The sequence below is a fragment of the Megasphaera sp. AM44-1BH genome, from assembly GCF_003467125.1.
Lineage (GTDB): Bacteria > Bacillota > Negativicutes > Veillonellales > Megasphaeraceae > Megasphaera.
In genome coordinates, this window is record NZ_QSFA01000013.1 from 1 (window position 1) to 92,244 (window position 92,244).

Consider the following 92,244-nt stretch of genomic DNA (forward strand, 5'->3'; position numbering starts at 1 on the left):
CTAGTTTTGTCAACTTCCGAGGCAGCGTAAAAGTTGTAAAGTGCTGTAATGAAACTGAACACATAAAAAGATCCATAGCGAATACCTTCATGTTATGATTTATAATGGGCCCCTTGTCTAGACCACAGTAAAAATTTTTAAGCTTATTACGCGACTTCTGTTAACGACTGAGAAAAATGTGAATAATATACGGCATCCGGTGTTACATAATCAAGTGCAGCATGTGGGCGAAGCGTATTGTATTCTGTAACATACTCGCTAATTCGTTTACGAAGATCTCTTGGAGATGAAAATTCGTTGGGATAGATCAGCTCTGTCTTGAGCGAGCGGAACCAACGCTCAATCATGATGTTGTCTGCCCAACGACTCTTTCCATCCATGCTTTGGCGAATCCCAAATGCCTTTAACACATTCTTGTATTCGAGACTTGTGAATTGAGATCCTTGATCTGAATTGATGATTGCCGGCACGCCATGTTGAGAAATGGCCTCTTTGACAGCCAAGATGACTGATGATGCGTCCAGCGTATCCGACAAATAGTGTCCAACAATTTTACGACTATGCCAATCAATAATGGCTGTTAAATACATATGGCTGCGATTCATCGGTAAGTAGATAATATCGATGGACCATACCTGATTAGGAAACCGAGCATCGTAATTGCGAAGCAAATACGGCACCACAGCCTCTTTGCTGTTTCGCTTGGACAAATTAGGCTTTGGATAAATTGCGTAGATTCCCATCTTTTGCATGAGACGCCGTACAGTCTTACGACAAATATTGTACCCATTTTCCTTGAGTTTGATAACGATCTTTCGTGATCCCATATAAGGAAACTGCGTATGGATTTTGTCTATTTGCTTCATCAGATCTTCTTGCAGGGCTTGGTATGTTGTATTTTGTGGCCTTTCTTGATAATACAGGCTCGATCGATTGATACCCAGTAGCTGACATTGCCGACGCACAGATAGGTCATGATTCTTTTTGATCATAGTCTGGGATGGGTGGAATGGGTGGAATGGGTGCTCCAGCTTGGCGAAAGCAGTCCTGAAGAAAATCACGTTCCAGGGTAAGCTGTCCAATGGTTTTCAGCATCTGATCGTTCTTTTTCTTCAGATCTTCCTCCTTCCTCTGAGCCGTTTTTCGCTCAGTGTTTGTCCCAAAGGCAAGATAGGCATTTGCCAAAAAGTCCTGTTTCCATTTTCTGACCATCATGGGATTTAGAACATGTTCTGCACTAATTTGGTTGATATCTTTTTCGCCTTGTAATACGGTCAAGACAATTTTGCTTTTGAATTCAGATGTGTATTTTCTTTTTGGCATGATGTGTTCCTCCATATTTAATTGGATTATATCATACACTTAAAAATAAATTTACTGGTCTGAATTCATGGGTCCATTATATTGTTTAGGAAGTAAAATGATGTTAAAATAAGAAAAAATGCACCGTATAAAGTTTAACTAATCTATTAAAGGTGCTGAGTGTTATTTTATGCTATTTTTAATATAAAGGAGGCGATTAGATTGAATAGAATTTACAAGGTTATATTCAATCACGCAAAAGGGCAGTACCAGGTTGTTTCAGAATTAGCAAAAAATGGCGGGAAAACATCGGGCAATTCTTTATTAAGAACAATTATTAAATCGGGGGGGGGGTACTGACTAGTACCGTATTAACAGCTGTGCTTGTATTTGGAAGTGCACTTTATGGTAGCGCTGAAGTTGTTCATGACGGTGATATTTTGAATGCCGGAACTAACATTTCTGTAACTAAAAATGACACAACAAAGACAATCACAATATCCACTGATGGGGTCGCAACCAGTGCAGAAGTGGATGCAGTAAAAACAGACGTACAAAATAACCAAACAGCTATTGCTGCCAATACGGACAAAATTGCGGATAACAGCACAGAGATCGCTAACAATAAGGTCGGAATCAGCCAAAATTCCAATGACATCCAGAAAAACAAGACGGATATTGCGGCGAATAAAAATGCGATTACAGCCAATACAGGAAAAATCGACAATAATACGGCCGATATTACAGAACTAAAAAATGTGAATTCTGCTTTAGGCTTGGATAAAACAAAACCGGGAATGAAGTATTTCCGTGCCAATTCCACAGGAGAGGACGCTGCAGCGGTGGGGAAAGATGCTGTTGCCATCGGTGTCAGTGCAAAAGCAAACGGCAAAGATTCTGTGGCGCTGGGCGATGCTGCTCGTTCTGCTTCATCTGCTGATAACAGTATTGCCATTGGCCGAAAAGCTGTCAGCGGATCTTTTAACGGTATGACGGCTGATGGCGACAGTTCTACTGTGGTTATAGGCGGAGGCAAAGCAAGCATATCCATCGGTGATGCAGCCAATGCTCGGGGAAACTCTTCGATTGCCCTGGGAGATGGAGCGACGGTCTATAATGATGGGACCAATGCTCAGCTCAACGATAACAGCATGGCAATTGGAACGAAGGCCCGTACGGTTGCTTCGAATCATGCGATTGCGATGGGCAACAATGCTGCTGTGACGCAAAACAGTCATAGTGCTGCAGCGATTGGAGACAGCGCAAAGGCTGAGGCGGAAGGCGCACTGGCTCTAGGCAAAAGTGCGGCTGCTTCTGGAGCTGACAGCATTGCGGTTGGAACAGAGGCAGTCGCCAGTGGAGTAGATGCCTTGGCTATGGGTAAGAGTGCGCAAGCCAGTGGAGCAGATGCTGTTGCTCTTGGGAACGGAGCTGTTGCTGGGAGCAGTGCTTCTGTGGTTTTGGGCAAAGATGCCAGTGCCAATGCCGTCCGGTCTGTCGTACTTGGCCCTAATGCAGGGGTAGGTATGGTAGGGGATGTATTAGGGGCGAAGGGATCCCATGTAGTCATCGGAGACGGTGCTGGCAACAATATTGACGGACAACAGAACATTGCAATTGGCTACAAAACGGGAAATGATGTCAAAAGCGATCATAATGTTGCCATTGGTTCTGAAGCTGGGACCAATATCGGAGCAGGCGGAAACACATCGGAAGGGAAAAATGTTTCCATTGGATATCATGCTAATAAAAACGATTCTGCTGTATCGCGGATCCAGTCTACGGCTTTAGGCAGTGAGACGAAAGCTGCTGATGATGCCGTTGCAGTCGGGTATCAGGCACAGGCGAATGGAAATGGATCTACGGCAGTCGGGTTTAACGCCCAGGCTGCAGATGCGGCCAGTGTAGCTTTAGGTCAGGGCGCACAGGCTTCAGGCGGCAATGTTGCTATTGGCAATGACTCCGTGGCTAACGCCGCTATGATCAGTGGGACTGGGTATCTGACAGGACAGGCGGCTCCCAAGACTGCCGTTTCCGTCGGCAATGCATCGGCGCTGCGCCGTATTACCAATGTAGCTGACGGGGCACTAGATCAGGATGCCGTGACAGTGGCACAGCTCAAAAAATCAATCGATGCTACGGTAGCCCAGGTCAATGCCAATGTTTCTTCGGCAACGGCAAGCGGAGTTTATTATGATACGGTCACTTCCGGAGATGGAGACAGTATTACTCTCCGTAATAATGACAATAAGGGAACGAAAATCCATAATGTCGCCGCAGGGACATTGGGGACCGATGCAGCCAATGTAGCCCAGGTCAAAGAACTTGTAGATACGGCAAAGACTCATTACTATTCTGTGAAATCCACGAATCAGAATAACTATGACAACGATCTGGCCACGGGTGAGGATTCCATGGCGGCCGGCGTGAGCGCCAAAGCTTTAGGGGACAGGAGTGTTGCGCTGGGGAATAATACAGAAGCGCAGAGCCTTGGCAGTATTACAGTGGGAGCCGGTTATGAAGATCCGGCTAACCCGGGCAGCCTGAAACAGACGTTAGCCATCAGCGGTTATCAATATAACACGGCAATCGGGGCTGGCGCTCAGGCAGCCGGAAATCATTCTCTGGCTATAGGGACTTTGGCAACATCCTCTATAAAAAATGGTGGAAGCAGCGTAGATAAAGCTGTTGCCATTGGCTATTCTGCTGGCGTTTCTGATGACAAAGCCATCGCCATCGGCAGTGATGCCAAAAGCAACAGCAAAAGTGCTTCCGCTATTGGTGATACGGCTCAGGCACTGGCAGAAAATGCTCTCGCAGTGGGGACGAATGCACAGGCAGAAGGTGTTTCTTCCGGGGCAATCGGTACCCAAAACCGGGTCACTGGGGCAAATACATATGTTTTGGGCAGCCAGAACAGTACGGCTGCAACAGGTACAGCTGCTGATGTAAGTGCTTCGAATTCGGGGATCTTTGGGAATGAAAACCGAATGGAAGGGGACAGCAATCGTATTGTAGGGAATCAAAACGTGCTGAAAATGGAATCCCTTTCCAATAATTCTGCCAACCTGAAAGCCTTTGGTAATATTTTTGTAACGGGCAATCAGAATATGGTTACCGGGGATCCGGATACAAGTACAGCAGGCGATGCGGGTATTGTATCTGATATCGCTATTACCGGTTCGAAAAACACCATCCGAGCCAAAAATCAGAAAAACAAGGATTTGACGGATATCCAAATCATTGGCAACCAGAATACCCTTGATGCCACGGCGCAGAATACGGATTTGTCCAATACCCAGATATTGGGCAGCCATGTAACAGCCACTTTGGGGAATTCCGTCTATCTGGGCAGTAACTCTGCTTATGTTGCATCAAGAGCCACTACGAAAGGGATGGATGCTTACAGCAGCAACGGAACCTATCAATACGCTGGGGGGACCCCTGCTGGTATTGTAACGGTGGGCTCCGTGGGGAAAGAACGGCGCATCCAGAACGTTGCGGCCGGTCTGGTCAGCGCAAAGAGTACGGATGCTGTGAATGGAAGCCAGCTTTACACCATGACGCGGCCTCTGCGGTTTGCTGGAGATAATTCGACCATTGGCAATACTTCAGAAGCAGATGTCAATGTGCTCCATCGCGGTTCCGACCAGGCTATGTCCCTTTTGGGCGGTGCTAACAGCAACAATTTAAGCGATAATAATATCGGGGTGGTTGCCAATTCAGCCAATAATACGATGACCGTAAAATTGGCAAAAGATGTGACTGGGCTGAACAGTATTACGTCAAAAACCATAAACGCTGAGACGGTAAAGGCCGGCGATACCACCGTCAATAATCAGGGAGTGACCATAGCTGGAGGACCTTCTGTGACCAAAGAAGAAATCAATGCGAACGGTACGAAAATTACCAACGTAGCTGCTGGTACAGCGGATACAGATGCTGTCAACGTCAGTCAGTTGACGAAACAGTCTGCTGATTTAACGGAAAAAGGGTTCGGATTAAAGGATCAGGATGGAAATATCGTCCACAAATCCCTGGGAGAGGATATTGAAGTTACCGGGGACGGCAAAAATATTTCTACGAAAGTGGAAAACGGAACGATGAAAGTGGTCCTGAACGATGATCTGAACGTGAACAGTGTGACGACCACCGACGATAAAGGAAATAAGACCGTGACCAAGGGAAGCGGCATGACCATCACGGATAAAGATGGGAATGAGACAACGATTGGTGCTGGGGGTATTACGATCACGCCGAAAAATCCGGCACCAGGGACTTCTCCCGTTTCTTTGACAGAAAAGGGGCTGGACAATGGCGGCAATCAGATCCACAATGTGGCTGTCGGCACTGCCGGAACGGATGCGGTGAATGTCAGCCAGCTGAAAGATGAAATTGCCAAGAATGCCACCAAATTGGTAGACGGAAAAAATACGACAGTTACAGGCACAGGCACAAAGGAAGATCCCTACAAGGTCAATGTCAATGACAATCTGCATCTGGGTGAAAAAGGCGAAAATGGTATAGACGGTTCCATCGGTGTGGCGGGCAAAGATGGCTCAGCTGTTACCATCAATGGGAAAGATGGCTCTATCGGAATGAATGGAAAAGACGGGAAAGATGGGCTTACCATGAAATCTGCGAAAGGTCAGGATGGCGTGGATGGTTCCAATGGTGCCAATGGTATGACCCGTATTGTTTACGAAGATGATGGGCATGCCACCCATGAAGTTGCCACATTAGATGATGGACTGAAGTTTGCTGGAAATACAGGATCTGTGGCCAAAAAACTGAACAGCACCATGACCATCAAAGGGAATGGTACGAAAGCGGACGCGGAATATGATGCTTCCAACATCAAGACTGTAGTGGATGCAAATGGAGATCTGGTCATCGGACTGGACAAGAATCTGAAGGCAGATACTGTTACCGTGGGCGGCCAGGGCAAAGACGGCGCTGATGGCATCAATGGGGCTATTGGTGTAAAAGGTGCCGATGGCAAAGATGGGGTTACCATTTCTTCTATAGGTAAAGACGGAACCAATGGTACCGATGGTCATATTGGCATCAATGGCAAGGATGGTGCCTCTGCTGACATCCATGTTGTAAAAGGTGTGAATGGAGTAGACGGCACGGATGGCTATAATGGCACGGATGGTATTGATCGGATCGTCTATGAAGATCACAATGGGAATACCCAGACGGTCGCTACTATGAACGACGGAATGAAATATGGCGGCGACGTCGGGAATGTAATCAGTAAAAAACTCAATGGGCAAGTGAATGTAGTTGGGGGCATTACGGATTCTTCTAAACTGTCTACGGAAGACAATATCGGAGTGGTATCTGATGGAAGTGATAACCTGAAAGTGCGGCTTTCAAAAGATTTGAAAGGACTGGATTCGGTTACTACGAAGACTGTTACAGCAGACACTGGGAATATCACGACGGTAAATGCCAGCACTGTCAACGTTGGAGACACCACCATAACGACGGGAGGGATGACAATCCAAAACGGTTCCGCAGGTCAGGATGTTACGCTCAATAAAGATGGGTTGAATAATGGTGGAAATAAGATCACCAACGTAGCTCCTGGAGATATTTCATCGACCAGTACGGATGCCGTAAATGGAAGCCAGCTGTACCGTGCGGAAAACAGGATCAGCCGATTGGGAGATCGAGTGAATCGTGTTGGAGCAGGTGCCGCGGCACTGGCAGGATTGCACCCCTTGGATTTCGATCCAGATGACAAATGGGATTTTGCTGCAGGGTATGGGAATTATAAAGATGCTCATGCAGTCGCTATCGGAGCGTATTATCGTCCTAACGAAGATACGATGTTCAGTGTGGGAGGTTCCTTTAGCGGAGGCGAAAATATGGTGAATGTTGGTGTCAGCTGGAAATTTGGGCAGAAGAGCCACATCTCCCGTTCACGTGTTTCCATGGCTAAAGATATGTTGGCTATGAAGAATCAGATTGAAACGCTGACAAAAAAATTGGCAGCCTATGAATCGGGTCAGCCTGCAAAATTGGTTCCTACAGCAACCGGAACTATGATCTTCCCAGATGTACCGGAAAATCATTGGGCTTATGAGTATGTTAAGAACTTAGCGGAACGAGGTTATCTGAAAGGATATCCGGATGGAGAATTTAAAGGCGATAGAGCGATGACACGTTATGAATACGCAGCCATTATTTACAGGGCTTTACAAAATGGAGCGCCTTCGGATGGTAACATGACCCGTTCTGTAGATGACTTTGGTCCTGAATTGGTTAAAGTGCAGAATATCGATCGTTTCCGCGTAGACCGAATTTCCGGTAAAGATAATGATCGGCATAAGGTGGAACGTGTACGGGTAAATGATAAAGATGATAAAACCCAAAATGTGTACCGTGATGTTTACGGAAACCATATTCAAAAGTAGGGCACGGTAGATAAGAAGTATAAAAGCGCCAGTTGCTCGAAAGGAGTGACTGACGCTTTTATATTAGTGTTGAATATAAAGTTGGGCTTGAAGATGGGTTACCAGTAGAAGTGTATAAGTATATAAAATATAGTTTTTTATGATAGTGTTGATAGATGATATCTGGGAAAATTTTAAATTCTGATTGCAGTTTGACTTTTTTATTCATCATCACTTGGTTAATTTAATAGTTGGTGCATATTACAATTATAAGCCACCAACACGGGTTAGAATATATTGGTCATTATTTTTGATTAAATTATAGAACTCAGATTTGCTATTTACCCATAGGCCTTCATTTTTTCCATTACCTGCAATCCAAGCCGGAGCTATGGTTTTTACTGAATATGATACATCATAATAGTGATTGTCTGTCTTACTGGTATCGTTTATTGGGCCATTAATTCGATTAATTTTATAATCGAAAATTTGATTTTTAGTGAATAATCTCTCGGATTTATAATAGTCAAATTCTTGGATTAGTATTTTGTTAACAATTTCTTTTTCTGATAATCCCTCTACGTCTGATATTGCTATGTGATTATATTGAACCTTTTCGGATGGTATGGATTCATACGAATAGAATAATAAATATACAACTCCTATTAGTATAATCACTATAGTTTTTGTTTCTATTTTCTTAGCCTTAATGCATTTATAGATGGTAATAATTATCACAAGAAAAGTGACGATATATAATAAAAACAAAGAATCACTTATAAACATAATCATTTTTAATATCACCTATTTTCGAAAAGCACAATAGAATTAAAGATTAAAATAAAAAACGCAAGTTTTTAGAAAACAGTGGAATAGATGAGCTATTTTTTACATCGATAAATATTAACTTAAGTGTAACGAAGATACGCCAATACAATCAAATTATATCATGAATTGTATATAGATGATAGATGTGAGTAAAATTGGGGCTTAAATATGTTTTATAGTGCCAAGGACAAATTTAGGGTTATGTTGTAGGCCTGTTCAGTTGGCAAACTTCCGTCCTTTTCAATTCAGAATTTTTATGAAATTAATAAAGTTAACTGCAATATTTTCAAAATTGAGATTTGTCGTAATTTGAAGAATTATAAATTAATTCTTCAAATCGACTTTTAACTATTGCGGATCTGGGCAACTTCATTGCAATTAATAAAGAAATTCCTAGTGAGAAAGGAGTTAGAAAAAATAAGAGGGTTAAAATTAGTATCCACCTATTTTTTTTAACATGCACACGGGGTGTTCAAAATTCTGACTATCGTTCGATTGTATCAAATACGGACACCTTTGAGATGACATTTACACAACCGGCGCGACCCTTGAAGCCTGCGCCCGGGCATTAAAGAGAAAAGGCGCCGCCAGGGTGACAGGTCTTGTCATCGCCAGCGGTACACCGTAATCATACTATAAGAATTAAAAACGGACAGGTAACGATGTGTGTATCGCTATCTGTCCGTTTTGGTTCAGCGTTATCATTTCAATATGTTTTTAGCCCAGCGTTTCAATAAAAGCTTTAACGATTTCCGGATCGAAAAGAAGGCCAGAAGCACTAAACAATTCCCGGACAGCCTGAGTTTTGGTTTTAGCCCAGAATTCTGTACTGGGATTGATAATCGTGTCATAGTAATCGGCTACAGCTATAATACGGGCTCCCAGAGGAATATTGGCACCACGCAGATGTTTGGGAAAACCGGAACCGTCCCACCGTTCGTGGTGATATACGATGTATGGGATGATGTCCTGGCAGCAGGGGATATTTTCTATCATGTTGCCACCTGCTGCTGCATGACGTTTATACATTGCTTTTTCACTGCGGTTCAGATACGGAATCTTAGCCAGAAGCGTGTTGGATACAAACAGCAACCCTACATCATGTAGCAAAGCAGCGTGTTTTATTTGTTCTATTTCGCTCTTTGGTAGTGCTAATTTGGCTGCTACACTGACACTGTAATTTGCGACCTGCAGAGAATGCATATACAGCCTGTGGCTCTTTAGTTGTATAAACTGCAACAAATCAGCGGTAATAGCGTCCAGAGATTCACGTTCTTCAGACCCGATACCGGCAGATTGGTTTAGTGACATCATAAACATAGAGACAAACCCTTCCGTAAAACTTATTTCTTTCGCTTCTGATAGCTGCGTATACGCCGGGACCGCTTAGGATGGCGGAGGATAGAAAACATCTTGGCACTGGTGCGCTTGATGCGTGCCCCTGTGTTTTTCATCCTTCGTACAGTGGTAATCTTATTTTTGCGCTTTGGACGCATGTCCCGGATAGAACCAAAATCACCACGGCGGATACTTGTCGCTTTGATGCGGTCTGACTTTAAGATGATCTTCAGGGCACTCATGATTTTACTTGCCTGAAGGTCTGTATTAAAACTATAGATATCGACAGCGGCATAAGAAAGATCAGGATAGGTATGTATGCAAAGATGAGCATTACCGGAAACAGCAATACAGGTCAGTTCATTGTCAAGATGATAGAAACTGGCTCCGTCTAAGGTTGCACCAACGAGTTCGAAAGCGCGTTCCACTAAAGGCTGTAAATCTTCAGGATCTGTAAACACAGCCTTGCAATTATAAAAATCAATCAGTAAATGTTTTCCTAATGTATTGTTCATAGAGTCCACCCATCGTTTAGTTACAGTTCATTATATAATTTTTTACCATCCTTGTAAATGTGCTTTCTGAATTCGTAAGCTATTTGTAAAACTATACTCATTTTATATGCTGAAATCAGAAAAAGGATTTGACAATATTTTTACAGACGTTCTAAATATAAAAGGGCTGCCGCACGTCATTGCGTGTGGCAGTCCTTGGCAGTTAATTACAGTCAGTTTCCTAATTTCCATGTATTTTCCAATACGCGGAAGTGCAGGTCGTGCCATTTTTTGTTCAGGTCTTCCATAGATTCATACGTAGAATAGAGAAGGTTATTATGTTTCTGACTCGCCTGCTCCAACTGGGTGAGCCGGGTCTGCTGTGTATGTAGTTCTTCTTTTAGAAGGACAATCTGATATTGTAAGGCTGCAATCCAGAAGAACTGGATGACAACGAGGATTACAGCTGCTGATACGGACAGGACCAGACATTTTTCCAGTCCGGACAAAGACTGGTACCGCTTTTTTACTATGCGCTTTTGCCGGTCGTATTCTTCTTCCGGGCGAACGCCGCTGGTATCGGTCTTTGACTGGGAAAGAGAAACGATGCGGCGTTTTAACGAACTGGGCAGACTCAAAATGGCACACCTTCCTGCTTAGTATGGTTACATGCATCAGATATTGGATATGGTACGTGTCTTATTACGGACAAAATCGAGCCAGAGCTGTGCTGCATGGGACAGATAGTGACCGCGTTTCCAGATGACATAGAGGACATGCATGATTTCCGGTTCCACGAGGGGACGGACGACGACTTGTTCCGCTACGCGGGGATTGGATTCCTTGTTCGGGCAGATGCGGCTGGGCAGTAATGCGACACCCAGGTTGGCAACGACTGTCTGGATCATCAGATCGCGCTGGCTCGTTTCAAAGACGATTTTAGGCTGGAAACCGATTTTTTTGCAATCCTGGATGATTTCGTCGTGGAGATTAAAATCATCACGATACAAAACGAGAGATTCATTGGCCAGTTTCTTTAAGGGGATGGTCTTTTCTTTGGAAAGGATATTGTCCCTGTGAATGATTACGTTCATGGGATCCTGAGTCAGGAAGAACGATTCGAAATCCTTTTCTTTCGGCTGGGTGCAGATAATACCCAGGTCAATCAAGCCTTCCTGGACACTGATTTCTACTTTTTTGGAGCCGTGTTCGTACAAATCCAGTTCAATCTGGGGATATTCTTGTTTGAACGCTCCCAGGAGATTTGCGAAAATAGGAGCTCCCGTAATAGGCGGCAGCCCGATGAGGACTGTACCTTGTTCCAGTTTGAACTCGTTTTCGAAATCGGTTTTCAGATGTTCAAACATGAAGACGACACGTTTGGCATGGGAAAGGAATATAGTACCAGCGTCGGTCAGTTCGACCGCTTTTGCGTTACGCATAAAGAGTACGACGCCTAATTCTTCTTCCAGTGCCTTGATTGTGCGGCTGATAGCCGACTGGGAGATGTGCAGTGTACGTGCTGCTTTGCTGAAAGATTTTTTGTCTGCTACTTCGACAAAATACTTAAGATGATGAAAGTCCATAGTGTTACCTCCTGTTAATGAACACTGAAAGAGTATATGTTTACATATAGGAACATGAGAATATTAAAAATAGCATACATTTTAGTATTGAATTGTAAAGGTCAAAAGCCTATAATTACCTTGTAAGGAAAAGTTACAAGTACGTTCGGCATACGATGACTAAAGAAGAGTTCATCATTCAGATTGCTTTGCAATTGTGTAATACTACATTTATAGTATTACATATTAAGAATAATGGCAATACTTTTTGAAGAATCTTTATAACTTTTTTATATGATTTGTTTATTTTTGTGCCATAAATGCGCCAATGTATACAAAATACATTGCAAAAGACGCATAGACAAATCAAAATGGTTCTTCCTCCCTCCTCTTTGTAGGGCGTATGTTATTTTCGGAACATACTAAACTTTGCTTGTCAATGTAAGATACGTATGCTGCTGCTATAATAATGTATCTTATATTGGTTTATACATCTATATTTTTATTAAGGAGCGTGTATTATCTATGAGTAAGTTCAAAACCATGGATGGCAACGAAGCTGCTGCATGGGTCTCCTATGCATTTACTGAAGTTGCCGCAATTTATCCTATCACGCCGTCTTCACCTATGGCTGAACACGTCGATGATTGGTCCGCTGCCGGTCAGAAGAACCTTTTCGGTAACACCGTAAAAGTTATTGAAATGGAATCTGAAGCTGGTGCGGCTGGTGCGTTCCACGGTTCTTTACAGGCTGGCGCTTTGACAACGACATATACGGCTTCCCAGGGCTTTTTGCTCATGATTCCGAATATGTACAAAGTTGCTGGTGAATTACTCCCTGGTGTATTCCACGTAGCTGCCCGTGCGCTGGCTAACCATGCACTGAGCATTTTCGGCGATCATCAGGACGTTATGTCTGCTCGTGCTACTGGCTGCTGTCTCTTAGCTGAATCCAATGTCCAGGAAGTTATGGACCTTGGTGGCGTTGCTCACCTGGCAGCTCTGAAAGGCTCGCTTCCGTTTATCAATTTCTTTGATGGTTTCCGTACATCTCATGAAATTCAGAAAGTCGAAGTTATGGATTATGATAATTTCCGCAAACTGATTGACTGGGATGCTGTCAAAGCTTTCCGTAAACGTGCTCTGAATCCGGACAAACCGGAAATCCGTGGCACTGCTGAAAACCCGGATGTATACTTCCAGCACACAGAAGCCAGCAACCGCTTCTATGACGCTATGCCGGATATCGTTGCTGACTACATGGCTAAGATTTCTGAAATCACAGGCCGTACATACAAACCGTTTAACTACTACGGCGCAGAAGATGCTGAATCGGTTATCGTTTCCATGGGTTCTCTCTCTGACGTGGTTAAACAGGCTGTTGATTATCTGAACGGCAAAGGTGAAAAAGTTGGTTCCATCAACGTTCATCTGTATCGTCCGTTCTCTGCTAAATATCTGTCTGCTGTACTGCCGAAGACGGTTAAGAAAATCGCTGTCATCGACCGTACAAAAGAACCGGGTTCTCTTGGCGAACCGCTGTATCTGGATATTGTTGACTTTGTTAAAGAACAGGGCCTCGATATCGACGTTATCGGCGGCCGTGCCGGCCTTGGCTCCAAAGACGTTGTTCCGGAAGATATCCTCCCGGTATTTGAAGAAGTCAAGAAAGAACATCCGCTCAATGGTTTCACCATCGGCATCGTTGATGATGTAACCAACCTCTCCCTGCCGCGTGCTCCGAAGATGCCGCTCAACACGGAAGGCCTTACATCCTGCAAATTCTGGGGTTTCGGTTCCGACGGTACTGTTGGCGCCAACAAATCCGCCATCAAGATCATCGGTGACCACACTGACATGTATGCTCAGGCATATTTTGCTTATGACTCCAAGAAATCCGGCGGCGTAACGATTTCTCACCTGCGTTTCGGTAAAAACCCGATCGATATGCCGTATCTGATCGATGCTGCTGATTACATTGCATGTCATCGCCAGTCCTATGTTAAACGGTTCGACATTCTCCGCGGTATTAAAGATGGCGGTACATTCATGCTGAACTGCACATGGACTGATGAAGAACTCGACAAAGAACTGCCGGCCAAGATTAAACGCGATATTGCTAAGAACCACGTTAAATTCTACACGCTGAACGGCGATGCTATCGGCCAGAAACTGGGCCTCGGCACACGTATCAACATGGTTATGCAGGCTGCATTCTTTGCTCTCGCCAAGATCATTCCTGTTGAAGACGCTGTTAAATATCTGAAAGACTCCATCATCAAAAACTATGGCAAGAAAGGCCAGAAAGTCATTGACATGAACAATGGCGCTGTTGATGCTGGTATTAAAGAATTCCACGAAGTAAATTATCCGGCTTCCTGGGCTGATGCAAAAGACGAAGTCACCGAAGGCCGTCCGGTTCCGGAATACTTCGCTAAAGTTGCTGCTCCGATGCTCGGCCAGGTTGGCGACGACCTGAAAGTATCCGATTTTGTTGGCCGCGAAGATGGCACGATGCCTTCCGGTACTGCAAAATTTGAAAAAGCCGGCCCGGCTCTGCACGTTCCTGCCTGGGATGCAGAAAAATGCGTTGGTTGCATGCAGTGCTCCTTCGTCTGCCCGCATGCTACGATCCGTCCGGTCCTGACAACTGCTGAAGAACTGGCAGCTGCTCCGGAAGGCTTCAAAGCTGCTCCTAAAGCCAAGAGCGGCAAAGAATACAATGTTACCATTGTCGTAGACCAGCTCGACTGCCTCGAATGCGGTTCGTGCGTCAACGTCTGCCCGGCCAAAGCTCTGACTATGGTTCCGAACGACGACAAAGAACGCGCTAAGATGGATTTCTGGTACTATGCACAGGATAAGGTAACTCCGAAAGTTAACCCGCAGAACAAGAAGACGGTTATCGGCAGCCAGTTCGAACAGCCGCTGCTCGAATTCTCCGGTGCCTGCGCAGGCTGCGGCGAAACACCGTATGTCAAACTGCTCACACAGCTCTTTGGCGATCGCATGATGATTGCTAATGCTACAGGCTGCTCCTCTATCTGGGGTGCTTCTGCTCCTGTATCCCCGTACACCACGAACGCTAAAGGTCATGGTCCTTCCTGGGCTAACAGCCTCTTCGAAGATGCTGCTGAATTTGGCCTCGGCATGTTCATGGGCGTAGATAAAGTACGTAAAGACCTGGCTGGTGAAGTAGAAGCAGCTAAAGCTGTTGCTTCTGACGAACTCCAGGCTGCTCTCAGTGACTGGGCTGCCAACATGTATGAAGGCGAAGGTTCCCGTGAACGCGCCGACAAAGTAGTTGCTCTCCTTGAAAAAGAAGCAGCTGGCAAACCGGTTCTGGAAGATATCCTCGAAAAGAAACAGTACCTCGTTAAACGGTCCCACTGGATCATCGGTGGTGATGGCTGGTCCTACGATATCGGTTACGGCGGTGTTGACCACGTACTCGCACAGGATCAGGATGTAAACGTTCTCGTACTCGATACAGAAGTTTACTCCAACACAGGCGGCCAGTCCTCTAAAGCTACTCCGTCTGCAGCTGTTGCCCAGTTTGCCGCTTCTGGTAAACGCACGAAGAAGAAAGACCTCGGCATGATGGCTATTTCCTATGGCTATGTATATGTAGCCCAGGTAGCTATGGGTGCTGATAAGAACCAGCTCCTCAAAGCTATGACAGAAGCTGAAGCTTATCATGGTCCGTCTCTCGTCATCTGCTACGCTCCCTGCATCAACCATGGTATCCGCAAAGGCATGGGCAAGAGCCAGACAGAAGAACAGCTCGCCGTACAGTGCGGTTATTGGGATCTGTTCCGTTACAATCCGGATCTCAAAGAAGCTGGCAAGAATCCGTTCAGCCTTGACTCCAAAGAACCGGACTACAGCAAATTCCAGGAATTCTTACAGGGCGAAGTTCGTTATGCTTCCCTTAAGAAAGGCTTCCCGGAACAGGCCGAAGCTCTCTATGCTAAGACAGAAGCTGATGCTAAAGCACGTCGTCAGTCCTATGTACGCTTCCAGAAAGGCTTCGAAGCCTAAGATGCAGCTTATATGTGCATAACATATTAACTATGAGCAAGCCCCGCTACAGCGGGGCTTGTTTTATTATTATCATTTTCAATAACGAAATCTGTCAGGGAATTTCCATAATTTTATTAAATACAACCTTTATTTTGAGAATGTAGTGTGATAAAATAGGTATATGGTTTTGAAAGTGATTATTTTTTGAGAATGCGTTGTGATAGTATGGAAAAGCGATGGCGTATACAGCATACAGAGGACACCTGTATGAAGAATCTGGCTGATGGAGTCGGTATTTCCTCCATATTGGCACAGGTTTTATGTAATCGTGGCATAACGACAACAGAAGAAGCTAAGCATTATCTTTTTGATGGAATGGATGATCTGTACGACCCGTTCCTGATGAAGGGCATGAAAAAGGCGGTAGAACGTATCAGCCGTGCTATTGATGAACAGGAAAAGATTGTCATTTACGGTGATTATGATGTCGATGGCATCACCTCGACGGCGTTAGTGTATTCTGTTCTGCGCGACCTGGGCAGTCATCCTTCTTTTTATATTCCTGAACGGCAGAGCGAAGGATACGGGCTCAATGCTGATGCTCTGCGTGTATTGCAGAAGGAAGGAACGTATGTCCTTATTACTGTAGACTGTGGCATTTCATCGCATGATCTGATTGAACAATTCAATCGATCCATGGATATTATCGTAACGGACCACCATACGCCGCCACCACTGATTCCTGATGCCTGTGCTGTCATTAATCCAAAGCAGGAAGGGTGTCCCTATCCTTTCAAGGACTTAGCTGGTGCCGGGGTTGCGTTTAAGTTGTGCCAGGCACTCTGGCAGGAACGAAATGGAGAATCCCTTCCCGGTTATGTGGAACTCTGTGCGCTGGGAACGATTGCTGATTTAGTACCCTTGCGGGGAGAAAACCGTATTCTTGTAAAAGAAGGCCTGAAGCGGATGAAAGAAGGCCTGAATACGGGGGTACAGGCGCTGCTTACCAGTTCCGGCCTGACGCCGGAAACGATTACGGCAGGCCGTATTGCCTTTACGGCGGCACCGCGGCTCAATGCAGCGGGACGTATCAGCCACGCGACAAGGGGTGTAGAAGTATTACTGGAGAGCGATGCGGAAAAGGCGGGTATCCTGGCAGATGAATTATCCGAATTGAATAAGGAACGACAGGATATTGAACACACCATCGCTGAGCAGGCTGTTGCCCAGATAGAGAGTAAAGGGCAAGGCCAGGATGGCGTGCTGGTTGCCTTTGGGAGAAACTGGCATGCCGGAGTCATAGGTATCGCTGCGTCGCGTCTGGTGGAAACGTTTTACCGGCCATCTCTTGTCATCAGTATCCATGATGATATTGGCAAAGGATCATGCCGCAGCATTCCTGGCTTCAACATGTATGAAGCCCTGCAGTCAGCCGATGATCTGCTGATACAGTATGGCGGTCATACGATGGCGGCCGGCTTTTCCATCGAAGCAGATAAGATAGAGGCATTCCGCCAGCGACTGTTATCCTATGCGGCTGCACATATGACGAAGGAATCGTATATTCCAGAAATCGTTATTGATAATGTGCTGCAGGCCGGTGATATCAGTCTGGAACTGGTCAACGAACTGGGCGCTTTGGAGCCGTATGGTATGGGAAATAGCCGCCCTGTGTTTGCCATAAAAGAAGCTGTCCTTTCTGAATGCCGGCCTATTGGCAAAAATAAACAGCATCTGCGCCTTTCCGTAGAAACAGGAAACAAGAAACGCCTGGGAGCTGTAGGGTGGTCTATGGCTTCCTATTGTGCAAACTTACTGGAAGGGGACAAGGCAGATCTGGCATTTACCCTGGAAGTCAATGAATATAACGGGAGAGTTTCTCCTCAGATGGTGCTGCAGGATATTCATTGCCTGCCGCAGGCTGTCCATCTTGACCGCAAGGTTATGGTAGATATATATATGGCACTTAAGCACTGCATCCCCGAACAGGGACTTCCTGTCTGGCAGGCACGGCAGCGTCTTATCAGTGCCGTTCATTCCGCTTACGGGGCGCATACTGCCTGTGCCGCTATGTTAGTCTTACGGGAAATAGGAGTTCTCGATGTCAGAGAATTACCGGACGGGCCCGCGTATTATTTCCCTGCTCTTACAGGAAAGATGCATCTGGAAGCATCTTCTACCTATGAAAAGTATTATCGGGCGGAAGGGGGAAGATAAATGGAATTTGCAAAACCGGAAAAAGAATTCCAACGGTTATTGGATACGATTCACAGTTATCAGCCGAAAAATACCTGTGAAGATGTAAAAAAAGCCTATGCCATTGCAAATGAGGCTCATAAAGATCAGCACCGGGTCAGTGGTGAACCGTATATTATCCACCCGCTGGCAGTGGCGCAGATACTGGCAGAAATGAAAATCGATACGACGACCATTACGGCTTCACTTCTTCATGATGTAGTGGAAGACACGGCTCTGACGCTGGATGATATCAAAGCTCAGTTCGGCAAGGAAGTCGCATTTCTGGTCGATGGCGTAACGAAACTGAGCCGGCTTGATTATCGTACAAAAGAAGACCAGCAGCTCAACAGCATGCGTAAAATGTTCCTGGCTATGGCAAAAGATGTCCGCGTCGTCGTCATAAAACTGGCAGACCGGCTTCATAATATGAGGACGCTCCGCTACATGAGAAGCGACAAACAGAAGCGGATTGCCCAGGAAACACTGGAAATATTTGCCCCTCTGGCGCATCGCCTGGGCATATTCAACATCAAGTGGGAACTGGAAGATTTGTCTTTCCGTTACCTTGAACCGGATAAGTATTATGATCTTGTCGATCAGATGAAACAGAAACGCCACGTGCGGGAAGAAATTGTCAATGAAGCCATTGAAGTGCTGCGCAAGGCGCTAGAAGAATCACACATAAAATTTGAAATCAATGGCCGGCCCAAACATTTTTACAGCATTTATAAAAAAATGAAAAAAGATAACCGGGACCTCAGTCAGGTATACGACCTATATGCCATCCGTGTCATTGTCGATACGGTCCAGGACTGCTATGGTGTCCTCGGCATCGTGCACAGTCTGTGGAAGCCGCTGCCATATCGTTTCAAAGATTACATTGCCATGCCGAAACCCAATAATTACCAGTCTTTGCATACGACGGTCATCGGGACCCGCGGGCAGCCTGTGGAAATACAGATACGTACATGGGAGATGCATCGCGTAGCCGAATACGGTGTCGCTGCACACTGGCGGTACAAGGAAGGCAATGCCAATGCCGGAAAGAATGAATTTGATGAAAAAATGGGGTGGTTGCGCAATCTTCTGGAATGGCAGGATACGAGTAATCCCAAAGAATTTGTCAATGCCCTGAAACTCGACGCATTTTCTGATGAAGTCTTTGTCTTCTCTCCGCGGGGTGATGTCATCGACCTTCCCCAGGGATCGATTCCCATTGATTTTGCTTACCGCATTCATACGGAAGTCGGCCATCATTGTGTGGGGGCCAAGATTAATGGCAAAATCGTACCGCTCGATTATGAACTCAAAAACGGTGATATTGTCGAAATCATCACGTCCAAAACAGGGAAACCCAGCCTGGACTGGCTGAAAATCGTTGGCAGTTCGGAAAGCCGCTCGAAAATACGCAGCTGGTTTAAAAAGGAAAACCGGGAAGAAAATATCCTGAAAGGCTCGGATGCACTGGAACGGGAATGCAAACGTCTGGGGCATGACTGGAAGGAACTGAATAAGACCAGCCGCCTGGCCCGCGTAGCCAAACAGATGAATGCCGGATCGGAAGACGACCTGCTGGCTGCTGTCGGCTATGGAGGATTTGCCGTCAATACAGTCCTTATTAAGCTTCTGGAACTGCATAAGAAAGACGTGCAGAAAGAAGAAAAGGATCACCTGGCTGTTCTCGATAAGCTGAAAACCCATAAGCCGTCCAAAAGTGGCGGATCGGGTATCCTGGTCAAGGGAGAGTCGGGACTTATGGTACGGCTGGCAAAATGCTGCAGTCCTGTACCGGGCGACCCGATTATCGGCTTTATCACGCGGGGACGCGGCGTATCGGTACATCGTGCGGACTGTCCGAATGTAACGCATAACCAGAATGATCTGGACCGTCTCATCGATGTCGAATGGGATTATGACGGACAGGAAAAATTTGATGTACATATTGAAGTCACGGCATATGACCGTACCGGGGGCATTGCGGAAATCATGGCAGCCCTGGCAGAAATGAAGGTATCTATTACGAGTATGAATGCCCGTGTGAACGATACGAAAACGGTTACGCTGCACATGGGGCTGAGCATCAAAGACCTGGCCCAGCTGGAATTTATTTCAACAAAAATACGCCGCTTGAAGGATGTATATTCTGTAGAGCGCTTTACAGGAGGAAGCAGTCAGTGAGAGCTGTCGTACAACGCACAAACTATGCCTATGTTACATCGGAAGGAAAGGAAAGCGGCCGCACCGGTCCGGGCCTCATGGTCCTTTTAGGGGTAAGCCGCGATGATACAGAGGCTGATGCACAATATATGGCAGATAAAATCTGTCATCTCCGGATTTTTGAGGATGAAGGAGGTAAACTGAACCGGTCATTGCTGGATATAAGCGGTGAAATGCTCGTCGTTTCCCAGTTTACGCTGTATGGCGATGTCCGCCATGGCCGCCGTCCGGGGTTTACGGAAGCGGCAGCGCCAGACCAGGCCAATGGCCTGTATGAACAATTTGTCGCTCTCGTACGACAAATGGGAATTCACACGGAAACGGGTGTTTTCCGTACGGAAATGGTCGTTACGCTGGCCAATGACGGGCCCGTCACGATTTTGGTAGATAGTAAAAAAACATTTTAGGAGGCTGTGCGTATGGCAATGAAATATATATCCCTTGTGTTAGGCCCTATAGAAACGAATTGCTACATCGTATACGATGATAAGACAAGAGATGCCATGGTAGTAGACCCTGCGTGGGATTATGAACAGATACATAAAAAACTGGAAACAAACAACCTTACGCTGAAACTGATATTTCTGACCCATGGTCATGCCGACCATATCGGGGCGTTGCAGGAACTGCGCCAGCGTGAAAATGTTCCTGTATATGTAGGAGCCGGTGATGCCAGTCTGATTTCGAATTCGAAAAATAATTTGTCCATGTTTATGGGCCGGCCTATTGAATGTACGTCACCGGACTGCATTGTTCATGACGGAGATGAAATTCATCTGGGGAGCCTGACTTTCCACGTACTGGAAACGCCGGGGCATACGCCCGGAGGACTGAGCCTGTACGGGGAAGGCGTCGTCTTTTCCGGAGATACGCTGTTTTTGTATTCTGTAGGACGGACTGATCTTTATGGCGGGTCTATGGCAGAATTACTTACGAGCCTGAAAACAAAACTTATGACACTGCCAGATGTTACGGTTGTGCTTCCCGGCCACGGCCCGGCTACCCAGATTGGCCGGGAGCGTCAGAATAATCCCTACCTTGATGGGGGCTGGTAATTATGTCCATGTATAAAGAGTCACAATTCTGGCTGCGGGTCGTACTGGCCGTGCTGGCCACTATCCTGTTTTTTTCTGTACACAACGTGTACTGGCCAGTGATTGTGTCTCTGATCATTACGTTCATCCTGATTCCGGTCCGGGATCTGGTTCAAAAAGGATTGTCGCGGCTGACAAAGCGGAATATACCAATTGACATATCCATCATCATCTCTTTTGCTATCCTGATTTTTGTACTGTCCGTACTGACCAACATCATCCTCCGCCCTCTGGTAGAGCAGGTGAATCTGCTGGCAGTCAATTTCAATACTTTGTGGGATAAGAGCGTGGCTATTATCATGCAGATTGAAAATGAACAGACCCAGTTTTATATTCCCGATCAGGTAAAAAGTGTCATCAACGATGCCTTTACAAAAGTGGGAAATTATGGGGTAGAAGGAATCAGCAATTTCGTCAAATCCCTGTTTGCCATTGCCGGTACGGTCGTGCAGTTCTTCGTGGTTCCGATTATTACTTTCTATTTTATGAAAGACGGCGGCCGGATGGTACGTTCGTTTATCTGCCTGTATCCGGTAGAGTACCGCCTGCAGCTCGACGTGCTGTTTAATGAAATACAGCATGTACTGAGTTCCTATATCCGTGGCCAGCTGACCATGAGCTGTATTATAGCGACGCTTACCTTTTGCGGCATGTGGATCATGGGGGTTCCCTATCCTATGGTCATCGGCTTGTTGGCAGCTGTGACGGAATGGATACCTATCGTGGGTCCTATCGTAGGGGCGATTCCGGCGATTCTCCTCGGTGCGACAGTCAGTCTGCCTCTGGCGGTAAAAGTGCTGATTTTTTATATCGTCATTCAACAGATTGATAGTCATATTATTATGCCTCAGGTCATGGGGGCAGTCATCAGTCTGCACCCCGTGGTGATTATTATTGCACTGCTCATAGGCGGTACGCTGTTTGGTATCGCCGGTATGGTCCTGACCGTTCCCGTTACGGCAGTGCTTCAGATTTTATGCAGACATTTGTGGTTTTACAATACTTATAAGACAAAGGCGATGAATACCTATGGAAAGAACTAAAGAACAATTGATGGATCTCATGATGAAACGGATGAAAGAACAAATCAAGAATAAGAAATACAAAATGACTTCACAGAGACAAGTCGTACTGCGGGCCTTCGTAGAAAGTGATTCCCGTCATCTCAGTGCCGATGATGTCTTTGAAATCGTAAAGAAACAGGCTCCGGAAATCGGACTGGCGACGGTATATCGTACGCTGGATCTGTTTACAGAAATGGATCTCCTGAAGAAGCTTGATTTTGATGATGGCTGCAGCCGGTATGAATTGAATGATCACGATGAAGAAGGCCATTATCATCATCATTTAATCTGCCTGGGATGTGGTAAAGTATGGGAATGCAAGGATGATTTGCTGGAAACACTGGAAACCATCCTGCAGAAACAGTTCCATTTCCAGACGGTAGATCATCAGCTCAAAGTATATGGGTATTGTGAAGACTGCCAGAAGAAACGGGCTGCTGCGGCGCAAAAAGAAGCGGAAGAAGCAGAAAAAGCAACAGAAACGACGGCACAATGATTCCCAATCTGCAGGCATATCAGTATGACGGGCCGGAAGAATTTCATGCTGTTGTCGGACAGATCATGGCCTATCTCGGCTATGCCGGAGGCCATGAACCGCTGCCCGTCGGGGCCCAAATCGTGTTGCGGAATGTGGCAGGCCGGTATATATTAGAAGGATGGTTTGGCTGTGACGAAAAGCGGTGGCATTCGGCAGCCTCTTTATGGAACGATGCTGAGCCCGGGCAGGTCATAAAAAATCTGATCCTGCACTGGCATCAGCGCTGTTACGGTACACCCGTCAGCCGTTGGGGCACATTGACCGGAGTCAGGCCTACCAAGCTGGTGCACCATCTGCGGGATCAGGAACGTGATGAGAACAAAATTATGGACATACTGGTATCCCGGTACCACGTCCAACCGGATACGGCACGATATCTCATAACCATGACCGGGCTGCAGCGTCCGTATATCGAGCGTCCGGATCATGAGGCTGCTCTCTACATAGGCATACCGTATTGTCCCAGCCACTGTCTGTACTGCTCCTTCCCATCCCGCCTGTCAGGGTCTGAGTCACCGTCTTTTATGGACCAGTTTATTGTGTCGGTAGTCCGGGATATCCAGGATATTGCTGCCTTATGCCGGCAATATGATATACAGATCCGTTCTGTATATATCGGTGGCGGTACGCCTACGTGTCTGCCCATAGCCGGACAGGAGACAATTTTGCAGGCTGTAGCCGGGAATTTCAGGGAGATTGAGGAATGGACAGTCGAGGCAGGACGGCCCGATACGGCAGGTGAAGAGGTCCTGGCGCTGCTGCGTCGATATGGCGTCAACCGTATCAGTGTCAATCCGCAGACTATGCAGCAGCGTCTCCTGGATCTCCTGGGGCGCCGGCATCGGGTCGAAGATGTGTTTGACATGTTTTCCCGCTGCCGGAAAATGGGCTTTTCTGTCATCAATATGGATTTCATAGCAGGACTTCCGGAACAGACTCAGGCGGATATGCAGGAAAATATGGAAATTGTTTGCCAACTGCACCCGGAAAATGTTACAATTCATACGTTAGCATTAAAGAAAAGGGCACCTCTATTTCATCATCCGCTGCGTCAGCAGATTCCTCCGGCCCGGGAAGTATCCAGCATGTTGCAATCCTGTGAGGATGTACTGAAGGATCATGGATATATACCCTACTACATGTATCGTCAGAAATATATGGCAGGCAGTTTCGCCAATGTAGGGTATGCACAGCGCGGTACTATCAGCCGGTACAATATCCAGATGATGGAAGAAAGACAGACTATCCTGTCAGCCGGACCGGGAAGTACGACGAAATTCCTGTCCCGCGACGGGCACAGTCTGAAAAAAATATATATGCCCAAAGATCCTGAGGCGTATGTGCAGGCACTGTCTGAAAGAATCCGGCAGCGCCGGCATTTATGTGCTATGATATATGGAGGAGACGATACGTAATGGCAATTACTGCACCAAGAGGTACGCAGGATTTCCTGCCGGAACAGACGGCAGACTGGCAGATACTGGAAGCAAAGATACGCCAGATCTGTTCGCTTTATGGGTTCGGTGAAATCCGCACGCCTATGTTTGAAAGCACAGAATTGTTTTTGCGCGGCATCGGTGAAACGACGGATGTCGTGACGAAAGAAATGTATACGTTTAATGACCGTGGCGGCCGCAGCATGACACTGAGACCGGAAAATACGGCTTCTGTTGTACGGGCTTTTCTGGAACATAAGCTGTATGGCGAACAGAAAGTCCACAAATTTTATTATATGGGTCCCATGTTCCGCCATGACCGCCCGCAGGCCGGACGGTACCGCCAGTTTACCCAGTTCGGGGTAGAAGAAATCGGATCGAAAGATCCCGCTGTTGATGCGGAAATCATTGCCATGGCGTTCCAGTTATTCCGTGAACTGGGCCTTACGGATCTTGTCCTGCACCTGAATTCCGTCGGGTGTCCCAAATGCCGGCCCGTATACCGTCAGAAACTGCTGGATTTCTTTGCTGATAAACGGGACCAGCTCTGTGAAGACTGCAATGAACGGTTGGAAAAAAATCCACTCCGCGTGCTGGACTGCAAGGAAGATGGCGAAAAAATGATGCAGATGGGCGTCCCTCTCATTACGGATAATCTCTGTGATGACTGCAAAGACCATTTCCAGAAAGTTCAGTCTTATCTGACCAGCATCGGGATCCCCTTTGAGTTGGATCCACGCCTGGTCCGGGGGCTTGATTATTATACGAATACAGCTTTTGAAATCATGTACGCTCCTCTGGGAGCCCAGAGTACCGTTTGCGGAGGCGGGCGGTATGATGGTCTCATAGAAGAAGTAGGCGGCCCTTCGACTCCGGGAATCGGATTTGCCATCGGGATGGAACGTCTGCTTTTGACGTTGAAAGAACAGGGACTGCTGCCACCAGTAGAAAAGAAACAACCGGTATTTATCGTAGCCCTGGGGGATGAAGCCAGAGCAAAGGCATTCTGCATCCAGCAGGAACTGCGTGCCAGGGGCCTGTATGCAGAAATCGACCTTATGGGACGCAGCATGAAAGGACAGATGAAATCCGCCAATAAGATGGATGCAGATTATACCGTCATTATCGGTGAAGACGAACTGGCCAGTCAGACGGCACAGGTCCGGAATATGGCCACTAAAGAACAGATCAGCGTTCCCTTAGATGGGATTGTTGCATATATGGAAACACATAAGAAGGGATGAGTTACTAATGGATACAATGGAAGGTTTACGACGTTCCCAGTATTGCGCTGAAGTTTCTGAAGCAGATACGGGAAAAGAAGTCATTTTATGCGGCTGGGTTGAACGGCGCCGTGATCATGGCGGATTGATTTTTATTGATTTGCGCGATCGCACTGGTATCGTTCAGGTCGTAGCATCACCGGATTACGAAAAGACATCGTTTGAAAAAGCGGAACAGGTCCGTACAGAATATGTTCTGGCTGTCCGCGGTATTGTACGTATGCGGGATGCCGATACAGTCAACCCTAAAATGAAGACCGGGACCGTAGAAATCCGCTGCGAAGAACTGCGTATCCTCAATTCGTCAAAGACGCCACCGTTCTATATTGAAGATAATATCGACGTTGATGAAAAAATCCGTCTGAAATACCGCTATCTTGATCTGCGTCGTCCGGAAATGCAGAATAACCTTATCATGCGGCATAAGGTAAAACATGCTATGCGTACATTCCTCAATGAACATGGATTCATTGATATTGAAACGCCGGAATTGTGCAAGAGCACACCGGAAGGGGCGCGTGACTATCTGGTACCGAGCCGGGTTAATGAAGGCAAGTTCTATGCTCTGCCCCAGTCCCCGCAGATTTTTAAACAGCTTTTGATGATTTCCGGTATGGACCGGTATTATCAGATTGCCCGCTGCTTCCGTGATGAAGATTTGCGTGCAGACCGTCAGCCGGAATTTACCCAGCTGGATATGGAAATGAGCTTCATGAGCCAGGAAGAAATCCTTACACTGGTAGAAAATATGGTTCATTATATTTTCAAGGAAACGCTGGGACATGATGTCAAATTGCCGATTCATCGCATGACCTGGGACTATGCCATGGAAAATTATGGTTCGGATAAACCGGATCTCCGCTTTGACATGAAGTTTACTGATGTGACGGAACTTGTAAAAGATACGGACTTTAAAGTATTCCGCACGGTCATTGACAACGGCGGACAGGTGAAGGCCATTAACGTCAAGGGTGATGCCGACATTCCCCGCCGGGAACTGGATGGTCTCGTTGAATACGTAAGCCATTATGGAGCCAAAGGTCTGGCATGGATCGGATTCTTGGAAGATGGTACATTAAAATCCCAGATTAAGAAATTCTTTGGCGAAGATAAGCTCCGTGAAATCGGTAAAGCCTGTGGCGCTGAAACAGGGGATTTAGTCCTCATGATTGCCGATAAGCCGAAAATCGTAGCGGCTGCTCTCGGTGAACTGCGTAAGGAAATGGCCCGCCGCATGAATCTTATCGACGAAAATGAATTTGCTTTTACCTGGGTTGTCGATTTCCCCATGTTTGAATACAGTGAAGAAGAACATCGCTATGTTGCCATGCATCATCCGTTCACGGCTATGCGGGATGAAGACCTGGATAAACTGGAAACTGACCCGGCTCATGTATATGCTAAGGCGTATGACCTGGTACTTAATGGTATTGAACTGGGTGGCGGTTCTCTTCGTATTTATCAGCCTGATATCCAGCAGCGCGTGTTCAAGGCGATTGGCCTGACACCGGAAGAAGTAGAACAGAAATTCGGCTTCCTCGTCCGTGCCTTTGAATACGGTGCTCCGCCCCACGGAGGACTGGCTTTCGGTCTGGACCGCATGATCATGCTCATGCTCAAACGCAAGTCGATCCGCGATGTCATAGCATTCCCGAAGACACAGAATGCGATTGATCCCATGAGCGAAGCTCCTTCGCCTGTTACGAAAAAGCAGCTCCACGAACTGCATATTCAGGTAGAAGAAGATCTGGTAAGCAAATAAGATTATATGACAAATAAAGAGAGGCTGCAGTAAAATGAACGTTTGTATTCATTTTGCTACAGCCTCTCTTTGTTTGGTGTCAGCAGATGTCTGCTCTGGGTTAAAACGCGGATCCTATACCTGGTTCCGTGTGCTGGTGATATCAAATGATCGTGTAGCGGCCATCCTTGCGGCGGGGCATAGACGGCGACTGTGCGGCATATCCCAGGGTAATCATCGCTACGAGCTCGCCTTTATCTGGTGCAAACATATCATGTACTTCCTGTCCGACACCTCCGGCAAGAGGAGCCGTAAGCCAGCAGCTGCCCAGCCCTTTGTCGGTGGCTGTCAGAAGCATGTTTTCAATGGCAGCGGCAACACTCTGGATGGCCGGAATGGGCATTTCATATTCTGTCCGGAGAAGAAAGGCCAGGATACAGACGGGAGCGTCGCCGAGAAAACGGACAAAGTCAGCCGTTTCTGTAATGACCTGGGGATATTTGGCAAACCGGCGGTGCCAGTATGGCATAAGATTTTTAGTGGCTTCGGCCATTAATTTTTTTAATGCTTCCATCTTTTCAGGACTTCTGATAACGATAAAATACCATGGCTGCAGATTACTGGCTGAAGGGGCCATGACGGCTGCTTCCAGTATGTCCTTTAAGTCTGTATCGGATACAGGCTGATTGGTATATTTCCGTATGCTGCGGCGCCTGGTAATGGCGGATACTGTTTCCATATGATGGACCTCCTTATGCATGATTGTGTGTTATTTTTATGGTAATGTAAAATCTGGGTGACGTCAATCTTTCTTAAGAAACAAGTATGTGTCGAAATTTATCCGACTTTCATATATACCCTGTTCAAATAGTCGCGATGTGTTATAATAAACTGTATGTAAATTATCCGGTCCGTCCGGGTAGAGAATGGACCATCATTGAGGTGTAAACATGACAGAGGAAATCCATTATGTGAAAGCCGACCCCAGTGGCAATACGACGATTCTCGTATTAGATGCCGTTCCTAAACAGGAACATGCTTCGCTGGCAGCCAGACTGCTGCAGCCTGAGTGTGTCGGCGCAGAGCAAGTAGGTTTTCTGACCTGGCCTGATAAAGAAGCAGATGTACGTCTGGATATGATGGGTGGTGAATTTTGTGGCAATGCTTCACGCTCTGCTGCAGCGTATTTACTGTCCCGGTCTGGACAGGATCATGGCGAGTACCGTATTTCCTGTTCTGGGTGTAATAAGATATTGAAAGCCGTTGTAGTCCGTGATGAAGGCGAATTGTACGATGCTTCCATCGAAGTACCGCTGCCCCGGAAAATGGATATTGTCAGTCTGGCAGACAATGATATAACGTATCGATTTTATCAGATTGAATTGCCCGGGATTATGCATTTCGTTCATTTTACTCCTTCTATAAAGACGATAGATAAGAATGCGTTATGGCGGGCTGTATATCAGTATGCCAGCACCCGACATTATGAAGCCTTTGGCATGAATCTGGTAGACCGGAAAACGCTTACGATGATACCTGCTGTGTATGTGGCGGGCACGGATACGTTGTATTGGGAAAAAAGCTGTGGTTCCGGATCGGCTGCCACGGCAGCAGCACTGGCTCATCTGTGCGGTCATAATATTGCCTGTGAAATACGCCAGCCTGGTGGCAGCATTACGATTGAAGCGTCTTATGCAGACCAGTCGGTTAAACACATCAGTATAGGAGGTCCCGTGCGGATAGAAACGGAACAAAGTGTTTGCATTGACAAGGAGATACCAGGCAAGGTATAATAGCTACGTAGTCATGTGACTGACGGAAGTGGACTAACCACATGGAGCATGATCTGAAGAAGCCGACCGTCTGGGCAAATAGTCCGGATGGCCGGCTATTTTTATCGGTGCACACAGAGAACAGGAGCTGATTTTTATTATGGCTAACGTATTAAGCGATATCGAAATTGCACAGCAGACTCACCTGGAACCCATCGTAAAGATTGCAGAAAAGGTTGGTCTTACCGAAGATGACCTGGAATTATATGGCAAATATAAAGCAAAAATTTCTTTTGATGCGATTAAACGGCTGTCCAAAAATGAAGACGGGAAGCTCGTGCTGGTAACGGCTATTACCCCGACACCTGCCGGAGAAGGCAAGACGCTTACGACAATCGGCCTGGCCCAGGCTCTGAACCAGCTGGGTCATAAGACGATGACGGCACTGCGCGAACCGTCTCTGGGACCTGTATTTGGTATCAAAGGGGGAGCTGCTGGCGGCGGCTATTCCCAGGTTCTCCCCATGGAAGATATTAATCTTCACTTTACGGGCGATATGCATGCTATTACGGCAGCCAACAACCTGCTGGCTGCTGCCATCGACAATCATGTACATCAGGGAAATGCCCTTCGCATCGACGTGCGCCGCATCGTATGGAAACGCGTCATGGATATGAATGACCGGGCATTGCGTGATATCGTCGTAGGTCTCGGAGGCAAGGTCAATGGATTCCCGCGGGAAGACCATTTCATGATTACCGTAGCTTCGGAAATCATGGCTATTCTCTGCCTGGCCAGTGATCTCATGGATTTGAAGAAACGGATGGGAGATATCATCGTTGCCTATGACCTTGATGGCAATCCGGTCCGGGCACGTCAGCTCGGTGTAGAAGGGGCTATGGCTATTCTCATGAAAGATGCCATCAAACCCAATATTGTCCAGACGACGGAAAATACACCGGCCCTGGTTCACGGCGGTCCCTTTGCCAATATTGCCCATGGATGCAATTCCGTAGTCGCTACCAAACTGGCTCTCAAAATGGGAGAAATCACGGTAACGGAAGCCGGATTCGGTGCCGATCTGGGCGCCGAAAAGTTCATGGATATCAAATGCCGTTTTGCCGGTATCAAGCCAGATGCCGTCGTCATTGTTGCCACTATCCGGGCACTTAAGATGCATGGGGGAGTAGACAAGAAAAATCTCCAGCCGGAAAATCTGGAAGCACTGGAAAAAGGCTTTGCCAATCTGAAGAAACATATCGAAAATATGCGCAAATATGATGTTCCCGTCGTAGTTGGCATCAACCGCTTCCTGACGGATACAGATGCTGAAATTGCATTGCTCACCCGTCTCTGCCAGAATTATGGTGTCGATGTGGCTCTGAACAACTGCTGGGCAGAAGGCGGCAAGGGCGGACTGGAACTGGGACGGAAAGTCCTTCAGCTCCTGCAGCAGCCCAAAACTCCATATAAACCGCTGTATGATGTCAATGACACGATTCTCCATAAATTGGAAATCCTGACAAAAGAAATTTACGGTGGCGATGGTGTTATCCTGGAAGGCAAAGCTCCGAAACAGATTGCCGAACTGGAAAAGCTGGGCCTTGATAAAATGCCGGTCTGTGTTGCCAAGACACAATATTCTCTTTCGGATAATCCGGCCTTACTGGGAGCACCGGAACATTTCAAGATTACTGTCAAAGACGTCCGCGTCTGCACTGGTGCCGGATTCATCGTCTGCCAGACCAGTAATATCATGGTCATGCCCGGCCTTCCAAAAGTACCGGCTGCCAACCGCATGGATATTGATGAAAATGGCGTCATCACTGGTCTGTTCTGATCATTTCTGGATAGTTACACAAAAGGCGGCTTTATGGCCGTCTTTTGCCGTATACAGGCAATTAAAATAAAATGTATAAGTGAGGATACGGATGTGAGCGAGAAAAAATTATGCAGTATGCCAGCAGAGGAGCTGCTGGCAGCTACTGCTTCGAAAGCCCCCGTGCCAGGAGGTGGCGGGATTGCGGCCCTTACGGCAGCTTCGGCGGCCGCTCTGGTTGAAATGGTGGCCAATCTTACTATAGGCAAAAAAGGATATGAAAAGGTAGAACCGATGATGCAGGAGATACGCAGTCAGGCTGAAGTCTTGCGGCTCCGCTATCAGGCCGGCATCGATGAAGACGCCCGGGCTTTTGAAGGCGTCATACGGGCCGTCCGGCTTCCCAAAGATACGCCGGACCGTACTGCCGTGGTACAACAGGCTTTTAAAGACGCGGCAGCCATTCCTTTTGCATTGGGAAAAGATATTTTTGTACTTCTCCAGCTGAGTGAACAGGTGGTACGTTATGGCAATGCCTGGGTCATTACGGATGGGGCTATTGCTGCCATGAATGCCAGAGCCGCTATGCGCTCGGCTTTTTATAGCGTACGTATCAATCTGAAATCTATTACGGATAAGGAGTATGTTCATTGCATGACCGGGGCTATGGTCGATATTGAACAAAAAGCGGCCCGTATCGAAGAAACGGTGGAAAAAGAATACCAGAGTCGTTAGAGCCTGTGCAATTCCTGTCATTGTATGACATGCGGCTGTCATGAGAAACGGGCTGTCTTGCCTGGAAGGAGGGTGTCTTATGTCTTTTCATATTGTTCATAATGATATTGTCAGGATGAAGACGGATGCTATTGTTAATGCAGCCAATCCGGCATTATTGGCGGGAAGTGGTGTATGTGGCGCCATTTTCCATGCTGCCGGGTATGACGAACTGTCTGCCGAATGCAGGCAAAAGGCTCCCTGTCCTACGGGCCAGTCGGTACTGACGTCTGCCTATCGTCTGCCGGCCCGTTATATTATCCATACCGTTGGTCCTGTGTGGCAGGGCGGTGAGGCCGGGGAAAAGGAACATCTGGCATCTTGTTATTCTACAGCTCTGGAAACGGCTATGAAAGCGGGATGCAAGTCTATTTCCTTTCCTCTCATTTCTTCGGGCATTTTTGGCTATCCCGCACAGGAAGCCTTAGATGTTGCCTGCCAGGCCATACGGACATTTTTACAATGCCACGATATGGATGTTTATCTCGTTGTTCTTGACCGTTCGGCTATTCAGCTCAGCCGTCATCTGACTGATGAATTGAAGCGGTATCTAAATCACTCCTTTGATGAAGCGGAACGGGAAGAACCCGGTGAAATATGCGCTTGTCATCTTGAACAGGATGCCCGTGCAGATTCGTGTTATGGAACAGACCACTTCGCCCGGCCAGAAAAAATGGGAATGGGAAGACATTCGCTGGAACAGATGATTCAAAATCTGGATGAGACCTTTTCCCACATGCTATTGCGCCTCATCGATGAAAAAGGCTACAGTGATGTGGAAGTATACAAACGGGCCAATATGGACCGGAAGCTGTTTTCTAAAATCAGGAGCCATGAAGAGTATCTGCCAAAGAAAAAGACTGTCCTGGCTCTGGCTGTGGGACTGAAACTTTCTGTAGCGGAAACGGAGGAATTGCTGGATAAAGCAGGTTATTCGCTGTCAGGAAGCCAGAAGAGAGATGTCATCGTACGGTATTTTCTGGATCACGGTGAATACGATATTTATACGATTGATAAAGCGTTATTTTATTTCGGGGAACCAGAACTGTAAATAGAGCGGATTTGTCGCTTTGTAAGCGACCACGTCATGCCTTATCTCTGTTACACTGTTTATATCAGATATGAAGTGACAGGGAGGAATCAGTATGAAGAGTACATCAATGCTTACAGAAATGGTATTTATCCTGGACCGCAGTGGTTCGATGACAGGACTGGAAGATGATACGATTGGCGGATTCAATTCGTTGATTCAAAGACAAAAAAAAGAAGATGGCGATGCGGTAGTGACTACGGTATTATTTGACACGGCATCAGATGTCGTATATGACCGGGTGCCATTGGATGAAGTACCCCGCATGACGGAATACGTGTACCGGACAGGCGGCTGTACTGCGCTGTTGGATACTTTGGGGAAAACGATAGAACGGATCCGTATCATTCAAAACCATCTACCAGCGGAATACAGACCGGACAAAACGATAGTCGTGGTTATTACAGACGGGAAGGAAAATACCAGCCGGCTGTATGACCAGCATACGGTGCGGCAGATGATTGAACGGCAGCAAAAGAAAGACGGATGGGAATTTTTGTTTCTCGGTGCAAATATGGATGCTGTGACGGAAGCTGGCCATTTGGGAATCCGGCCAGAACGTGCCGTAGAGTATGTGTGTGATGAAGAAGGGACTGCTATGAATTTCAGAGCCGTATCTCATTTTATGAGCTGTGCCCGCTGCATGGATCCTTTAGGAGTGCTGTCTGAAACGGATGACGAATGGAAAAAAGATATTGAACAATATGCCCGTTCACAAAAAAAGGGAAATCGTAATGGTTAATTTAAACGCCCGCCTGTATGTCCTGAGATATACAGGCGGGCGCTGGTTTTATCTGATTAAAATTCATATTCTGTTCCGGGCGGAACAATGTGAACGGGAACAGAATAGGTTTCTTCTGTCATTTTTTTATAAAAGGCAGGATCTGCATTTACGACAGGCCAGGTGCCATAATGGATGGGTATCACCATTTTAGGCTGTATCCATGATGCGGCTAAGGCTGCGTCTTCCATTCCCATGGTGAAATTATCTCCGATAGGCAGGAATGCCACATCAATGGGACCAAAACGGCTATGAAGCTTCATGTCGGAATACAGCCCCGTATCGCCGGCATAATAGATGCGTTTGCCAGCGAATTCCAGCAGACAGCCGCAGGCCATCCCGCCGGCTATGCCGGATCCGTGCAGGGCCGGTGTCAGACGTATGGAGCCGAAAGGGAAATCCGCTTTGCCACCGATGTGCATGGCGTGGGCGTTGCAGCCTGCCATACGGGCTTTACCTGCTACTTCTGCCGTACTGATGATCAGGGCGTCGTTGGCTTTTGCAATTTCTTCGGCATCCCCGTAGTGGTCGCCATGGGCATGAGAAATAAAGATATACTGACAGGTGATAGACGATGGGCTGACCGTTGTCCAGGGATTATCCGTAATAAACGGATCAAACAGGATAGTCGTATTTTCCGCCGATAGTGAAAAGGCCGAATGGCCGTAATACATACATTTCATGAGACTTTGCCCCTTTCTGGATATACGATATGCGATAGGAGTACCGTTATGTTCTATTATAATAGAAAACAGGAGAAAAAGGAAAGTCTCTTGTACTTCCCGGGGAAATCTTGTACAATATCCCATGGAGAGTGATGTAACGATGCATATAGTCATGGTAGAACCGGAAATTCCAGGCAATACGGGGAATATTGCCCGTCTCTGTGCGGCCAATCATATTACCCTGCACCTTGTCAAACCGCTGGGCTTTTCCCTTGAAGATAAATATCTGAAACGGGCCGGACTCGATTACTGGCCACTGGTCGATGTACAGGTACATGAAAATTTTGCGGAAGTCCAGGAAAAATATAAGGGACATCATTTTTATTTTCTGACAACGAAATCGGAACAGTGCTATGCTGACATCCGTTTTACCCAGGATGATCTGCTGGTATTTGGCAAAGAAACGAAAGGATTGCCAGAAAGCCTGTTGAAGCAGTATCCGCAGCAATGTTTCCGTATTCCTATGGTGGATAAAGCCCGGAGCCTCAATCTTTCCAATTCGGTTGCCATCGTTTCGTATGAAGCAATGCGGCAGCTGGGGTTCCCGGACATGGCAAAGAGTGGCATTGGCATACATAATTTAAAATAAGTACATGAGGAGTGAAATCATGAGCGTATACGATAAAGCGAATGAACTGGCACAGGCTATCCAGGAAGATGAAGATTACAAGGCATTGCTGGAAGCGGGGAAGAAGCTGGCTGAAGATGAAAAAACGAGGAAGCATGTCCAGGATTTCCTGACATTGCAGGCACAACTGGCTTATGCACAGGCTGCTGGCGACAAGCCTGTACGGAAAAAAATTGAACAACTGCAGAAGTTGCAGGAAATCGTTGAAAACCGTCCTCTGGCGGTAGAATATCTGGAAAAGTATATGAAATGGAATCAGATTGGCGGCCAGATTCTTGGCACCATTCAGCAGGCGATGGCAGAAGGACTGAGTATTCTTGATAAATAAATATGCAATGGCGAGCATGGTTTCGCAATTAACTCAACTTATACCCGCACAGCAGGTGCTTCTGGACGAACCGATGGGCCTGCATACAACTTTTGCAATCGGAGGCCCGGCCGATGTACTGGTCCTTCCCCATACGGTAAAGGAAATGTCCCAGACGATACGCCTGGCCCGGCAGCTGGAACTGCCAGTTACTGTCATTGGCGGAGGATCGAATGTGCTCGTCCTGGATGGCGGCATCCGTGGCGTTGTCATTCAATTGAATGAAATGAACAAATACCTTTCCTGCCACGATACGAAGATTCTGGCAAGTTCAGGGTTCATGCTGAAGGATGTCTGCCAGTTTGCCCAGCAGAACAGCCTGACAGGTATGGAATTTGCCTGTGGCATACCGGGAACTCTGGGCGGGGCCGTATTCATGAATGCCGGTGCGTATGGCGGTGAAATGAGCCATATCGTTTCCCGTGTACGCACGGTAAACCGCAATGGCAGCGTGCACACGTATAAAGCGGCTGATTTTGAATTTGGATACCGGAAAAGCGTTTTTCAGCGTCTTCAGGAGTTTGTCGTTGAAGTAGAGTTGCAGCTGAAGCTGGGAAATAAGGCGGAAATCCAGGCGGCTATGGATGATCTCATGGAACGGCGGCGCAGCAAACAGCCACTCGAAATGCACAGCGCAGGCAGTACATTCAAGCGTCCGCCAGGCTATTATGCCGGTACGCTGATTGACCAGACCGGCCTGAAAGGGCTGTCCTGTGGCGATGCCCAGGTATCGACCAAGCATGCCGGGTTTGTTGTCAATACCGGTCATGCCACGGCCAGGGATGTCCTGGCTGTGATCCATGAAGTACAAAAAAGAGTAGAGGCTGCCCACGGCGTGCATTTAGAACCGGAAGTACGCATTTTAGGTGAAGAACAGAACCAGATAAAAAAACAGCCGGATTGATATAGTCAATCCGGCTGTTTTGTGATATACTAACACAGTTACAGAAAATTAAACTATTTTATATTGCTACAAATAGGAGAGGACGCAGATGGAACGTAAGGATATACGTAATATTGCAATTATTGCTCATGTTGACCATGGTAAAACGACTTTGGTTGATGCTATGCTCAAACAGAGCCATGTTTTCCGTTCAAACGAAAAAGTGGCTGAACGGGTCATGGACTCTGGTGATATCGAACGTGAACGCGGTATCACGATTTTATCCAAAAATACTTCTGTCATGCACGATGGCGTAAAAATCAACATAGTCGATACTCCGGGGCATGCTGATTTCGGTGGCGAAGTAGAACGTGTCCTCAACATGGTTGATGGCGTTTTGCTTCTGGTAGATGCTTTTGAAGGCCCGATGCCGCAGACGAAATATGTACTGCGCAAGGCTTTGGAACAGAAACTGAAGCCGATTGTCGTCATCAATAAAATTGATAAACCCGATGCCCGCGTTTCCGAAGTAGAAGATGAAGTACTGGAATTGTTCATGGAACTGGAAGCTGACGATGACCAGCTGGATTTCCCTGTCATCTATGCAAATGGCCGCGATGGGATTGCTAAAAATTCTATGGACGATGACAGCGATAACCTGGAACCGCTCTTTAAATGCATTATTGAAAATTGCCCGTGCCCGAAAGGCGATGCCGATGGCCCTCTCCAGTTCATGGTTACGACCCTGGACTATGATGACTATGTAGGTAAAATCGCCGTCGGCCGTATTGTCCGTGGCCGTATGCGCCCGAACCAGCAGGTCGTCATTACCGATGGTGAAAGCCAGCGTAAGGCAAAAATTGGCCGCGTATATACTTATGAAGGACTGAAACGGGTCGAAACAGACGAAGCGTCTATGGGAGATATTGCCTGCATCATCGGCATCCCCGATCTTAAAATCGGGGAAACCGTTGCTGACCCGGAAAATCCGGAAGCACTGCCGAAAATCAATATCGACGAACCGACCCTGTCTATGATATTCTATGTCAACGACAGCCCGTTTGCCGGACAGGATGGCGAATTTGTAACGAGCCGTCATTTGCGGGACCGTCTGTTCCGGGAAGTACAGACCAATGTATCTCTCCGTGTGGAAGAAACAGACAGTGCCGACGCATTCAAAGTTTCCGGCCGTGGCGAACTGCATATTGCCGTACTCATCGAAGAAATGCGTCGTGAAGGCTATGAACTCCAGGTAGGCAAACCGAGCGTCATTACGAAAGAAATCAATGGCAAGAAATGTGAACCGCTGGAAGCCCTGACGATTGATGTACCGCAGGAATTCATGGGCACAGTCATGGAAAAACTGGGCACACGCAAAGCGGAAATGGTCAATATGGTGGACCTGAAAGGGTATACCCGGCTCGAATTCATTATCCCTGCCCGCGGGCTTATCGGCTTCCGCAGCGAATTCCTGACAGCTACTAAGGGCAATGGTATCATGTATCATGTCTTCCACGGCTATGCTCCCTGGAAAGGCGATATTCCCGGCCGTACACGGGGCAGTCTGGTGGCCTTTGAATCGGGAACGACAACAGGATATGGTATTTTCAACCTCCAGGACCGGGGTGTCATGTTCATCAATCCCGGTGAAGAAATTTATCTGGGGCAGGTCATCGGGGAAAGCAACCGCGATGTAGACATCGATGTCAATCCCTGCAAGAAGAAACACCTGACCAATACCCGTTCGTCTGCTTCCGATGAAGCATTGCGCCTCATTCCGCCTCGTCAGATGGGATTAGAAAAGTCCCTGGAATGGATCAATGAAGATGAACTGGTAGAAGTGACACCGCATAATATCCGCATCCGCAAGGCTATTCTTGATAAACACGATAGAAAGAAAGCTATGCGTAAATCACAACAGTAATTACAAAAAAGCATGGATGGCACAGTCCTTTTCGAATTTGGAAAGAGCCTGTGCCATTTTCTTTATAAAAGCACTGGAAATCCATTCAAATTTGTGGTACATTATGGGTAATGCATATGCAAATACGAATCAGCACGTATATGCGTATACACAGTTAGCAGTACGGATTGTGAAAATCTGTACGTAGAACCTTGCTTGTGATGTTATTTTACTATCTCAATAACCAAAGAAAGGGACGAAAGTGATTATGAAAAAAAACTATGTAGTAATGGATGGTAACACGGCTGCTGCATATGCTTCCTATGCATTCACAGAAGTTGCTGCTATCTTCCCGATCACACCTTCTTCTGTTATGGCAGAAAAGGTTGACGAATGGGCTGCAAAAGGAAAGAAGAATATCTTCGGCAATACCGTCGATGTAATCCAGATGCAGTCTGAAGCTGGTGCTGCTGGCACATGCCATGGCTCCCTGCAGGCTGGTGCGCTGACCACCACCTATACGGCTGCCCAGGGCCTGCTCCTCATGATTCCCCCCATGTTCAAAATTGGCGGTGAATTCCTGCCGGGCGTATTCCACATTGCAGCCCGTACTATCAGCGCTCATGCACTTTCCATTTTCGGCGATCATTCTGACGTTATGGCATGTCGTACGACTGGCTTCGGCATGATTATGTCTTCCTCCCCGCAGGAAGCTATGGATCTCGGCTGCGTAGCCCATCTGTCTGCTATTGGCGGCCGCTATGCTTTCATGCATGTATTCGACGGGTTCCGTACATCCCACGAAATGCAGCGTATCGAAGCCCTTGATTATGATGATCTTGCAAAACTCGTTGATTATAAACAGCTGGCAGCTTTCCGTAAGAACAGCCTGAACCCGGAACATCCGTACACCCGTGGCACGACTGTCAATCCGGATATCTTCTTCCAGACAAAAGAAGGCGCCAACGAAAAAGTTGCAACCATTCCTGATGTCGTTCAGCACTACATGGACGAAATCAACAAACTGACCGGCCGTGACTACAAACTCTTCAACTACTATGGTGCTGAAGATGCAGAAGAATTGATCGTCATCATGTGTTCTGCTGCTGAAACCGTCCGTGATACTGTCGATTACCTCAATGCCCATGGCAAAAAAGTCGGCATGATCCAGGTTCATCTCTATCGTCCGTTCTCTGTTAAACATTTTGTCGATGCTATCCCTGCAACGGTTAAGAAAATCGCTGTTATGGACCGCACGAAAGAATCTGGTTCCGTTGGTGAACCGCTGTACCTCGATGTTCAGACGGCACTTATCCAGTCCGGCCGTACGGATATCACCGTCGTAGGTGGCCGCTATGGTCTGTCCTCCAAAGATACAACTCCTGGCCAGATTGCTGCTGTATACAAAAACCTCGATCAGGATACACCGAAGAACAACTTCACTATCGGCATCGTCGATGATGTTACATTTACATCCCTGCCGACAGAAAAATTCCACATCGATTATCCCGGCCAGATTTCTGCAAAAATCTGGGGTCGTGGCGGCGATGGTACAGTCGGTGCCAATAAGAACGCCATCACCATTATCGGTCTCGATGCTGATAAATACGCACAGGCATACTTTGCTTATGACTCCATGAAGACCGGTGGCCTTACCCAGTCCCATCTCCGTTTTGGTGACAAACCGATTCATGCGACCTATCTCGTAGGCTCTGCTGATTTTGTTGGCTGTCATGCTCCTACATATGTCAAGAAATATGACACGACAACGGACCTGAAAGATGGCGGTGTATACCTCCTCAACTGCCCGTGGAGTGTCGAAGAACTGGATAAAGAACTTCCGGCTCAGATGAAGAAAGACCTCTATAACAAACATGCCCAGTTCTACATCATCGATGCTACGAAACTGGCTGGCGAAATCGGCCTCGGTGACCGTGTAAACTCCATCCTCCAGGCTGCTTTCTTCAAACTTACAAACGTTATTCCTATCGACGAAGCTGTCGCTGCCATGAAGAGAGGAAACTATAATTCCTACTTCAAGAAGGGCGGTCAGGAAATCGTAGATAAGAACAACAAAGCTGTCGATATGGGCATTTCCGGCCTCACGAAAGTAGAAATCCCTGCTTCCTGGGCTGATGCAGTAGATGCTCCGGAACCGCAGAAAGATATGCCTGACTTTGTCCGTGACCTCGTCATCCCCGTTGATCGTCAGCATGGCGATGAACTCCCTGTTTCTATCTTCAAGAAATATGGTGTATTCGATGGCACATGGCAGAACGGTACGACGGCTTATCTGAAACGTGGCGTAGCCATCAACGTTCCTCATTGGAATGCTGAAGTTTGTGCACAGTGCAACAGCTGCTCCATGGCCTGCCCGCACGCAGCTATCCGCCCGGTTCTGGTAACAGACGCTGAAAAAGCTGATGCTCCGGCTAACTTCGTAACAGTTCCCGCTAAGGGCAAAGGTCTGGAAAACTACAACTACCGTATGCAGCTTTCCCCGTATGACTGCCTCGGCTGCGGCGTTTGCACGACTGTTTGCCCGATGAAAGAAAAAGGCGCTCTTACGATGGTTCCGATGCAGGACGAAATCGATCAGCAGGATAACTTCAATGAATATGCAATGAAAGAAAAATATCTCAAGAAAGAAGTTATCAGTGACGCAAACGTCAAATCTGCCCAGTTTGCCAAACCGTACTTCGAATTCTCCCCGGCCTGCGCTGGCTGTGCTGAAACGACGTACATCAAGATGGTTACACAGCTCTTCGGTTCCCGCATGTACATTGCCAATGCTTCCGGCTGCTCCTCCGCTTATGGTGGTTCCCTGCCGATGACTCCGTACTGCAAAGACGAACGCGGCTTCGGTCCCTGCTGGGAACAGTCCCTGTTCGAAGACAATGCTGAATTTGCTTATGGCTACTTCCATGCTCAGGACGCTATTCAGAAAGAAATCATTATCCGCCTGAACAGCCTGAAAGAACAGGGTGTATGCGTACCGGAAATCGATGCATATCTCGCTAACTACAAAGATGGCAAGAAATCCCGTGAAGTATCCGATGCTCTCCTCGCTGCTCTGGAAAAAGCAGAACAGACGGAAGAAGTCAAGTTCGTCCTTCAGAACCGTGAATTCGTTTCCAAGAAGTCCGTATGGGCTATCGGTGGTGACGGCTGGGCTTACGATATCGGCTTCGGCGGCGTAGACCAGGTTATTGCCCAGAACCGCGACGTCAATATCCTCGTCGTAGATACAGAAGTTTACTCCAATACAGGCGGCCAGTCTTCCAAATCTACCCAGACTTCTGCTGTAGCGAAATTCGCTGCCGGCGGTAAAGTCATTAAGAAGAAAGACCTCGGTGCCATTGCCATGACATACGGCTATGTCTATGTTGCCCAGGTTGCTATGGGTTACAGCCAGGCTCAGACACTCCGTGCTATCCGCGAAGCAGAATCGTATGATGGCCCGTCCATCGTCATCTGCTACTGCCCGTGCCTCGAACATGGCATCCGTGCTGGTATGGGTACGACACAGCTGGAAATGAAGAAAGCTGTCGAATGCGGTTACTGGCATCTCTATCGTTTCGATCCGCGTCTGGCTGCACAGGGCAAGAACCCGTTCCAGCTTGATTCTCCGGAACCGGATACAGATAAGATCATGGATTACCTCAACGGTGAAAACCGTTACAGAAGACTTAAGATCAACTTCCCTGAACGTGCCGATGCACTGTATAAGAAGGAAGTACAGGATCTTAAAGATCGTTACAAATACTATGCCAAGATGGCAGGCAGAGAATAATATCCCTGCTTTTAGAAAAAAGGATTCAGGCTGCGGCCTGAATCCTTTTTTTCTGGATTACCCGATGTTGTATGATATAATGATTATTATCAGGAGGTGAGTTCATGATTATCATGACAGTAGTAGACGATCATGGCGGACTTTGTTTCAATCAGCGCCGTCAGAGCCAGGACCGGAAACTGCGGCAGAGGATGCTGGAGATTGCCGGCGCCCGAGGTATCTGGATGGATTCGTATTCGGCATCAATGTTTACGGAAGAAACAGACCGGATCCATACGGCCGATGATTTTCTCGAACAGGCAGGCTGCGGTGATTTCTGCTTTGTCGAAGATAAGGCGGTGCTTCCCTATGCAGACCGTATCGAACAGATTATCTTATTCCGCTGGAACAGGGCATATCCGGCTGATATGTATTTTGACATTACTCTGGATAGCCCCTGGAAATTGCAGGAAAGTCATGATTTTTCCGGATTTTCCCATGATACTATTACAGAAGAGGTATATGTAAAATGAAACATCTGACCAAGCTACTGCTGGCCCTGCTGACAGCATTCTGTCTCCTTCTCACGGCCTGCGGATCAGCACAAACGGCATCATCAGGCCAGAAAACGGTACAAAACCAGGCTACACAAACAAAGGGGAATAAGGGAGAATCGTTCGACCTTTCCAATATTCCTGCATTTTCAGGAAAGCCTTATGTCGTCATTCATGATAATGTACCGGATTTTCCTGACAAGGACAAGACGAAGAAATCCTTTGAAAGGTACAGTGATCTGGATTCACTGGGCCGCTGCGGCCCGGCCTATGCCAATATAGGAAAAGATCTCATGCCTACCAAAAAAAGAGGAGCCATAGGCAGTGTCAAGCCGAGTGGATGGCATCTGGCCAAGTATGACAATGTTGATGGAAAATATCTGTACAACCGGTGTCACCTCATCGGATATCAGCTGACGGCTGAAAATGCCAATCCTAAAAATTTGATTACCGGTACGCGGTATCTCAACGTCGAGGGCATGCTTCCCTTTGAAAATATGGTAGCCGATTATGTTAAGGAAACAAATCATCATGTACTGTACCGTGTAACCCCGATTTTTTCAGGCAATGATCTCGTTGCCCGCGGCGTACAGATGGAGGCCTGGTCTGTAGAAGATAAAGGCGCTGGTATTCAGTTTAATGTCTTTGTCTATAATAACCAGCCGGGAATTACGATTGATTATAAAACAGGAGATAGTAAGAAACAATGAAACACGGGGCTGTCACACCAGGATATTCCTGATGTGGCAGCTTTTTACTGTAAAATCAGATTTGTACGTTTTGGTGCATGTGGCCAGACAGAGTATACGTGCGGCAACATGTATGGTTGATATATTAGTATACTAAGATACTGATTCTTTCTGGACAAACGGGCTGAATATATTATAATAGCAGATGTGATTTCAGAAATTTTCATGGGAGGAAGCAAATCGTATGGCCTTTGCAGCGTCTTTAGAAAGTATCATTCCTATACTGCTTATTATTCTGACCGGGTATGTTCTGGAAAAGAAGCGGTATCTGTCCGATTCCTTTGGCGATGACATTTCAAAGATTATCATGAATATTGCATTGCCTGCCGCTGTCTTTGTATCGATGATGAAATATATGTCCCTTGATATGGTGCGCCAATTGTCAGAAGGGTTTACACTGGTTGCTGTCGGTGTGATTGCCTGGTATGTCATGGGCTGGGTCTGGGCCCGCCTGACTCATGTCCCGGCTGGCCGGCATGGCAGTTTTGTTGCAGCTGTAGCAAATACGAATACGCTGTTTATCGGCTGGCCTCTCAACATGGCCCTCTTTGGTGAAGAAGCGATGCCGTACTTTCTGGCTTATTTCCTCTTTTGCAATACGTCATGCTGGACCATCGGTGCATTCCTCGTGGCCGATGACCCGTCCAATCCGGTTGCGACGGGAAAACGGCATTTCAATCTGAAAAAGCTCTGTCCGCCGCCTCTTACAAGTTGCCTTCTGGCATTTGTTTTTCTGCTTATGGATTTATCCGTTCCTGTACCTGTCATGACGGCGGCCGGGTATATTGGCAGTCTGGTTACGCCCTTGTCCTTGCTTTATATCGGACTTGCCCTGGCTAAAGCCGGGGTGGGCAACATTTCTTTTGACAGGGATACGATTGCCGGGTTTACTGGCCGCCTGATTCTGGCTCCAGCTGTTATGGCCGTTGTGCTCATAGCCGGCCAGACTGTTTTAGGCCCCATGCCGGCATTGGAATTTGATACCTATATCGTCCAGTCGTCGTTGCCTATTATGGCAGTCCTGCCAATTCTTGCCAACGAAGCCCATGGTGATGTGCGGTATGCTACGGGAATTGTAACGGCCAGCACGGTGTTGTTTGCAGCCGTCATACCGGTCATCGTGTATGCACTGGGCGTGTAACGTATGAGATACGACGGGAGCCACCCATGAAAACCCCGGTTTTCATGGGTGGCTCCCGTTTGTATGTAACTCAGCTATGATCAGACTTCATCTGGTACGGTTTCAGGCTTCTTGAGGATGGCAGCTGCTATCAGGCCTGCGATGAATCCCGTGAGGGCGAAGATGATCCAGCCAAGGCCGATGGCCTGGAAAGGAACATATGTGTTCATCACATCGGATAAGGCACCAAGGGGGACGCCGGCTGTTTCCAGTCCGCTGATGAGTGCGGAGAAACAGGTGAAACCTATGGTAGAAATATAGACGATACGATTTCCATTAAATACGTTGTGCATGAATGTCAGGAATATGGTTGCGACCGTAAGAGGATAGAGGAACATCAGGACCGGGATTGCGGTTTTGATGATTGTCAGCAGACCGAAAGTACCAATCAGGAACGATACAATGGTAAATCCCCGCAGATAAGCCGTGTAACTGATGCGGTCGTAAATTTCATTGAAAAAGGTAGCACATGATGTGAGAAGGCCGATACTGGTCGATAAGCAGGCGAGCAATACGATGACGGCCAGAAGGAGGGCACCGGCACTGCCAAAGAGGATTTGTGCGCTGTTTGCAAGGACAGGAGCCCCTGTTTCCAGGATTCCCAGTGCCTGCACACTGGTAGCACCCAGGTCAGCAATGAATACGTAGACAAATCCCAGACATGCTGCTGCAAGGAGACCGGCTTTGAAAACATCCCGGGTTACTTTCTGTGGTGTATCGGCACCGTTTTCTTTGACAAATTTTATAACCAGAATGGCGAATACGAAGGACCCCATGGCATCCATCGTACCATACCCGTCAATAAACCCCTGGACAGCGGCCATGCTGGCTGTAGCATAATGTGCCGTTGGAGCCTGAGGAACGCCCATCGGGGTGAGATAGGATTTTAAAATCAGCATGACGATGGTCAGAAGCAGGCATGGCGTCAGAATTTTGCCGATACGGTCTACCAGCTTGGACGGATTGGCAGAAAGCCAGTAGGAAATGATAAAGAACAATACCAGGAAGGCCATCATTTCCATATCGGATCCGCCACTGTTCAGGAAAGGCCGTACGGCGATTTCGTATGATACGCTGCCCGTACGGGGAATACAGAACCAGGGGCCGATAGTCAGATAGACTACAACGGAGAACACAAGGCCATATTTGAGTCCTACGCGGCTTGCCAGCTGGCGCAGGTCTTCACAGCCTGAATATCCCATGGCCAATACCCCGGCCAGCGGCAGGCCTACGCCGCTGATGATAAAGCCCAGGACGGACCACCAGACATTATACCCTGCATTTTGCCCCATGGATGAGGGGAAAATCAGGTTGCCGGCACCAAAGAATAATGCAAATAGCATAAGACCAATTGCAATGACTCTCGAACTCTGACTGTTACCTTTACTCATACATCATACCTCCCATCGGATGCGAAGAATGAAAATACGTTCCCTGTGACGGGTATCCTGTATTGTCGGAATCACACATGAGTGAAATGAACGGCACACATATAGGCCCAAACTATATATGTGTATTTTCTGCAGATATTTCTCCGGCAGATGTAAAACAATACATGGTACGTAATTTATTTTCCGCTGTTGTAAATTTTAATCTGTCCATAAAATTTACTTTTTATGGCCTAAGTATACCACAAAGAAGAAAAAAATCAACGTCATAAAATTAAAAATATTAATAACAAGAATGTTAAAAATTAAAATTTGATGAGTAAATGGACGGCTTGTAATGGCTTTGACTGCCTATGATATAATATATACAAGCTCTATTTAGTAGTTCTATGACAGAATCGTATATTTATATGAAAAGGAGTTTCCATATATGAAAATTAAAAATATTGCTATTCCTATCGTCATCAGCGTATTTTGTCTGACGGCAGCGCCCGTATTTACCCATACGGATACAGTCTGGGCTGCTAAGGGCGGAATTTCTGTAAGGTCAGCTCCCCGTACGGCACCGGCAATGACGAAACCGGCAGGTAATACAGGGAATGCATCACGGCAGACACCGAAACCGGAAGCAGGCACCACCAATACCAGGCAGCAGGCCAGAACGAATACAAACGGAGCTGGCACGGCAGCAACATCACAGACTTCCCGGTGGGGGAATACTCTGCGCAATATAGGTTTTCTGGCAGGAGGCATGTTCCTGGGCAGCATGCTGGCAGGTCTCTTAGGCTGGGGCAGCATGGGAATTTTATCTACCATCCTGGGCCTGTTTATGAATCTCCTCCTGTTTATGGCATTGATTGCCGCTGTGCGCTGGTTGTGGCGTAAGATACGCGGGACAAATAGTTCAGCCGATGCGTCCTACCGTCGTGGTTATGAGGCGGCTATGCGTGATAAAAATAACAGGCATTCTTATACGATTGACGTGACACCTATGGACGATACAGAAAATAAGAAGCATGATAAAAAATCATAGGAACCGGTATAAAATGCAGCTAACGAAATAAATATTCGTAATTATACGATTAACTTACGACCTATACGCATTAAAATTCATTCTTATTTTGAATTGGGAATGATTACTCATTTACAAATCAAAAGGACAGGCCTATCATATACGTATAGAGATTTGTGAACTCTGTAACATATTTTCTGTGAGAAAAGAGGAATTTGTCATGAGTATCAAAAAAAGAATCGTTGGTGTTGTCGGATTAGGCCATGTCGGCGCTCATGTTGCGTATAATCTGGGTATGATGGGTGTTGCTGATGAAGTCAAACTGTGCGATAAAAATGCAGATAAAGTAGCCAGTGAATGCAATGACCTGATGGATGCGGCTTATTTCATGCCTCACCGTGTCGTATATAAAGTAGTGGATTATGCCGGTCTGGCAGATTGTGATGTCATCGTCAATGCCGTTGGCAAAATTGAATTACTGGCAACGTTGAATCGCGACAGCGAAATGGAAAATTCTGTCAAAGAAGTAGCCAGCTTTGTGGATAAAATCATGGCTGGCGGGTTCGATGGCATTTTTGTCAATATTACGAATCCCTGTGACGTCATTACCGATCTGGTACAGAAACTGAGCGGATTGCCGCGCAACCGCGTATTTGGTACCGGTACCGGCCTTGATTCGTCCCGCCTCATCAGTGCTATTTCCCAGCAGACAAATCTGGAACATCACTCTTTTACGGCTTTCATGATGGGCGAACACGGCAATGCCCAGATGGTTCCCTGGTCGCTGATTTCCTTCCATGGCAAACCGCTTTCCGAACTGAAAGGCGATCCGCGTTTTGATTTTGATCATGAAGAAATGACGAAACGCGTCATCAACGGTGCTTGGACTACCTTTAAAGGGAAAAAATGCACGGAATATGGTGTAGCCGCTACGGGTGCTACCGTAGTCCGTTCCATTTTGCATGATGAAAAGAAGATTATGCCTGTCAGTGCTTATCTCGACGGCGAATATGGTGAAACAGGCATTTATTGCGGTATTCCTGCTGTCGTCGGTGCCAATGGGGTAGAACAGGTCATGGAATACACACTGACAGATGATGAAAAAGCAGAATTCAAACGTTGCTGCGATGCTATCCGTGGCAATATTGCCAAAGCGGAACAGTTCTGGAAGAAATAAATCGTTCCCTGGATAAAAAGTGAATATGACCAGCCGGCTGTCCTGTCTCTTTTTAAGATGACGGACAGCTGGTTTTGTTTTACTTGACTTTGAGCAGGCTCCATGTGATATGATAATGATGTTGTAATATAGTTATGATGTGTATTGTATGACAGGAGGGCAATATGGAAAAAGCAAAAGTATATTTTACAGATTTCCGCTGTAAAGTAGGTACCAATAATCTGATGAAGCTGCAGAAACTCTGCCGTCGTGCCGGCATTGGCAATATTGACATGGAGGGAAAATTCGTTGCTATCAAGATGCATTTCGGCGAACTGGGCTGTCTGGCATCTATCCGTCCCCAGTATGTCAAGGCTGTAGCAGATCTGGTGAAAGAATTGGGAGGTAAGCCATTTCTTACGGACTGTAACACGCTCTATCCGGGCAGCCGCAAGCACGCACTGGAACATATGGACTGTGCCAATCTCAACGGGTATAATACGGTGACGACGGGCTGTCAGATTATCATCGCGGATGGGCTGCGTGGTACCGATGAAGTAGAAGTTCCCGTGAAAAACGGACAATACGTACAGAATGCCAAAATCGGACGGGCCGTCATGGATGCCGATGTCTTTATCAGCCTGGCTCATTTCAAGGGACATGAATCGACCGGGTTTGGCGGTGCTATAAAAAATATCGGCATGGGCTGTGGCAGCCGGGCCGGTAAGATGGAACAGCATTCGTCGGGCAAACCGAAGGTTATTGAAGAAAATTGCCGCAACTGTCACCGCTGTGCCAAAGAATGCGGATCCGATGCCATTACATACGAAAATGATGTAGCTCATATCAATGAAGAACTCTGCAAAGGTTGTGGACGCTGCATCGGGGCCTGTGCTTTTGATGCCATCCAGGCAGTACAGTGGGATGCCAATGATAAATTGGACCGTAAGATGGCAGAATATGCCCAGGCTGTCTGCCAGGACCGGCCATGTTTCCATATCAATCTTGTCATGGATATTTCACCGAACTGCGACTGCCATGCTGAAAATGATGCTCCTATCCTGCCGGACATCGGCATGTTTGCTTCCTTTGATCCGGTAGCACTGGATCAGGCCTGTGTCGATGCCTGCCAGAAGCAACAGCCTCTTCCCAATAGCCAGTTATCGGATAATCTGGCTAAACCAGACTGGCATCATCATCACGATCATTTCCTTGACAGCAATCCCCGTGTCAATTGGAATGAAACGCTGGTACACGCAGAAGAAATTGGTCTCGGTACGCGTCAGTATGAATTAGTCGTCGTAAAATAAGACGTTTCTGAAACTACATAGGTGCAAGAGGGTTGTGACAAAATGGGTAATATACTCATGGGCCGCAGCCCTCTTTTTCATGTCCCTTATACTGGATAACCATTCTCAAATATGATATTATATATAAGATATGTGAAAAGTAATACGTCATAGCAGGAGGAGAGACATGTTCAGACATGTATTGTTTGATTTAGATGGGACACTGACTGATTCAAAAGAAGGAATCATAAAGTCTGTAGAGTACGCTCTGCTGAAACTGGGGGAATCCACAGAAGGACGGCTGGACCAGCATATTGTCGTCGGTCCGCCCATGATGACGACATTCACCCAGGTGTATGGGTTTTCTGAAGAAAAGGCAAGGCATCTGTATAATACATTCCAGGAACGGTATGGAACCAAAGGCCGTTTTGAAAATCATCCGTTTCCGGGAATCCTGACTCTGCTGGATCAATTGAAGGAAGCCGGTATCAAGTCGTATGTCGCTACGTCCAAACCGACCGTACATGCCAGGGCTATATGTGAAAAATTCGGCATCAGCCAGCGGGTGGAGCTCGTTGCCGGCAGTACGCTGGGTGGCAGTGAAACCAAAGCCGATGTCATCCAACAGGTTCTCGATACGATAGGGCCACAGGCAGAAGGACAAGCGGTCATGGTAGGTGACCGGAAGTATGATGTCATCGGCGCCAGAGAAAAACATCTGCCGGTTATTCTGGTCGGGTTCGGGTATGGAAGCAAGGCTGAACAGGAAGCCTATCCGCCTGATTACTTTGCTCCTGATGTGGCAGCACTGGGCAATATTATTCTTCATACACATTCGTAATAGGAGGTCTTTTTATGACGCTGCAAATACAAGATATGATCCACGGGTTCCGTATAGACCGGTCCGTTTACGTCAAGGAGCTGGACAGTCAGGCTTATGAAATGACTCATGTCCAGTCCGGGGCGCGCGTTCTGTACATCAAGAATACAGATGACAATAAGGTATTTTCCATTTCGTTTCGTACAACGCCTTCAGACAGTACGGGTGTGCCCCATATCTGCGAACATTCCACGTTGTGCGGCTCCCGGAAATTTCCTTTGAAGGAACCGTTTGTAGAACTGGTCAAGGGATCACTCAACACATTTCTCAATGCCATGACATTCCCTGATAAGACTATGTATCCTGTGGCCAGCCGCAATGCCAAAGATTTCCATAATCTCATGGACGTATATCTGGATGCCGTCTTTTTCCCAAATATGCTGAACGATGACCAGGTACTGATGCAGGAAGGATGGCATTATGAAATGGATAGTCCGGAAGCTCCTCTGACCTATAGCGGCGTCGTGTACAATGAAATGAAAGGTGTGTTTTCTTCTCCTGACTCGCTTCTGGAACGGCATGTCATGGAAAACCTGTTTCCTGATACGACTTATGGCGTCGAATCTGGCGGAGATCCCGACGATATCCCGAATCTGACACAGGCGGCGTTTACTGCCTTTCATAAGGCTTACTATCATCCGTCCAACAGCTACATTTTTCTTTATGGGGACATGGATATCGACAGTACGCTGGATTTTATTGATGGTGAGTACCTCAGCAAATTTCATGCGGCACATATCGATTCGGCAATAAAAAGACAACCCTGCCCGGGCAGCTGCGTCCGGACCTATCCGTATGGCATTGCTTCAGAAGAAAAGACACAGCAGAAGACCCTGCACAGCCTGACCTATGTCATTGATGATGCATTAGATACGACGCTGGCACTGGCTTTCAAGGTGCTGACATATGTTCTGCTCCAGTCTCCGGCAGCCCCCCTGAAAAAGGCTCTCGTTGATGCTGGTACCGGCCGCGATGTATCCGGTGATTTCCAGGATGGCATCCTGCAGCCGTTATGGGGGATTTCTATCAATGGTTCAGACCCGGATAAGCAGGATAAAATCCTGCCGGTAGTCCGCAAGGTCCTTACGGAAATGGTCCATAATGGGATAGACAAAACGCTCCTGACCGGTGCGCTGAACCGCATTGAGTTCACACTGCGGGAAGCCGATTTTTCCGGCCGCCCCAAAGGATTGATTTATGGCATCCGCTGCATGGATACCTGGCTGTATGACAAGGACCCGCTGGCTTCCCTGCAATATGAAGACGCATTGCAGGTCCTCCGGAAAGGTATTGACAATGGGTATTATGAATCTCTTATCCAGAAGTATATACTGGATAATCCCTATTATGCGCTTATCACGCTGGTCCCTGAACCGGGCCTGACGGAAAAACATGACCAGGCTGTGGCAGACAGGCTGGCAGCCTATAAAAAGACCTTATCTGCCGAAGAGATACAGCATATCGTTGAGGCTTCCAGAGCATTGAAAAAAAGACAGGCGACGCCCGATTCTCCCGAAGCGTTACTGACCATTCCTACGCTTTCCCGGGATGATCTGGAACATAAGGCAGAAGAAGTAGAAATGCACATTGCACAGGAAGATGGCATTACCGTATGCCATGTACCAGATCATACGAATGGCATCACCTATGTCAATGCGTATTTTGATCTTCATGGTTTGACACAGGAAGAAATTTCCTATGTATATCTTCTCAGTGATCTTCTGGGAGACATGGATACGAAAAAACATACGTATGGTGAACTGGCTTCTCTTATCGATTTATATACCGGTGGCATCGATTACGCCGTATCCGCTTTTTCCGATTGTGAAGATAATACAAGCTACATGCCTGTCTTTAAAATGACGGCAAAAGTACTGAGTCAGAATCTGTCTGAACTGATCCGTCTGTTGCGGGAAATTACGACAGATACACAGTTTACCAATGGCGACCGTCTCATTGAACTGGTGGAAGAAGCCAAAGCGGGATGGGATATGGATGCTTTCCGCCGGGGACATACGCTGGTCATGCACCGCGTTTTGTCTTATGTATCCCCTGTAGAAGGATTCTGCGATGCCGGTGAATTTTCTTATTATGAATTTATCAGCCGGATTGCCGCCCGGATCAGAACGGAAACGGCTGATACGGCTGCTAAGCTTCAGCATGTCATGAAAAAGGTCTTTACCCGTGCAGCCATGACTCTTGAAATAACCGGCAATACGGAAGATTATCAGCATGTCGTGCGATTGTTGCCCGACTGGACACAGGAACTGCCCCAGGGAGAAAAAAGGACGGACCTCTGCAGCCTGGGCGGACAGCGCAAAAATGAAGGTATCATGACAAGCGGAAAAGTACAGTATGTAGCCAAAGGTGGGAATTTCCGCCGTCATGGCTTTGCGTATACTGGTTCTATGATGGTTCTGGATACTATTTTACAGTATGGATATCTCTGGACAAAGATTCGTGTCCAGGGCGGCGCTTATGGAGCCTTTACCCATTTTTATGGGAATGGCGATATGGTGTTCTGCTCGTATCGTGACCCCAATCTGGAAAGCAGTGTCAAAGCGTATGATGATCTGGCAGATTATCTGGAACAGTTCGATGTTCCGGACCGGGAAATGACGAAGTATGTCATCGGAACGCTGAGCCGTATTGATATCCCCCTGACACCGTCTCTCCGGGGGGATAAAGCAATGAACCGCTATTTTTCCCACACAACGCAGGCATTGGTCCAGCAGCGCCGGGATCAGCTCCTGCAGACATCGGCTGCTGATATCCGGGCTCTGGCACCGCTGGTGCGTGCTGTCATGAATGATAATTGTCTGTGCGTGATGGGTGGAGAAGGAAAAATCAAGGAAGCGGCTGCCTTGTTTGACAACCTCGTTTCCTTACCGGATTAGGATGTGAATTATATGCGGGGACGTTTTGCACCCAGTCCGACTGGCTATATCCATCTGGGGAATGTATGGACGGCGTTCCTGGCCTGGCTTCAGGTCCGGCAACAGAAAGGGACCCTGATCCTGCGCATAGAAGATATTGATGAACAGCGGTCTAAACCTGAATATACACAGGCGCTGCTGGAAGATCTGGCCTGGCTGGGGCTTGACTGGGATGAAGGTCCCGGAAAAGGCGGCCCGTATGGCCCCTATATCCAGCAGGAACGGTATTCTTTATATGAAAAAGCATTGCAGGAACTGCAGGCAAAACATCTTCTTTACCCCTGTTATTGCAGCCGTGCCAGACTGCAGGCTATAGGTGCGCCCCATGAAGGGGAGCATCATCTGTATGATGGCCATTGTTATGGTATGCCGGAAGAACAACGGCGGCAGATGGACCGGAAACCATCGTGGCGCGTTCATGTCCCGCATGTTTCCGTTTCCTTTACCGATGGCAGCTATGGGCCTTTTTCTGATTATCTTCCCCGTGTCTGCGGAGACTTTGTCGTCCGGCGTGCCGATGGCTTATATGCCTATCAGCTGGCCGTTGCCGTCGATGATGGCTCCATGGGCATCACCCATGTTTTACGAGGCCGGGATTTGTTATCCTCGACGGCCCAGCAGATATGGCTGATGGAAGTACTGGGATATACGCCTCCTTCCTATACCCATGTTCCCATGCTGATAGATGCGTCGGGCAACCGTCTGTCCAAGAGGCAGCAGGGAATCACTGTACGCAGTCTGCGTGACCGCGGTGTCCAGGCAGATGCCATTTTATCAGCTCTGGCCCTTGCCGGCGGACTGGTTTCAGAAAGGCGCCTGTACCACAAAGGAGAATTACTTCGTCTGTGCAATTTTCAAACGATGACGACCCATGATATTGTTCTCGGAGATACCTGGCTGGATGAGCTGATACACGCGTAGTCAGAATACGACATAACTCGTTATATAGCATCACACATACCGTAAAAAGAAACATCAATACGTCTTGTTTCTTTTTACGGTATTTTTTTATCTTTTTTTATAGATTTCCATCAGATTTGGCAATGTTATTGTCATCAGGTGTGAAAATGTGGTAAAATGTGGTGAAAAGTGATAGTTCGTACAGAAAGGGGGCGCTGCTATGTTCATGGGAGAATATTCGCATTCTATTGACACGAAAGGCCGTGTTATTATGCCGGCAAAATTTCGCGAAGAATTGGGAACCCATTGCATCGTTACCCGCGGACTGGAAGGCTGCCTTTCTGTATATACACAGGATGCCTGGGGAAATCTGGCTGATAAAATGAAAAAGCTTAAGACCAGCAAAGAAAAAGTCCGGGCTTTTAAACGATTCCTTTTCGGCAGCGCCGCTGAAGTCGAATTTGACCGTACAGGCCGTATCCTTATTCCCGGAACGCTTCGCGAATATGCCGGCCTTAAAAAGGAAGTCACGGTCCTCGGTACGGGCGATAGCATTGAAATCTGGGATAAACAGGCCTATGATGAATATGCGGCAAAAACTGTGCCGGCTATGGAAGAAATTGCTGAAGATCTGGAAGATCTGGATCTGGATATATAGGAGCACTCATGGAATTTCATCACGTTAGTGTATTACGAAATGAAACAATTGATCATCTTATAGGCGACCCTCATGGTATATATGTGGATTGCACACTGGGAGGCGGCGGCCATTCCCGTGTATTGGCAGAGCGTCTGGCCGATGATGCAACACTGATCGGACTTGATCAGGATCAGGATGCGATTGCAGCGGCTACGGCTCATATGAAAGGGACAGCCTGCCATTTTACCCCGGTACAGCAGAATTTCCGGAATCTGGGACAGGTTCTGGACGAGCTGCATATAGACGCGGTTGACGGCGTTATGTTTGACCTGGGGGTGTCGAGTTATCAGCTGGATACGCCTGAACGGGGGTTTTCGTATATGCAGGACGGACCGCTCGATATGCGGATGGATCAGTCTGCCGGGAAAAGTGCTTACGATGTGATCAATACGTATAGTGAAGCTGAATTGTACCGTGTCATCAAAGACTATGGGGAAGAGCGGTGGGCCAGCCGTATTGCTGAATTTATCGTCAGGGAACGGCAGCAGAAGCCTATCAGCCACACGGCTGAACTGGTATCGGTCATCAAAAAGGCCATACCTGCAGGAGCCCGTAAGGATGGACCTCATCCGGCAAAGCGGACGTTCCAGGCAATCCGGATTGAAGTCAATGATGAACTGGTAATTCTCCATGACGCGATTGAAACGGCTGCACAGCGGTTAAAACCAGGCGGCCATATCTGCGTTATTACCTTTCACTCTCTGGAAGACCGTATTGTCAAGCAGACGCTGAAACGGCTGGCAACGGACTGCATCTGTCCGCCCGATATGCCGGTCTGTACTTGTCACCATCATGCTATCCTGACGATACAGCGCCACGCTATTACGCCGGGAAAAGAAGAACTGGAACAAAATCCCCGTGCCAGAAGTGCTAAATTACGTGTTGGGACTCATAAGTAACTGTTATGCGGGGAATTTTTGTTTTTAATATTTGATTGGATGTGTTATAATATGCTGGCCAGAAAAGCTGGATACATTCACTATGAAGCGTCACGTTCTGTGGGACATCGGGCCGGTGCGGATGAAAAGAAATTCGCCAGGCTGCTCGCACAGACTATATCTGTTTTACTGCTGGTATGCTTTTTTCTGCTGGCGTACATTGCTCTTTCTGCAGTAAAGACTAATTTCAGCTATGCACTGATGCAGAAGAAGCTCCATGCACAGCAGCTGCAGAGAGAAAATGAAATGCTCCGCGTTGACATAGCCAAGTTGGAAACGCCGGAACGAATCTATACGTCGGCGCAGAAACTCGGTATGACGGTCCCTGTGACCGTGCTGTATGGCCAGTCTCATGATAAGACCGGAACAGAGGACAGCAGCCGGTAAAGCGAGTATGAGCAGCCTTAATTTAAGGCTGCTATTGTTGTTTCCTGTTCTGTTGTCATAGGTATTTACCCGTATAGGAGGAAATGAAATGAAATCAGTCAATGAACTTTGTAAACAAATTAAAGGAATATATAATGTGGATGGCAATGCCAATACGATGATTACAGGTATTTCGTCAGATTCCCGGACCATTGAAAAGGGGGACCTGTTTGTCTGCTTCAGTGGTGTTCATACCGATGGGGCTGTTTACGCATCCCAGGCTGTGGAAAAAGGCGCTGTTGCCGTACTCACGACCAAACATCTGGATCTTCCCGGTAGCGCCGTCCAAATCATGGTACCGGATGTACATCATGCCGTAGAGGATATGGTACCGTATTTTTACGATTATCCGGGAAAGAAAATGCGGATGATCGGCGTTACAGGAACCAACGGCAAAACGACGACGAGCCATATCATTTATCACATCCTGCGGGCTGCCGGACATCGTGTGGGACTTCTGGGAACCATCCATGCTCTCATTGATGATGAAGAACTTCCCATTCACAATACGACGCCTGATGTTGTCGATCTGCAGCGTTTCCTGGCGCTTATGTATGACCGCGGCGTCACACATGTCGTCATGGAAGTATCGAGTCATGCGCTGGCGTTAAACCGCGTAGCCGGCATTGAATACGATACGGCGGTATTTACGAACCTGACACAGGATCACCTCGATTTCCACAAGACGATGGAAAATTATCTGGCGGCCAAATGCAAATTGTTCCAGAATATCAGTCTCGATGAACACGTAAAGGATAATAAGACCGCCGTTGTCAATATCGATGATCCTTATGCAGAAGGAATCCTCAAAGCCTGCCATTGCAAGGTACTGACTTATGGTGTAGAAAAAGAAGCCGATTTAAAAGCTGCTAATTTATCTGTTCAGCTGAAAAGCTCCGCTTTTGATGTTACAGGACCTTTTGTAAATGTCCATCTGAATATGCATATTACAGGCTTGTTCAACGTCTATAATACGCTGGCAGCAATTGGAGCTGCTCATGCCGAAGGCGTGGATGAACAGACGATTGACAAGGCTATCCAGTCTTTCCATTCTGTACCGGGCCGCTTTGAACTCGTAGAAGCCGGACAGGATTTTGCCATTGTCGTCGATTATTCCCATACGCCGGACAGCCTGGAAAAGGCTTTGACGACAGCCCGTGCCATGAATCCGGCACGCATACTCTGCGTATTCGGCTGCGGTGGCGACCGCGATCGTACGAAACGCCCGATTATGGGACGCATTGCGGCAGAACATGCCGATATTCCTATTGTCACTTCTGATAACCCGCGGTCTGAAGACCCGGAAGCTATTGTTCAGGAAGTGGAAGCCGGCGTAAAAGAAGGATTGAAGCCCGGCCAGCATCATGAAGTAATCGTCAACCGCCGTGATGCAATTTTCCGTGCTGTAGAACTGGCGCAAAGCGGAGATATTGTACTGATTGCTGGTAAGGGACATGAAGACTATCAGATATTAAAGACCGGTACCATCCATTTCGACGACCGTGAGGTTGCAAGAGATGCCGTGCTGGCTGCAAAGGGGAGATAAACATGGCGGCGTTCACGTTACAGGAAGTAGAAAAAGCTACTGGCGGCAGGCTGCTGTATCCCGTTGTGGACGATGCTGTATTTTCTCAGGTAGAGACAGATACGCGGGCTATTACAGCAGGTGCGCTCTTTGTTGCCCTCAGAGGAGAAACCTTTGATGGTCACGACTATGTACTGCAGGCAGAAAAGCAGGGCGCGTCCGGTGCTATAGTAGCCGAAGACCGTCCGGAATACAGGAAAGGTGGATTTGCTGTCATTATCGTTCCCGATACACGCAAAGCGTATCAGGACCTGGCACGTTTTCACCGCCGCCGTTTTTCGATTCCGGTCATCGCTGTTACCGGCTCTGTAGGAAAGACATCTACGCGCAGTATGATTGCCGCTGTATTGTCACAGAAATATCGTGTCCTCCAGACAGAAAAAAATTTTAATAATGAAATCGGTCTGCCAAAGACACTACTGCAGCTCACGCCGGAACATGAAGCCTGCGTTGTAGAAATGGGGATGCGCGGCCTTGGCCAGATAGCCGAACTGGCGGCTATTGCAGAACCGGACATAGGCGTGGTTACGAACGTCGGCAAGAGCCACATTGAGCTGCTTGGTTCCCAGGAAAATATTGCCCGCGCGAAAAGCGAACTCGTACAGACCTTATCGGCAGACGGTATTGCCATACTGAACCAGGATGATTCGTACGTAGCGGCCATGGCAGATTTATGCCGGGGCAAGGTCGTCGGATACGGTATTACCAGTAATGCTGCTATCCGGGCCAGCCGTGTCGTCTGCAGTGAAAAAGGGCTGCGGTTCGCCTGCCGGTGTTTCGATCAGGTCATGGATATCCACATGCCGCTCATTGGCAGCCACAATGTTTATAATGCCCTGGCTGCTATTGCAGCCGGACGGGTCCTGGGATTAACGGAACATCAGCTGCAAAGAGGATTGTCGGAATACCGCGGGATGCCGATGCGTCAGGAATTGATCCATCTCGGCGAATATACCTTTATCAATGATGCATACAATGCCAATCCGGCTTCAATGAGTGAAGCACTGAAATCCTTGTCTTTACTGACAAAGGGACGGAAGATAGCTGTCCTCGGCGGTATGCTGGAATTGGGAGACTGGACTGTACGGGAACATGAAAAAATAGGCGCCGAGGCAGCGGACCTGGGACTGGATGCACTCATTACCATGGGTGAACCGGCGTCCTATATTGCAGATGCTGCCAGAAAAAACGGCCTCGATGCTGTATATACAACAGAGGACCATGCCGGAGCGGCTGATTGCCTGCGGCATATTCTTCGTCCCGGAGATACGGTTCTGCTTAAAGGCTCCAGAGGATTTGCCATGGAAAAGATACTGCCATATTTTGAAAGGAAGTAATGTGAATGTTAAATACACTGCTCTTTGGTTTTGCTGTCAGTCTGATCATTGCCCTGGCTCTGGGGCCTCTGGTCATCCGGGAACTGAAGAAATTTCATGCCCGTCAGTCCGAACGGGAAGAAGGGCCAGAGAGTCATAAATACAAGGCTGGCACGCCTACCATGGGCGGTATCCTGATCCTGACAGCTCTCGTCGTTTCCTGCCTGATTTTTAATCCCATGGATTTGCGTAAAGGACTGGCATTGTTCCTGACACTGGGACACGGCGTCATTGGCTTTCTTGATGATTCCATCAAGGCGGTCAAACACCGCAATCTGGGCCTTACAGCCAGGCAGAAGCTGGCTGGCCAGTTCGTTATGGCTGCTGTATTCTGCTTCATTTTGAAAGAATACCTGAATTTCCCGACGACGGTCTGGATTCCCTTTACGACTTGGAATATTGATTTCGGCATGGCGTATTATGCATTTGTCTTTATCATGATTGTCGGCACGAGTAATGCTGTCAATCTGACCGATGGACTGGACGGTCTGGCAGCAGGCTCCTGTGCCATTACGTCCGTTGCCTATGTCGTCATTTCTGTCGCCCTTGGATATGTCAATTTTGCCGTATTCAGTGCCGCTCTTACCGGTGCCTGCCTGGGATTCCTCTTTTATAACCAGCATCCGGCTAAAATGTTTATGGGCGATACAGGTTCTCTGGCTTTAGGTGGTGCTCTGGCAGCTATGGCGATTCTGACTAAAACGGAATTGCTGCTTATCATTGCAGGCGGCCTGTACGTGATTGAAGCGTTATCCGTCATCATTCAGGTCGTATCGTTTAAGACCCGCGGGGTACGGGTATTTAAAATGAGCCCCATTCATCATCATTTTGAACTTTCGGGCTGGAGCGAAGTCAAAGTTGTTACTGTTTTCTGGAGTTTTTCGGCTATCATGGCCATCCTTTCCATTTTTGTAGTTCTGGCATGCAAATAGGCTGCCATACATAAATCTGATAAAAGCGGGTGTAGAGCATGAGCATAATGGATTTTTCAGGGAAACACATTTTGGTTATCGGTGCGGGTATCAGTGGCCGTGCTGCTTCTGAAGCACTGGCCAGCCATGGCGCTTCTGTTATTCTGAACGATGTAAAAACAATTGATACACATCACGAGCCATGGCCGGAATTGAAAGCCGATGGAATCCGCCTCGTGTTTGGTCACCAGGAAGCAGCTCTGCTGGACGGGATGGATCTTGTCGTTCCGTCACCGGTCATTTCCCCGGAAATCCCCATTATGAAGGAAGCGGCTGCCCGTCATATTCCAATCTGGAGTGAAGTAGAAGTCGCATACAGGCTGACCGATGCCGAAATACTGGCTGTTACGGGCACGAATGGCAAAACGACGACGACGACTCTTCTGGGTGATATCATGAAAGCTGCAGGCCGCGAAACGGTCATAGGCGGCAATATCGGGTACGGTCTTTCGGAACAGGCGGAAGATCTGCCGAAAGAAGATGTAGTCGTAGCTGAACTTTCCAGTTTTCAGCTGGAATTTACGCAGACGATGAAGGCAAAGGCTGCGGTCATCCTGAATATCACTCCGGACCATCTGGACCGGCATCATACAATGGAAGCCTATGCGGCTGCAAAAGAACGGATTTTCCATAATCAGGATACATCCGACTATGCACTGCTGAACTACGATGATGCCCGTATAAAGGCGATGGAACCGGATATGACCGGGACTGTATTGTGGTTTTCTACAGAACAGGAAGTTCCTGCAGGTGCCTTTGCCAAAGACGGGCGGCTGATTTTGCGCATGGATGGCTGTGATACAGAAATCTGCCAGGAAAACGAGTTGAAATTGTTCGGTAAACATAATGTACAAAACTGCCTGGCCGCGGCACTTATGGCATATGTGGCAGGTGCTCCTCTTCCCGTTATCCAGCATGTTCTCAAAACGTTCAAAGGGGTAGAACACCGTATTGAACCGGTACGGACCATTAACGGCGTGCCCTATTATAATGATTCCAAAGGTACCAATACAGACGCTTCCATTAAAGCGCTGGAAGCTTTTTCCGGTCATCTGATACTTATTGCCGGCGGCCATGATAAGATGACACCGCTCGACGATTTCATGAATCTGGCTGCAAAAAAAGTAGATACGATGATTCTTATTGGTGATGCGGCAGACCGTTTTGAAAAGGCGGCGGAAAAAGCCGGTGTAAAAGACATCCGAAAAGCCGGGTACAGTATGGAACGGGCCATTATGATGGCTCGTAAGATTGCAGCACCGCCGCAGGTCGTACTTTTATCTCCGGCCTGCTCCAGCTATGATATGTATGATAATTATGAACAGCGCGGACGTGTGTTCAAAGGCATAGTAAACGCAATTTAATTGATGAATTTAAACGCAGGGGAGGAAACAGAACATGCGCCGAGTGATTATATCGGGTGGTGGCACAGGGGGACATATTTATCCGGCCATTACCATAGCCCGGGCCATTGCCGATATTGAACCGACAGAGTTTTTATATGTAGGTTCTAAAATCGGATTGGAAAATACCTTGATTCCCAATGAAGGTATTCCCTTTGTCACTATTGATGTGCGGGGGCTGGAACGCAAGATTTCATTCCGCAATCTGGTGACGTTGGGAAAGACAGCGGGCAGCCTGCTCAGGGCGGAACAGATTATTCATAAATTCAAACCGGACGTCGTGATTGGTACGGGCGGATTCGTCTGCGGACCTGTTCTCCTGGCTGCCAGTCTGAGCGGGATTCCGACGCTGGTACAGGAGCAGAATGTCATTCCAGGCGTAACGAATACGATATTAAGCCGGTTTGTCAAATGCGTCGCTCTGGGATATGAAGAAGCAGCGGACCGGTTTAAGAGAAAAGATATCCTGGTTTATACAGGCAATCCTGTACGCAAGGATATCCTGACTGGAACGAGAGACCACGGGCGTGCTTTGCTGGGACTGGATCCGGATAAGTTTACCCTGCTCGTAGCAGGAGGAAGCCGGGGTGCCCGTTCTATCAATAATGCTATGATTGAAGTTCACCGGTATTTCCGGGACAGCAGGGATATCCAGATCCTCCACGTCACTGGCGATCATGAATATGACCGCGTCGTAGGGCAGCTGGAAGGTATCGACGGCAAAGGACGGTATGGTGAAGGAAGCCATATTATCCCGTATCTCCATCACATGCCGGAAGCATTGGCTGCAGCGGACCTGGCGGTGTACCGTGCTGGTGCCGTAGGGCTGGCCGAACTGACTGTACGTGGACTTCCTGCCATATTGATTCCCTATCCGTATGCAGCAGAAGATCATCAGCGGTATAATGCGCAGGCTCTGGTCATGTGCGGCGCCGCAAAAATGATTCTCGATAAAATGTTGACAGGCCGTGAGCTTCTGGAAGAAATCGTTCATTTGAAAAACGACCCGGAAGCACTGAAACGCATGGCCCGGGCAAGCAAATCCAAGGGGCGTCCCCAGGCCGCCCACGATATTGCCGAACTGGCTTTATCTATTGCCAAAGGCACGAAATACCGTCCCCGCAAACAGAAGGATGTGACTGATAATGATCAATCTAAATAATATACAGCGCGTTCACTTCATTGGAATTGCCGGTGCGGGAATGCGTGCGATTGCAAATATCTTTATTGAAAAAGGCTATACCGTTTCCGGATCGGACCTGCGCACATCTCCGACTACGGACCGGTTTGAAAAAATGGGTGCCCGCATCTGCATCGGGCAGCGTCCGGAAAATCTGCAGGATGCCCAGGTGGTCGTAATTTCATCAGCTATCAGAGAAACCAATCCGGAATTGCAGGAGGCACGACGCCGTGGTATACCTGTGATTCATCGCTCTGATGCGCTTGTACATATTATGTCCTGGGGAAAGAGCATTGCCGTTGCAGGTGCTCATGGAAAAACGACGACGTCTTCCATGCTTGGTCAGGTCTTTTATGAAAGCGGTACGGATCCGACACTGGTCATCGGTGGTGAAGTAGATTATCTTCATTGTAATTCTATTCTCGGTAAAGGAGAGTATGTCATTGCCGAAGCGGATGAAAGTGACGGATCATTCCTGAAAGAACATCCTTATATTGCGGTCATCACTAATATTGATGCAGATCATATGGATCACTACGGGTCACTGGAAAATATCATCCGTGCCTTCAGACAATTCATCGGGCAGGTTCATCCGGAAGGATTTGCCGTCCTCTGCTTTGAAAATGACAAGATCCGGTCATTGGCAGAAACACTGGACAGAGCATATCTTTCGTATGGCATAGAAACACCGGCTGATTATAATGCCCGCAATATACGGTATATTGAAGGGCGGCTTCATTATGAGGTATGGCATGACGGGAAGGAACTGGGAACCATCAACCTTTCTGTTCCCGGCCGCCACAATGTGTTGAATTCACTGGCAACTACGGCCGTTGCCCTGCGGTGTGGCATTCCCTTCGGGAAAATCGCCCAGGCTCTGTCTCATTTTCATGGAGCCAAGCGGCGGTTTCAGACGAAAGGGTTTGTCGGTGACGTGTGGGTCGTCGATGATTACGCCCATCATCCGACGGAAATCAATGCTACCCTGACGGCTGCCCGTGATATGGGGACTCATCGTGTAGTCTGCCTGTTTCAGCCGCATCGTTATACGCGGACGAAGCTTTTACTCGATAAATTCGGAGGTGCATTTACGGGCGCTGATAAATTGATTGTGACTGATGTATATAGTGCCGGTGAAGATCCGATTCCCGGTGTCAGTGGCAAACTGATTGCGGATAAGGTCCGGGAAACGACGGGGCAGGATGTGACTTATATTGCGGATAAGAATGAACTCGTTCCGTATCTGCTCAAAAATGCCCGGCCGAAGGATCTGGTCATTACAATGGGGGCCGGCGATATTTATACCATAGGGGAACGTTACATTGAAGAATCCAGGAGGGGAAAGTAACCATGAACACACTGCAGGATAAACACATTGCCGTTATCGTAGGCGGGCCATCGACGGAAGCCGAAGTATCGCTCCGTACAGGAGCCGCTATTGCCGGAGCGCTGCAGGAAAAGGGGTATCACGCAGAACTTCTGGAATTGGTGCCGGACAAGCTTGCCAGCCAATTGAAGGAAAAAAATATTGATATCGTTTTTAATGCTCTCCATGGTCATTATGGGGAAGACGGCGTTTTGCAGGGACTGTGTGAAATGATGGGTATTCCTTATACAGGGCCGGGCGTCATGGCCAGTGCCGTTGGCATGAACAAGGTCATGAGCAAGTGTGCGTTCCAGGGTGCCGGCATTGCAACGGCACCGTTTGCCTATTACTTTGATACACAGGATGAAAAGGCTATTGCAGAGGATATTACCCGACGGTTCTCACTACCTGTCGTCATCAAGTCAGCAGGGCAGGGATCCAGTATTGGTACTGTGATTGTCCATTCGGAAGATGAAATAAAAAGCGCATTGAAAGAAGCTTTTAAATATAGCAATTCCATCGTGGCCGAAGCGTTTATTGACGGAGATGAGTTTACAGTAGCTGTCATGGATGACATGGCTTTTCCGGTCATTCAGATTGTTTCTAGTACAGGTAAATATGATTATTACTCTAAATATGCTCCCGGAGTAGCTAAGCATCTGTGCCCGGCGCCTATTTCGCCGGAGCTCACAAAGAAAATGCAGGATCTGGCTCTGGACGTATTCCATCTTTGCCATTGTAGTGGCATTTCCCGCGTCGATATTATGACGGACAAGCAGGGAAATCCTTTTGTACTGGAAATCAATACGGTTCCTGGCATGACGGCCACCAGCCTGGTTCCCGATGCAGCCCGCGCAGCAGGAATTGAATTCCCTGACTTATGCGAACGCATTCTGCAGGAAGCGGCTGTTGGAAAATTTTAAGTTATGCACAGTTGATAGTTGATACATGATATACAAGGTTAGATTATGACAATGGATAAAAAGGGGACCTATTCCCCGGCCTCTGATACAACTTCATATCAAAGCGAAAATGATCCATATGGCATTGAACGCCGCACCCATGATGTGTTTGTGCCGCCACAGCTGGAAGATACGTCGTATGTTCCTCATCAGGATGTGAAGGAAGCACAGGGCGAAACACAGAAGCGCATTGCCCGCCGCCGGGCCAGAAGTAAGCGGAAGAAACTTGCCAGGCAGAGACAACTGCGGCGGCGGAACCGCAGACTGGCGGCAGCAGCAGGCGTTGTTTTTATCTTTCTGGTGTGGCTGATTCTCCGTTTTTTTCCTATTCCTTTCGGAACGATTATCATCGACGGAAATGACCGCATGTCTTTTGATGATGTGTACCAGTCCTGTGGTATACAGAACGGAATCATCAATGTGATACAATTATCACCAGACCGGATGCGTGAACGGATGGAAAAGGATTTACGGGTAGCCAGTGCGGATATCAGCCGTGAATTTCCGGCAACCATCCATATCCGGATGCAGGAGCGGCAGACCGTTGCGGTCATTACGACTATGTACGGCTTTGCTTATGTAGATGATACGGGAATGGTCATTGAGACAGCTCCGCAAATCAAAGGAGTATCGGCCCCTTTGATTACTGGTAAAAAAGTAGATACACTGCTTCTGGGGGATACAATCCATGATCAGCCTATCCGCTCCTCCCTTTCGTATTTGAAAAGTCTGGCACCTGAACTGCGGAAAGATATTACAGAAATCAACGTAGGAAATCCGGATAATATTATTGCCTATACAAGCGAATCCCTTCCGGTCCATCTGGGCAGTGCCGATGATCCGGCAGGACGGGCGGAAATGACAAAAGAGCTTTTACAGGAGGTAAAACGGAATCAGCTCTCCGTCCAATACATCGATACAGATCCCAGGGCTCCGCTCGTTAAAAGCAATTGATGGGAAAGAATTTTCAAATAGCTGTAGATTAATTCCTGAATATAGTGTAAAATAATAAAGAAATCCTATCAGTACAAGAGTGTATACTTTTTTGAAGGAGGAACTAGTAAGATGGCAGATAATGCAAACATAAAAGTAATAGGTGTCGGTGGCGGCGGAAATAATGCTGTCAACCGTATGATAGAAGCAGGCTTGCAGGGTGTACAGTTTATTTCTGTCAATACAGAAGATCAGGTGCTGGAAATCTCCAAGGCGGATGTCAAAATCCAGATTGGTGAAAAACTGACCCGTGGCCTTGGCGCTGGTGCCAATCCTCAGATTGGCGAACAGGCTGCTCTGGAAAGCAAGGAAGAAATCATCAAAGCCCTGCAGGGAGCCGATATGGTATTCGTTACGGCCGGTATGGGCGGCGGTACGGGGACCGGAGCTGCTCCTATTGTAGCAGAATGTGCCAAGGACCTGGGTGCCCTTACGGTAGCTGTTGTTACGAAGCCGTTTACGTTTGAAGGAAAACGTCGCCGTGAACAGGCGGAAAAAGGAACGGCGTATCTGAAGGAAAAGGTCGATACCATCATCACCATTCCGAATGATAAACTGTTACAGATGATTGACAAAAAAACGCCTCTTAAAGACGCATTCCTGAAAGCCGACGATGTGTTGCGCCAGGGCGTACAGGGGATTTCTGACCTGATTACGACGACAGGCCTTATCAACCTCGATTTCGCTGATGTAAAGACGGTCATGTCCGATCAGGGCGAAGCTATCATGGGGATTGGCCTGGGGACTGGCGAAAACCGCGCCCTCGATGCCGTAGATGCTGCTATCCACAGTCCGCTGCTTGAAACAGGGATTGACGGGGCACAGAGTATCCTCCTCAACGTTACAGGCGGTCCCGATGTCAGCTTGTATGAAATCAATGAAGCGGCAGAAAAAATTGCAGAAGCAGTTGACCCGGATGCCAATATCATTTTTGGCCAGGTTATCGATCCGGATATGGAAGAAGATTCTATCCGCATTACTGTTGTTGCGACAGGCTTTGGCAAAGAACCGTCCACGATTCCGTCTTTTGGCCAGGATGGTGGTAAAGCCGATAAAGCTGATCTCGGCGGCGTAGAAATCCCGTCGTGGATGAAATAATAGAGCAAATCAAAAAGCGGATCCTGGTGGACCCGCTTTTTTTCAATCAGTCGTTATATATTCCGGGGAGGAACGAATTATGAGATGTCCATTCTGCAAAGGTGATGATACTAAAGTAACGGATTCGCGGGCTACTGATGATGGAAATGCTATCCGCCGCCGACGGGAGTGTCTGAAATGCGGCCGTCGTTTTACGACGTATGAAATGGTAGAAGAAGTACCGTTGATTGTGATAAAGAAAAATGGTAGCCGTGAATTATTTGACCGCAGCAAAATATTGAATGGTCTGCTCCGGGCCTGCAATAAACGAATGGTTACGCGGCAGCAGCTGGAAGATATCGTCAACCGTGTGGAACGGAAAATACGTAATTCTCTCGTTCAGGAAGTTTCGAGTGTACGGATTGGTGAACTCGTACTCAATGAATTGAAGAATGTTGATGAAGTCGCATATATCCGGTTCGCTTCCGTATATCGCCAGTTTGCTGATCTGGACAGTTTTATGGCAGAATTAAAACGGCTGATGGGTTCCGATAAGAAGAAAGCGTAGCCATAAAAGGAGACATTATGACAGATCACTATATCGATACTTTTTTAAATGATGTACTGCCTCATTTACGGATTGCTGTAATTGGAGATATTATGGTAGACCGTTATGTATTTGGCAAGGTGGAACGTATATCACCAGAAGCTCCGGTACCAGTGAACCGTGTTGACCATATTAAATCGGTCCTGGGCGGGGCTGCCAATGTGGCATCGAATCTGGCTAATCTGGATTGCAATGTGTATCTTGCCGGCCTGATTGGCGATGATGACAATGCACGCCTTCTGAGAGGCCTTCTTGATGAAGCGGGAATTGACGGATCCGGCATGGTGGCCCGCAGCCATCATGCAACGACAACAAAAATGCGTATCCTTGGAGCACGTCAGCAGATGGTGCGTCTCGATTTTGAAGAAATAGCACCTCTCGATGACCTGGAAGCGGCAGAACTTGCCACCTGGCTTGATATCTGCATTCGTTCCGGTCTGGATGGTGTCATTTTGTCGGATTATCATAAAGGCGTTCTGACGGATAAAGTAGCCAGACAAATCATTCATACCGTAAAAGCTGCGGGTATCCCCATCCTTGTCGATCCCAAGGGAAAAGACTGGTCCAAATATGACGGTGCTGACTTTGTTACGCCCAATATGAAGGAATTGTCTGAATGTGCCGGATATGAAGTGGCCAATGAAGGCAGCGAAGTCGTAAAAGCAGCTATGGAACTGCATAAAAAATATAATTTTGCCAATCTTATGGTTACCCGCTCAGAAAAAGGGATAACTGTCATCAGTCATGACGGACGCGTCTGGAACAATCCGGCTACGGCGCAGGAAGTATTTGATGTATCCGGTGCCGGAGATACGGTTGCGGCAGCATTCCTGGCGGCTGTTGCCGGACATCTTTCTATCCGTACCGGCCTTCAGCTGGCAAACGCCGCTGCAGGCATCGTTGTGAGAAAAGTCGGTACATATCCGGTCCATCGCAGTGAATTAATTCAGCTATGGACACAATGGCAGCCTGTGCGCTGGTCTCCCTACACGGCACTGGATTGGGACCAGACTGCCCAGAAAATCAGGAACTGGCAGGAAAAAGGAGAGACTGTCGTTTTTACAAACGGCTGCTTCGATATCCTGCATCGCGGCCATATTCTGTATCTGCAGCAGGCGGCAATGCTGGGACAGCATCTGATTGTAGGGTTAAATTCTGATGATTCGGTACGACGGCTGAAAGGGCCGGCACGGCCCCTGGTACGGCAGGAAGACAGAGCCATTTTGCTGAATGCACTCAGCTGCGTCGATGATGTAGTCATTTTCAATGAAGATACTCCGCATGACCTGCTTTCTGTCCTGAGACCGGATATCCTTGTCAAAGGCGGCGATTATAAGGCAGAAGACGTAGTCGGCCGGGAATTTGTCAAACGGGTAGAAATCATTTCTTTCGAAGAAGGGTACTCGACGACCGGACTGGTTAATAAAATTGCTGATTTAGTAAAGAAGGGGATTTTATGAAAATTGTAACAGGCGGCGCCGGCTTTATCGGCAGCAATATTGTAAAACAACTGAATAATCGTGGAATTGATGACATTCTTATCGTTGATGACCTGACAGATGGCCGTAAATGCCGCAATCTTCAGGGGCTGGCCTTTTATGATTATATGGATTATGAAGATTTTGCCCAGGAAATGGCTGATGATACCTTTGATTGCGGATACATCGATGTCGTATTCCATGAAGGGGCCTGCTCCGATACGATGAATTATGATGGCCGCTACATGATGAAAAATAATTATGAAGGCAGCAAAAATCTGCTCCGGTACTGCATGCAGCGTAAGATACCCTTTTTGTATGCATCGTCTGCATCTACCTATGGCAGTGGCAAACATGGCTTCCGTGAAGTTCCGGAATGTGAACAGGCTCTGAATCCGTATGCCTACTCTAAACTCCAGTTCGACCGGTTTGTACGCCGCATGCTGCCATTATCGAAGGGACAGATTGTAGGATTCCGTTATTTTAACGTATTTGGCCCTCAGGAGAACCATAAGGACCGTATGGCATCTCTTATCTATCAAAAGTATCATGAACTGCAGAAAACAGGAAAGATCACGCTTTTTGAAGGTACAGGCGGTTTTGGCAATGGAGAACAGGTACGCGATTTCATCTATGTCAATGATGTAGTCAATGTCATCTTTTATTTCTGGGAACATCCGGAACTTTCCGGTATCTATAACTGCGGTACCGGAACAGGACATACATTCAATGATTTCGTTCACGGCATCATCGAATATTGTGGCAAAGGGACGATTGAATATGTTCCTTTCCCGGAAATACTCAAGGGAAAATATCAGAGCTATACCCAGGCAGATACGACAAAACTGATGGCTGCCGGTTATGACCGGGGATTCACACTGCTCCATGAAGCGGTAAAAGAATATTGCAGCATATTGGAAAAAAGCGACGGCTATTACGAATGAGACGGGCTGTTTTTCTGGACCGCGATGGCGTCCTGAATGTAGATACCCATTATCTGCACCGTATTGCCGATGTCATCTGGGTACCAGGCGCAAAAGAAGCGGTGGCATTGCTGACCCGTCTTGAATATGATCTGTTTATTGTCACGAATCAAAGCGGTGTTGCCCGCGGATATTATACAGAAGAGGATGTCCAGCTATTGCACGAATGGATGTGTCAGCAGCTGGCCGGGGCCGGTGGAAAGATTACAGCAGTCTACTATTGTCCATTTCTGGAAGGTGCGCCTGTCGAGAAATATAATAAAAAGAGCAGCTGGCGTAAGCCGGCTCCCGGGATGATATTGCAGGCTGCCAGAGATTATCCTGTTGATTTATCCCGTTCCTTCATGATTGGCGACGGGGTGCGCGATATAGAATGTGCCCATGCCGCAGGAATAGATGGCTATCTCTTCCAGGGGGGACGGCTTGACGATTTTGTCAGAAAGATTTTAGAAGTGAGGACACGTCATGAAGAACTATAAAAATATCCTGATTATCAAAATGAGTTCTCTCGGTGATGTGCTTCATGCTCTGCCGACACTGTATGCACTGCGCGAAAACTGTCCGCAGGCCCGCATTGTTTGGGCGGTTCATGAGAATTTTTCGACTGTTCTTCCGGGGAAGCCTTATATTGATGAAGTTATTTATATTGACAAAAAGAAGCTGAAAAGCTTCTCTTATCTGCGATCATTACGGAAAACGCTGCATGCGTATCATTTTGACTTATGCCTGGACCTGCAGGGATTGGCAAAAAGTGCCATTGTGGCCTGGTGCAGCGGAGCCAGAGAAAAATATGGCTATTGGGAAATGCGGGAAGGCAGTTTCCTGGTCAGTAAGGGACTGACCGGCACTCATCAGTATGATCATGTCATTGAACGGTATCTGGATACGGTCCGGGCCCTGGGAGGAAGAGTGGATTCGATTGAATTCCCTCTTCCGTCAATCGAAAAAGAACAACGTATTATGAGGGAGAGGTTTGCGTCTTCCGGCCTTACCGGTCCGTATATAGCCGTTGTTCCAGGTGCCCGCTGGTCTGTCAAGGAGTGGCCGTTGCCATATTGGACGGAATTTTTGCGGCGTGTCACCGCTTCTGGCATGGCAGCGGTTATTCTCGGAAGTACGGATGATGTGCCGAAAGGACAACTCATTTCCCGTGATACCGGAGCGGGAATATATGACTTTACGGGGAAGACGAGTCTCAGAGAACTGATGGCTGCTATTTCATTGTCCCGTATATATATCAGTGCTGATACGGGTCCGCTCCATATAGCCAATGCCCTGAAGAAAGAATTGATAGCTTTATTTGGTCCCACCTGCCCGGATCGGACCGGCCCTTACGGAGGACCTGATAGTTCATATATACATATGATTATTTCGCCGACGTCAAAAGCGACCCAGGATCACCCACTCGTCAATGATCCGGAATGTATGTCCCAGATCACGGTGGACAGAGTCTGGCGTGTGTATGAACAGGTGATAAGGAAGGTGAATAGATGATCAATCTTCGTCATAAAAAAATCATAGTAACATTTCTCATGCATCTCGGTGATCTGATTTTAATCACACCTTTTTTGCAGGTTTTGCGCCGTCATGCCACCGGTTCTGACATTACTCTGGTCGTTGATGAAAAACTGGCTGATGTGGTACGCTATAATCCCAATATTGATCACCTTGTGACGGTAGATAAAAAAGGAAAAGACAATTCTGTCGGTGCACTCTGGCATATCGGACGGACGTTGCACCGGAATCACTATGATATTCTTATCAACCTGCATCCGAACGAACGGACCAGCTTTCTGGCTTTTGCCATACATGCCAGAGAATTTGACGGCATGAGTCATTTCTTGTTCCGCCCATTTATGAACCGGTATACGCGGCTCGACAGGACCCATTTACATGCAGCGGATATGTACATCAACGTGTTGGAACAAATGGGGATAGAGGACAGGCGCAATGATGGACTGCAATTCATTACCTGCCCGGCATGGGAACAGGCTGCCGATGAGTTTTATACTGCCCAGGGAGTTGGAATAGAGGATAGACTCATCGGTTTTAATATCGGCAGCGCTGTCCCACAAAAACGATGGCCGCCACGACGGTTTGCTTCTGTTGCCGATTATTTCAGTGAAAACGGCTATCGGTGTGTCTTTTTTGGCGGTTCTATGGATCTCGATATGGTAAAGGAAGCGACGGACCTGATGAAATATCCTCCAGTCATTGCGACGGGCCGGTTTTCTCTGGGAGAGCTGGCGGCAGCTGTCCGCCGTTGTTCGCTTTTTATTACCAATGATAGTGGACCCATGCACGTTGCCGTAAGTCAGAAGGTGCCAGTCGTTGCACTATACGGACCGAGCAACCCCATGTTTTATGGTCCTTACACGGATAAGGCCATTGTCCTCGAATCGACAGATCACTATGAAATTGGAAAAAGCATGAAAAAAATCATTAAAGAAGGAAAATATCAGGGGATTTCTGTTATTTCAGCTGCACAGGTTATTGAAGCGGCGGAAGAACTGCTGCAGCGGTATCAGTAACACAGAATGTGCAGAGTATTTGAAAATGCTGTGCAACTAGCGTATAATGTAAACCATAAAGTAAATCTACGGACTAATCGGAGGTGTGATATATGAAGAAAATAGTATTAATAAGCGCCCTTATTGCGGCTGTTTCCATAGGTTCCATTGCCTGTGCCGCCCCCAATAAAAATCCGCAGGCGGGAGATTTGAAAGCCAATGTCAATTATGGCTTTGATCAGAAAGAAGGAAGCCGTGGCGCCCACAGTCGTTTCAGTGGCGGTGACATTACCTACACGATCAATGATAAAGTGGATTTGCAGTACGTCAATAATTATACTAAAGGTGATGACGGAGACAAACTGAACGAACACTATTTGCAGGGAGTGTACCGTTTTAATCCCTATGTTTCTGCCTATGGCGGCATGAGCTATGTGAAAGCCGATACCTACAGGAATCAGCATTTTTATGGCTATCAGGTCGGACTGAAGGGGCAGATTCCAATTGGTGAACGTTGGCAGGGATTTGCGTCTGTAGGCGTAGGTGATGATGTCAATTCTTACTCTGTCGGGGTAGGGTATGACATTACAAAAGACTGGGATGCCCATATTATGTACCGCCGTGCCGATATAGACGTCGATAATTATGATGATACGGTGAAAGGCTGGCAGATTGGCATGGGCTATAAATTCTAGGCATCGCGTCTGTACATAATTCATGTTCGTTTGAGAGAGAGACTGTCATCGCGCAGTCTCTTTTTTCATTGACAGTGACTTTTGTGACACGTATAATAACACATGACATGTGCTGTGGTTGAAAGTCGATGTCAGTCGCAGACGAAGCGATCCACGTAAGGAATCCAAAGTGATTCTGATCATAGTGCGGCCTAGAAGTAAGACCTGCCGCAAAATGCGAGAGGGCTAGTAGTGGGGGATGATATGCATCTATGAGCGAACGTCCCAGCAGGCGAGTGTGGGGGTAAAGACCAGGTCAGACATGTCAGGGGCTGCCGCGGTGCGGCAGCCTTTTTTGTATAGTAACAGAGATGCGTCTATTGCAGGTGTACGGCAAAAGCTGTTACAATTTCATTACATTTATTTCAGTACGGAAAATCCGTTTGACGTTTAGAATGTCATATTGTACAATATAAAGGTATTTATTTTCAACAGTTTTTAGGAGGAGAGGCTTGTGAATAAGGCACGCATTGCAGAAATGGAAAGGGAATTACAATGCAATCCTTATGATAGATTCATGCAATTCCACGTTTTAAAAGCTGATGAAGATGATACGGAACTGGTATTTCACAATGTGGGAACAAAATGGGGAAATCCTAATGGAACGCTGTATGGCGGCGTGTTGTATTCTATGGCTGACTCGGCGATGGAAACGGCGTGTGCCGTTGTGGGAAAGGCTGTCCTGACATTGGACCTTGCCATGAACTATCTGCGTCCGGCACTGGCGGATACGGTCATTTGTGCCAAAACGCATATTTTGCATAATGGCCGGACAACTATGGTGGTAATCTGTGATTTTTATGATGACAGTGACCGGTATCTGGCGCACGGCAAGGGAACGTACTTTGTTACAGGTGCCTATCAGCTCCAGGCTGATAAAGGAGAAACGGCAGATGAAGGATGAAAACACAGCAATGTCGGATATCTTGAAAAGACGGGTGTTCAATATTCACCAGGGTGTCACGCAGATTCCGTATTTCAAGAACCTTCCCTGCAAAATCAAAGATGTGGATGAAGGATGGGTCCGTGTGGCCTTCGATATCACACCGAATCTTTGTAATTATCGGGGCATAGCTGCAGGTGGTGTTCTGGCAGCTTTTTGTGATACGCTGATGGGAATGGCCAGTCGTTCATTGGGATATCAGGTAACGACATTGGAAATTAACATGAATTACATCCGTCCTGTTCATCCAGGGCAGCAGCTTATTGGCGTTGGCCAGGTGGTTCATCACGGCGGCAGGACCATTGTCGCGGAATGTGAGCTCATGGATGAAAATGGAAAAGTAGTGGTCAAAGGGCGTTCTTCTTTTTATATTCTGCGCAAATATGATGATTAGAGCGTCTTTTGTGCGTGAACGTATTAAAAAAATGGAAGGTTGGTATCAATATGGATTTTGCTTTTAATGAGGAACAGCAGGAAATCATCAAAGTTGTCCGTGATCTGGTGCAGAAAGAAATTGTACCGTATGCAGGAGAAATGGACGAACAGGGGAAGATGCATGAAGGCCTGCTCGAAAAACTGGCGGCACAGGGACTTCTTGGCGTAGCTATTCCGGAAGAATTTGGCGGAGCTGGTCTTGATGCTATTACGATTGCTGCTATTTATGAAGAACTGGCTAAAGGCTGTGCCGGCGTGGCAACATCTGTTGCCGCCAATGCACTGGCTTCCTATCCTGTCATCATAGCCGGCAATGACGATCAGAAAAAGCGCTATTTTGATATTATCAATGAGGACCATCTGGCTGCATTTGCCCTCACAGAACCCGGAACTGGTTCCGATGCCGGTTCTGTTTCCACCAGAGCGGTCAAAACAGAAGATGGCAGCGGGTATGTACTGAACGGGACAAAATGCTTCATTACAAATGGTGCTCTTGCTGAAGTATTTGTCGTATTTGCCAATACGCGTAAAACCCCGAGTATCCGCGGACTGACGGCGTTTATCGTACGCAGGGGAACGCCGGGCTTTACCGTCGGGAAAGCAGAAAATAAAATGGGTATCCGTGCTTCCAATACGACCGAACTGATTTTCCAGGACTGCTTCGTGCCGGTAGAAAACCGTCTGGGACGGGAAGGTCATGGCTTCCGTATCGCTATGGAAACGCTGGATGCGGCCCGCCCGTTTGTCGGATCTATATCTGTCGGTATTGCCGAAGCGGCATTCCGTGCCTGCAGTGAATATGCAAAGGTACGTGTACAGTTTGGAAAGCCCATTGCTTCCTTTGAAATGGTACAGGCCATGATAGCTGATATGGCTATGAAAGTCGAAGGAGCACGCCTTCTCGTTCAGCGCGCCTGCTGGATGAAAGACCAGGGTATGGAATTTTCCCGGGAAGCAGCTATCGCCAAATGTAATGCCTCGGATGTTGCCATGCAGGTAACAACTGATGCTGTGCAGGTCATGGGCGGATATGGCTATATCAAAGAATACCCTGTTGAAAAGTACATGCGTGATGCGAAAATCATGCAGATTTATGAAGGTACGAACCAAATTCAGCGATTGGTTATTGCAAATAAGACACTTTACTGATACAATATATCCATGCTCGTGAGAGCGGATAAGAAAATGTGGCTATGAAAAAGAGAGTAGTACAATGATCTGGTTACAGAGAGCGGCTGCCACCGGTTGAGAGCACCGTACCAGTTGCGCTGCGCGTTCACTTTGGAGCTTCTTGTTGAAGAGCAGTAGGCAGGACGGGTGTTCCCGTTACAGGACACAGGAGTACAAATTAGGGTGGTACCGCGAATCAGACTTTCGCCCCTTGGGGGCGGAAGTCTATTTTTTTTGGAGGAGGAGAAATCCATGATTAATGAAAAAATTGAAGCAATCAAGGCTGCGGTCAGCGAACAGATTGCCAAGAGTAAGGAACTCCAGGATGTTCAGGATATCCGTGTCAGATATTTGGGCAAAAAAGGCGAACTGACAGCCATCATGAAAGAAATGAAAAATTTGTCCAAAGAAGAACGGCCGAAAATCGGTCAGCTCGTAAATTCTGCCCGCTCAGAAATTGAAGAACATCTGAAAGCAAAAATGGAGGAAGTCAAAGAACAGGCACTGGCTGATAAAATCCAGTCTGAAAAAATAGATATTACACTCCCTGGACGCAGACCGGTCATGGGACATGAACACATCCTGCACCAGACATTGCGCGAAATGGAAGAATCATTCCTGCGCATGGGATTTTCCATTGTCACGGGCCCCGATATCGAATCGGATTATTTCAATTTCAAATGCCTGAATCTGCCTGATGACCATCCGGCCCGTGATATGCAGGACTCTATGTACGTTACGGATGATATACTTCTGCGGACCCATACATCGGGAATGGAAGCCCGCACACTGCAGGCTCATAAGCCGAATGAACCGTTCAAGATGATTGCCCCCGGTAAAGTATACCGCTGCGATTACGATGCTACTCATTCTCCGATTTTCCATCAGATGGAAGGTATGATCGTTGATAAGAACATCCGTTTTTCTGATTTGAAGGGCATCCTGGAAGATTTTCTTCATGATATGTTCGGTGCTGACACGCGTGTCCGTTTCCGTGCCAGCTATTTCCCGTTCACAGAACCGAGCGCGGAAGTGGATATTTCCTGTGTCATGTGCGGCGGAAAAGGATGCCGGGTCTGCTCTCATACAGGCTGGCTGGAAATCCTGGGCTGCGGCGTGACGAATTGGGAAGAGCTGCGGTTGAACGGGTACGATCCCAAACAGGTCAATGCCTTTGCTTTTGGCATGGGGGTCGAACGGATTGCTATGCTGAAATACGGTATTGATGACTTGCGGCTGTTCTACGAAAATGATATGCGGTTCTTAAACCAGTTCTAGGAGGGTATATACAATGAAAAGTTCACTTCTTTGGATGCAGGATTATGTCGATGTAGACATGAATCAGGATATGCAGGCCTTTGCCGATACGCTGACTATTGCCGGTATTCCTGTAGAACAGGTAGAGTACTGGGGAAATGAAATAAAAAATGTCGTTACAGGTAAGATTTTAAAAATAGAAAAGCACCCTGATGCAGACCATCTCGTCATCTGCCAGATCGACGTAGGAACGGAGCAGCTCCAGATTGTTACGGGCGCTGCGAATGTCCGTGAAGGTCAGATTGTTCCCGTGGCTGTCCATGGGGCACATTTGCCGGGTGGTGTTAAAATCAAGAGATCCAAGCTGCGTGGTGTACCGTCCAATGGCATGCTCTGCTCTGCTCACGAACTCGGCTTTGATGACAGCGTCCTCCTTCCGAAGGAAAGAGAAGGTATCTGGATTCTTCCGGCTGATACTCCGGTCGGTGTAGATGCCGTCGATTATCTGAAACTTAAAGATGTTGTCTATGAATATGAACTGACAGCTAACCGTGCCGATTGTTTTTCGATGGTCGGCCTGTCCCGTGAATTTGCTGTATTAAGTGGCAAAGAAGCACGCTATCCGGAAATCACGGTCAAAGAAAGCGACGAAACCATTGATGGTAAAGTACAGATTTCCATTGACGATGAAGAATTATGCAACCGCTATACAGCCCGTCTGCTGACTCATATCAAAATTGGACCGTCTCCGCTCTGGATGCAGCAGCGGCTGCGCAAGTCGGGAGTCCGTCCCATCAACAATATCGTCGATGCCACGAACTATACGATGATTGAACTGGGAATTCCTCTCCATGCTTATGATTACGATAAAGTAGCCGGTCATCATCTCATTGCACGCCGGGCAAAAGATGGCGAAGCAATGAAAACGCTGGATGAAATCGATCGTACTCTGAATGACAACATGCTGGTCATTGCCGATGAAGAAAAACCGTGCTGCATCGCCGGTATCATGGGTGGTTTTGATTCAGAAGTAACAGAACATACGCAGACGGTTATTCTGGAATGTGCTTCTTTCAAGGGATCCAATATCCGTCATACCGGCCGTATGCTGGGACTTCGTTCGGAAGCTTCGGGCCGGTTTGAACGGGGTCTGGATGCTGACAGCTGCATCAATTCGATCAACCGTTGCGCCCAGCTTCTGCAGGAAATGGGAGCATGTGACGTAGCAAAGGGAATCGTTGACGTATATCCCGAACCGCAAAAGACGACATATATTTCGTTCACTGCTGATCAGGTCAATGCCTTCCTTGGAACCAATATTCCGGAAGAACAGATGATGCATATTCTGGAAACGCTTCAATTTACCCTGCAGAAAGATGGCGATACAATTACGGCCACCGTGCCCAGCTATCGTGGGGATTGCACGGAAATGCCGGATATTGCCGAAGAAGTGGCCCGTATTTATGGGTATGAAAATATACCATCTACCCGCCCATGGTCTGATATCACCGTAGGCGAACCGGGATTGGAATATGATGTGACGGAAAAAATTTCCCGCATTCTTTGCAGCAGCGGCTTAAATGAAACGGTTACGTTCAGTTTCATGCATCCTGATCAATTGAAAAAACTGTTGTACAAAGAAGGCGATCCTGTCTATCAGGCGGTACCTATTATCAATCCGATTACAGAAGATTTTCCTCTCATGCGTACGACGTTGATTCCTTCTCTTATGGATGTTCTGGTCCGCAACCAGGCAGTCAAGAATCCGTCTGTCGGCATTTATGAAATAGCGCCTGTCTATATCCCAAAGGAACTTCCGGTAAAAGAACTCCCGGAACAGAAATTATGTGTCAGTGGCCTGTTGTATGGCCAGCGCACCGCCGGGGAATGGCCTGTACAGGCATCAAACTATGATTTCTACGACGTCAAAGGCCTTGTAGAAGCGGTCCTTTCCGGACTCGGCATCCATGCAGACATTGAAGTGTCCGATTATGCACCGCTTCATCCCGGCAAGGCGGCCCGCTATGTAAAAGACGGAAAGGTTCTCTGCAACTTCGGCGAAGTGCATCCGAAAGCTATTGATAATTATGATGTAACAGGACCTGTATATATCTTTGAAATGTACATGGATGCGATTATGCCGTTCATCAATCTCATGCCGGATTATCATAAAGTCGTCAAATTTCCTGCTTCCAGCCGGGACCTGGCCTTCCTTGCACCGGTTGGTACAAGCAATCAGGCTGTTCTCGATATCATCCGGGAAAAAGGCGGAGAATATCTGGAAGCGGTTCATCTCTTTGATTTGTATCAGGGCAAACAGGTTCCCAGAGGATACAAGAGTCTGGCCTATAATCTGGTATTCCGTTCTGAACAGGGGACTCTGACGGATCAGGATATCCAGGCTCCTATCGATGCGATTCTGAGTGACTTAAAAGAAAAATTAAATTGCGAATTAAGATAATGGCATAAAGATACGATACGACGAGCTGTGATGCCAGTTTAATGTATACTAATAACGGAGCTGTTACCGGTGACAGCTCCGTTGTTATTTTCAGCCGGATATGCTACAGGACTGGCATTGGAGCCCTTTTTGGATGTTGTCAATCCCTGTGATTTGTGATATGATGTAGAGCGTAGTATGGTGTTTTATAGATAATAAAAAGGGTATTATACCCATAAGGAGGACATACTAATAATGAACGTAACAGTAAATGAAGTTGATCAGCACAAAGTGACACTGCACATCGAAGTACCGGCAGCAGAAGCCAAAAAAGGCGCAGCTGCGGCTGTTAAGAACCTCGCTAACAAAGTAAATATCCCGGGCTTCCGTAAAGGTAAAGCTCCGCGCATGATACTGGAAAGTTTCCTTGGCAAGGATGTTGTCAAAGAAGAAATCAAAGAAGCGATCATTACGAAAGCATATAACGATGCCCTGAAAGAAAAGGATATCGTTCCTGTAACTGATCCGGACATCAAGGTCATTGAAGAAGAAAAAGGCAAGGATTTCGTCTTTGATGCCACACTGACGAAGAAACCAGAAGTAAAGCTGGGTGAATACAAAGGTATTAAAGCAGCCCGCGAAGTAGCAGAAGTAACAGACGAACAGGTTGCAGCCGAACTGGCTAAACTGCAGAAAGCCCATTCCAAACTCGTCGTTGCTCCGGAAGGTACGGAACTGGCTAAAGACGATTTTGCTATTATTGATTTCAAAGGCACTGTTGACGGTGAAGCATTTGAAGGCGGCGAAGGCAAATCCTATCCGCTCCAGATTGGTTCCGGCAGCTTCATTCCCGGTTTTGAAGATCAGCTCATCGGTTTGAAAGCCGGCGATGAAAAAGATGTCAAAGTAACATTCCCTGAAGACTATTTCGAAAAGAAACTGGCTGGCAAAGAAGCCGTATTCGCCGTTAAAGTCAATGATGTAAAACGCAGTGAAGTTCCGGCAATCGATGATGAATTCGCCAAAGAAGCCGGCAAATTCGATACTCTTGACGCATTGAAAGAAGACATCCGCAAACGTCTGGAATCGCAGGCTCATTTCCAGGCTGTAGAAAAGTTTAATTCCGATGTCCTCAAAGCAGCTGTCGATAATGCAGAAGTAGATATTCCCGATGTCATGGTAGACACGAAAGTAGATCAGATGATCGATGAAATGTCCATGCGCCTGGAAACGCAGAACATGTCTCTTGATGATTATCTCAAATATACGAATACCGATATGGATAAACTGAAAGAACAATATCGTCAGCCGGCTTCGGAAAACGTTAAGATGGATCTCGTACTCGAAGCAGTTGCCAAAGCCGAAAACATCGAAGTCAAGGATATTGATCTCCAGGCTGAAATCTTTACGATGGCCCAGAACTTTGGCGCAGATCCGAAAGAAGTATACAAAATTATCATCAAAGAAAGACGCGTTCCCATGCTTATTCAGTCCGTAGGCCGTAAAAAAGCTGCCAGCTTCATTCTGAAGAATGCCGTTGATACCAATGCAAAAGAAGAAAAAACGGAAGAACCGCAGGTAGAACAGGTTAAAGCTGAAGAACCGGAAGCGTAAGAACCCGAGGTGTAGTCATTATGAAAATGGCATATGTACCGATGGTCGTTGAACAATCCAGTCAGGGCGAACGGAGTTATGATATATACTCCCGCCTGCTGAAAGACCGCATCATTTTTCTCGGCGGCCCTATTGAAGATGTGACGGCCAATATTGTAATTGCCCAGCTTCTTTTCCTGGAAGCAGAAAATCCTGATAAGGATATCCATTTGTATATCAACAGTCCTGGCGGCGTCGTCACTGCCGGCATGGCTATTTACGATACGATGCAGTACATCAAACCTGATGTTTCTACTATCTGTGTGGGTTCCGCTGCCAGTATGGCTTCTGTCCTGCTGACCGCCGGGGCCAGGGGCAAACGGTTTGCCCTGCCACACTCTCAGATTATGATCCATCAGCCTTTGGGTGGCGTACAGGGCCAGGCGACTGAAATTGAAATCCACGCCCGTGAAATCCTGCGCATGCGCAAAGAACTGAATGGCTTATTGTCCCAGCACACGGGACAGCCGCTTGATGTCATCCAGAAAGATACGGAACGGGATAATTTTATGACGGCCGAAGAAGCAAAAGCATACGGCCTGATTGATGAAATACTGACCCGTCCTAAAGATGACCAGGCAGATAAGTAAGTGCTGCTATAGGAGGAATACGTGGATAGAGACAGAACAGATGAACCGAGATGCAGTTTCTGTGGCCGTACACAGAATGAAGTCCAGAAACTGATATCCGGTCCAGGCGTATATATTTGTGATGAATGTATCAATGTCGCACAGCATATTCTGGAAGAAGAAACGAAGGAAGAAGCACCGGAGTTTCAGCTGAAGGAGCTGCCGACACCACACGAAATCAAGAAGACACTTGATGAATACGTCATCGGACAGGAAGCAGCCAAAAAGACATTGTCTGTCGCTGTATATAATCATTATAAACGGCTTCAGTCCAACAGTGTTGATGATGACGTGGAATTACAGAAATCCAATATCATTATGGTAGGACCTACTGGCAGTGGCAAAACGCTGCTGGCTCAGACACTGGCCCGGCTTCTGGAAGTTCCTTTTGCCATAGCTGATGCGACGAGCCTGACCGAAGCCGGCTACGTCGGTGAAGATGTGGAAAACTGCCTGCTCAAACTGATTCAGGCAGCGGATTATGACATAGCAAAAGCTGAACGGGGCATCATATACATCGATGAAATCGACAAGATTGCCCGCAAATCGGAAAATCCGTCTATTACCCGTGATGTATCCGGCGAAGGCGTACAGCAGGCATTGCTGAAAATACTGGAAGGAACTGTAGCCGGTGTTCCGCCCCAGGGAGGACGTAAACATCCGCATCAGGAAATGCTGCAGATTGATACGACGAATATCCTCTTTATATGCGGCGGGGCTTTTGATGGCATTGATAAGACCATCCTCAACCGTACATCGGACAAAAACATGGGATTTGGCGCAGAAATCCATTCCAAGAACGAAAAGTCCATGGAAACGCTGCTGAAAGAAATTATTCCGGCAGATTTGCAAAAGTTCGGGCTGATTCCCGAATTAGTAGGCCGTCTTCCCGTTCTGGTGACACTGGATCCGCTCGATGAAGATGCCATGGTGCATATTCTTACAGAACCTAAGAATGCATTGGTCAAGCAGTATCAGAAAATGCTGGAAATGGATCATGTCAGTCTGACGTTTGAAGAAGATGCCCTCCGGGCTATTGCCAAAGAAGCCATGCGCCGTAATACGGGTGCCCGTGGCCTGCGTTCTATTATTGAACGTATTATGCTCGATGTCATGTTTGATGTGCCCAGCCGTAAAGATGTCCGTGAGTGCATTGTCACGGCTGACTGCGTTACAAGCGGCGCAGAACCTAAGCTCATAACAGCATAGGAAACGGATATGTTAAGTTGATAACACTCATTTCTTCCTCGCAGGGAATGAGTGTTATTTTTCCATTTTAAGAATACCAAAATAGTGAATATTAGTTAGCAAGAAGGTGAGTTATATGGACAATTCAATTCTGACACTGCCGTTCGTCCCGCTGAGGGGCATTGTAGTTTTTCCTAAATTGCTCAGTAATATAGATATAGGCAGGGAAAAATCATTGGCTGCTGTCGATTATGCGATGGAACATGATCGTCTGATGATTGTTTCAGCACAGCTGGATGAAGACGAAGAAAACCCCGGCTTTGACGGAATTTATCAGGTCGGGACCTTGGTACGGATCCAGCAGCTTCTCCGCCTTCCCGGCGGTATTGTACGTATTCTGGCTGATGGGATTTCCCGCGTCGAAATACGGGGATATTCTGATAAAGAAAACTATACAGAAGTGGCAGCTGTGAAAATACAGGAAGTATATGCCGAATCTAATGAAAATGAAGCATTGCGCCGTCTGATGCTGCACCGCTTCACAGACTGGCTCGATAATTTAAAAGGAAATGACGAGCTCAAAGAAAAAGCCGAAGCCATACAGGATGCCGGAACTCTGGCTGATTTTATTGCTGCCCAGCTTCCACTCCGGCTGGTGGCGCGTCAACAGATGCTGGAAATCTATGATGTCAGCCAGCGCATGCGCCGTGTATGCGGACTCCTAGATACAGAAGTCGATATTGCCAGTCTGGAGTCAAAACTCAATATGGAAGTCCGTGGCAAAATGGACCAGCAGCAGAAAGAATACTATCTCCGTGAAAAAATCAAAGCGATTCATAAAGAGCTGGGGGATAAATACGATAAAGACACGGAAGTAGAAGAACTGCGCGAAAAAATCCGCAAGATGAAACTGGATAAGGAAATCGAAGAGGTCATGCTGAAGGAAGTAGACCGTCTCGACTCGATGCCTCCAATGATGGCAGAATCGGCGATTATCCGTTCGTATCTTGACTGGATGATGGAGCTTCCCTGGAAAAAGGAAACGAAAGACCGTCTGGACCTTGCCCTGGCCCAGCAGATTCTGGACGAAGATCATTATGGCCTTACAAAAATAAAAGACAGGATCATTGAATACCTTGCGGTCCGACAGCTGACGAAAAGCCTGAAAGGGCCTATCCTTTGCTTTGTAGGACCTCCTGGAACGGGTAAGACGAGTATTGCCCGCTCTATTGCCCGGGCAATGAATCGCAAGTATGTCCGCATTTCTCTCGGTGGTGTACGTGACGAAGCGGAAATCCGTGGTCATCGCCGTACGTATATCGGGGCTCTGCCGGGGCGTATCATAGCCGGTATGAAGCAGGCAGGAACTAAGAATCCTGTGTTCCTGCTTGATGAAATTGACAAAATGACATCGGATATGCGCGGCGATCCGTCATCGGCCCTGCTGGAAGTCCTGGACCCGGAACAAAATAACACGTTCAGTGATCATTTTATCGAAGTGCCTTTTGACCTCTCCCGTGTTCTCTGGATTACGACTGCCAATGTCATCAGTGATATTCCAAGGCCACTATTGGACCGCATGGAAATCATCGAATTTACGAGTTATACAGAAGAAGAAAAATTACAGATAGCCAAGCGGTATCTGGTGCCCAAACAACTGAAGGAAAATGGTCTTCAGCCGGGACAGGCTAAGTTCAGTGATGCCGTATTGCGTCATATTATTCAGGATTATACCCGTGAATCGGGCGTACGTACGTTGGAAAAGACTATCGGTACGGTTTGCCGCAAAGTAGGTAAATCCCTGCTCTTAGGAGATGACAAGCCGCTTACCGTAACGGTACGGAACCTCGAAAAAATTCTCGGTCCCATCAAATTCCTCCCGACAGAGGTCTGCAAGACGGATGAAGTCGGCCGCGTAACCGGTATGGCCTGGACACAGGTAGGTGGTGAAGTACTGGAAACAGAAGCTGCGGCAGTGAAAGGAAAGGGAAACCTGCTTCTGACTGGCCAGCTGGGTGATGTCATGAAGGAATCGGCAGAAGCCGGTATGACATATATCCGCAGCCGGGCAGACGAACTGGGACTGGCCCCTGATTTCTATGCTACGACAGACATACACATCCACCTGCCGGAAGGAGCCGTTCCCAAAGATGGACCGTCGGCGGGCATCACGATGGCTACGGCTATCGCTTCTGCTCTTACAGGTCGCAAAGTACATCATGATCTTGCTATGACTGGCGAAATCACATTGCGCGGGACGGTGCTCCCTGTAGGCGGCATCAAGGAAAAAGTGATTGCAGCCCACCGGGCAGGCATTCATAAAATTCTCCTGCCGGAAGAAAATAAAAGAGATATGGCAGAGGTTCCACAAATTGTCAAGAAAGATGTGCAATTCGTGTTTGTCCATCATATGGATGAAGTGCTCAGTCAGGCACTGGTGACGCCATGATGAATCATGGCAGCCTGCAGATCATCCACCCATCGTATACGGCATCTGCCGTACGGCCGGATCAGTATCCCGGGGGAGATATCCCTGAAATTGCTTTTTTAGGCCGGTCCAACGTCGGAAAATCCAGCCTGATTAATTCGTTATGCCAGCACCGCGGTCTGGCACGGGTGAGCGGGGCGCCTGGCAAGACACAGACTATCAATTATTTCCAGGTGCTCCTCCAGGAGAAAAATGAGGAAAAGGAAACACGGCGGAAACTTTATTTCGTCGATCTTCCTGGATACGGATATGCCCGTACCGGTGGCAGAAACCGGCAGTTATGGAGCCATTTTATTGGGGAGTACATTACTTCTTCCCCAAATCTTCATCTGCTGTTTCTGCTTGTTGATCTGCGTCATCCCGACCTTCCCATCGACAGGGAGGCGTATACATGGCTGGCCGATAATGAAGTGCCACTGCAGATTATAGCGACAAAAGCGGATAAGCTGAAGAAAAATGAACGGGTTCGCAATCTGGCACAGATACAGAAACAATTTCCGACGGCTTTCCCTCCCATTGCGTATTCTTCACTGAAGCAGGAAGGACGCGCTGAAGTATTGCATACCGTCTATGAAGCCGTTACCGAAGACTAACTCAACACAAAAGACCGGATACCATTCAGGAAGGATGGATCCGGTCTTTTGACATCCTGTCGTTACGGGCTGGAAAGAAGCACTGCTTTCTGCTATAATGAGAGTGGTTTTGTATAGCGTTTTATAGGAGGGACCTTTTATGGCCATTGTTTCACTCGACAATGAGTCGGCATTTACCCTGCATGTCCTGCACAAAAAGGGAATCGTGATTGTTGATTTCTGGGCTCCCTGGTGTGAACCCTGCAAAATGATACGTGCCGAAATACAACGGGCCGCTGAAGCGTTTAAAGATCAGGTGGAAGTGGTGCGGGTCGATGTGGATGCATTTCACAGCCTGGCGGAAAAATATGATATCATGGCGATACCGACATTGCTTTTCTTTAAAGATGGCAAACCGGTCAAACGGATCATCGGCTATGCATCAGAAGAGGAAATACGGAAATTTTTGGCAACACTTGTCTGAAAAGAGTCCCTGTTTTGACAGTAAAAACGTTAGGATGGTATAATTAAGAGTGAGCTTATTTAATTTAGAAGAAAAAAAGATGTTGTCTGTTGTCGTCCCGGTATTCAATGAACAATTGAATATTGAGAAGTTTTATGAAGAGGCGACAAAAGCAATACAAAACCTGGATATGGATTATGAACTCATTTTTGTCGATGATGGGTCCAAAGATACGACGCCACTTATTCTCAGCCGGCTGACCGAACAGGATGATCATGTCCGCGCTCTGATTCTGGCACGGAATTTCGGACATCAGCTTGCCATTACGTGTGGTATGGATTATGCTCAGGGGGACGCTATTATCACGATGGATGGTGATATGCAGCATCCACCAGCTATGATTCCGGATCTGGTGCAAAAATGGCGTGAAGGATTCGATGTCGTCCAGACTGTACGGAAAGGGACCGATGATGCCGGCTTTTTAAAACGGCTGACGTCAAAATGGTATTATATTCTGCTCAATGCTCTTTCACCTGTTCATATTACGCCTGGGGGATCTGATTTTCGTCTCATCGACCGGCGGGTGCTGAATACATTCCGTCTGTTTCGCGAACATGACCGGTTTATCCGGGGTATGATGGGGGATATCGGCTATAAGCAGACTACACTTGATTTTATAGCTCCCCGGCGTTTTGCAGGTAAATCGAAATTCTCTGGCCGCAAGATGCTGCATTTTGCTCTCGATGGGATTACAGCCTTTTCGAAGACCCCGTTGCGTATTTCCTTTTATGCAGGGCTTTTGAGCGGCCTTTTAAGTATTATTATGATTATTCATACGCTGTACAGCCATCTTACGGGAACGGCAGCTCCGGGCTGGACTACTACGACAATCATGGTTTGTCTCATGGGTGGCCTGCAGCTCATTTTTTTAGGCGTCATTGGTGAATATATCGGACGTATTTTTGAAGAAGTCAAGCAACGCCCCTTATACTGGCTGCGGGCTGAACTAGGTCATAAAAGACGGCCATAGAGGGACATGCAGATAGTTTTGAGAGGAGTTTATATGAGACAGATGATGCATAGGCTACTCGTATTCAGTCTGCTCTTTTCGGCAGTTGTCATGCCTGCCGGTGCTTATAACATAGGCGACCGGGGCGTACAGGTTATGAAGATACAGAAGCAGCTCGTAAAATACGGGTATCCTATCGGTACGGACGGTATTTATGGGAGCGAAACGGCCCGTGCAGTACAGCGTTTTCAGGCTGATAAAGGACTGGATATTGATGGCATTGTCGATAGTAAGACCTATAAGAAACTTTTAGGCTCGTCTATGCCTAAGAACGAGGCAAAACGGGCGGAAAAAGCTAAGTCTAAAACAGTTGCCATGAAGACGAAATATCCGAGCAGCCGGAATTATACAGAATATTCAAAAATCAAGAAATTTACAAGCCATGACGTGATAGGAGACCGTCTGGTGTCTACGGCTAATAAATACGTTGGTGTGCCGTATGTTTTTGGCGGTAACACGCCGAGCGGATTTGATTGTTCCGGTTTTACACGGTATGTTTTTTCGCATAACGGCATCAATCTGCCCCGAATGGCCGATGAACAATACCGCATCGGTTCGGCCGTATCACGGAGCGAGCTTATCCCTGGTGATCTCGTTTTCTTTTCAACGTATGAGCCGGGCGCTTCGCACGCAGGTATTTATGTTGGTGATAACCAGTTTATCAGCGCTACGAGCAGCGGCGGCATCCGGGTTGATAGCATGGACAGCGGCTACTGGGCTTCCCGCTATGTGGGAGCCAAACGGGTACGCTGAAAATAAATCTGCTTTTAGCTCTTTTATGGCAAAAAGGTTGCCCAACGGGAGATAAAAAGCGTATAATCTGAGTCATACCAAAAGCTAAGACTGAGGGAGTGTTTGAAATTATGAAGTATATGACGGGAAATGAAATCCGTAAAGCCTATCTGGAATTTTTCAAAAGTAAACAGCATCTGATTTTGCACAGTTTTCCACTGATTCCGGAAAACGACCCGAGCCTGCTGCTTATCGGTGCTGGTATGGCTCCGTTGAAACCGTATTTTACTGGAAAACTCGTACCGCCTTCGTATCGCGTTACGACGAGCCAGAAATGTATCCGGACTGACGACATTGACAATGTAGGCCGGACAGCCCGCCATCATACGTTTTTTGAAATGCTGGGTAATTTCTCCTTTGGCGATTATTTTAAAAAAGAAGCTATTTCCTGGGCATGGGAATTTCTGACGAAGGTCATTGAACTGGATCCGGATAAGCTGTATGTCACTATTTATCCGGATGACAAAGAAGCCTATGATTACTGGCATAATATGATTGGTCTGGCCGATGAACGTATTTTTAAATTTGACGATAATTTCTGGGAAATCGGCGAAGGCCCCTGTGGCCCGGATAGTGAAATATTCTATGACCTGGGACCGGAACGGGGCTGTGGCAAACCGACCTGTACGGTAGGATGTGACTGTGACCGGTATCTGGAAATATGGAATCTCGTATTCACTCAGTACAACCGTACGAAAGATGGAAAATATGAACCACTGGCCAAGAAAAATATTGATACAGGCTGTGGGCTGGAACGGCTGGCTTCGGTTATCCAGCAGAAAGAATCGAATTTTGAAACGGATCTGATTTTCCCGATCATTGAAAAAGTCATCGCTATCAGTGGCGGAGATTATTCCCAGCCGGACCAGAAGATGGCGATGAAAGTCATTGCCGATCATATCCGGGCTATTACTGTGATGATCAGCGATGGCATCCTGCCGAGCAATGAAGGGCGTGGCTATGTGCTGCGCCGCATCCTGCGCCGTGCTGTCCGGTATGGCCGCCTGCTGGGAATTGATCATTTGTTCCTCAGCTCTCTCGTCGATACGGTTATTGATATTCTCGGCACAGAATATCCGGAACTCAGACAATATGAAAGCCTGATCAAGAGAGTCATCGATACGGAAGAACGCCAGTTCAGTGCTACCTTGGCACAAGGTCTGGATCTGCTGCACCAGATGATGGAAGAAGCCAATAGTACAAAAATCCTTGCTGGCAGTGAAGTATTCAAATTATACGATACCTTTGGCTTCCCTGTTGAATTAACTGAAGAAATTGCCGCAGAAAAAGGCTATACACTGGATACAGAAGGCTTTAAAAAAGCCATGACGGAACAGCAGGAACGTGCCCGTGCCGCACGTACGAAAGTATCTGCAAAAGTGGCTGTACCGGATACGACTAAACTCGATCAGGATACTCTGGTGAATGATGCCGAAGCTGTTAACGGCCATATCGTCATGATTGGCAGAGAAGGGACGGAAGTACAGCAGGCCCGGGATGGAGAAGAAGTTACGATTATTCTTGATTCCAATCCGTTCCATGCCGAAGGAGGCGGCCAGCTTGGTGATACGGGCATATTAAAAGCCCAGGGTGGTTCTGCCCGGGTAACCGATGCCAAAGCACTGCCTAATGGTCTGGTCTATCTTATTGCAACGGTGGCAGAAGGGCAGATCCAGACTGGTGACGCCGTAGATATTGCTGTGGATAAAGCCCGGAATCTGGCAATTGCACGTAATCACACGGCAACGCATCTTCTTCAGGCTGCGCTGCGGAAGGTTCTGGGAAATCATGTCAATCAGGCAGGGTCGTTGGTGACACCGGAACATCTGCGTTTTGATTTCACGAATTTCTCCCCTGTTTCTGCAGAAGAACTGGAAAAAGTAGAGTCACTGGTCAATGAAGAAATACTGAAGAATGTACCGGTTACGATTGAAGAAATGGCATTGAAAGATGCAAAAGAAAAAGGCGCTATGGCACTTTTTGGTGAAAAGTATGGTGACAGGGTACGTGTTGTTTCTGTCGGTGATTTCAGTTGTGAATTGTGTGGCGGCTCCCATGTAACAAATACCGCTGCGATTGGTTCATTCCGGATTCTCTCTGAAACGGGGACAGGAACAGGTGTACGCCGTATCGAAGCGGTTACCGGGGCAGCCGCCCTTCAAAAAGCCAAGGCTGATGAAGCGGTTATCCGTAATCTGGCATCGGCATTGAAGGTCAAAGCCGATGATGTAACAGTAAAAGTCGGTCATCTCCTGAAACAGCTGAAAGATACGGAAAAGGAATTACAGCAGCTCAAAAAAGATGCCGCCCTTTCTGATCTCGATGCTATACTGGCCAGCAGAGAAGATATAAACGGAGTCCCCGTCATTGCAGCGTCAGCCCAGGCTGATTCGATGGACAGTCTGCGCGAACTGGCGGATACAGTACTGGACAAGTCCGGTAGTGGCGTAGTCCTCCTGGCAGCTGTATCTGGCGATAAAGTGCAGTTTGTCTGCAAGGTAGACAAAGGGGATACGAAAAAAGGACTTCATGCAGGAAAAATCATTAAGGCGGCAGCTCAGGCTGCTGGCGGGAATGGCGGTGGCCGTCCCGATATGGCACAGGCTGGCGGTAAGCAGCCTGAACAGATAGATGCAGCGCTGCGGGCTGGCAAAGATATGGTTAAAAACTTACTGGGATAATGTCCTGGCATCATAGATAAAGGATGTGACAAACATGGCAATTAGTGATGAAACGATGATCGTAAAAAACAGAAATGAGGAACAGACTGTTGCTTCCATGATTCTGGAAGACGTGTATCATGCCCTGGAGGAAAAAGGATATAATCCTATTAATCAGATTGTAGGATATCTTCTTTCTGGCGATCCAACGTACATTACGAGTCATAATAATGCTCGCAGTAATATCCGCCGTATTGAACGGGACGAATTGATTGAAGAACTGGTTCGTTCGTACGTCAAACAGCATAATTTATAGGAGACATATGAGAATCTTAGGTCTGGACGTAGGCTCGCGTACCATAGGCGTTGCCTGCAGCGATCCCTTATTGCTGACGGCTCAGGGAATGGAAACAATAAAGCGGCAATCGAAAAAGAAAGATTTTGCCCGCCTGAAAGAAATTATAAAAGAAAAAGATGTACATCGTGTTGTCGTTGGTAAACCACGTCATATGAATGGTGATTACAGCGAGAATATGGAGAAAATTGAACAGTTTGTCTCAGAATTAAAAAAAGTGCTCCCCGATATGGAATTTGTGTATTGGGATGAACGCCTGACAACTGTCATGGCGACCCAGGTACTTATGGAAGGAAATGTGCGCCGGGAAAAGCGGAAACAGTTCGTTGACAAAATGGCGGCAGTTCTGATATTGCAAAATTATTTAGATGCTCAGGGAGGATAATATGGCAGAAGACATGTTGGAAGAAGTTGAAGTAATCACCATAACTGGTGAAGACGGGCAGGAAGAATACTATGCAGTCGATGTGACCATTCCGTATGCAGGCAAGGAGTTTGCTGTACTCGTTCCGTACAGTGAAGAAGGTGATGAATCTGCTGATGGTGATGCTATCATTGCACGTCTTGATGAAGAAGATGGCGAAACTGTGTATGTGTCCCCGACAGATGAAGAATTTGAAGCAGTGCTTCATGCCTACGACAAATTAATGGAAGAAGAATAGTAATTTGATAAAAAGGGTCTAGTCCAACTTTTGTGGTTGGGCTAGACCTTTTTTTG

77 protein-coding genes and 1 riboswitch are annotated in these 92,244 nt (G+C 47.3%); of the genes, 67 read left to right on the top strand and 10 right to left on the bottom strand.

Annotated features, from left to right (window positions below):
- Window positions 1-146: 146 nt before the first annotated feature.
- Both DW949_RS09140 and DW949_RS09145 read right to left on the bottom strand, forming a co-directional pair.
- Window positions 147-992, bottom strand: coding sequence for an IS3 family transposase (locus DW949_RS09140; RefSeq protein WP_026385706.1), 846 nt, complete (start codon window positions 990-992; stop codon window positions 147-149).
- A complete protein-coding gene (locus DW949_RS09145; protein WP_026385707.1) occupies window positions 973-1,323 on the bottom strand; it encodes a transposase in 351 nt (116 codons plus the stop codon). Before DW949_RS09145 ends, DW949_RS09140 begins: the two co-directional genes overlap by 20 nt.
- 159 nt (window positions 1,324-1,482) lie before the next feature.
- Here DW949_RS09145 and DW949_RS13815 point away from each other — a divergent pair, with 159 nt between their 5' ends.
- Together DW949_RS13815 and DW949_RS09150 are read left to right on the top strand one after the other, a co-directional pair.
- A complete protein-coding gene (locus DW949_RS13815; RefSeq protein WP_233539556.1) occupies window positions 1,483-1,662 on the top strand; it encodes an ESPR domain-containing protein in 180 nt (59 codons plus the stop codon).
- A gap of 170 nt (window positions 1,663-1,832) precedes the next feature.
- Window positions 1,833-7,727 (top strand): YadA-like family protein, encoded by a 5,895-nt coding sequence (locus DW949_RS09150; RefSeq protein WP_233539557.1) that lies wholly within the window; start codon window positions 1,833-1,835, stop codon window positions 7,725-7,727.
- 246 nt (window positions 7,728-7,973) lie between these two features.
- Here DW949_RS09150 and DW949_RS09155 read toward each other — a convergent pair whose 3' ends face one another.
- The 5 genes from DW949_RS09155 to DW949_RS09180 all read right to left on the bottom strand — a co-directional run bounded on the left by DW949_RS09155 (window position 7,974) and on the right by DW949_RS09180 (window position 11,952).
- Complete coding sequence (locus tag DW949_RS09155; RefSeq protein ID WP_026385709.1) at window positions 7,974-8,498, bottom strand: hypothetical protein; 525 nt, start codon at window positions 8,496-8,498, stop codon at window positions 7,974-7,976.
- 753 nt (window positions 8,499-9,251) lie between these two features.
- Complete coding sequence (locus DW949_RS09165) at window positions 9,252-9,854, bottom strand: HD-GYP domain-containing protein (protein WP_059076873.1); 603 nt, start codon at window positions 9,852-9,854, stop codon at window positions 9,252-9,254.
- A 23-nt stretch (window positions 9,855-9,877) separates the two neighbouring features.
- On the bottom strand, window positions 9,878-10,387 hold the full coding sequence (locus DW949_RS09170) for an S-adenosylmethionine decarboxylase family protein (RefSeq protein ID WP_118022926.1): 510 nt from the start codon (window positions 10,385-10,387) through the stop codon (window positions 9,878-9,880).
- A 212-nt stretch (window positions 10,388-10,599) separates the two neighbouring features.
- Window positions 10,600-11,004, bottom strand: coding sequence for a hypothetical protein (locus tag DW949_RS09175; protein WP_118022927.1), 405 nt, complete (start codon window positions 11,002-11,004; stop codon window positions 10,600-10,602).
- 36 nt (window positions 11,005-11,040) lie between these two features.
- Complete coding sequence (locus DW949_RS09180) at window positions 11,041-11,952, bottom strand: LysR family transcriptional regulator (RefSeq protein ID WP_059076876.1); 912 nt, start codon at window positions 11,950-11,952, stop codon at window positions 11,041-11,043.
- Window positions 11,953-12,456: 504 nt separating this feature from the next.
- Between DW949_RS09180 and nifJ (DW949_RS09185) the strand changes: the two genes are divergently transcribed.
- The 10 genes from nifJ (DW949_RS09185) (at window position 12,457) to aspS (ending at window position 27,586) form a co-directional block, all read left to right on the top strand.
- Window positions 12,457-15,972, top strand: a complete 3,516-nt coding sequence (gene nifJ, locus DW949_RS09185; protein WP_118022928.1) for a pyruvate:ferredoxin (flavodoxin) oxidoreductase — start codon at window positions 12,457-12,459, stop codon at window positions 15,970-15,972.
- A 249-nt stretch (window positions 15,973-16,221) separates the two neighbouring features.
- On the top strand, window positions 16,222-18,171 hold the full coding sequence (recJ, locus tag DW949_RS09190) for a single-stranded-DNA-specific exonuclease RecJ (protein ID WP_233539558.1): 1,950 nt from the start codon (window positions 16,222-16,224) through the stop codon (window positions 18,169-18,171).
- Window positions 18,172-20,370: a bifunctional (p)ppGpp synthetase/guanosine-3',5'-bis(diphosphate) 3'-pyrophosphohydrolase gene (locus tag DW949_RS09195; RefSeq protein WP_118022930.1), complete on the top strand. Its 2,199-nt coding sequence runs from the start codon at window positions 18,172-18,174 to the stop codon at window positions 20,368-20,370. It abuts the gene before it with no gap.
- On the top strand, window positions 20,367-20,816 hold the full coding sequence (gene dtd, locus DW949_RS09200; protein ID WP_118022931.1) for a D-aminoacyl-tRNA deacylase: 450 nt from the start codon (window positions 20,367-20,369) through the stop codon (window positions 20,814-20,816). Before DW949_RS09195 ends, dtd begins: the two co-directional genes overlap by 4 nt.
- Window positions 20,817-20,828: 12 nt before the next feature.
- The gene (locus DW949_RS09205; RefSeq protein ID WP_118022932.1) at window positions 20,829-21,464 is read left to right on the top strand and encodes an MBL fold metallo-hydrolase; all 636 of its coding nucleotides are present in this window, start codon (window positions 20,829-20,831) and stop codon (window positions 21,462-21,464) included.
- Window positions 21,465-21,466: 2 nt separating this feature from the next.
- Entirely contained in the window at window positions 21,467-22,546 is a 1,080-nt protein-coding gene (locus DW949_RS09210) for an AI-2E family transporter (protein ID WP_118022933.1), read from the top strand.
- On the top strand, window positions 22,533-23,063 hold the full coding sequence (locus tag DW949_RS09215) for a Fur family transcriptional regulator (protein WP_118022934.1): 531 nt from the start codon (window positions 22,533-22,535) through the stop codon (window positions 23,061-23,063). Before DW949_RS09210 ends, DW949_RS09215 begins: the two co-directional genes overlap by 14 nt.
- Entirely contained in the window at window positions 23,060-24,520 is a 1,461-nt protein-coding gene (hemZ, locus tag DW949_RS09220) for a coproporphyrinogen dehydrogenase HemZ (protein ID WP_233539559.1), read from the top strand. Before DW949_RS09215 ends, hemZ begins: the two co-directional genes overlap by 4 nt.
- Window positions 24,520-25,785: a histidine--tRNA ligase gene (gene hisS / locus DW949_RS09225; RefSeq protein ID WP_118022935.1), complete on the top strand. Its 1,266-nt coding sequence runs from the start codon at window positions 24,520-24,522 to the stop codon at window positions 25,783-25,785. The genes hemZ and hisS overlap by 1 nt, the downstream gene beginning before the upstream one ends.
- Window positions 25,786-25,792: 7 nt before the next feature.
- Window positions 25,793-27,586, top strand: coding sequence for an aspartate--tRNA ligase (gene aspS, locus DW949_RS09230; protein WP_118022936.1), 1,794 nt, complete (start codon window positions 25,793-25,795; stop codon window positions 27,584-27,586).
- A gap of 142 nt (window positions 27,587-27,728) precedes the next feature.
- Here aspS and DW949_RS09235 read toward each other — a convergent pair whose 3' ends face one another.
- Window positions 27,729-28,304, bottom strand: coding sequence for a nitroreductase family protein (locus tag DW949_RS09235; protein ID WP_118022937.1), 576 nt, complete (start codon window positions 28,302-28,304; stop codon window positions 27,729-27,731).
- A 211-nt stretch (window positions 28,305-28,515) separates the two neighbouring features.
- Between DW949_RS09235 and DW949_RS09240 the strand changes: the two genes are divergently transcribed.
- The 5 genes from DW949_RS09240 (at window position 28,516) to DW949_RS09260 (ending at window position 33,762) form a co-directional block, all read left to right on the top strand.
- Window positions 28,516-29,358, top strand: coding sequence for a hypothetical protein (locus DW949_RS09240; RefSeq protein WP_118022938.1), 843 nt, complete (start codon window positions 28,516-28,518; stop codon window positions 29,356-29,358).
- Window positions 29,359-29,363: 5 nt separating this feature from the next.
- Window positions 29,364-29,441, top strand: a riboswitch (ZMP/ZTP riboswitch).
- A 56-nt stretch (window positions 29,442-29,497) separates the two neighbouring features.
- The gene (locus DW949_RS09245) at window positions 29,498-31,177 is read left to right on the top strand and encodes a formate--tetrahydrofolate ligase (RefSeq protein WP_118022939.1); all 1,680 of its coding nucleotides are present in this window, start codon (window positions 29,498-29,500) and stop codon (window positions 31,175-31,177) included.
- A gap of 117 nt (window positions 31,178-31,294) precedes the next feature.
- Window positions 31,295-31,891, top strand: a complete 597-nt coding sequence (locus tag DW949_RS09250) for a cyclodeaminase/cyclohydrolase family protein (RefSeq protein WP_370448740.1) — start codon at window positions 31,295-31,297, stop codon at window positions 31,889-31,891.
- Window positions 31,892-31,970: 79 nt separating this feature from the next.
- The gene (locus DW949_RS09255) at window positions 31,971-32,981 is read left to right on the top strand and encodes a macro domain-containing protein (RefSeq protein ID WP_118022941.1); all 1,011 of its coding nucleotides are present in this window, start codon (window positions 31,971-31,973) and stop codon (window positions 32,979-32,981) included.
- Window positions 32,982-33,075: 94 nt separating this feature from the next.
- Entirely contained in the window at window positions 33,076-33,762 is a 687-nt protein-coding gene (locus DW949_RS09260) for a vWA domain-containing protein (RefSeq protein ID WP_199595835.1), read from the top strand.
- 56 nt (window positions 33,763-33,818) lie between these two features.
- On the opposite strand, the gene DW949_RS09265 is transcribed toward DW949_RS09260, so the two are convergent.
- Window positions 33,819-34,484, bottom strand: a complete 666-nt coding sequence (locus tag DW949_RS09265; protein ID WP_118022942.1) for a metal-dependent hydrolase — start codon at window positions 34,482-34,484, stop codon at window positions 33,819-33,821.
- Window positions 34,485-34,626: 142 nt separating this feature from the next.
- Between DW949_RS09265 and trmL the strand changes: the two genes are divergently transcribed.
- From trmL to DW949_RS09305, 8 genes are all read left to right on the top strand, one after another.
- On the top strand, window positions 34,627-35,115 hold the full coding sequence (gene trmL, locus DW949_RS09270) for a tRNA (uridine(34)/cytosine(34)/5-carboxymethylaminomethyluridine(34)-2'-O)-methyltransferase TrmL (protein ID WP_118022943.1): 489 nt from the start codon (window positions 34,627-34,629) through the stop codon (window positions 35,113-35,115).
- 19 nt (window positions 35,116-35,134) lie between these two features.
- The gene (locus tag DW949_RS09275) at window positions 35,135-35,482 is read left to right on the top strand and encodes a YlbF family regulator (protein WP_118022944.1); all 348 of its coding nucleotides are present in this window, start codon (window positions 35,135-35,137) and stop codon (window positions 35,480-35,482) included.
- A gap of 7 nt (window positions 35,483-35,489) precedes the next feature.
- Window positions 35,490-36,425 carry a UDP-N-acetylmuramate dehydrogenase gene (gene murB, locus DW949_RS09280; RefSeq protein WP_199595836.1) on the top strand — a complete coding sequence of 312 codons (936 nt, stop codon included), beginning with the start codon at window positions 35,490-35,492 and terminating at the stop codon, window positions 36,423-36,425.
- 88 nt (window positions 36,426-36,513) lie between these two features.
- Complete coding sequence (gene typA / locus DW949_RS09285; RefSeq protein ID WP_118022946.1) at window positions 36,514-38,328, top strand: translational GTPase TypA; 1,815 nt, start codon at window positions 36,514-36,516, stop codon at window positions 38,326-38,328.
- A gap of 247 nt (window positions 38,329-38,575) precedes the next feature.
- Window positions 38,576-42,100 (top strand): pyruvate:ferredoxin (flavodoxin) oxidoreductase, encoded by a 3,525-nt coding sequence (gene nifJ / locus DW949_RS09290; protein ID WP_118022990.1) that lies wholly within the window; start codon window positions 38,576-38,578, stop codon window positions 42,098-42,100.
- 104 nt (window positions 42,101-42,204) lie between these two features.
- Window positions 42,205-42,612, top strand: coding sequence for a ribonuclease Z (locus tag DW949_RS09295; RefSeq protein ID WP_118022947.1), 408 nt, complete (start codon window positions 42,205-42,207; stop codon window positions 42,610-42,612).
- A complete protein-coding gene (locus tag DW949_RS09300) occupies window positions 42,609-43,343 on the top strand; it encodes a DNA/RNA non-specific endonuclease (RefSeq protein WP_118022948.1) in 735 nt (244 codons plus the stop codon). The genes DW949_RS09295 and DW949_RS09300 overlap by 4 nt, the downstream gene beginning before the upstream one ends.
- Before the next feature lie 223 nt (window positions 43,344-43,566).
- Window positions 43,567-44,523, top strand: coding sequence for an AEC family transporter (locus DW949_RS09305; protein ID WP_118022949.1), 957 nt, complete (start codon window positions 43,567-43,569; stop codon window positions 44,521-44,523).
- An 80-nt stretch (window positions 44,524-44,603) separates the two neighbouring features.
- Here DW949_RS09305 and brnQ read toward each other — a convergent pair whose 3' ends face one another.
- Window positions 44,604-45,953 carry a branched-chain amino acid transport system II carrier protein gene (gene brnQ / locus DW949_RS09310; protein WP_118022950.1) on the bottom strand — a complete coding sequence of 450 codons (1,350 nt, stop codon included), beginning with the start codon at window positions 45,951-45,953 and terminating at the stop codon, window positions 44,604-44,606.
- 427 nt (window positions 45,954-46,380) lie between these two features.
- Here brnQ and DW949_RS09315 point away from each other — a divergent pair, with 427 nt between their 5' ends.
- The 42 genes from DW949_RS09315 (at window position 46,381) to DW949_RS09520 (ending at window position 92,188) form a co-directional block, all read left to right on the top strand.
- The gene (locus tag DW949_RS09315; protein ID WP_118022951.1) at window positions 46,381-46,983 is read left to right on the top strand and encodes a hypothetical protein; all 603 of its coding nucleotides are present in this window, start codon (window positions 46,381-46,383) and stop codon (window positions 46,981-46,983) included.
- Window positions 46,984-47,182: 199 nt separating this feature from the next.
- The gene (locus DW949_RS09320) at window positions 47,183-48,139 is read left to right on the top strand and encodes an L-lactate dehydrogenase (RefSeq protein ID WP_118022952.1); all 957 of its coding nucleotides are present in this window, start codon (window positions 47,183-47,185) and stop codon (window positions 48,137-48,139) included.
- Between the two features lie 164 nt (window positions 48,140-48,303).
- Complete coding sequence (locus DW949_RS09325; RefSeq protein WP_118022953.1) at window positions 48,304-49,428, top strand: DUF362 domain-containing protein; 1,125 nt, start codon at window positions 48,304-48,306, stop codon at window positions 49,426-49,428.
- Window positions 49,429-49,594: 166 nt separating this feature from the next.
- Window positions 49,595-50,248: an HAD hydrolase-like protein gene (locus tag DW949_RS09330; RefSeq protein WP_118022954.1), complete on the top strand. Its 654-nt coding sequence runs from the start codon at window positions 49,595-49,597 to the stop codon at window positions 50,246-50,248.
- A 14-nt stretch (window positions 50,249-50,262) separates the two neighbouring features.
- Window positions 50,263-53,184: an insulinase family protein gene (locus DW949_RS09335; RefSeq protein ID WP_118022955.1), complete on the top strand. Its 2,922-nt coding sequence runs from the start codon at window positions 50,263-50,265 to the stop codon at window positions 53,182-53,184.
- Window positions 53,185-53,196: 12 nt separating this feature from the next.
- The gene (gene gluQRS / locus DW949_RS09340) at window positions 53,197-54,144 is read left to right on the top strand and encodes a tRNA glutamyl-Q(34) synthetase GluQRS (protein ID WP_118022956.1); all 948 of its coding nucleotides are present in this window, start codon (window positions 53,197-53,199) and stop codon (window positions 54,142-54,144) included.
- Window positions 54,145-54,343: 199 nt separating this feature from the next.
- On the top strand, window positions 54,344-54,781 hold the full coding sequence (gene mraZ, locus DW949_RS09345; protein WP_118022957.1) for a division/cell wall cluster transcriptional repressor MraZ: 438 nt from the start codon (window positions 54,344-54,346) through the stop codon (window positions 54,779-54,781).
- Between the two features lie 8 nt (window positions 54,782-54,789).
- Window positions 54,790-55,722, top strand: coding sequence for a 16S rRNA (cytosine(1402)-N(4))-methyltransferase RsmH (gene rsmH, locus DW949_RS09350; protein ID WP_118022958.1), 933 nt, complete (start codon window positions 54,790-54,792; stop codon window positions 55,720-55,722).
- 51 nt (window positions 55,723-55,773) lie between these two features.
- Window positions 55,774-56,148 carry a cell division protein FtsL gene (locus tag DW949_RS09355; protein ID WP_118022959.1) on the top strand — a complete coding sequence of 125 codons (375 nt, stop codon included), beginning with the start codon at window positions 55,774-55,776 and terminating at the stop codon, window positions 56,146-56,148.
- Between the two features lie 88 nt (window positions 56,149-56,236).
- The gene (locus DW949_RS09360; protein WP_118022960.1) at window positions 56,237-57,733 is read left to right on the top strand and encodes a UDP-N-acetylmuramoyl-L-alanyl-D-glutamate--2,6-diaminopimelate ligase; all 1,497 of its coding nucleotides are present in this window, start codon (window positions 56,237-56,239) and stop codon (window positions 57,731-57,733) included.
- A 2-nt stretch (window positions 57,734-57,735) separates the two neighbouring features.
- The gene (gene murF, locus DW949_RS09365; RefSeq protein ID WP_118022961.1) at window positions 57,736-59,109 is read left to right on the top strand and encodes a UDP-N-acetylmuramoyl-tripeptide--D-alanyl-D-alanine ligase; all 1,374 of its coding nucleotides are present in this window, start codon (window positions 57,736-57,738) and stop codon (window positions 59,107-59,109) included.
- Window positions 59,110-59,114: 5 nt separating this feature from the next.
- On the top strand, window positions 59,115-60,080 hold the full coding sequence (gene mraY / locus DW949_RS09370; RefSeq protein ID WP_118022962.1) for a phospho-N-acetylmuramoyl-pentapeptide-transferase: 966 nt from the start codon (window positions 59,115-59,117) through the stop codon (window positions 60,078-60,080).
- A 38-nt stretch (window positions 60,081-60,118) separates the two neighbouring features.
- A complete protein-coding gene (murD, locus tag DW949_RS09375) occupies window positions 60,119-61,483 on the top strand; it encodes a UDP-N-acetylmuramoyl-L-alanine--D-glutamate ligase (RefSeq protein WP_118022963.1) in 1,365 nt (454 codons plus the stop codon).
- 34 nt (window positions 61,484-61,517) lie between these two features.
- Window positions 61,518-62,684, top strand: a complete 1,167-nt coding sequence (murG, locus tag DW949_RS09380; protein ID WP_118022964.1) for an undecaprenyldiphospho-muramoylpentapeptide beta-N-acetylglucosaminyltransferase — start codon at window positions 61,518-61,520, stop codon at window positions 62,682-62,684.
- Window positions 62,668-64,050, top strand: coding sequence for a UDP-N-acetylmuramate--L-alanine ligase (murC, locus tag DW949_RS09385; protein WP_118022965.1), 1,383 nt, complete (start codon window positions 62,668-62,670; stop codon window positions 64,048-64,050). Before murG ends, murC begins: the two co-directional genes overlap by 17 nt.
- A 2-nt stretch (window positions 64,051-64,052) precedes the next feature.
- Window positions 64,053-64,991: a D-alanine--D-alanine ligase gene (locus DW949_RS09390; RefSeq protein WP_118022966.1), complete on the top strand. Its 939-nt coding sequence runs from the start codon at window positions 64,053-64,055 to the stop codon at window positions 64,989-64,991.
- Between the two features lie 45 nt (window positions 64,992-65,036).
- Window positions 65,037-65,984, top strand: a complete 948-nt coding sequence (locus tag DW949_RS09395) for a cell division protein FtsQ/DivIB (protein ID WP_233539561.1) — start codon at window positions 65,037-65,039, stop codon at window positions 65,982-65,984.
- 111 nt (window positions 65,985-66,095) lie between these two features.
- Window positions 66,096-67,121 (top strand): cell division protein FtsZ, encoded by a 1,026-nt coding sequence (gene ftsZ, locus DW949_RS09400; protein WP_059076916.1) that lies wholly within the window; start codon window positions 66,096-66,098, stop codon window positions 67,119-67,121.
- A gap of 79 nt (window positions 67,122-67,200) precedes the next feature.
- On the top strand, window positions 67,201-67,668 hold the full coding sequence (nrdR, locus tag DW949_RS09405; RefSeq protein WP_118022967.1) for a transcriptional regulator NrdR: 468 nt from the start codon (window positions 67,201-67,203) through the stop codon (window positions 67,666-67,668).
- Window positions 67,669-67,685: 17 nt separating this feature from the next.
- Entirely contained in the window at window positions 67,686-69,167 is a 1,482-nt protein-coding gene (gene rfaE1 / locus DW949_RS09410) for a D-glycero-beta-D-manno-heptose-7-phosphate kinase (protein WP_118022968.1), read from the top strand.
- Window positions 69,164-70,129 (top strand): ADP-glyceromanno-heptose 6-epimerase, encoded by a 966-nt coding sequence (gene rfaD / locus DW949_RS09415; protein ID WP_118022969.1) that lies wholly within the window; start codon window positions 69,164-69,166, stop codon window positions 70,127-70,129. Before rfaE1 ends, rfaD begins: the two co-directional genes overlap by 4 nt.
- The gene (locus DW949_RS09420; protein WP_118022970.1) at window positions 70,126-70,647 is read left to right on the top strand and encodes an HAD-IIIA family hydrolase; all 522 of its coding nucleotides are present in this window, start codon (window positions 70,126-70,128) and stop codon (window positions 70,645-70,647) included. The genes rfaD and DW949_RS09420 overlap by 4 nt, the downstream gene beginning before the upstream one ends.
- Window positions 70,634-71,662: a glycosyltransferase family 9 protein gene (locus DW949_RS09425; RefSeq protein WP_118022971.1), complete on the top strand. Its 1,029-nt coding sequence runs from the start codon at window positions 70,634-70,636 to the stop codon at window positions 71,660-71,662. Before DW949_RS09420 ends, DW949_RS09425 begins: the two co-directional genes overlap by 14 nt.
- Window positions 71,659-72,699: a glycosyltransferase family 9 protein gene (locus DW949_RS09430; RefSeq protein WP_118022972.1), complete on the top strand. Its 1,041-nt coding sequence runs from the start codon at window positions 71,659-71,661 to the stop codon at window positions 72,697-72,699. The genes DW949_RS09425 and DW949_RS09430 overlap by 4 nt, the downstream gene beginning before the upstream one ends.
- A 92-nt stretch (window positions 72,700-72,791) precedes the next feature.
- Window positions 72,792-73,373, top strand: a complete 582-nt coding sequence (locus DW949_RS09435; protein WP_118022973.1) for an outer membrane beta-barrel protein — start codon at window positions 72,792-72,794, stop codon at window positions 73,371-73,373.
- Window positions 73,374-73,866: 493 nt separating this feature from the next.
- A complete protein-coding gene (locus DW949_RS09440) occupies window positions 73,867-74,316 on the top strand; it encodes a PaaI family thioesterase (RefSeq protein ID WP_233539562.1) in 450 nt (149 codons plus the stop codon).
- Window positions 74,306-74,749 carry a PaaI family thioesterase gene (locus tag DW949_RS09445; RefSeq protein WP_233539563.1) on the top strand — a complete coding sequence of 148 codons (444 nt, stop codon included), beginning with the start codon at window positions 74,306-74,308 and terminating at the stop codon, window positions 74,747-74,749. The genes DW949_RS09440 and DW949_RS09445 overlap by 11 nt, the downstream gene beginning before the upstream one ends.
- Window positions 74,750-74,799: 50 nt before the next feature.
- Entirely contained in the window at window positions 74,800-75,939 is a 1,140-nt protein-coding gene (locus DW949_RS09450; RefSeq protein WP_118022974.1) for an acyl-CoA dehydrogenase family protein, read from the top strand.
- Window positions 75,940-76,212: 273 nt separating this feature from the next.
- Entirely contained in the window at window positions 76,213-77,238 is a 1,026-nt protein-coding gene (gene pheS / locus DW949_RS09455) for a phenylalanine--tRNA ligase subunit alpha (RefSeq protein ID WP_118022975.1), read from the top strand.
- A 13-nt stretch (window positions 77,239-77,251) separates the two neighbouring features.
- Entirely contained in the window at window positions 77,252-79,678 is a 2,427-nt protein-coding gene (pheT, locus tag DW949_RS09460) for a phenylalanine--tRNA ligase subunit beta (protein WP_118022976.1), read from the top strand.
- Between the two features lie 234 nt (window positions 79,679-79,912).
- The gene (gene tig, locus DW949_RS09465; protein ID WP_118022977.1) at window positions 79,913-81,271 is read left to right on the top strand and encodes a trigger factor; all 1,359 of its coding nucleotides are present in this window, start codon (window positions 79,913-79,915) and stop codon (window positions 81,269-81,271) included.
- 20 nt (window positions 81,272-81,291) lie between these two features.
- Window positions 81,292-81,900: an ATP-dependent Clp endopeptidase proteolytic subunit ClpP gene (gene clpP / locus DW949_RS09470; protein WP_118022978.1), complete on the top strand. Its 609-nt coding sequence runs from the start codon at window positions 81,292-81,294 to the stop codon at window positions 81,898-81,900.
- A 21-nt stretch (window positions 81,901-81,921) separates the two neighbouring features.
- Window positions 81,922-83,148 (top strand): ATP-dependent Clp protease ATP-binding subunit ClpX, encoded by a 1,227-nt coding sequence (gene clpX / locus DW949_RS09475; RefSeq protein ID WP_118022979.1) that lies wholly within the window; start codon window positions 81,922-81,924, stop codon window positions 83,146-83,148.
- A 115-nt stretch (window positions 83,149-83,263) separates the two neighbouring features.
- Complete coding sequence (lon, locus tag DW949_RS09480; RefSeq protein ID WP_118022980.1) at window positions 83,264-85,576, top strand: endopeptidase La; 2,313 nt, start codon at window positions 83,264-83,266, stop codon at window positions 85,574-85,576.
- On the top strand, window positions 85,573-86,208 hold the full coding sequence (gene yihA, locus DW949_RS09485; protein ID WP_233539564.1) for a ribosome biogenesis GTP-binding protein YihA/YsxC: 636 nt from the start codon (window positions 85,573-85,575) through the stop codon (window positions 86,206-86,208). Before lon ends, yihA begins: the two co-directional genes overlap by 4 nt.
- A 139-nt stretch (window positions 86,209-86,347) precedes the next feature.
- Window positions 86,348-86,671: a thioredoxin gene (gene trxA, locus DW949_RS09490; protein ID WP_233539565.1), complete on the top strand. Its 324-nt coding sequence runs from the start codon at window positions 86,348-86,350 to the stop codon at window positions 86,669-86,671.
- Between the two features lie 79 nt (window positions 86,672-86,750).
- Window positions 86,751-87,680, top strand: a complete 930-nt coding sequence (locus DW949_RS09495; RefSeq protein WP_118022982.1) for a glycosyltransferase family 2 protein — start codon at window positions 86,751-86,753, stop codon at window positions 87,678-87,680.
- Window positions 87,681-87,713: 33 nt separating this feature from the next.
- The gene (locus DW949_RS09500; protein WP_118022983.1) at window positions 87,714-88,472 is read left to right on the top strand and encodes an NlpC/P60 family protein; all 759 of its coding nucleotides are present in this window, start codon (window positions 87,714-87,716) and stop codon (window positions 88,470-88,472) included.
- A gap of 119 nt (window positions 88,473-88,591) precedes the next feature.
- A complete protein-coding gene (gene alaS, locus DW949_RS09505; RefSeq protein ID WP_199595839.1) occupies window positions 88,592-91,192 on the top strand; it encodes an alanine--tRNA ligase in 2,601 nt (866 codons plus the stop codon).
- Window positions 91,193-91,226: 34 nt separating this feature from the next.
- On the top strand, window positions 91,227-91,487 hold the full coding sequence (locus DW949_RS09510; protein ID WP_118022985.1) for an IreB family regulatory phosphoprotein: 261 nt from the start codon (window positions 91,227-91,229) through the stop codon (window positions 91,485-91,487).
- A gap of 7 nt (window positions 91,488-91,494) precedes the next feature.
- The gene (ruvX, locus tag DW949_RS09515) at window positions 91,495-91,911 is read left to right on the top strand and encodes a Holliday junction resolvase RuvX (protein ID WP_118022986.1); all 417 of its coding nucleotides are present in this window, start codon (window positions 91,495-91,497) and stop codon (window positions 91,909-91,911) included.
- A 1-nt stretch (window position 91,912) separates the two neighbouring features.
- Window positions 91,913-92,188, top strand: coding sequence for a DUF1292 domain-containing protein (locus DW949_RS09520; protein ID WP_118022987.1), 276 nt, complete (start codon window positions 91,913-91,915; stop codon window positions 92,186-92,188).
- Window positions 92,189-92,244 lie beyond the last annotated feature (56 nt).

Bases quoted from the DNA above. Each gene is read 5' to 3' on its own strand.
- DW949_RS09255 (WP_118022941.1), top strand. From the start codon at position 31,971: ATGTCTTTTCATATTGTTCATAATGATATTGTCAGGATGAAGACGGAT.
- DW949_RS09425 (WP_118022971.1), top strand. From the start codon at position 70,634: ATGAAGAACTATAAAAATATCCTGATTATCAAAATGAGTTCTCTCGGT.
- DW949_RS09420 (WP_118022970.1), top strand. From the start codon at position 70,126: ATGAGACGGGCTGTTTTTCTGGACCGCGATGGCGTCCTGAATGTAGAT.
- gluQRS (WP_118022956.1), top strand. From the start codon at position 53,197: ATGCGGGGACGTTTTGCACCCAGTCCGACTGGCTATATCCATCTGGGG.
- DW949_RS09360 (WP_118022960.1), top strand. From the start codon at position 56,237: ATGAAATCAGTCAATGAACTTTGTAAACAAATTAAAGGAATATATAAT.
- DW949_RS09305 (WP_118022949.1), top strand. From the start codon at position 43,567: ATGGCCTTTGCAGCGTCTTTAGAAAGTATCATTCCTATACTGCTTATT.
- murF (WP_118022961.1), top strand. From the start codon at position 57,736: ATGGCGGCGTTCACGTTACAGGAAGTAGAAAAAGCTACTGGCGGCAGG.
- clpP (WP_118022978.1), top strand. From the start codon at position 81,292: ATGAAAATGGCATATGTACCGATGGTCGTTGAACAATCCAGTCAGGGC.
- DW949_RS09275 (WP_118022944.1), top strand. From the start codon at position 35,135: ATGAGCGTATACGATAAAGCGAATGAACTGGCACAGGCTATCCAGGAA.
- DW949_RS09355 (WP_118022959.1), top strand. From the start codon at position 55,774: ATGCTGGCCAGAAAAGCTGGATACATTCACTATGAAGCGTCACGTTCT.
- hemZ (WP_233539559.1), top strand. From the start codon at position 23,060: ATGATTCCCAATCTGCAGGCATATCAGTATGACGGGCCGGAAGAATTT.
- DW949_RS09240 (WP_118022938.1), top strand. From the start codon at position 28,516: ATGACAGAGGAAATCCATTATGTGAAAGCCGACCCCAGTGGCAATACG.
- nrdR (WP_118022967.1), top strand. From the start codon at position 67,201: ATGAGATGTCCATTCTGCAAAGGTGATGATACTAAAGTAACGGATTCG.
- DW949_RS09205 (WP_118022932.1), top strand. From the start codon at position 20,829: ATGGCAATGAAATATATATCCCTTGTGTTAGGCCCTATAGAAACGAAT.
- trmL (WP_118022943.1), top strand. From the start codon at position 34,627: ATGCATATAGTCATGGTAGAACCGGAAATTCCAGGCAATACGGGGAAT.
- mraY (WP_118022962.1), top strand. From the start codon at position 59,115: ATGTTAAATACACTGCTCTTTGGTTTTGCTGTCAGTCTGATCATTGCC.
- DW949_RS09215 (WP_118022934.1), top strand. From the start codon at position 22,533: ATGGAAAGAACTAAAGAACAATTGATGGATCTCATGATGAAACGGATG.
- lon (WP_118022980.1), top strand. From the start codon at position 83,264: ATGGACAATTCAATTCTGACACTGCCGTTCGTCCCGCTGAGGGGCATT.
- mraZ (WP_118022957.1), top strand. From the start codon at position 54,344: ATGTTCATGGGAGAATATTCGCATTCTATTGACACGAAAGGCCGTGTT.
- DW949_RS09170 (WP_118022926.1), bottom strand. From the start codon at position 10,387: ATGAACAATACATTAGGAAAACATTTACTGATTGATTTTTATAATTGC.
- recJ (WP_233539558.1), top strand. From the start codon at position 16,222: ATGAAGAATCTGGCTGATGGAGTCGGTATTTCCTCCATATTGGCACAG.
- murD (WP_118022963.1), top strand. From the start codon at position 60,119: ATGAGCATAATGGATTTTTCAGGGAAACACATTTTGGTTATCGGTGCG.
- typA (WP_118022946.1), top strand. From the start codon at position 36,514: ATGGAACGTAAGGATATACGTAATATTGCAATTATTGCTCATGTTGAC.
- murG (WP_118022964.1), top strand. From the start codon at position 61,518: ATGCGCCGAGTGATTATATCGGGTGGTGGCACAGGGGGACATATTTAT.
- DW949_RS09295 (WP_118022947.1), top strand. From the start codon at position 42,205: ATGATTATCATGACAGTAGTAGACGATCATGGCGGACTTTGTTTCAAT.
- DW949_RS09235 (WP_118022937.1), bottom strand. From the start codon at position 28,304: ATGGAAACAGTATCCGCCATTACCAGGCGCCGCAGCATACGGAAATAT.
- DW949_RS09520 (WP_118022987.1), top strand. From the start codon at position 91,913: ATGGCAGAAGACATGTTGGAAGAAGTTGAAGTAATCACCATAACTGGT.
- DW949_RS09450 (WP_118022974.1), top strand. From the start codon at position 74,800: ATGGATTTTGCTTTTAATGAGGAACAGCAGGAAATCATCAAAGTTGTC.
- DW949_RS09335 (WP_118022955.1), top strand. From the start codon at position 50,263: ATGACGCTGCAAATACAAGATATGATCCACGGGTTCCGTATAGACCGG.
- pheT (WP_118022976.1), top strand. From the start codon at position 77,252: ATGAAAAGTTCACTTCTTTGGATGCAGGATTATGTCGATGTAGACATG.
- DW949_RS09140 (WP_026385706.1), bottom strand. From the start codon at position 992: ATGATCAAAAAGAATCATGACCTATCTGTGCGTCGGCAATGTCAGCTA.
- DW949_RS09260 (WP_199595835.1), top strand. From the start codon at position 33,076: ATGAAGAGTACATCAATGCTTACAGAAATGGTATTTATCCTGGACCGC.
- alaS (WP_199595839.1), top strand. From the start codon at position 88,592: ATGACGGGAAATGAAATCCGTAAAGCCTATCTGGAATTTTTCAAAAGT.
- brnQ (WP_118022950.1), bottom strand. From the start codon at position 45,953: ATGAGTAAAGGTAACAGTCAGAGTTCGAGAGTCATTGCAATTGGTCTT.
- trxA (WP_233539565.1), top strand. From the start codon at position 86,348: ATGGCCATTGTTTCACTCGACAATGAGTCGGCATTTACCCTGCATGTC.
- DW949_RS09250 (WP_370448740.1), top strand. From the start codon at position 31,295: ATGCCAGCAGAGGAGCTGCTGGCAGCTACTGCTTCGAAAGCCCCCGTG.
- rfaD (WP_118022969.1), top strand. From the start codon at position 69,164: ATGAAAATTGTAACAGGCGGCGCCGGCTTTATCGGCAGCAATATTGTA.
- DW949_RS09245 (WP_118022939.1), top strand. From the start codon at position 29,498: ATGGCTAACGTATTAAGCGATATCGAAATTGCACAGCAGACTCACCTG.
- ftsZ (WP_059076916.1), top strand. From the start codon at position 66,096: ATGGCAGATAATGCAAACATAAAAGTAATAGGTGTCGGTGGCGGCGGA.
- murC (WP_118022965.1), top strand. From the start codon at position 62,668: ATGATCAATCTAAATAATATACAGCGCGTTCACTTCATTGGAATTGCC.
- hisS (WP_118022935.1), top strand. From the start codon at position 24,520: ATGGCAATTACTGCACCAAGAGGTACGCAGGATTTCCTGCCGGAACAG.
- DW949_RS09210 (WP_118022933.1), top strand. From the start codon at position 21,467: ATGTCCATGTATAAAGAGTCACAATTCTGGCTGCGGGTCGTACTGGCC.
- DW949_RS09145 (WP_026385707.1), bottom strand. From the start codon at position 1,323: ATGCCAAAAAGAAAATACACATCTGAATTCAAAAGCAAAATTGTCTTG.
- DW949_RS09320 (WP_118022952.1), top strand. From the start codon at position 47,183: ATGAGTATCAAAAAAAGAATCGTTGGTGTTGTCGGATTAGGCCATGTC.
- DW949_RS09195 (WP_118022930.1), top strand. From the start codon at position 18,172: ATGGAATTTGCAAAACCGGAAAAAGAATTCCAACGGTTATTGGATACG.
- tig (WP_118022977.1), top strand. From the start codon at position 79,913: ATGAACGTAACAGTAAATGAAGTTGATCAGCACAAAGTGACACTGCAC.
- DW949_RS09395 (WP_233539561.1), top strand. From the start codon at position 65,037: ATGACAATGGATAAAAAGGGGACCTATTCCCCGGCCTCTGATACAACT.
- rsmH (WP_118022958.1), top strand. From the start codon at position 54,790: ATGGAATTTCATCACGTTAGTGTATTACGAAATGAAACAATTGATCAT.
- DW949_RS09180 (WP_059076876.1), bottom strand. From the start codon at position 11,952: ATGGACTTTCATCATCTTAAGTATTTTGTCGAAGTAGCAGACAAAAAA.
- DW949_RS09300 (WP_118022948.1), top strand. From the start codon at position 42,609: ATGAAACATCTGACCAAGCTACTGCTGGCCCTGCTGACAGCATTCTGT.
- nifJ (WP_118022928.1), top strand. From the start codon at position 12,457: ATGAGTAAGTTCAAAACCATGGATGGCAACGAAGCTGCTGCATGGGTC.
- DW949_RS09155 (WP_026385709.1), bottom strand. From the start codon at position 8,498: ATGATTATGTTTATAAGTGATTCTTTGTTTTTATTATATATCGTCACT.
- DW949_RS09435 (WP_118022973.1), top strand. From the start codon at position 72,792: ATGAAGAAAATAGTATTAATAAGCGCCCTTATTGCGGCTGTTTCCATA.
- DW949_RS09265 (WP_118022942.1), bottom strand. From the start codon at position 34,484: ATGAAATGTATGTATTACGGCCATTCGGCCTTTTCACTATCGGCGGAA.
- DW949_RS09325 (WP_118022953.1), top strand. From the start codon at position 48,304: ATGGAAAAAGCAAAAGTATATTTTACAGATTTCCGCTGTAAAGTAGGT.
- DW949_RS09330 (WP_118022954.1), top strand. From the start codon at position 49,595: ATGTTCAGACATGTATTGTTTGATTTAGATGGGACACTGACTGATTCA.
- DW949_RS09445 (WP_233539563.1), top strand. From the start codon at position 74,306: ATGAAGGATGAAAACACAGCAATGTCGGATATCTTGAAAAGACGGGTG.
- nifJ (WP_118022990.1), top strand. From the start codon at position 38,576: ATGAAAAAAAACTATGTAGTAATGGATGGTAACACGGCTGCTGCATAT.
- DW949_RS09430 (WP_118022972.1), top strand. From the start codon at position 71,659: ATGATCAATCTTCGTCATAAAAAAATCATAGTAACATTTCTCATGCAT.
- yihA (WP_233539564.1), top strand. From the start codon at position 85,573: ATGATGAATCATGGCAGCCTGCAGATCATCCACCCATCGTATACGGCA.
- DW949_RS09165 (WP_059076873.1), bottom strand. From the start codon at position 9,854: ATGTTTATGATGTCACTAAACCAATCTGCCGGTATCGGGTCTGAAGAA.
- murB (WP_199595836.1), top strand. From the start codon at position 35,490: ATGGCGAGCATGGTTTCGCAATTAACTCAACTTATACCCGCACAGCAG.
- DW949_RS09390 (WP_118022966.1), top strand. From the start codon at position 64,053: ATGAACACACTGCAGGATAAACACATTGCCGTTATCGTAGGCGGGCCA.
- DW949_RS09510 (WP_118022985.1), top strand. From the start codon at position 91,227: ATGGCAATTAGTGATGAAACGATGATCGTAAAAAACAGAAATGAGGAA.
- DW949_RS09495 (WP_118022982.1), top strand. From the start codon at position 86,751: ATGTTGTCTGTTGTCGTCCCGGTATTCAATGAACAATTGAATATTGAG.
- rfaE1 (WP_118022968.1), top strand. From the start codon at position 67,686: ATGACAGATCACTATATCGATACTTTTTTAAATGATGTACTGCCTCAT.
- pheS (WP_118022975.1), top strand. From the start codon at position 76,213: ATGATTAATGAAAAAATTGAAGCAATCAAGGCTGCGGTCAGCGAACAG.
- DW949_RS09500 (WP_118022983.1), top strand. From the start codon at position 87,714: ATGAGACAGATGATGCATAGGCTACTCGTATTCAGTCTGCTCTTTTCG.
- DW949_RS09315 (WP_118022951.1), top strand. From the start codon at position 46,381: ATGAAAATTAAAAATATTGCTATTCCTATCGTCATCAGCGTATTTTGT.
- aspS (WP_118022936.1), top strand. From the start codon at position 25,793: ATGGATACAATGGAAGGTTTACGACGTTCCCAGTATTGCGCTGAAGTT.
- ruvX (WP_118022986.1), top strand. From the start codon at position 91,495: ATGAGAATCTTAGGTCTGGACGTAGGCTCGCGTACCATAGGCGTTGCC.